Annotated in this window: 101 protein-coding genes and 3 pseudogenes (1 of these 104 running past the window's edge); 44 read left to right on the top strand and 60 right to left on the bottom strand. The window is 58.8% G+C overall.

Translation table 11 applies throughout. From position 1 onward, the window contains the following. Positions 1-76: the end of a PhzF family phenazine biosynthesis protein gene (locus AC56KL_RS06550; protein WP_497179340.1), read on the top strand. 794 nt of this gene lie to the left of the window's left edge; only the last 76 of its 870 coding nucleotides appear in the window; its start codon lies beyond the left edge, outside the window; it ends in the stop codon at positions 74-76. A gap of 95 nt (positions 77-171) precedes the next feature. Here AC56KL_RS06550 and AC56KL_RS06545 read toward each other — a convergent pair whose 3' ends face one another. Next, on the bottom strand, positions 172-705 hold the full coding sequence (locus tag AC56KL_RS06545; RefSeq protein ID WP_497179339.1) for an Imm42 family immunity protein: 534 nt from the start codon (positions 703-705) through the stop codon (positions 172-174). A gap of 185 nt (positions 706-890) precedes the next feature. Then, positions 891-1,766, bottom strand: coding sequence for a LysR family transcriptional regulator (locus AC56KL_RS06540; protein ID WP_497179338.1), 876 nt, complete (start codon positions 1,764-1,766; stop codon positions 891-893). Between the two features lie 347 nt (positions 1,767-2,113). On the opposite strand from AC56KL_RS06540, the gene AC56KL_RS06535 reads away from it, so the two are divergent. Together AC56KL_RS06535 and AC56KL_RS06530 are read left to right on the top strand one after the other, a co-directional pair. After that, positions 2,114-3,007 (top strand): EamA family transporter, encoded by an 894-nt coding sequence (locus tag AC56KL_RS06535; protein WP_497179337.1) that lies wholly within the window; start codon positions 2,114-2,116, stop codon positions 3,005-3,007. A gap of 85 nt (positions 3,008-3,092) precedes the next feature. Continuing rightward, positions 3,093-3,872, top strand: coding sequence for a DUF3108 domain-containing protein (locus tag AC56KL_RS06530; protein WP_497179336.1), 780 nt, complete (start codon positions 3,093-3,095; stop codon positions 3,870-3,872). Between the two features lie 22 nt (positions 3,873-3,894). Here AC56KL_RS06530 and AC56KL_RS06525 read toward each other — a convergent pair whose 3' ends face one another. Continuing rightward, positions 3,895-5,721 (bottom strand): diguanylate cyclase domain-containing protein, encoded by a 1,827-nt coding sequence (locus AC56KL_RS06525; RefSeq protein ID WP_497179335.1) that lies wholly within the window; start codon positions 5,719-5,721, stop codon positions 3,895-3,897. Between the two features lie 171 nt (positions 5,722-5,892). Continuing rightward, complete coding sequence (locus AC56KL_RS06520) at positions 5,893-6,096, bottom strand: hypothetical protein (protein ID WP_497179334.1); 204 nt, start codon at positions 6,094-6,096, stop codon at positions 5,893-5,895. Positions 6,097-6,178: 82 nt separating this feature from the next. Between AC56KL_RS06520 and soxR the strand changes: the two genes are divergently transcribed. Next, positions 6,179-6,646, top strand: a complete 468-nt coding sequence (gene soxR, locus AC56KL_RS06515; RefSeq protein WP_497179333.1) for a redox-sensitive transcriptional activator SoxR — start codon at positions 6,179-6,181, stop codon at positions 6,644-6,646. A 12-nt stretch (positions 6,647-6,658) separates the two neighbouring features. Here the strand turns inward: soxR and AC56KL_RS06510 are convergent, their stop codons facing one another. From AC56KL_RS06510 to AC56KL_RS06500, 3 genes are read right to left on the bottom strand one after another with little or no spacing between them, the layout of a single operon-like run. Further along, positions 6,659-7,120 carry a hypothetical protein gene (locus AC56KL_RS06510; RefSeq protein WP_497179332.1) on the bottom strand — a complete coding sequence of 154 codons (462 nt, stop codon included), beginning with the start codon at positions 7,118-7,120 and terminating at the stop codon, positions 6,659-6,661. Between the two features lie 13 nt (positions 7,121-7,133). Beyond that, a complete protein-coding gene (locus AC56KL_RS06505; RefSeq protein WP_497179331.1) occupies positions 7,134-8,402 on the bottom strand; it encodes a c-type cytochrome in 1,269 nt (422 codons plus the stop codon). Beyond that, the gene (locus tag AC56KL_RS06500) at positions 8,399-9,124 is read right to left on the bottom strand and encodes a c-type cytochrome (protein WP_497179330.1); all 726 of its coding nucleotides are present in this window, start codon (positions 9,122-9,124) and stop codon (positions 8,399-8,401) included. Before AC56KL_RS06500 ends, AC56KL_RS06505 begins: the two co-directional genes overlap by 4 nt. A gap of 103 nt (positions 9,125-9,227) precedes the next feature. Between AC56KL_RS06500 and AC56KL_RS06495 the strand changes: the two genes are divergently transcribed. Beyond that, on the top strand, positions 9,228-9,980 hold the full coding sequence (locus tag AC56KL_RS06495; protein ID WP_497179329.1) for a class I SAM-dependent methyltransferase: 753 nt from the start codon (positions 9,228-9,230) through the stop codon (positions 9,978-9,980). Here the strand turns inward: AC56KL_RS06495 and AC56KL_RS06490 are convergent. Both AC56KL_RS06490 and AC56KL_RS06485 read right to left on the bottom strand, forming a co-directional pair. After that, positions 9,952-10,584, bottom strand: coding sequence for a 3'-5' exonuclease (locus tag AC56KL_RS06490; RefSeq protein ID WP_497179328.1), 633 nt, complete (start codon positions 10,582-10,584; stop codon positions 9,952-9,954). The genes AC56KL_RS06495 and AC56KL_RS06490 overlap by 29 nt on opposite strands. Positions 10,585-10,594: 10 nt before the next feature. After that, positions 10,595-10,972, bottom strand: coding sequence for a ProQ/FINO family protein (locus AC56KL_RS06485; protein WP_497179428.1), 378 nt, complete (start codon positions 10,970-10,972; stop codon positions 10,595-10,597). Positions 10,973-11,784: 812 nt separating this feature from the next. Here AC56KL_RS06485 and rpoD point away from each other — a divergent pair. Continuing rightward, positions 11,785-14,517, top strand: coding sequence for an RNA polymerase sigma factor RpoD (gene rpoD, locus AC56KL_RS06480; protein ID WP_497179327.1), 2,733 nt, complete (start codon positions 11,785-11,787; stop codon positions 14,515-14,517). A gap of 52 nt (positions 14,518-14,569) precedes the next feature. Here rpoD and AC56KL_RS06475 read toward each other — a convergent pair whose 3' ends face one another. Then, entirely contained in the window at positions 14,570-15,409 is an 840-nt protein-coding gene (locus AC56KL_RS06475) for a PEP-CTERM sorting domain-containing protein (RefSeq protein WP_497179326.1), read from the bottom strand. A 360-nt stretch (positions 15,410-15,769) separates the two neighbouring features. On the opposite strand from AC56KL_RS06475, the gene AC56KL_RS06470 reads away from it, so the two are divergent. Continuing rightward, positions 15,770-17,965, top strand: coding sequence for a family 10 glycosylhydrolase (locus AC56KL_RS06470; protein ID WP_497179325.1), 2,196 nt, complete (start codon positions 15,770-15,772; stop codon positions 17,963-17,965). Between the two features lie 142 nt (positions 17,966-18,107). On the opposite strand, the gene ppc is transcribed toward AC56KL_RS06470, so the two are convergent. Continuing rightward, entirely contained in the window at positions 18,108-20,936 is a 2,829-nt protein-coding gene (gene ppc / locus AC56KL_RS06465) for a phosphoenolpyruvate carboxylase (RefSeq protein ID WP_497179324.1), read from the bottom strand. 180 nt (positions 20,937-21,116) lie between these two features. Between ppc and hemC the strand changes: the two genes are divergently transcribed. From hemC to AC56KL_RS06445, 4 genes are read left to right on the top strand one after another with little or no spacing between them, the layout of a single operon-like run. Next, on the top strand, positions 21,117-22,118 hold the full coding sequence (gene hemC, locus AC56KL_RS06460) for a hydroxymethylbilane synthase (RefSeq protein ID WP_497179427.1): 1,002 nt from the start codon (positions 21,117-21,119) through the stop codon (positions 22,116-22,118). Next, on the top strand, positions 22,111-22,893 hold the full coding sequence (locus AC56KL_RS06455; protein WP_497179323.1) for a uroporphyrinogen-III synthase: 783 nt from the start codon (positions 22,111-22,113) through the stop codon (positions 22,891-22,893). Before hemC ends, AC56KL_RS06455 begins: the two co-directional genes overlap by 8 nt. After that, entirely contained in the window at positions 22,890-23,999 is a 1,110-nt protein-coding gene (locus tag AC56KL_RS06450; RefSeq protein WP_497179322.1) for a uroporphyrinogen-III C-methyltransferase, read from the top strand. The genes AC56KL_RS06455 and AC56KL_RS06450 overlap by 4 nt, the downstream gene beginning before the upstream one ends. Positions 24,000-24,030: 31 nt before the next feature. Further along, positions 24,031-25,197, top strand: a complete 1,167-nt coding sequence (locus AC56KL_RS06445) for a heme biosynthesis protein HemY (protein ID WP_497179426.1) — start codon at positions 24,031-24,033, stop codon at positions 25,195-25,197. Positions 25,198-25,272: 75 nt separating this feature from the next. On the opposite strand, the gene AC56KL_RS06440 is transcribed toward AC56KL_RS06445, so the two are convergent. Beyond that, positions 25,273-25,506, bottom strand: coding sequence for a hypothetical protein (locus tag AC56KL_RS06440; protein WP_497179321.1), 234 nt, complete (start codon positions 25,504-25,506; stop codon positions 25,273-25,275). Positions 25,507-25,514: 8 nt separating this feature from the next. Here AC56KL_RS06440 and ppa point away from each other — a divergent pair, with 8 nt between their 5' ends. After that, a complete protein-coding gene (gene ppa, locus AC56KL_RS06435) occupies positions 25,515-26,054 on the top strand; it encodes an inorganic diphosphatase (RefSeq protein ID WP_497179320.1) in 540 nt (179 codons plus the stop codon). Between the two features lie 184 nt (positions 26,055-26,238). Here the strand turns inward: ppa and AC56KL_RS06430 are convergent, their stop codons facing one another. The 10 genes from AC56KL_RS06430 to AC56KL_RS06385 form a co-directional block, all read right to left on the bottom strand. Then, positions 26,239-27,690, bottom strand: coding sequence for a PA domain-containing protein (locus AC56KL_RS06430; protein WP_497179319.1), 1,452 nt, complete (start codon positions 27,688-27,690; stop codon positions 26,239-26,241). Next, positions 27,677-28,102 carry a post-PEP-CTERM-1 domain-containing protein gene (locus AC56KL_RS06425; protein WP_497179318.1) on the bottom strand — a complete coding sequence of 142 codons (426 nt, stop codon included), beginning with the start codon at positions 28,100-28,102 and terminating at the stop codon, positions 27,677-27,679. The genes AC56KL_RS06430 and AC56KL_RS06425 overlap by 14 nt, the downstream gene beginning before the upstream one ends. 26 nt (positions 28,103-28,128) lie before the next feature. Continuing rightward, positions 28,129-28,815: a choice-of-anchor J domain-containing protein gene (locus AC56KL_RS06420; RefSeq protein WP_497179317.1), complete on the bottom strand. Its 687-nt coding sequence runs from the start codon at positions 28,813-28,815 to the stop codon at positions 28,129-28,131. A 237-nt stretch (positions 28,816-29,052) separates the two neighbouring features. Next, the gene (locus AC56KL_RS06415; protein ID WP_497179316.1) at positions 29,053-30,132 is read right to left on the bottom strand and encodes a branched-chain amino acid ABC transporter permease; all 1,080 of its coding nucleotides are present in this window, start codon (positions 30,130-30,132) and stop codon (positions 29,053-29,055) included. 6 nt (positions 30,133-30,138) lie between these two features. Continuing rightward, entirely contained in the window at positions 30,139-31,179 is a 1,041-nt protein-coding gene (locus AC56KL_RS06410; protein WP_497179315.1) for a branched-chain amino acid ABC transporter permease, read from the bottom strand. Positions 31,180-31,213: 34 nt separating this feature from the next. Next, a complete protein-coding gene (locus tag AC56KL_RS06405; RefSeq protein WP_497179314.1) occupies positions 31,214-31,948 on the bottom strand; it encodes an ABC transporter ATP-binding protein in 735 nt (244 codons plus the stop codon). Continuing rightward, positions 31,941-32,759 (bottom strand): ABC transporter ATP-binding protein, encoded by an 819-nt coding sequence (locus AC56KL_RS06400; RefSeq protein WP_497179313.1) that lies wholly within the window; start codon positions 32,757-32,759, stop codon positions 31,941-31,943. The genes AC56KL_RS06405 and AC56KL_RS06400 overlap by 8 nt, the downstream gene beginning before the upstream one ends. Before the next feature lies 1 nt (position 32,760). Next, positions 32,761-33,963 (bottom strand): substrate-binding domain-containing protein, encoded by a 1,203-nt coding sequence (locus AC56KL_RS06395; RefSeq protein WP_497179312.1) that lies wholly within the window; start codon positions 33,961-33,963, stop codon positions 32,761-32,763. Positions 33,964-33,985: 22 nt separating this feature from the next. Then, positions 33,986-34,891, bottom strand: a complete 906-nt coding sequence (locus AC56KL_RS06390) for an alpha/beta fold hydrolase (protein ID WP_497179311.1) — start codon at positions 34,889-34,891, stop codon at positions 33,986-33,988. Positions 34,892-35,040: 149 nt separating this feature from the next. Then, the gene (locus AC56KL_RS06385; protein ID WP_497179310.1) at positions 35,041-37,329 is read right to left on the bottom strand and encodes a TonB-dependent receptor; all 2,289 of its coding nucleotides are present in this window, start codon (positions 37,327-37,329) and stop codon (positions 35,041-35,043) included. Between the two features lie 271 nt (positions 37,330-37,600). Here AC56KL_RS06385 and AC56KL_RS06380 point away from each other — a divergent pair, with 271 nt between their 5' ends. The 3 genes from AC56KL_RS06380 to AC56KL_RS06370 are packed head-to-tail and all read left to right on the top strand — an operon-like array spanning position 37,601 to position 39,276. Continuing rightward, entirely contained in the window at positions 37,601-38,521 is a 921-nt protein-coding gene (locus tag AC56KL_RS06380; RefSeq protein WP_497179309.1) for a LysR family transcriptional regulator, read from the top strand. Between the two features lie 5 nt (positions 38,522-38,526). After that, positions 38,527-38,754 carry a hypothetical protein gene (locus AC56KL_RS06375; RefSeq protein WP_497179308.1) on the top strand — a complete coding sequence of 76 codons (228 nt, stop codon included), beginning with the start codon at positions 38,527-38,529 and terminating at the stop codon, positions 38,752-38,754. After that, positions 38,755-39,276: a GNAT family N-acetyltransferase gene (locus tag AC56KL_RS06370; RefSeq protein WP_497179307.1), complete on the top strand. Its 522-nt coding sequence runs from the start codon at positions 38,755-38,757 to the stop codon at positions 39,274-39,276. Here AC56KL_RS06370 and AC56KL_RS06365 read toward each other — a convergent pair. From AC56KL_RS06365 to AC56KL_RS06345, 5 genes and pseudogenes are all read right to left on the bottom strand, one after another. Continuing rightward, a pseudogene (locus AC56KL_RS06365) lies at positions 39,266-40,165 on the bottom strand (GNAT family N-acetyltransferase); the annotation flags it as partial. The gene AC56KL_RS06370 and the pseudogene AC56KL_RS06365 overlap by 11 nt on opposite strands. Positions 40,166-41,674: 1,509 nt before the next feature. Continuing rightward, positions 41,675-42,535 carry a hypothetical protein gene (locus AC56KL_RS06360; protein ID WP_497179306.1) on the bottom strand — a complete coding sequence of 287 codons (861 nt, stop codon included), beginning with the start codon at positions 42,533-42,535 and terminating at the stop codon, positions 41,675-41,677. 448 nt (positions 42,536-42,983) lie between these two features. Further along, positions 42,984-43,817: a GGDEF domain-containing protein gene (locus AC56KL_RS06355; protein ID WP_497179305.1), complete on the bottom strand. Its 834-nt coding sequence runs from the start codon at positions 43,815-43,817 to the stop codon at positions 42,984-42,986. A gap of 1,232 nt (positions 43,818-45,049) precedes the next feature. Continuing rightward, a complete protein-coding gene (locus tag AC56KL_RS06350) occupies positions 45,050-45,478 on the bottom strand; it encodes a protein tyrosine phosphatase family protein (protein ID WP_497179304.1) in 429 nt (142 codons plus the stop codon). 25 nt (positions 45,479-45,503) lie between these two features. Beyond that, positions 45,504-46,253, bottom strand: a complete 750-nt coding sequence (locus tag AC56KL_RS06345) for an MBL fold metallo-hydrolase (protein ID WP_497179303.1) — start codon at positions 46,251-46,253, stop codon at positions 45,504-45,506. A gap of 114 nt (positions 46,254-46,367) precedes the next feature. Between AC56KL_RS06345 and AC56KL_RS06340 the strand changes: the two genes are divergently transcribed. From AC56KL_RS06340 to AC56KL_RS06325, 4 genes are read left to right on the top strand one after another with little or no spacing between them, the layout of a single operon-like run. Continuing rightward, entirely contained in the window at positions 46,368-46,694 is a 327-nt protein-coding gene (locus AC56KL_RS06340; RefSeq protein WP_497179302.1) for a metalloregulator ArsR/SmtB family transcription factor, read from the top strand. Further along, positions 46,691-47,122, top strand: coding sequence for a YeeE/YedE family protein (locus AC56KL_RS06335; RefSeq protein WP_497179301.1), 432 nt, complete (start codon positions 46,691-46,693; stop codon positions 47,120-47,122). The genes AC56KL_RS06340 and AC56KL_RS06335 overlap by 4 nt, the downstream gene beginning before the upstream one ends. A 10-nt stretch (positions 47,123-47,132) precedes the next feature. Further along, on the top strand, positions 47,133-47,582 hold the full coding sequence (locus AC56KL_RS06330) for a DUF6691 family protein (protein ID WP_497179300.1): 450 nt from the start codon (positions 47,133-47,135) through the stop codon (positions 47,580-47,582). Then, positions 47,582-48,376, top strand: a complete 795-nt coding sequence (locus AC56KL_RS06325; RefSeq protein WP_497179299.1) for a sulfite exporter TauE/SafE family protein — start codon at positions 47,582-47,584, stop codon at positions 48,374-48,376. The genes AC56KL_RS06330 and AC56KL_RS06325 overlap by 1 nt, the downstream gene beginning before the upstream one ends. A 127-nt stretch (positions 48,377-48,503) precedes the next feature. Here the strand turns inward: AC56KL_RS06325 and AC56KL_RS06320 are convergent, their stop codons facing one another. Then, positions 48,504-48,752 carry a helix-turn-helix domain-containing protein gene (locus tag AC56KL_RS06320; RefSeq protein ID WP_497179298.1) on the bottom strand — a complete coding sequence of 83 codons (249 nt, stop codon included), beginning with the start codon at positions 48,750-48,752 and terminating at the stop codon, positions 48,504-48,506. Between the two features lie 225 nt (positions 48,753-48,977). On the opposite strand from AC56KL_RS06320, the gene AC56KL_RS06315 reads away from it, so the two are divergent. Then, the gene (locus tag AC56KL_RS06315; RefSeq protein ID WP_497179297.1) at positions 48,978-49,619 is read left to right on the top strand and encodes a hypothetical protein; all 642 of its coding nucleotides are present in this window, start codon (positions 48,978-48,980) and stop codon (positions 49,617-49,619) included. A gap of 490 nt (positions 49,620-50,109) precedes the next feature. Beyond that, on the top strand, positions 50,110-50,586 hold the full coding sequence (locus AC56KL_RS06310) for an HAD domain-containing protein (protein WP_497179296.1): 477 nt from the start codon (positions 50,110-50,112) through the stop codon (positions 50,584-50,586). A gap of 1,060 nt (positions 50,587-51,646) precedes the next feature. Here the strand turns inward: AC56KL_RS06310 and AC56KL_RS06305 are convergent. From AC56KL_RS06305 to AC56KL_RS06285, 5 genes are all read right to left on the bottom strand, one after another. Further along, positions 51,647-52,030 carry a response regulator gene (locus AC56KL_RS06305; protein WP_497179295.1) on the bottom strand — a complete coding sequence of 128 codons (384 nt, stop codon included), beginning with the start codon at positions 52,028-52,030 and terminating at the stop codon, positions 51,647-51,649. A gap of 323 nt (positions 52,031-52,353) precedes the next feature. Further along, entirely contained in the window at positions 52,354-55,488 is a 3,135-nt protein-coding gene (locus AC56KL_RS06300; RefSeq protein ID WP_497179294.1) for an efflux RND transporter permease subunit, read from the bottom strand. Next, positions 55,485-57,113 carry an efflux RND transporter periplasmic adaptor subunit gene (locus tag AC56KL_RS06295; protein ID WP_497179293.1) on the bottom strand — a complete coding sequence of 543 codons (1,629 nt, stop codon included), beginning with the start codon at positions 57,111-57,113 and terminating at the stop codon, positions 55,485-55,487. Before AC56KL_RS06295 ends, AC56KL_RS06300 begins: the two co-directional genes overlap by 4 nt. After that, positions 57,106-58,425 carry a TolC family protein gene (locus AC56KL_RS06290; RefSeq protein WP_497179292.1) on the bottom strand — a complete coding sequence of 440 codons (1,320 nt, stop codon included), beginning with the start codon at positions 58,423-58,425 and terminating at the stop codon, positions 57,106-57,108. Before AC56KL_RS06290 ends, AC56KL_RS06295 begins: the two co-directional genes overlap by 8 nt. A 69-nt stretch (positions 58,426-58,494) precedes the next feature. Then, the gene (locus tag AC56KL_RS06285) at positions 58,495-58,794 is read right to left on the bottom strand and encodes a hypothetical protein (RefSeq protein ID WP_497179291.1); all 300 of its coding nucleotides are present in this window, start codon (positions 58,792-58,794) and stop codon (positions 58,495-58,497) included. A gap of 436 nt (positions 58,795-59,230) precedes the next feature. On the opposite strand from AC56KL_RS06285, the gene cueR reads away from it, so the two are divergent. The 14 genes from cueR to AC56KL_RS06215 all read left to right on the top strand — a co-directional run bounded on the left by cueR (position 59,231) and on the right by AC56KL_RS06215 (position 74,288). Continuing rightward, positions 59,231-59,650 carry a Cu(I)-responsive transcriptional regulator gene (cueR, locus tag AC56KL_RS06280; RefSeq protein WP_497179290.1) on the top strand — a complete coding sequence of 140 codons (420 nt, stop codon included), beginning with the start codon at positions 59,231-59,233 and terminating at the stop codon, positions 59,648-59,650. A 1,711-nt stretch (positions 59,651-61,361) separates the two neighbouring features. Beyond that, positions 61,362-61,799: a hypothetical protein gene (locus tag AC56KL_RS06275; protein ID WP_497179289.1), complete on the top strand. Its 438-nt coding sequence runs from the start codon at positions 61,362-61,364 to the stop codon at positions 61,797-61,799. Between the two features lie 323 nt (positions 61,800-62,122). Beyond that, positions 62,123-62,404: a hypothetical protein gene (locus tag AC56KL_RS06270; protein WP_497179288.1), complete on the top strand. Its 282-nt coding sequence runs from the start codon at positions 62,123-62,125 to the stop codon at positions 62,402-62,404. A gap of 223 nt (positions 62,405-62,627) precedes the next feature. Next, positions 62,628-64,046, top strand: coding sequence for a TolC family protein (locus AC56KL_RS06265; RefSeq protein ID WP_497179287.1), 1,419 nt, complete (start codon positions 62,628-62,630; stop codon positions 64,044-64,046). Between the two features lie 13 nt (positions 64,047-64,059). Beyond that, entirely contained in the window at positions 64,060-65,451 is a 1,392-nt protein-coding gene (locus AC56KL_RS06260; protein WP_497179286.1) for a multicopper oxidase family protein, read from the top strand. 87 nt (positions 65,452-65,538) lie between these two features. Then, positions 65,539-65,889: a copper-binding protein gene (locus tag AC56KL_RS06255; RefSeq protein ID WP_497179285.1), complete on the top strand. Its 351-nt coding sequence runs from the start codon at positions 65,539-65,541 to the stop codon at positions 65,887-65,889. 94 nt (positions 65,890-65,983) lie between these two features. Beyond that, complete coding sequence (locus AC56KL_RS06250) at positions 65,984-66,604, top strand: DUF305 domain-containing protein (RefSeq protein WP_497179284.1); 621 nt, start codon at positions 65,984-65,986, stop codon at positions 66,602-66,604. Between the two features lie 91 nt (positions 66,605-66,695). Continuing rightward, positions 66,696-67,124 carry a YybH family protein gene (locus tag AC56KL_RS06245; RefSeq protein ID WP_497179283.1) on the top strand — a complete coding sequence of 143 codons (429 nt, stop codon included), beginning with the start codon at positions 66,696-66,698 and terminating at the stop codon, positions 67,122-67,124. A 25-nt stretch (positions 67,125-67,149) separates the two neighbouring features. Then, entirely contained in the window at positions 67,150-67,518 is a 369-nt protein-coding gene (copC, locus tag AC56KL_RS06240) for a copper homeostasis periplasmic binding protein CopC (protein WP_497179282.1), read from the top strand. Then, positions 67,519-68,418 (top strand): CopD family protein, encoded by a 900-nt coding sequence (locus AC56KL_RS06235; RefSeq protein ID WP_497179281.1) that lies wholly within the window; start codon positions 67,519-67,521, stop codon positions 68,416-68,418. 753 nt (positions 68,419-69,171) lie between these two features. Then, on the top strand, positions 69,172-69,885 hold the full coding sequence (locus AC56KL_RS06230) for a DUF305 domain-containing protein (protein WP_497179280.1): 714 nt from the start codon (positions 69,172-69,174) through the stop codon (positions 69,883-69,885). A gap of 81 nt (positions 69,886-69,966) precedes the next feature. Further along, on the top strand, positions 69,967-70,296 hold the full coding sequence (locus AC56KL_RS06225) for a four-helix bundle copper-binding protein (protein WP_497179279.1): 330 nt from the start codon (positions 69,967-69,969) through the stop codon (positions 70,294-70,296). A gap of 157 nt (positions 70,297-70,453) precedes the next feature. Then, positions 70,454-72,886, top strand: a complete 2,433-nt coding sequence (locus AC56KL_RS06220) for a heavy metal translocating P-type ATPase (RefSeq protein WP_497179278.1) — start codon at positions 70,454-70,456, stop codon at positions 72,884-72,886. A gap of 7 nt (positions 72,887-72,893) precedes the next feature. After that, positions 72,894-74,288 carry a hypothetical protein gene (locus AC56KL_RS06215; protein WP_497179277.1) on the top strand — a complete coding sequence of 465 codons (1,395 nt, stop codon included), beginning with the start codon at positions 72,894-72,896 and terminating at the stop codon, positions 74,286-74,288. A 181-nt stretch (positions 74,289-74,469) separates the two neighbouring features. Here AC56KL_RS06215 and AC56KL_RS06210 read toward each other — a convergent pair whose 3' ends face one another. From AC56KL_RS06210 to AC56KL_RS06145, 14 genes are all read right to left on the bottom strand, one after another. Next, entirely contained in the window at positions 74,470-74,541 is a 72-nt protein-coding gene (locus AC56KL_RS06210; RefSeq protein WP_497179425.1) for an H-NS family nucleoid-associated regulatory protein, read from the bottom strand. Between the two features lie 135 nt (positions 74,542-74,676). Then, complete coding sequence (locus tag AC56KL_RS06205; RefSeq protein WP_497179276.1) at positions 74,677-75,540, bottom strand: universal stress protein; 864 nt, start codon at positions 75,538-75,540, stop codon at positions 74,677-74,679. Positions 75,541-75,551: 11 nt separating this feature from the next. Next, on the bottom strand, positions 75,552-77,033 hold the full coding sequence (locus tag AC56KL_RS06200; protein WP_497179275.1) for a SulP family inorganic anion transporter: 1,482 nt from the start codon (positions 77,031-77,033) through the stop codon (positions 75,552-75,554). Between the two features lie 743 nt (positions 77,034-77,776). Further along, on the bottom strand, positions 77,777-78,493 hold the full coding sequence (gene arsH / locus AC56KL_RS06195; protein WP_497179274.1) for an arsenical resistance protein ArsH: 717 nt from the start codon (positions 78,491-78,493) through the stop codon (positions 77,777-77,779). Next, positions 78,486-78,911: an arsenate reductase (glutaredoxin) gene (arsC, locus tag AC56KL_RS06190; protein WP_497179273.1), complete on the bottom strand. Its 426-nt coding sequence runs from the start codon at positions 78,909-78,911 to the stop codon at positions 78,486-78,488. Before arsC ends, arsH begins: the two co-directional genes overlap by 8 nt. 8 nt (positions 78,912-78,919) lie before the next feature. Next, positions 78,920-80,200, bottom strand: coding sequence for an arsenic transporter (locus tag AC56KL_RS06185; RefSeq protein WP_497179272.1), 1,281 nt, complete (start codon positions 80,198-80,200; stop codon positions 78,920-78,922). Between the two features lie 56 nt (positions 80,201-80,256). Further along, entirely contained in the window at positions 80,257-80,751 is a 495-nt protein-coding gene (locus AC56KL_RS06180; protein ID WP_497179271.1) for an arsenate reductase ArsC, read from the bottom strand. 15 nt (positions 80,752-80,766) lie between these two features. After that, positions 80,767-81,267, bottom strand: a complete 501-nt coding sequence (locus AC56KL_RS06175) for an arsenate reductase ArsC (protein ID WP_497179270.1) — start codon at positions 81,265-81,267, stop codon at positions 80,767-80,769. A gap of 22 nt (positions 81,268-81,289) precedes the next feature. Beyond that, positions 81,290-81,616 carry an ArsR/SmtB family transcription factor gene (locus AC56KL_RS06170; protein ID WP_497179269.1) on the bottom strand — a complete coding sequence of 109 codons (327 nt, stop codon included), beginning with the start codon at positions 81,614-81,616 and terminating at the stop codon, positions 81,290-81,292. 154 nt (positions 81,617-81,770) lie between these two features. Beyond that, positions 81,771-84,941, bottom strand: a complete 3,171-nt coding sequence (locus tag AC56KL_RS06165) for an efflux RND transporter permease subunit (protein WP_497179268.1) — start codon at positions 84,939-84,941, stop codon at positions 81,771-81,773. A 14-nt stretch (positions 84,942-84,955) separates the two neighbouring features. Then, entirely contained in the window at positions 84,956-86,197 is a 1,242-nt protein-coding gene (locus AC56KL_RS06160) for an efflux RND transporter periplasmic adaptor subunit (protein ID WP_497179267.1), read from the bottom strand. A 9-nt stretch (positions 86,198-86,206) separates the two neighbouring features. Further along, a complete protein-coding gene (locus tag AC56KL_RS06155; RefSeq protein ID WP_497179266.1) occupies positions 86,207-87,502 on the bottom strand; it encodes a TolC family protein in 1,296 nt (431 codons plus the stop codon). Positions 87,503-87,575: 73 nt separating this feature from the next. Next, a complete protein-coding gene (czcI, locus tag AC56KL_RS06150; protein WP_497179265.1) occupies positions 87,576-87,929 on the bottom strand; it encodes a cation efflux protein, CzcI family in 354 nt (117 codons plus the stop codon). A gap of 61 nt (positions 87,930-87,990) precedes the next feature. Next, positions 87,991-90,273 carry a heavy metal translocating P-type ATPase gene (locus AC56KL_RS06145; RefSeq protein WP_497179264.1) on the bottom strand — a complete coding sequence of 761 codons (2,283 nt, stop codon included), beginning with the start codon at positions 90,271-90,273 and terminating at the stop codon, positions 87,991-87,993. 118 nt (positions 90,274-90,391) lie between these two features. Between AC56KL_RS06145 and cadR the strand changes: the two genes are divergently transcribed. Beyond that, a complete protein-coding gene (gene cadR, locus AC56KL_RS06140; protein ID WP_497179263.1) occupies positions 90,392-90,838 on the top strand; it encodes a Cd(II)/Pb(II)-responsive transcriptional regulator in 447 nt (148 codons plus the stop codon). Positions 90,839-91,074: 236 nt separating this feature from the next. On the opposite strand, the gene AC56KL_RS06135 is transcribed toward cadR, so the two are convergent. The 4 genes from AC56KL_RS06135 to AC56KL_RS06120 form a co-directional block, all read right to left on the bottom strand. Then, entirely contained in the window at positions 91,075-91,599 is a 525-nt protein-coding gene (locus tag AC56KL_RS06135; RefSeq protein ID WP_497179262.1) for an HAD domain-containing protein, read from the bottom strand. 211 nt (positions 91,600-91,810) lie between these two features. Beyond that, a complete protein-coding gene (locus AC56KL_RS06130; RefSeq protein WP_497179261.1) occupies positions 91,811-91,960 on the bottom strand; it encodes a hypothetical protein in 150 nt (49 codons plus the stop codon). A 52-nt stretch (positions 91,961-92,012) separates the two neighbouring features. Then, positions 92,013-92,396 (bottom strand): hypothetical protein, encoded by a 384-nt coding sequence (locus tag AC56KL_RS06125; protein ID WP_497179260.1) that lies wholly within the window; start codon positions 92,394-92,396, stop codon positions 92,013-92,015. A 63-nt stretch (positions 92,397-92,459) separates the two neighbouring features. Continuing rightward, positions 92,460-92,873: a hypothetical protein gene (locus tag AC56KL_RS06120; protein WP_497179259.1), complete on the bottom strand. Its 414-nt coding sequence runs from the start codon at positions 92,871-92,873 to the stop codon at positions 92,460-92,462. 176 nt (positions 92,874-93,049) lie between these two features. On the opposite strand from AC56KL_RS06120, the gene AC56KL_RS06115 reads away from it, so the two are divergent. The 3 genes from AC56KL_RS06115 to AC56KL_RS06105 all read left to right on the top strand — a co-directional run bounded on the left by AC56KL_RS06115 (position 93,050) and on the right by AC56KL_RS06105 (position 96,852). Beyond that, entirely contained in the window at positions 93,050-93,343 is a 294-nt protein-coding gene (locus AC56KL_RS06115) for a helix-turn-helix domain-containing protein (RefSeq protein ID WP_497179258.1), read from the top strand. A 387-nt stretch (positions 93,344-93,730) separates the two neighbouring features. Continuing rightward, a complete protein-coding gene (locus AC56KL_RS06110) occupies positions 93,731-95,038 on the top strand; it encodes a dsDNA nuclease domain-containing protein (RefSeq protein ID WP_497179257.1) in 1,308 nt (435 codons plus the stop codon). Next, a complete protein-coding gene (locus tag AC56KL_RS06105) occupies positions 95,035-96,852 on the top strand; it encodes an ATP-binding protein (RefSeq protein WP_497179256.1) in 1,818 nt (605 codons plus the stop codon). Before AC56KL_RS06110 ends, AC56KL_RS06105 begins: the two co-directional genes overlap by 4 nt. 548 nt (positions 96,853-97,400) lie before the next feature. On the opposite strand, the gene AC56KL_RS06100 is transcribed toward AC56KL_RS06105, so the two are convergent. From AC56KL_RS06100 to AC56KL_RS06090, 3 genes and pseudogenes are all read right to left on the bottom strand, one after another. Next, positions 97,401-98,672, bottom strand: coding sequence for a hypothetical protein (locus AC56KL_RS06100; protein WP_497179255.1), 1,272 nt, complete (start codon positions 98,670-98,672; stop codon positions 97,401-97,403). Between the two features lie 568 nt (positions 98,673-99,240). After that, entirely contained in the window at positions 99,241-100,098 is an 858-nt protein-coding gene (locus AC56KL_RS06095; protein WP_497179432.1) for a hypothetical protein, read from the bottom strand. An 81-nt stretch (positions 100,099-100,179) separates the two neighbouring features. Beyond that, positions 100,180-100,326: pseudogene (locus AC56KL_RS06090) on the bottom strand (DUF4236 domain-containing protein); the annotation flags it as partial. Positions 100,327-100,431: 105 nt separating this feature from the next. Between AC56KL_RS06090 and AC56KL_RS06085 the strand changes: the two are divergent. The 5 genes and pseudogenes from AC56KL_RS06085 (at position 100,432) to AC56KL_RS06065 (ending at position 105,859) form a co-directional block, all read left to right on the top strand. Beyond that, a complete protein-coding gene (locus AC56KL_RS06085; RefSeq protein WP_497179254.1) occupies positions 100,432-101,091 on the top strand; it encodes a vWA domain-containing protein in 660 nt (219 codons plus the stop codon). Further along, positions 101,076-101,846: a PP2C family serine/threonine-protein phosphatase gene (locus AC56KL_RS06080; protein ID WP_497179253.1), complete on the top strand. Its 771-nt coding sequence runs from the start codon at positions 101,076-101,078 to the stop codon at positions 101,844-101,846. Before AC56KL_RS06085 ends, AC56KL_RS06080 begins: the two co-directional genes overlap by 16 nt. Positions 101,847-101,857: 11 nt before the next feature. Then, positions 101,858-103,801, top strand: coding sequence for a helix-hairpin-helix domain-containing protein (locus tag AC56KL_RS06075; RefSeq protein WP_497179252.1), 1,944 nt, complete (start codon positions 101,858-101,860; stop codon positions 103,799-103,801). 116 nt (positions 103,802-103,917) lie between these two features. Then, a pseudogene (locus tag AC56KL_RS06070) lies at positions 103,918-104,193 on the top strand (Hachiman antiphage defense system protein HamA); the annotation flags it as partial. A gap of 535 nt (positions 104,194-104,728) precedes the next feature. Next, the gene (locus AC56KL_RS06065) at positions 104,729-105,859 is read left to right on the top strand and encodes a GNAT family N-acetyltransferase (protein ID WP_497179251.1); all 1,131 of its coding nucleotides are present in this window, start codon (positions 104,729-104,731) and stop codon (positions 105,857-105,859) included. Here AC56KL_RS06065 and AC56KL_RS06060 read toward each other — a convergent pair. From AC56KL_RS06060 to AC56KL_RS06035, 6 genes are read right to left on the bottom strand one after another with little or no spacing between them, the layout of a single operon-like run. After that, complete coding sequence (locus tag AC56KL_RS06060; protein ID WP_497179250.1) at positions 105,840-107,258, bottom strand: site-specific integrase; 1,419 nt, start codon at positions 107,256-107,258, stop codon at positions 105,840-105,842. The genes AC56KL_RS06065 and AC56KL_RS06060 overlap by 20 nt on opposite strands. A gap of 21 nt (positions 107,259-107,279) precedes the next feature. Next, entirely contained in the window at positions 107,280-109,328 is a 2,049-nt protein-coding gene (locus AC56KL_RS06055; RefSeq protein WP_497179249.1) for a helix-hairpin-helix domain-containing protein, read from the bottom strand. Continuing rightward, a complete protein-coding gene (locus AC56KL_RS06050; protein WP_497179248.1) occupies positions 109,313-109,684 on the bottom strand; it encodes a hypothetical protein in 372 nt (123 codons plus the stop codon). The genes AC56KL_RS06055 and AC56KL_RS06050 overlap by 16 nt, the downstream gene beginning before the upstream one ends. 3 nt (positions 109,685-109,687) lie before the next feature. Further along, the gene (locus tag AC56KL_RS06045; RefSeq protein WP_497179247.1) at positions 109,688-110,293 is read right to left on the bottom strand and encodes a hypothetical protein; all 606 of its coding nucleotides are present in this window, start codon (positions 110,291-110,293) and stop codon (positions 109,688-109,690) included. A 3-nt stretch (positions 110,294-110,296) separates the two neighbouring features. Then, positions 110,297-112,612: a hypothetical protein gene (locus AC56KL_RS06040; RefSeq protein WP_497179246.1), complete on the bottom strand. Its 2,316-nt coding sequence runs from the start codon at positions 112,610-112,612 to the stop codon at positions 110,297-110,299. Then, on the bottom strand, positions 112,599-114,311 hold the full coding sequence (locus AC56KL_RS06035; protein WP_497179245.1) for a hypothetical protein: 1,713 nt from the start codon (positions 114,309-114,311) through the stop codon (positions 112,599-112,601). The genes AC56KL_RS06040 and AC56KL_RS06035 overlap by 14 nt, the downstream gene beginning before the upstream one ends. Between the last annotated feature and the right edge of the window lie 482 nt (positions 114,312-114,793).

Here is a 114,793-nt window from a genome sequence, read left to right as displayed (position 1 = left end):
GCTGGAAGGAGAGCGCATTACCGGGCTGTACGCGGGCGGCGGGGCGAGGCTGGCGAGTACGGTGACGGTGATGTGAGCGAGCGCGCCATTCCTCCTCGTGTTCGTCAGCTGTCAATTCGACGCCGACATTCGCAAGATGGCGAAGTAGCGGGGAAGTTCTGGGTCAGCCTCCTACTTTGCCGGTTCTTGCGAGCCTGCCATTTCACCTTCGAACCAAAGCAGCCAGGCTTCAAGCGTTTCGATAAATACGTCGCGGTCGACTCGTCGAGCCACCAAAGGCTGATCAGCCATCTTGAATAAAACGCGTACCTCGTGAGCGTTTGCCACATAAAACGATTTGGAGTGATCGAAGGATTCGCCGCCACTCGTCAAAAAGTCAAACCGGCGAAAACGTCGTGCGTCGGCGAGGATCTGCTCCATATGACGGTCGTCGTCGCCGTATAACGCAGAATCCAGCCGTCTCCATAGTTCTTCGTCGCTCAGGGCGAATAACTCAGGCTCATCGTGCTTAGGCAGCCATTTCGAGGCATCCTCGAAGTGCCCAGCCGTGACGTTCAACATGCACGCAGGTTCATCGAAATTGCCGAGTACGTCCTGATCAAATCGAAGGCACATACGCCCGAATACACGTCCCTCTGATTTGGCGAACGGCTCGTGGACACACTGGATCTGGAATACCGTGCGTTCTCCGATCACTTTAGTCATCAAAATAAGCACCTTAAGCCAGATTCTCCACTGTGGGCCTGCTGCCAGTTGCGTATGCCCGTTTTCTGCCGCAAACCGGGCTTACGGATCCAGCTGATGATTTTTACACAGGCTGAGCTGCTTGCAGACGCTGAAGGCTCAGTGTAGAGCGTGTGCCTTTCAAGGCAAAACATGCTACTCCGTACCTAAGCCTGCCAGGCCCTGCGGATCGCCCGCTGCGCCACCCGCAGCAGCCCCGGTTTTGCAGGCGACTGGGCGGTGACGAAATGCATGCCCGCGTCGACCACCGTACCCGCCAGCGCAAGCACGTCGCCCTTGCCGTAGGCATCCAGCATGTCGTGCCGCACCAGCGACAGTCCCGCCTCCTGCCCCACCAGTTCGAGCAGCAGGGCTTCGTCGTCGGTGCGCAGCGCCGGCGCGAAGCGGCGGCCGTGGCCGGCGAACAGGGCGCGCGTCAGCTTGTGGAAGGAGCAGTCGTCCGACGTGCCGATCCAGGGCAGGGCGAGCGCCGCCTCCAGGCCGCCCGGCTCGATCCGTGCACGCCAGGCGGCCGGGTAGCCGACCACGAATTCCACCGGGGTGAGCAGCAGCGCGTCGACCGCGATGCCGTCCAGCCGGCCCTCGACGAAACCGGCGTCGAACACGCCATCCTCGATATTCTTCAATACCGCCCCCGAGGTTGCCTGCACCAGCGAAATGGCGACGTGCGGCGCGGCCTCGCGCATGTGGCGCAGGAATGCCGGCAGGCGCAGGAAAGCCGGCTCGTTGACGGTGCCGATCACCAGTTCGCCCGCCACCTCGCCGTTCAGGGTATTGGCCTCGTCGCGGATCGCTTCCACCGCGTGCAGGGCGCGCCTGGCGTGCCCGAACACGGCTTCGCCGGCGCTGGTCAGCGTCATGCCGCGCGCGTGGCGCTCGAACAGGCGCACCCGCAACTCCTCCTCGAGTCCCTTGATGTGGGCGCTGATGGCCGGCTGGCTCAGGTGCAGCAGCTCGGCCGCGCGCGCGACCGTGCCGCAGCGTGCGATCGTGACCAGGGACTTGAGCTGGTGGATATCCATGGGCGTGCTTTCCTGTTCGATGTGGCAATGTGAGGAATTCTACACAGGCTCGGCGCCGCTTTCCCGCGCCGTCCTCGACCTCAAGAATCCTGAGCCCGGCCGGGGAAAAGTGATTGGACCCGCGTGCGGCGGCTTCGTAGAGTAGGGCCTGCGCGTCCCATACCGGCAGCCCTGTTTCGTCTCTCCCGAGGCTGCCGTTTTCGGCCGGCGACACGCCGGCCTATTTTTTTTGCGCGCGGCAGCTGCAAGCATATGCGTTGGTGCATATGAAGCTTGCGGAATTGCGCATTTTCATGGCGTGAACGCATAGCCATGCCGCCACATCCCTTCGATTACGAAAGCACCACATGGCGATCAAACACCTCCTGCTCGGCATCCTCGTCACGGCGATCTGGGGCGCCAACTTCTCCGTCATCCGGCTCGGCCTGGCGGACGTCGATCCCTTCGCTCTCGCTTGCGCGCGCTTCGCCCTGAGCGCCTTCCCGCTGATCCTGGTGGTGCCGCGGCCTGCTACCCGCTTGCGCTACGTGGCCGGCTACGGCGCCCTGTTTGGCGGCGGACTGTGGGGCCTGGTCAACCTGGGCATCCACGCCGGCGTCCCCGCCGGCCTGGCCTCGCTGCTGCTGCAGTCCAGCGCCTTCTTCACCATCGTGCTGGCCAGCCTGGTGCTGGGCGAACGCATCGGCAGGCAGGGCTGGCTGGGCATGGCAGTGGCGGGACTCGGGCTGGCCATCATCCTGCTCTCCAGCAGCGGCGGCACGCTGGCGGGAGCGGCGCTGATCCTGGCCGCCGCCCTGGCCTGGAGCGTGTGCAATGTGATCGTACGCCGGGCGCGGCCAGGCGACATGTTTGCCTTCCTGGTCTGGGCCTGCGCCTTCGCCACCGTCGCCCTGTTCGCGCTGACCCTCTTGATCAAGGGCGTGGCGCCGTTCAGCCGGCTCGACGTGTTCCTGGGCCCGAAGGCCTTGTTCTCGATTGGCTTCCAGGCCTGGGTGACTACGCTGTTCGGCTACTGGGTGTGGAATTCCCTGATGAAGACCTACCCGGTGAGCCAGGTCGCGCCCCTGTCGCTGCTGGTGCCGGTGGCGGGCCTCCTGACCTCACACCTGGTGTACGGCGAAACGATCGGCGGCGCGAGGCTGCTGGCGGCGCTGTGCATCCTGGCGGGCATCGCGCTGATGTACTTCGGCGCGCCCGTCGCCGGCTTGTGGCGGCGCAGGCAAGGCGTGCCGGTGCGCTAGCGCCGCCGGCATGCATATCCGTTTTTTGTTGCCGCGGTGGCGGGTCAGGGCGATACTCGTGCCCATCGTTCGCCCAGGAGAATCCATGTCCATCCTTCGCCCAGCCGTGCTGGCCCTGCTGTTCGCAACCGTGGGCCTGTCCGCCCAGGCGGCCGGCGTGAACGTCGACGTCGGTACGCCCCTGGCGCGCTTTGCGCTGCTCAAGCCGGGCACGCACCACTACCTGCGTTTCATGCGCACCCCAGGCACCGGCGCAGAGCAGGCAAAGAACCAGCCGATCGACATCTGGACCCGCGAGATCCGCTTCGAGGAGCGCGATGGGAAGAAGCTCATGCGCATCGTTCAGCGCTGGGACGGCGTGCTGCCGACCCCGTCGACGCGTACTGTCGATTCGTGGTTCGAGGCGGGGACCTTCCGCCCCTTGAGCCACGAGCGCGTCAGCGAGCGGGACGGCAAGCGCGTGGTCGAAGGCTTCGTGTTCGCGCCGGACAGGATCAGCGGCATGCGCGAGCTGGCCGGCAACACCCAGAAGGACCTGGTGGTGGCCTCCGGCGAGCCGAGCTACAACTTCGAGACCGACATCGAATTCCTGCAGGCCTTGCCGCTGGCCGAGGGGTATGAGGCGCGCATCAACTTCTACCACCCGGGTGGACAGGCAGCCCCGCAGCGCTACGGCTTCCGCGTCACCGGATCCGGCGTCATCGCCGGTCCCGCCGGCCCGGTCGATTGCTGGGTGGTGAAGACCGACTACAACCGGCCCGGTAGCGAATCGACCTTCTGGTTCGCCAAGGGCAGCCAGCTGATGCTGCGCCAGGAAAGCCCGCTGCCGGACGGCAGGGTGATGGTGAAGACGCTGATCGACTGATCCGCGCCGGGGTAGTGGATCGCTAGGCGCCGTCGGCGAATGCGATCCGGTTGCGCCCCGAGCGCTTGGCGACGTACATGGCCTCGTCGGCGCGCTTGAGCAGGGTCTCGGCATCGCTGCCATGCCGGCCGAGCAGGCTCACGCCGATGCTGCAGGTCGGATGCACCACCAGCTCGCCCAGCACGAGCGGCTGGGCGAGCTGTTCCTGGATCCGGCGCAGCAGCTCGACCACGCCATCCTCGTGGTGTTCCGGGCGCCCCGCAGCCTGCACCGAGAGCAGCACGAACTCGTCGCCGCCCAGGCGCGCGATCATGTCGGTCTTGCGGATGCACAGCGAGATGCGCTCGGCCACCGTGCGCAGCAAGAGGTCGCCCGCTTCATGGCCGTGCTGGTCGTTCAGGGTCTTCAGGCCGTCCAGGTCGATGAAGGCCACGGCCAGCCGCCAGTCGCCGTCGGCAAAGCTGCGCACTGCCTGCGCCATTTTCTCCATCAGCATCCGGCGGTTCGGCAGGCCGGTCAGCGGATCGTGGTTGGCCAGCGAGACCAGCTCTTCTTCGGCGCGATGGCCGGCGGTGACGTCGACCACCGTGAACACGTAGTGCGAGACGGTGCCGTCCGCAGCACGGATCACGGCCAGCCGCACCTCACTCCAGAACTGGCTGCCGTCCTTGCGCAGCGAGCACAAGACGCGCTGCTGGCCATGGCGCGCAATAAGCGCCTCGCGGCCAAGCACGTTGTGCGGCAGTTCGTCGGCGTCGAGCAGGAAGCGTTCGATGCCGCAGTGCCTGGCCTCTTCGAGGCTGAACCCGGTGATCCGCTCGAAGGCGGGGTTGATGTAGATGACCGGGTAGTCCTGGGCGGCCGCGCCGGTGATCACGATGCCGTCCTGGCTCGACTCGACCGCGCGGTCGCGCAACCTGGCGACTTCGTTGGCGCTGACGCGCTGGGTCACATCGCGCGAGATGCCGACGATACCGGCCACGGCGCCGTTCTCGTCGTAGAAGGGGAGCTTGGTGGTCGAGTAATACCGGAGGATACCGTCCCTGGACAGGTTTTCCTCGACCTGGTCGAGGATCGGCACGCCGGTGCGGATGATGTTCTGCTCGTCCGTGAAGAAGCGCTGGCCGCATTCGACAGGATAGAGATCCAGGTCCGACTTGCCGATCAGGTCGCCGACGTCGGGCAGGCCCAGGATGGCCATCGCGGCGGCCCGGTTGCCGAGGATGAAGCGGCCGCTGCAATCCTTGGCGTAGATCTGGTCCGGCATGTTGTCGATCAGGGTGCGCAGCAGGCTGATTTCGTTGACGGCGCCCGGCTCCAGCGGACCTTCGGCCGAGTGCGCGGCGATGGCGCGCGGCCGCGACAATTGCGACAGGCGCGCGGCGCCGTGTTCGGCCAGCAGCGCCAGCGCCGCGCTATCGACTTCCACCGTCGCGTCCAGCGCCAGACACAAGGCGCCGAGCAGCTCGCCCTTGTCGGCGCATAGGGGGATGGCGGCAAAGCGCACACCCGCCGCCTCGACCTCGTGGATGGCCGCCACGTCCATGGCATCGAACAGTTGGGCCGCGGCTTCCTGCAGCAGCCCATGGCTGAGCGCCGTCCCAGTGCGGCAGTGGTAGCCGCAGACTTGCGGCGCCGCCGCCATGCGGATCGCAAGGAAGCTGTGGGGCGAGTTGCCGGCCTCATGCAGGAGTCGGCCGATCAGCTCGCCTATCCCGGCATCGCTTTCCGCTTGCAGCCGCGCCTTCAGGGCGGCGCTGTGGGCCAGCGTCGCGCCCAGTGCGTGCAGGCCGCGCGGGAAGCTTGGGGTATATGGGGCCGTAGGCGCTTGAGCTGGTGATATAGACAAGATGATCTCGACTAACGAAATGCCTGGCGGCGACCCGAATCGGATAATCTTGCAGAGTAGCACTATAAACGGACGAGTTCAATTCTGGTGCAATCCCGCCCCATGTTAGTGCGCCCGATGTTGTCCCCTGGCAACGATTGCTCCCCGAAGCTGTCCCTGCGCAGCGATTTGCTAACGCCACATGACATGGTAAGCGAGCAGGGCAATCGGCCACGGCAGCTCTTGGCAGGCCTGCGCCGGGTCTGCGCCGGCCCGCCGGTTTTCGGCGCCCAGGGCAGACCAATTGCTGACCAGGACATCGTTTCCCTGGTGACGTCCGGCATGCCGGATCGGCACGCGGGAAGTGTTCATATGCGCTTCGGGTAGCCGGTTCATGCATGTGCCTCCTTGTATTGGGAAGCAAGATAAAAGTTCAAGTGAACTTGAAGTCAATGCCGTTGTCCGGTATCGTGCCCGCATGGACACCCTGATCACCATTTCCGAAGTCGCACGCCGCAGCGGCGTGCAGGCCTCCGCCCTGCGCTTCTACGAAGAGCGCGGATTGATACGGTCCGAGCGCAGCGGCGCGGGACACCGCAGGTACCGGCGCGAGGTATTGCGCCGCGTGGCCTTCATCGTCTTCGCCCAGCGCGTCGGTTACTCCCTGGAGGAAATCGGCGTGGAGCTCGCCAGGCTTCCCGGCAATGCGGCGCCCAAGTCGGAAGACTGGGCCGCCGTCTCGGCCGGCTGGATGGCCAGGGTGGAAGCGCGCATCGCGGAACTGGAACGCCTGAAGTCGGGGCTGACCGAGTGCATCGGCTGCGGGTGCCTGTCCCTGGAGCGCTGCAGGCTGGCCAATCCCGACGACCGCGCTGCATCGCGCGGGCCCGGTCCGGCGCGCTGGACGCCGGAACTAGCGGCGTCCGATGAGGGCAAGGCGGCTTGAGTCCCTCCAGCGCTAGCGGGCGTGCTCCGGGCAGCGCTTGTCACTGAGGCCGAAGCTCAAGGCAAGGGCGTACCCGTCAGCGGAATAGCGGGTGATGACGAGTCCCTGCGATACGTCATACGTGCCGCCATTCAGGGCCCGGTCGGTGAAGCACGCCTCGAGATCTTCGATGCCGTCGCCATTCACATCGCGCCGGCCGAGGATCTTCATTTCATACTGCCACCGACCCGGCTCGTGAAACACCAGCACGTCGTTGGTGGCGAGGGTCGGCGTCATGCCGAAGTCGGCGAAGCTGCGCAGTGCGTGAGTACGGCGTGGACCGAAGGAGCTCCGGATGCTGGCGAGGTCGAACTTCCCGGCCAGGAACTGCCCCAGGTTCTGCTTCGGGAAGTAAGTCACGAGCGTCGCGCCGTGCACGCTGCACGTCAGGGACAGGCCGAGCACGACGCCCAGCGCGGCATGGATCGTCTTCATCGCGTTTTCCTCGTCAGTCGAGCGGTACGCTGCGATAGCGGTTGACGTCCGGTACCGAAACCGGCGGCGCCGCGTTGCCCCAGCTGTCGCGCACATAGGTCAGCACCGCCGCCACCTGCGCGTCGTTCAGCTCGTGGCTGAAGGGCGGCATGCCGTAGGGCCGCGGATTGCCCGCCGTCCCGGGCGGGAAGCCGCCGTTGAGCACCATGCGGATCGCATTCACGGCCGGGCTCAAGGTCACGGCGCGGTTGCCTGCCAGCGGCGGATAGGCCGGCGCCTTGCCCTTGCCGTCGGCGCCATGGCAGTCCACGCAGTGGGTCGTGTACAGGCGGCGTCCTTCCGCCAGCAGGGGCTCGGCGGCGCGCTCGCCGCCCTCCTGCCTGGGAGGGTCGGTGGGCGGCAGCGACTTCAGGTAGCTTGCCATCGCGCCCACGTCCGTCAATGTAAGGTGCTGCAGGCTGCGCGCCACCACCTCGGCCATCGGACCGGTGGCCGAGCCGCGCGGCGATATGCCGGTGTGCAGCAGGGCGACGATGTGTTCCTCTTCCCAGTCGCCCAGGCCCGCTTCGCCGCTCGCGGTGAGCGAGGGGGCGTACCAGCCGATGGTCGGCATCAGGCCGCCCGCCAGGTTCTCGCCGGTGGCGCCGAGGCGGTTGCGGGTGCTGTGGCATGCGCTGCAGTGGCCGAGTCCCTCGACCAGGTAGGCGCCGCGGTTCCACTGCGCGCCGCGGGCCGGCTGCGGCGTGAAGCCGGCCGGTTTGAAGTAGAGCAGGCGCCAGCCTGCCAGTACGACTTGCTGGTTGTAGGGGAAGTCGAGTTCGTGCGGACGGTTCGGCTGCCGCCGTGGCGCCAGGCTGCGGAAGTACGCGAACAGCGCGTCCGAGTCCGCGCGCGCGACCCTGGTGTAGTTCGTATAGGGGAAGGCGGGGTAGAGCAGGCGGCCGTCGCGCGACTTCCCGTTGTGCAGGGCGTTCCAGAAGTCGTCGGCGGACCAGCGCCCGATGCCGGTCTCGGGGTCGGGCGTGAGGTTGGGACCGTACAGGCGGCCGAAGGGCGTGTCCAGCGCACGTCCACCCGCATACTCGGCGCCGCCGCGCGCCGTGTGGCAGGCCACGCAGTCGCCTGCGCGCGCGAGATAGGCGCCGCGCGCGATGTTCTCGGGCGTCGCGGCCCAGGCGGCCGGCGAGGCCGCCGCAATGTATTCGTCGCGCGGCCAGGCCACGGCCACGGCGGCGGCGGCGAGGACGGCGAGCGCCGAGAAGGCCAGGCCGATGCGCTTCATGGCCCCTCCGGGGCGCTGCCGCAGGGCAGGGGCAGGGGACGCGCGATCGACGCCGCCGGACGCGCGTCTTGGGGCATCGGCTGGGCCGCGAGCCAGCTCGAGACGGCATTCACGTCTTCCAACGACAGCCTGGTCGTGATCTCGGCCATGCAGTCGGGGGCATGGGCGCGGCGCGCCTTGTTGCGCCAGGCGCCGAACTGCGCGTTCACGTAGTCGCGCGGCAGGCCGAGCAGGCCGGGGATGGCGGGCTCGACGCCGGTCAGGCGCTGGCCGTGGCAGGCGATGCAGGCCGGCAGCTTGCGCGCGCTGTCGCCTTGCAGTACGAGCTGGCGCCCGCGTTCCAGTACTTGCGGGGACGCGGCCTGGGCTGCGGCCGTGTGCGCGGCGGACGGCTGCGCCGCGAAATGGCCGGCGATCTCGCGCAGGTAGGGGTCGGGCAGGTGGTCCACCAGGTAGGTCATGAGCGGATACTGGCGCCGGCCTTCGCGGAAGTTGAGAAGCTGGTTGTACAGGTAGCCGGCCGGCTTGCCCGCGATGCGCGGAAAGTAGCTGTCGTTGACCGGCTTGCCGCGTGCATCCACGCGGGCATGGCAGGAGGTGCAGGCAAGCAGCCGCTGGGCGAGCGTATCAGGCACGCTCTGCCGGGGGGCGGCCTGCACGGCACTCGCGGCACATACCAGGACAGCAAACGGGACAGCAAACGGCATACGGCGACGACTCATGGATGAACCCGGCAGTAGCAATGCCCGCATGATAGCGCGGATAGCGCTGCGACAGGGCCTCGCCTTGCTATAATCCCATCCCTTTGGACCGCCGGGATGCAGCATGGGTGTCAGTTATACGGAAGGGGTATTCAGGGACCGCAATCCGATCAAGCGCTGGCTGCAGAACCAGCGCCTGCACAGCGCGATCGGCTTCGCGCAGAAGCCCCCCGGATCGGTCACCCGGGTGCTCGATTTCGGCGCCGGCAGCGGCGAGCTGTGCAAGCACCTCGTCCACGCCTATCCGAACGCGACCATCGTCTGCTACGAGCCCTGCTCTGACCTGCTCGAAGAAGCGAAGATCGAGCTGAAGGGCCTGCCCCGCATCGAATTCTACTCGTCCTTCGACAGCATCCCGGCGGGACAGGCCGACCTGCTGTTCTGCCTCGAGGTGTTCGAGCACATTCCGCTGTCGATGCGTTCCCGGTCGCTGGCCGAAGTGGGCGCGCTGCTGAAGGACGACGGCGAAGCCGTGTTCGGCGTGCCGGTCGAGGTGGGCCTGCCGGCGCTGTACAAGGGCATGTTCCGCATGAGCCGGCGCTACGGCGCTTTCGACGCGCGCTTGAGGCACGTGCTGATGGCGACCCTGGGCATGCCGCCGAAGGAGCGCCCGGTCGGGATCCTGCCGCCCGACGTCGAGGTGCATAACGAGCACATGGGTTTCGACCACCGCGTGTTCCGCAAGGACCTGGCCGGGCAGTTTGCGCTGGCGAAGGCGAGCGCCAGCCCGTTCCCGGTGCTGGGCACGGCGCTGTGCCCGGAGGCCTACTTCGTGGTGAGGAAGCGCGTCAGGACGCCCGGCGCGGCGGCGCAGTAGTCTCGTCGCCTGGCGGATTGGCGCGCCAGTAGCGGTACAGGCGCAGCGCCACGTGCGCGTCGTCGGCTGCGTACAGCACCTGCTTTTCGCTCAGTTGCGCCAGCGCCCAGTTGGTGGTGGTGATGCGGCGCGACTTCTGCAGCCGCTGGCCGAAGAAACGCGCTACCGCGGTCTTGGCGCCGAGGGTGTTGCGCTCGCCGCGCCGGCGCATGGCGGTGGCCAGGTCGAGCACGTTGCGCGCCTCGATGCCGAGCTTGGCGCGCAGGCGCTTCAGGTCGTCGCCAAGGCCGAAACCCACCTTCAGGATGGATTCCGATTCGAGCACCGGCTTGAGCACCTCGAGCGCGACCTGGGCGCTGGCCGCGCTGCCGATCTGGAACAGGTAGGCCAGCTCGTCGGTGGCCAGCTGCACCAGGTGCGGTCCGGTCGACACCTCGCCCTTGGCGAAGGTCGGCTTGGACTCGGTGTCGAAGCCGATCGTGTCGGCGCCCGACAGCGCCGCCAGTGCGGCGGCGGCCTCGAGCGGCGTGCGCACCATGCGCACGTCGGCCAGCTTGACGCCGTCATAGGGGGGAAGGAGGTCCTCCGGGGTGTCGACGCTCATCGACACCGGCTCAGCTGCGCGAGAACTTGGCGGCGAGGGCGTTCAGCTTTTCCTGGCGCTGGCGGTCGGCCTCTTCGGCCGCGGCGGCCTCGCGCTCGGCCTTCTTGCGCTCGGCTTCCTTCTTGAAGCGCTCTTGCAGCTGCTCCTTGGCGTGCTGGCGGTGGGTGTCCGTCACTTCGGCGCCCGGGGTACCGTCGAGGTCGTAGCGCAGCTTGGCCTTTTCCATCGCGCGCAGGTAGCGCATCGAACCGGTGTGGATGCCGAGCGCGGCGCGCATGGCCTTGCGGTTCAGGTTCGGCATGCGCGCCAGCAGCTGCTTGTCGATACCGATGGCGAGCGGCAGGCAGTCGCGGAAAGCGGGGAATTCCTGCTGGAGCTGCTTGAGCAGGGCGCGCGCGGACGGCGCCGGTGCATTGCCCGCCTGCGCCTGCGTCGGCGCCTGCGAATCTGGTTTGGCCGGTGCGTCGGCCGCTGCTTCCGGTGCACCCTGCGCCGGCGCGTCGCCTGCGGCGTCCTGCGCGGCAGGGGTGGCTGCGGCTGGCGTGTCGGCTGACGGCGTTGCCGGCGTCTCGGTGGTGGCAGGATCGGTGGTGTCGACGGTCTCGGCAGCGTTATTCGTATTCATTGACTTCATTGTAAGAACGGGAAAGCGAAGGATAGCACGGCGCCCGGACGCCAGTGCTGGCCGTATTGTACTTCTTCCATTAATCCTGAGAATTACGCTTGCAGCGATCTGCCAGTACGGCAGGCGTGCGGGCATGAAATCGTGTATGATCCGCCTCTTGCCTTGCGCACGGCTTGCGCCGTCGCAGACTGGCCGGAAGGTCGACGGGCGCATGTCATATTCAAGTTGGTGATAACCATTATGGGATATTTCAATTATCACCAATTCTTGCAATACGGCATAATATCGCCTTCCTTCTGTTCTTCCCTGAACATGAGATGCAAGCCCGTTTCATCCGACGGGCTTTTTTTCGTTCCGACATGCACACCGTGACTTTGAATATTGCCCCTTTCTTGCTAGCTCGCCGACGCCCCACGAGGATGGCCGGCCGACCCGGGAAAAGGGTGCTTGAAGTCCGCGCGTCCGCCCTCAGGTAGGGCCACTTCCGCGTCCCAACAACCGAACGGACCCGACCGCGGGTCTCGCTGACATTGAAGCGCCGCGCGCGATGCGCCGCGACTGGAGAGAGTTTCACTATGAAAAACACCGCCAAGACACTGACACTGACCGCCAAAAAAGCGCCCGCCAAGGCAACGGCGCAGCTGGCAGTGCCGAAAACCGCAACCTCCTACTTCCTCGAGACGGAAGCGGCGGCCAAGGTCACGGTGGTGAAGACGCGCTCGCGCCTGGCCTCGGCCAAGGCCGCGCTGGAAGTGGGCGAGGCGCCAGACGCCGCGGAGTTCGATGCGGCCAACGAGGCGGTGCTGGAAGCGCCTGCGGCGCACGAGCCGGAAGCGGCCGCCGCCGAGGCTGCGCCGGTGGGAGCCGCTGCGGTGAGCGCCGATCCCGCCGCCGAGCCGGCGCCATTCGAGGACTATACGGCCGCAGTGCCGAACGCGGCCGCCACCGTCGTGGTGCGCAAGCGCGGCTCCAAGCTGGCCGCCCTGAAAGGTGCGGCGCATGCCTTGCACGCCGCCGAAGCCCCGGCCGATGAGGCCGTGGCCGCTGCGCCGGCCGCACCGGCGGCCACCCCGCTCGTGGAGGCCGCCGCCGCTGTGGATGCCCCTGCGGATGTCACCGCGGGCACCGCGCCGAGGGCGGTGCGCACCCGTAGCCGCCGCACCGATGCCAACGCGCTGCCGGCGCCCGTCACCGCCGTCGGCACCGTCAGCGCCACCACCGATGCCGCCACCCTGGCCGCCATCGACACATCGGGCTACCTGCTGCCGGGGGTGAAGGTCCCGGGCCGCCGCGGCCGCAAGCCGAGCGAGTTCGTGCCGGAAAATGACGAAGTCGCGGCGCTGAACGCCGTCGAGCGCGCCGAGATGAAGGCCGCTTCCAAGCTGCGCGAGCGCAAGGCCAAGGGCCTGTCCGGCATGCTGGGCGGCGAGAACGGCTTTTCGGAAGCCGAGCTGGAAAAGCGCCGCCAGCAGATCAAGAACCTGATCAACATGGGCAAGGAGCGCGGCTACCTGACCCACGCCCAAATCAACGACCAGCTGCCGGAAAACATCGTCGATCCGGAAGCGATCGAAGGCATCATCGCGACCTTCAACGACATGGGCATCGCCATCTACGAGCGCGCCCCGGAAGCCGAGATGATGCTGCTGTCGGATAACGTACCGACCGCGACCAGCGACGACGAAGTGGAAGCGGCCGCCGCCACCGCGCTGTCGACCGTCGATTCCGACTTCGGCCGCACCACCGACCCGGTGCGCATGTACATGCGCGAAATGGGCGCGGTGTCGCTGCTGACGCGCGAAGGCGAGATCGAGATCGCCAAGCGCATCGAGGACGGCCTGAAGGACATGGTCCAGGCGATCTCGGCCTGCCCGACCACGATTTCGGAAATCATCGCGCTGTCGCACAAGATCGCTGCCGATGAAATGAAGATCGACGACGTGGTGGACGGCTTCGTCGACCTGAACGACGCTGCGCCGGCGCCGGTGGCCGCCAGCGCTTCCAGCGACGATGAGGAAGAAGAGGAAGTCGAGGAAGAGGAAGAAGAGGGTGCGGCCGGTGGCGGCGCGGCCGGCTATTCGGCCGAGCAGCTGGCCCAGCTGCGCAAGAGCGCGCTCGAGAAGTTCGCGCTGATCGAAAAGCAGTTCGACCGCATGGGCCACGCCTTCAAGACGGTCGGCTACGGCTCGGATGAGTACGAAGCGGCGCAGGCCATCATCTCGAACGAGCTGCTCGGCATCCGCTTCACCGCCAAGATCGTGGAGAAGCTGTGCGACACCCTGCGCCATCAGATGGACGAAGTGCGCGCCATCGAACGCTCGGTGCTGGACATCTGCGTGAACCGCTGCGGCATGCCGCGCGCCCACTTCATCAAGGTCTTCCCGGGCAACGAGACCGACCTGGAATGGGGTGACCGCGAAGTCGACTGCGCCTATCCGTACAGCGCAGTGTTAAGCCGCAACCTGCCGGCCATCAAGGAACTGCAGCAGCGCATGATCGACCTGCAGGCGCGCGTGGCGCTGCCGCTGGCCGACCTGCGCCGCATCAACAAGCAGATGGCGGCAGGCGAGAAGCGCGCACGCCAGGCCAAGCGCGAAATGACGGTGGCCAACCTGCGCCTGGTGATCTCGATCGCGAAGAAATACATCAACCGCGGCCTGCAATTCCTCGACCTGATCCAGGAAGGCAACATCGGCCTGCTGAAGGCGGTGGACAAGTTCGAGTATCGCCGCGGCTATAAATTCTCGACCTACGCGACCTGGTGGATCCGCCAGGCCATCACGCGCTCGATCGCGGACATGGCCCGTACCATCCGCGTGCCGGTGCACATGATCGAGACCATCAACAAGATGAACCGCATCTCGCGCCAGATCATGCAGGAAACCGGCAGCGAGCCGGACCTGCCGACCCTGGCGGCCAAGATGGAAATGCCGGAAAACAAGGTTCGCGAGATCATGAAGATTGCGAAGGAACCGATTTCGATGGAAACCCCGATGGGCGAGGACGGCGATTCCCAGTTGGGCGACTTCATCGAGGACAACACCACCCTGGCGCCGCTGGACGCTGCCCTGCACGCATCGATGCGCAACGTGATCAAGGAAGTGCTGGACTCGCTGACCCCGCGCGAAGCCAAGGTGCTGCGCATGCGCTACGGCGTCGAGATGTCGAACGACCACACGCTGGAAGAAGTGGGCAAGCAGTTCGACGTGACCCGCGAGCGTATCCGCCAGATCGAAGCCAAGGCCATGAGCAAGCTGCGCCAGCCTTCGCGTTCGGACAAGCTCAAGACCTTCCTGCACAACGGGTAAGTTTGACCGCCTGGTAAAAAGAAGCCGCCAGTCGATGACTGTGCGGCTTTTTCTATTTCAGCGCGGGGCCTGATACGCGGCGCCACCCGACCAGGCCCAGGCCCGCCAGCAGCAGCGCATAGGCAGACGGTTCTGGTACGGCGCTGACCGGCCAGGCGCGCGCCTGCGAGAACAACCGGAGGCTGATGTCGCCGTAAGCTGCATCCGGCCTTGCATTGCTGAGATCCACCGACAGGCTGATGGTCTGGTCGAGTTCCAGGGGACTGCCCTGCCGGGTGCCGACTTGCAGCGAGGCCGCGTCGCTGCTGGCAGTGCCGAGCGGCGCGTGAAGCGTGAGGTCGATCGCACCAAAGGCAGTGAGGACCTCGTCATAATCGCCGGTTGCCCGGGTGCCGGCAGTGAAGTCCAGGTCGACCGTGAAGGTCACGCGGGTATTCGGCGAGAGCGTGAAGCCCAGGCGGTCGCTGTACACCTCGCCCGTGGTGAATGCATCGCGCTGCCCGCCCGATGCGATCTGCGTCGATACCGACAGCAGCTGGCCAAGCGGATCGTGATGGACCAGGGCGGATTCCACCGAAGCCTGCGGACCTGGCGAAAAAGAGCGTCTTGCCGGACCGGGCCCTTGGGCCAGGCCGGCGTCGAGGTAGCTGTCGGACACCCATGGGTCGTCGACGCTGTAGCCAACGACGACCGACCCCGGGGCCACGATGCCGGAGGCGAAATCGGGGATGCCCCAGACGAGCGAGGGTGTGACCGCATCGGTCAGGTCGAGGTCGAACAAGGTGAAGCCCAGATTGCCCATCGTCGCCTGGCCTCGGGAATCCGCCAGTGCCGGCGCGCTCCAGGCCGCACAGGCCATGGCCAGTGCGCCCATTCCAATTCGCATTCTCATCGCAGCCTCCGCTTCACCCAATCCATCCTAACACCCGCACGTCGCGGCATGGGCCATGTTCGATTCCGGCGGGCTTGGCTGTAACGGTTTCGCAACTCATGCGTTCATGGCGCCGAATGGTCCCTTGCGCCATGCAGGACCGCTGAGGTCATCGGTAACATTCCCCGGCCGAGGTATCACTTTCTTGCCTGTTATGCATGAAAGTTATGCCGCCTATTCGGAAATTCATTGGTTGTAAATATTGCTCCCGCATACCCTGTTTCGCGGATGGCAACGCATCGGCGCGTGGAGAGGCGCCGGGGACCGCCGCCCACGCCGCCTTTCCGGGGCGTGCACGTCAACCTGCAAAAAGACCACAACATGAAAAAACTTTTGCTTGCCGCGGCGGCCGCAATGCTCGTCGCCTCGATTTCCCACGCCGATGCCCAGGCCCTGTCGCCCAAGCGCGAGATGCGCGGCGTGTGGATCAGTACCCACCTGAGCCTGGACTGGCCGAACCGCCTGCAGACGCCCACCCAGCAGCAGGCCGCCCTGCGCGCGATCCTTGACCACAACAAGGCCACCGGGATGAACGCCGCCTTCCTGCAGGTGCGCAGCCAGTCCGACGCCCTGTACCCAAGCGAGCTCGAGCCCTGGTCCTACTACCTGAGCAACCAGCAGGGCAGCGCCCCCGCGCCGATGTGGGACCCGCTGCAGTTCGCGATTGAGGAAACCCGCCAGCGCGGCATGGAGTTCCACGCCTGGATCAACCCCTACCGGGCGGTGGCGAACGCCGCCAGCCAGGGCAATACGGCGCAGTACGCGGCCAATCACGTGTCGCGCACCCATCCGGAATGGATGCTCACGGTCGGCAACGTGAAGATCCTGAATCCCGGCCTGCCGGCCGTGCGCGACCACGTGGTGAACGTCATCATGGACATCGTCAACCGCTATGACGTGGACGGCATCCATTTCGACGATTATTTCTACCCGAGCGGCGTCATCCTCGACGACGACGCCTACAACGCCGATCCGCGCGGCTTCCCGGCCACCGCCGCGGGCCGTGCCGACTGGCGCCGCGACAACATCAATCTCCTGATATCGCGCGTGAACGACAGCATCCGCGCGGTGAAGCCATGGGTGAAGTTCGGCGTCTCGCCCTCCGGCATCTACCGCAGCAGTACCGACCCTGCGATCGGTTCGCCCACCTCCGCCGGCGCCTCGCAGCACTACAGCAGCATGTTCGCCGACACCCGCAAGTGGATCCAGCAGGGCTGGGTCGACTACCTGGCGCCCCAGGTCTACTGGTTCATCGGCCAGGCCGGCTCGGACTACAAGCTGCTGGTGCCCTGGTGGAATCAGAACACCTACGAGCGCCACATGTACATCGGCCTGGCCGACTACAAGATGAACACCGCCGGCTGGACCGACCCGAACCAGATCAACCATCAGATCGCGCTGAACCGGGCGCACGCCGGCATCTCGGGCCAGATCCACTTCCGCCACCAGTTCCTGCAGAACAACCCGCTGGGCTACCGCAGCTCGCTGATGAACGACACCTATGCGCGGCCGGCGCTGCTGCCGGTCATGGCCTGGAAAGGGAGCGGCGCGCCTGCCGCACCGGCTCAGCTTGCCGCTGCCGCGGGCGAGGACAATGCCGTGCAACTGAGCTGGGCCGCGGCGCCCGACACGGCCGACGAGTTCGAGAAGACCCGCAAGTACGCCATCTACCGCTCAGACCAGCGCGAGATGGACCTGGAGTCGCCGGCCAACCTGCTGGGGGTGACCGCCACCGCCACCGGCAGCTTCGCGGACCGCAGCGTGGCGCCGGGCCAGTACTACTACTATACGGTGACGGCCCTGAACCGCCTGAGCGTGGAAAGCGCGCGCGCCAATACGGTCAGCAACGACTTCGAGGCGCCGATTGTGCGCACGAAAGACGTGGCGGTGACGCTGGCGGGCGGCAGCGCGTCGATCGCGGCGGGCGACCTAGATGGCGGCACGAGCGACAACTGGGGCGTGGAGTCGCTGTCGGCCTCGCGCACCAGTTTCTCGTGCACCGACATCGGCGCCCAGAAGGTGGTGCTGAGCGCCGTCGACAAGGGCGGCAACAGCGCCGCCGCGGAAGCGACCGTGCAGGTGCTTGGCCACGTGCCGCAGCCCGCCATCACCGTCACCCCGGGCGCCGGCGCCGCGACCGGGCTGCCGGCCAATACCATCGCGCTGGGCTACGGCCCGCAGAGCGTGACGCTGGCCGCGAGCGATGCGGCAGGCGCCTCCACCTTCACCTGGAGCCCGGCGGTCGCCCTGTCGTCGAGCAGCGGTCCGGTGACCAGCTTCGCACCGACGGCCGCGGGCAGCTTCAGCTTCACGGCGCAGGCGGCCAGCCCGGAGAGCTGCTTCGCCCAGGCCACGGCCAAGGTAGAGGTGATCGACGCGCGTTGCGGCGACGGGAAGGTGATGGTGTGTAACGGCACGGGCAGCAGCGGCAATCCGGGGGCGCAGGTATGCGTGTCGCCGAATGCGGTGCCGGCTTTCCTGAAGAAGGGGAGTGTGCTGGGGGCGTGCGCGGGCTGACGTGGGTAGGCGTGATCTGGTCCAGTGGACCAGATCACGCTTTGCCGACCGCGCGTTCAAATAGCGGTACTGCCGACGGATCGGCTGTTCATGGAAGGATTGAACGCGCGGTCGGCGAAGCCGACCACCCTACGAAGTCGCCTCAGCCTGTGTTACGCAGGCCGGCCGCCACCCCATTGATCGACAGGTGAATCCCCCGATGCACCCGCGGATCCGCGTTGTCCCCCAGCTTGCGCCGGCGGTGGATCAGTTCCACCTGCAGGTGGTTCAGCGGATCGAGGTAGGCGAAGCGGTTCTGGATCGAGCGCGCCAGCAGCGGGTTGCCTGCCAGGCGCTCGGTGACGCCGGTGACCGCTTCGAGGCAGCGCAGGGTCTCGCCATGCTCGGCCGTGATGCGGCGGAAGATCCGTTCGCGCAGTTCCACGTCGGCCACCAGCTCGGCGTAGCGCGAGGCGATCGCGAGGTCGGTCTTGGCCAGCACCATGTCCATGTTCGACAGCAGGGTCGCGAAGAAAGGCCAGGCGCCAACCATCTCGCGCAGCACTTCCAGGCGTTCCTCATCGACACCCTGGGCGCCGTCCGCCAGCCAGCCGCTCACTGCCGTGCCGAAGCCGTACCAGCCCGGCAGCAGCAGGCGGCACTGGCCCCACGAGAAGCCCCAGGGGATCGCGCGCAGGTCTTCGATGCGGCGCGTCGACTTGCGCGACGCGGGACGCGAACCGAGGTTCAGTTCCGCGATCTCGGCGATCGGCGTGGCGCTGAAGAAGTAATCGGTGAAGCCCGGGGTCTCGTAGACCAGGTTGCGGTAGGCGCGGTAGGCGCGCTCCGACAGCTCGGCCATCACGGCCTCGAAACGGGCGAGACGCCCGTTGGCCGCTGCGTCGCCGGGGCGCGGGCTCAGGCTCGCTTCCAGCGTCGCCGCCACCAGCAGCTCGAGGTTGCGGCGTCCGATTTCCGGGTTGGAGAATTTCGAGGAGATGATCTCGCCCTGCTCGGTCAGGCGGATCTGGCCGTTGACGGTGCCCGGCGGCTGCGCGCGGATCGCGTCGTAGCTCGGGCCGCCGCCGCGTCCCACCGTGCCGCCGCGGCCGTGGAACAGGCGCAGCGTGACGCCGCGGGCGGCGAACACGTCGACCAGCTTCAGCTCGGCCTGGTACAGCTCCCAGTTCGAGGTGAGGAAGCCGCCGTCCTTGTTCGAGTCGGAGTAGCCGAGCATGACTTCCTGCAGCCGGCCCTGCTTCTCGATGACGCCGGCCACCAGCGGGATCGCCATCCATTCGTCCATGATGGCGCTGGCGCGCTGCAGGTCGGGAATGGTCTCGAACAGCGGAATCACCATCACGTCGCACGCAGTTGTCCCATCCGCGGAGGAAACGCGCATCAGGCCGGTTTCCTTTTGCAGCAGCAGCACTTCGAGCAGGTCGGACACGGTCTCGGTATGCGAGATGATGTAGTTGCGGATCGCGCGGCTGCCGTAGCGCTGGCGGATCTCGCGCGCCATGCGCAGCACGCCCAGCTCGGAATTGGTCTCGTCCGAATAGCGCTCGTAGGGCGAGTACAGGGGGCGCGGCTGGGCCAGTTCGGACAGCAGCAGCGCGACTTTGCCCGCTTCGTCCAGGCCGGCATAGTCCTGTTGGGCGCCGGCGCGCGCGAACAGTTCGGCCAGCACGCGTTCGTGCACGTCCGAGCTCTGGCGCATGTCGAGCGAGGCCAGGTGGAAGCCGAAGATGCGCGCGGCGCGGGTCAATCCGGCCAGGCGCGGCTCGACCAGCACGGCGCCGTGGTTGGCGCGCAGCGACTCGGCCAGCACCTCGAGGTCGGCCGCGAACAGCCCGGCGTCGAGGTAGGGCGGGGCTTCGCCGACTTCCTTGCGCAGGATGTGGCCCACGCCCAGCTCGCGCGCGGTGGCGGCCAGGCGCGCATAGATGCCGATCAGGGCGCGGCGGTAGGGTTCGTCGCTGCGGTGGGGCGAGGCGTCGATCGAGGCGTCGGCCAGTGCCTGCATCTGCGGCGTCACCGGCACCAGGAGCGTCGATGTCGACAGCTCGGCGCCGAGCGCGTGCACTTCTTCGAGGTAGAAGTCGAGGATGGTGCTGGACTGGCGCACCAGCGCGTGGCGCATGGTGTCGGCGTTGACGTTCGGGTTGCCGTCGCGGTCGCCACCGATCCAGCTGCCCATCTGCAGGAACTGGGCGTCGTCCAGGCGGGGCGCACCGCCTTCGTACGCGGCGCCGATCTCCTCTTCGATGTCGTCGTACAGGCCCGGCACCTCCCGCAGGAAGGTGATGCGGTAATAGGACAGCGCGTTGTCGATCTCGTCGGCCACGGTCAGCTTGGAGTAGCGCAGCATGCGCGTCTGCCACAGCGTGGCGATGCGCGCCTGCAGCAGCTGGGTATTGCGCTTGCGTTCCTTCGGCGTCAGGCCGCGGTCGCGTTCGGCCAGCAGGCGCGCGATGTCGTGCTCGGCGTCGAGGATGCTCTTGCGCTGCACCTCGGTCGGATGGGCGGTGAGCACAGGCGAGATCAGGGCGTTCTTGAAGAAGCCCTCGACGGCGTCGCGCGGCACGCCGGCGTCGACCAGCTTGCCGAGCGCATGGGCGACACTGCCCTGGCGCGGTTCGGCCCCGCGCACCAGGTGGGCGCGGCGGCGGCGGATGTGGTGCTGGTCCTCGGCGATGTTGGCCAGGTGCGAGAAATACGAAAAGGCGCGCACCACCGAAATGGTCTCGTCGCGCGTCAGGCGGTGCAGCAGGGTGGTCAATTCTTCGCCGGCCACCGGGTCGGCGTGGCGGCGGAAACGCACCGCGGTCTGGCGGATGGTCTCGACGACCTCGAACACGGCGTCGCCTTCCTGGTCGCGCAGCACGTCGCCGAGCAGGCGGCCGAGCAGGCGGATATCTTCTTTCAGGGGTGCGTCCTTGTCGCTGACGGACGGTGGGGCGGAGTTGACAAGTGCAGCAGGATTTTCCATATCGACCACAAGTAAAAGTGTTGGTGCCATGGCGGTTGGCCATCGTCTGCAAGAGGGCCCATGCTAAAATTTGTGATCTTAAGCAAGGGCCAAAAAACCGGCATCGTCCTGGTGGGCTAGATGACAGTGAAAGAAACCGTGTTGAATATAACTGATTCGGCGCAGGGAGCGCCTGCGAAGCTGACGCCTCTCAAGCTGACAATCGCATCCCGCGAAAGCCGCCTGGCCATGTGGCAGGCGGAACATGTGCGCGCCCGCCTCTCCGCATTATATCCGCAGTGCAGCGTGGATATTCTCGGAATGACAACACGGGGCGACCAGATCCTCGACCGCGCGCTCTCCAAGGTCGGCGGCAAGGGCCTGTTCGTCAAGGAGCTCGAAGTGGCGATGGCCGAGGGCCGCGCCGACCTGGCCGTGCACTCGCTCAAGGACGTGCCGATGGACCTGCCGGAAGGCTTCGAACTGGCCGCCGTGCTCGAGCGCGAAGACCCGCGCGACGCCTTCGTGTCGAACGACCATGCCAGCCTGGATGCATTACCGCCGGGCGCGATCGTCGGCACCAGCAGCCTGCGCCGCCAGGCCCTGGTCGCGGCGCGCTACCCGCACCTGGTCATCAAGCCGCTGCGCGGCAACCTCGACACCCGCCTGGGCAAGCTGGACCGGGGCGACTATGCCGCCATCATCCTGGCGGCCGCCGGCCTCAAGCGCCTCGGCCTGCCGGAACGCATTCGCGCGCTGCTCGAGCCGGAGGACAGCCTGCCGGCAGCCGGCCAGGGCGCCATGGCGATCGAGATCGTGAGCGGCCCGCGCAGCGACGGCGTCGACCTGCGCGCGCTGCTGGCCCCGCTGAACCACGACGCCACCGCGCGCTCCGTCGCGGCGGAGCGCAAGGTGTCGAAGATTTTCGGCGGCAGCTGCCAGATCCCGCTGGCGGCCTTCGCCACCGTCAGCGGCGCCACCATGCGCCTGCGCGCGATGGTCGCCACGCCGGACGGCCTGCGCAAGGCCGAAGCCGAAGTGGCGGGTTCGTGGGAGCATCCGGAATTCCTCGGCGAGCAGGTCGCGATCCTGCTCGGCGACCAGGACGCGCACGCGATCCTGGCAGCCTGCAAACAGGAAGCTGCCGAGGCCGAAGCCCAGGGCGCGGCCGGACCGGCGTCTTCCAGCGGCCAGGATGCCTGAGCCCGCAGTCGTCATCACCCGGCCGCGCGCCCAGGGCGAGGCGCTGGCGCAGGCCGTCGCCGGCCTCGGGCGCAGGCCCGTGGTGCTGCCGCTGCTCGAGATCGCGCCGCTGGCCGACACGGCCCCGCTGCGGGCAGCGCTGGCCGCGCTGCCGACGTATGCGCTGGTCGCGTTTGTGTCGCCGAACGCGGTCGATGCCGCCTTTGCCCACCTGTCCGGCTGGCCCCGCGGCGTGCCGATCGGCGTGGTGGGCGAGGGCAGCCGCGCGGCCCTGGCCCGTCATGGCGTGATGGAGAGTAATGCCACCATCCACTGCCCGCCCGACCCGGCCAGCAGCGATTCCGAGCACCTGCTGGCCAGCCTCGACCTGGCGGCGCTCAGCGGGCGGCGGGTGCTGATCGTGCGCGGCGAGAGCGGGCGCGAGCTGATGGGCGATACCCTGCGCGCCGCCGGCGCCCTGGTCGACACCGTGGCGGCCTACCGCCGCAGCGTGCCCCGGCTGGACGCGGCGCTGGCTGAGGACCTGTCCGCCTTGCTGGCAGGGCCAAACGACTGGATAATCACGAGTTCGGAAGCCTTGCGCGGCCTGGCCGGGCTGGTCGGGGAGCTCGATCCCGCTGGCGGGATCGAGCGGCTGCGGGCCCAGCACCTGATCGTCCCCCACGCCCGCATCGCCGAGACGGCGCGTGGGCTGGGATGCAGCCGCATCACCCTGACTGGTTCCGGCGACGCACGCCTGCTTGCCGCCATTGCCGCGTTACAATCACAAGAATGAACGAACAACCACACAATCCGGAACAAGCAGCCGCAGGCAGCCTCGCCATCCAGAAGGCGCCGTCGCGGCCCCCGCACGCCCAGGGCCTGCTGCAGGCGCTGCAGCGTCCGCTGCCCGTTGCAGTAGCCATCCTGGCGCTGCTGCTAGCCGTGCAGACCTGGACCTCGCACAGCCGCATCAACACGCTGCGCCGCGACATGGCGCAGAGCCTGCAGAAGGGCAATGCCGTCAATGCCGAGACCGCGGCCATGGCGCGCGATGTGTCCGATACCGCAAAGGAGCTGCAGATCAAGGTGGGCGTGCTGGAAAGCCGCCAGGCCGAGGCGCAGACCCAGCAGCTGGCGCTGGAGCAGCTCTACCAGGACCTGTCGAAGAACCGCGACGAATGGGCGCTGACCGAGATCGAACAGATCCTGAACACGGCCAGCCAGCAGCTGCAGCTGGCCGGCAACGTGCAGGGCGCCCTGATCGCGCTGCAGAACGCCGACCGCTCGCTGGGCCGTTCGGACAAGCCGCAATTCCTCAACATCCGCCGCGCGATCGGCGCCGACATCGAGCGCCTGAAGGCCATGCCGGCGGTCGACCTGGCCGGCGTGGCGCTGCGCCTGGACAATGTTATTGCCCAGGTGGACGCGCTGCCGATGCTGTCGGACGAAAAACCGCTGCTGCCGGCGGCGCCGGTGCGCAGCACGCGCACCAGGCCAGGCGAGCCTGAAAACCTGAGCCTGGGCCAGCGCATGACGCAGACCTGGCGCAACTGGAGCCAGGAGATGTGGGACGACGTGCGCCAGCTGGTGCGCGTGCGCAGCGTCGACACGCCGGAAGCGCTGATGCTGTCCCCGACCGAGTCCTTCTTCGTGCGCGAGAACCTCAAGCTGCGCCTGCTCAATGCCCGCCTGGCGCTGCTGTCGCGTAACGAAGCGAGCTTCCGCGACGACCTGGCCAGCAGCCAGACCATGCTGCTCAAGTACTTCGACACACGCGCCCGCGCGACCCAGTCGGCCCAGGCCGCGCTGCGCCAGGTGCAGGCGAACAACCTGACGATCGAGATGCCAACGCTGTCCGAGAGCCTGGACGCCGTGCGCAACTACAAGGCGAAGCAATAAGATGCGGCTCCTCCTCTGGCTCGTCGCACTGATGGCCGCGGCCATCGGCATCGCCGTGACGGCGCGTTTCAACCCGGGCAACGTCGTGCTGTTCTATCCGCCGCACCGGCTGGACATGTCGCTCAACCTGTTCGTCGTGCTGCTGGTGCTGCTGTTCCTGGTGGCCTACGCCATGGTGCGCGCGCTCAAGTCGACCCTCCAGATGCCCCAGCGCGTGGCGGCCTACCGCCAGCGCAAGCGCGAGCGCGAAGGCAACAAGGGCTTGCGCGACGCCCTCAAGGCGCTGTTCGAAGGCCGCTTCGGCCACGCCGAAAAGGCCGCCATGCGCGCCGCCGAGCTGCCGGAAAATGCCGGCCTGGCCGCCCTGATCGGTGCGCGCGCCGCGCACCGCATGCGCGAACCGGGCCGCCGCGACGCCTGGCTGGCGGGCATCGCCCATGAGGCCTCGCTCAAGACCGCACGCCTGATGACGGTGACCGAGCTGCTGGTCGACGACCACCAGCCGGAAGCGGCGCTGGAAGCAGTAGCCGAGCTCAATGCCAGCGGCCAGCGCCACATCCATGCGCTGCAATGGTCGATGAAGGCCAACCAGCAGGCCCGCAACTGGCCGGAAGTGCTGCGCCTGGTGCGCATCCTCGACAAGCGCAAGGCCCTGCATCCGGCCCTGTCGACCCGCCTGCGCGAGATGGCCTACGAGGCGCTGCTGGGCGAGCAGGGGCACGACGCCGAGTCGATCCGCCGCGCCTGGGCCGGTGTGCCGGCTGCCGACCGGGTGGTCCCGTACATCGCGGCGCGCGCCGCCGGCGCCTTCAATGCGCGCGGCCTGCACGACGAGGCGCGCGCCATCGCCGAGGAGGCGCTCAGGGCCAACTGGGACGAACGCGTCGTCCGCGCCTACCGCGAGGCAGCCGGCCCGGCCGGCTCGCCGACGCTGCTGGCCCAGATCGAACATTGCGAAACCTGGCTCAAGGAACGCCCGCAAGACGCCGAACTGGCGCTGGCCCTGGGCTCGCTCTGCCTCAAGCAAAAGCTGTGGGGCAAGGCGCAGCGCTACCTCGAGCAGGCGCTGTCGGACGCCACCGATGCCGGCATGGTGCGCGAGGCGCACCTGAAGCTGGCGCAGATGCACGAGGCCCTGGGGCAGGAGGCGGAAGCGGCGGGGCATTACCGGCAGTGCGCGCTGGCCAGTATTCTCTGACCCGAGGGTAGGGTGGTCGGCTTTGCCGACCGCGCGTTCAAATTACCTGTGAATAGCTGCGTAGGGTGGGCGGCTCTACTCGCGACAGTTCTCAGCCGCATTGCTGGCGCCGCCCACGCGGCTATCCTTAGCGGCAAGCTCATCCGGCGCGACAACGGAGCCGCCAACGATCACCGCGTGGGCGGCATTGAGCGTGTGGCCGATCATTCCTTCCGGTATAGCCGCCCACCCTACGACACCGCGCTGACGCGCCATCGCCTTGCCGCTTTCGCTATAATGACAAACCTTTATTGAAACTTCAGCAACCAAGGAAATCCATGAGCCTGAATAACGTCCCAGCCGGCAAAGACGTGCCGAACGACTTCAACGTCATCATCGAGATCCCGATGAACGCCGACCCGGTCAAGTACGAGGTCGACAAGGACAGCGGCGCGATCTTCGTCGACCGCTTCATGGGTACCGCCATGCACTATCCTTGCAACTACGGCTATGTGCCGCAGACCATCGCCGACGATGGCGATCCGTGCGACGTGCTGGTGATCACCCCGTTCCCGCTGCCGCCGGGCGTGGTGGTGCGCTGCCGCGCGCTGGGCGTGCTGAAGATGACCGACGACGGCGGCGGTGACGCCAAGGTCATCGCCGTGCCGGTCGAGAAGGTGCTGCCGATGTACAAGAAGATCCAGAAGCTGGACGACGTGGAAGAACTGCGCCTGAAGCAGATCCAGCACTTCTTCGAGCACTACAAGGACCTGGAGCCGGGCAAGTGGGTCAAGATCGAAGGCTGGGCCGATGCCGAAGCGGCCAAGGCCGAGATCACCAACGGCGTCGAAGCGTTCAAGCGCCTGCGCCAGGAGTGATCACAGGCGCGTGGCGCGTGCACTAGCTGTGCACCAGGCGCGCAACAAGCGCGCCGTTTGCGCCCTGCACCGCGAAAGCCGGCGTCCCGCATCGGGGCGCCGGCTTTTTCTATTGCCGCGCCGGACGCCGGCCCGGCGCACCTTGCCGGCCGCACCTTGCCGGCCGCACCTCGCCGGCCGCGCCTTACCAGCCTATGTCGCGCAGCAGCGGGTAAGTCAGGTCGCGCGGCGGCCTCACCACGTGCAGCAGGTCGGGGTTGATGGATGGCTCCATCAGCTGGTTCGGCTTGGCTTCGGTGGTGTAGTGCGACACCGAGGAGCCCGGCGAACTGATGCTCGGGGTGTACATCAGTATCCGCCGTTGCCGGTCGGTGCCGGCCAGCTGGGTCCGGTCGAGACCGAAGGTAGCGGACACGCCCGACCTGGTGCGCGAACGTTGCTGCAGCGCCGCCTTGATCGCGACCCCGTCGGACAGCGTGATGCGCAGGGAGGGGATCGTGATGGCCGGGTCGGCGCCGCTCAGGCCGACCACGTCGCCGGGCACATTGTCCACCACGAGCATGGCGATGGCGCCGGCCGCCTGGACATTGCGCGCCTTGGTGACGAAGTCGCAGCTGCCGCGGTCCACCAGCGCGATGTTGTTGCGCACTGCAAGGGCGTTGCCGGGGTCGAGCGGCGTGCAGGCGAGCCCGGTGCCGTTCGGCTGGTCGACGACCGGCATCAGCTGGCCGCTGACGGCGCGCGCACCGACCGGCGGGCCAAAACTGGCGTCGCCGACGTAGTAGTTGCCCCGGGCGGCGCCGGCATTCGCTCCGCCGATGTTGAGGTTGCTGCGCGGCGCCAGCACGCGCGGCACGGCGGCGGTCACGTTCGGGCCGTTCCACGACAGGCCGCGCCAGGTGATGGCGGAGACCCGGCGCCCTTCGTCGGTCATGGCCACCCAGGGGACGTTGCTGCGGTTGTTCACCAGGTAGTAGTCCCAGATCGAGGGGATGCCGAAGAATTGTTCGCCCGTCTCGTCGTCGGTGAAGGTCTGGAAGCCCAGGCCGTGCGCCATTTCGTGCAGCAGCACGGTGACCAGGTCGATCTGCCCGTTGGCGCGCCTGTCCAGGCCCAGGTAGAAGGGCGAGCCCGGCAGGCAGTCGGGGAACAGGCCGAGACGGGAATTGAAGCGCGCGATGATGTGCGGGTCTTCCGGCGCAGTCAGGTCTTCGCCCGCCAGCTTGCTGGCCAGCGCCGCCGGGTACCAGGTATTGGTGCGCGGCGCATTCGGGAAATCGCTCCAGACCTCGTACGCGCCGGCGGAACCCAGGACGGCGCCGGTGGGCGTGCAGGACAGGGGCACGAAGGCCGCGCCGATCCGGATCGTGACGTCGCTGTCGAGCGTGGCGCCCCAGATGTTGGCGGCGCGCTGGAAGGCGATCAGGCGCTGCTCGCCCAGCGTGGCGCCGGTGTTGCCCCCGATGGGCGCGGCCGGGGTCGGGTCATTGAAGCCTTCGCCCGGCGCGTTCTGGTTGACGATGACGATGGTGGCGGCCGCTTGCGCGGCGCCGGCGCCGGCAACAAGGGTGGCCAGCATGCACGCCAGGGTCGCGGCGAGGCGGCGCATGAGCGTGCTGAGCTTAGCGATGAGCATGGGGGGCCTCCTCGGGCTTGTTGGTGGCGGGCGCGGTGACCCCGTGGATGAGCGCGTGGTCTGCGGCATGCGTTCCATGCACGCACTGTTCCGCGAGCCTGCCGTCGGCGCCGCGGATCACGACCGAATACACCATGTGGCGTTCGCCGAGCTGGACCGAGCGGCGGCCGCCGGGCCCGACGACCATCTTCGGCGCGGGCGCCGCCTGGGCCGCCGCGGACGCGTTGGTGCGCGGATGCAGCGCGCGCGCCTCGGCCGGGGTGGGGGCGCGCAACTGGCCGGTTTCGGCGTCGCGCACGACCACCATTCCCTGCTGGGGTTCGGGTGCGCCGCCGGCGAATGCAGGCAGGGGGAGCGTGGCAAGCAGGAGGGCAGGTATCGAGAGGGCAGGTATCGATTGATGACTGAACATGGCATTCTCCAGAAGCGAGTGGACGCTCAATGGGACAAAGGCGCCGGCGTCCCTTTGCGCAGGCGCCGGGCACGCGCCCCGACGGCGCCGAGGCCGGCCAGCAGCATCAGGTAGGTCGTCGGTTCCGGGACGGCGGTGACGACGCGCACGGTATCCAGCCCGATGTAGTCGAGCGTGTCGGCGTCGCCGAGGTAGCGGAACGCGAAGCGTCCTTCTCCTTGGACATCGAGACTCGTCGTCCATTGCGCCCATTCCGCGGGAAAGGTGTTTTCGCCGCCGATGGTCAGGAGCAGGGTGTCGAATCCGTCGGCGCTCGTGTTGCTGCCATAGCTGAAGCGCACCTCGAGCTGGTCGAAGAAGCCGGGAACCGCGGCCCTGTTGGTGAAGAAGGACAGGGTGGTGAGGCCGCCCAGCGCGAGGGTCGGCGTGATCAGCCAGTTGTCCACCCGCCCCAGGCCGTTGGCCGCGCTCAGGTAGTTGACGGCGGCATAGGAATTGGCCGCTCCTGCCTGCGATTCGAAGATACCGGCATTGCCCTGAAACCATCCAATGCCGGGTGGCATGCTGCGGTTGACCTGCGCCCAGTCGGACAGGCCTGCCACGCTGCCGAAACCTTCGTCGAGCACGACGACGCCGGCCGCCTGGCTGGATAGTGGCGCCCACGTGGCCGCTGCGACCAGCGCCGTGCCGGCAAGTGAGATGAGTCGCTTCATGATTCCCCTTTCATACTGAGCCAGATGGATGGTGGTCCGCTCGCGCTGGCTGACGACGAGGCCACAGTCATGTCCATCGTAGGTGCAGGGAGATGGCGAAGCTTGAGCTTGATTCAATGCGCCGAGCCGGAGCTTCGGTCCGGCTCAAGCGGAGGGAGGGAACTCATTGACTGAAAAAAAGACGGCCTCCACAAGGGAGGCCGTCGATGCTGCAGGGAACGAGAAACGCAGGCGCGACTATTTCTGCCGCGCCAGGAAGCCGCGCAGCCGCAGCTTGCCGACGATTCCGATCGGGAAGAAGTAGATCGAGAGGATGAACAGCACGCCCAGCCACAGCATCCAGCGGTCCGGGTGCAGCAGCGCGGCCAGCATCGGCACCCCTGCCAGCGCTTCCGAGCCTGCGCCCATCAGTCCCTGCAGGTAGTTCTGCGCGATGATGAACAGCGCCGCCCCGACCACGGCGCCGTACATCGTGCCCATGCCGCCGATGACGACGATCAGGAGGATGTCGGTCATCACCTTGAAGCCGAGCGAGGTGTCCGGACCCACGTAGCGCAGCCACAGCGCCATCAGCGCACCGGCCAGCGCCGCCACCAGCGCCGCCAGGCAGTTGGCCCAGATGCGGTAGGTCATGGTGCGGTAGCCGAGCGCCTCGGCGCGGAACTCGTTCTCGCGGATCGCCTGCAGCACCCGGCCGAAGGGCGAGTTCACCAGGCGCAGCAGGAACAGGAACAGCAGCAGGCAACCGAAGAACACCAGGTAGTAGGTGAGCAGCTTGCCGTCGACCGAACGCCCGAAGACCTCGTTCTCCATCAGCGTGAAGCCCGGGGTCAGGACTTCGGGCACGCTGAAGGTGATGCCGTCCTCGCCGCCGGTCAGGTCGGACAGCTGCGAGGCCAGCACGGCAAACGAGGACGCCACGGCCAGCGTGATCATGGAGTAGAAGATGGCGCGCACGCGCAGGGCGAACAGGCCGACCACCAGCGCCAGCGCCAGGGCCAGCAGCAGGGCGATGCCGAGGCCGCCCAGCGCCGCGCTCCAGGTTGGCTCGTCGACGCGCGCCAGGCCCAGGCCGATGCCGTATGCGCCGATGCCGTAGAACATGGTGTGGGCGAAGGAGACGATGCCCGTGTAGCCCAGCAGCAGGTCGTAGGAAGCCACCAGCACGATGTAGACGCAGATCGTGGCGGCGGTGTTGAGCGGACGCGCGCCCGAGGTCAGGAAGGGCGCGAAGGCCAGTCCCAGCAGGATCAGCAGCAGGGTGGCGGACAGCACGCGGCTGCGCGGCATGTCGGCGGATAAAAGTCGGTGCAGCATGTTCGTTCAACCCCGCATCTTCGAGTACAGGCCGGCCGGACGCCACAGCAGGATCGCGATCATCAGGATGATGTTCGAGACCAACGCTACTTTCGGCGCCAGGAAGCCGGCATAATTCGTCACCAGCGCCATCAGGAGGGCGCCGATGAAGCAGCCGCCCACGGAGCCGAGTCCGCCGATGATGATGACGATGAAAATCATGACCATGATCTCGCCGCCCATGGCGGCGGTCAGGGTCTCCTTGTACAGGCCCCACAGCACGCCGCCCAGGCCCGCCAGCGCCGAGCCGGCAGCGAACACGGTGACGAACAGGCGCTTGATGCGGTAGCCGAGGGCTTCCACCATTTCGCCGTTCTCGACACCGGCGCGGATGAGCAGGCCGATCTTGGTGCGGTTGAGGGTCAGGAACATGCCCACGAAGACCAGCAGCCCGATCACCACCGCCACCAGGCGATATTTTTCCACCGCCGCGTCACCCAGGAAGATGGCGCCGCGCAGGGCGGTCGGCAGCGGCAGCGCGATGGTCTCGGCGCCCCAGATCACGTGGATCAGCTGCTCGGCCACGATCATGCCGCCCATCGTGATCAGGATCTGCTTCAGGTGCTGGCCGTAGACCGGCATGATGATCAGGCGCTCGAAGGCCCAGCCCATCAGGGCCGTGACGAGCATCGCAACGGTGATGGCCAGCGCCAGCACGCCGAGGTTGATCAGGAGCGAGTCCATCTCGAGCCAGCCCTGCATCGGCAGCAGCACCATGGTGGCGGAAAAGGCGCCGACCGACACGAAGGCGCCGTGGCCGAAGTTCAACACGCTCATCAGGCCGAAGACAAGGGTCAGGCCGCTCGCCATGATGAAGATCATCATCCCCATCGCCAGCCCGGCGATGGTCAGCGTGACCCATGTGGGGAAGCTGCCGACCAGCGGCAGCACGGCGAGCATGACGGCCGGCACCAGCAGCAGCGGCGCGATGTCGCGCGGCGCCTTCGGCAATGGCGTATTGTTCGGCACCGGCGTGTCCTTGCCGGCAACGGGGAGGCTTGCGCTCATACGTCGGTTCCTATTGGTGAGATCATTGGTGCGCTCATTGGTGTGAGTCGAGCGAGAGGCCGAGCAGGCGCTGCTGCAGTTCCTCGTCGGCGGCCAGTGCGGGCATCGAGCCGGCGTGCACGACGCGGCCGTCGTCCATTACGCCCACAGTGTCGCCGAGCGAGCGCACGAAATTGAAATTCTGCTCGACCAGCAGGATCGTCGTGTCGGTGTCCTTCAGCTCGCGGAAGGCCGCCATCAGGCTCTGGATGATGGCCGGCGCCAGGCCCTTGGTCGGCTCGTCGACCAGCAGCAGCTTTCTCGGCTCGACGATCGCGCGGGCGATCGCCACCATCTGCTTCTGGCCGCCTGACAGGTTCCCGGCGGGGTAGTTCCAGAACTTCTTCAGGGCCGGAAAGAAACCGCAGATCCAGTCGACGCGGGCTTCAATCAGCGGGCCGTTGCGGGCGGCCAGGTACAGGTTCTCGCGCACCGTCAGGCTTGAAAACACGGCCATGCTTTCCGGGACGTAGGCTATCCCCAGGCGCGCGATGTCCGGCGTGGCCATCTTCGTGATGTCGCGGCCGTCGAAGATGATCGAACCGGCGCTGGCCTTCCACAAGCCCATGATGGTGCGCAGCGTCGTGGTCTTGCCGGCGCCGTTGCGGCCCAGCAGGACGGACAGGCCGCCGCGCGGCACGGCCAGGTCCACGCCCTGCAGGATGTGGTACTGGCCGATGTGGGTGTGCACGCCTTCAAGCCGCAGCAAGGGTTCCGTGGTGTCAGGCATTGGCTGCGCTTTCTGCAGATTCTGGTGTTCCAAGATAGGCTTCCTGTACGATCTTCGATTGCATGACTTCAGCGGGCCTGCCGTCCGCGACCAGGGTGCCGTTGTGCAGCACGATGATACGGTCGGCCAGCGCCCGCACCACGTCCATCTTGTGCTCGACCAGCAGCACGGTCTTGTTGCCTTCCGATTTCACCGCATGGATCAGGTCGAGCACCACCGGCACCTCGTCCACGCTCATGCCGGCGGTCGGTTCGTCGAACATCATGATGCTTGGCTCGAGCGCCAGCAGGATCGCCACTTCCAGCTTGCGCTGGTCGCCGTGCGACAGCGTACCCACCCAGGCGTCGCGGCGCTTGACCAGGCCGACGCGCTCCAGGTAATGCCCGGCGCGGTCGATCAGTTCGCGGTGGCTCGACCAGATCGAGAAGAAGTTCAGGCCCATGCCCGCGCGGCTCTGCACCGCGAGGCGCACGTTTTCCATCACCGTCAGGTTCGGGAACAGGTTGGTGAGCTGGAAGGCGCGGCCGATCCCCATGCGGGTGCGTTTCGCGGCGCCGGCGCGGGTGATGTCCTGGCCGTTCACGAGCACCTTGCCCGAGGTGGCCGGCAACTGGCCCGACACCAGGTTGAAATAGGTGGTCTTGCCGGCGCCGTTGGGGCCGACGATGACGGTCAGGGTGCCGGGGTAGAAGTCCGCCGTCACCGCGTTTACCGCGACGTGGCCGCCGAAACGGATGGTCAGGTCGCGGGTGGACAGTGCCGGCCCCGACGCCGCCTGCGCGGCGTCCTGCCTTGGTACGGGAGCAGTCATGTCAGCGCTTGTTCCGTACAGGCAGCGGCAGTTCGGATGCCGGGATCTCGCGCACCAGCTCCAGCAGGTCCCACTCGCTCTTCTGGTCCTTCTTGATGCGGAAGTGGTACATCGGCTGGATCGCCTGGTGGTCTTCCTTGCGGAAGCTCATCGTGCCTTTCGGGGTCGGGAAGCTCATGCCTTCCATCGCCGCCACCATCTCGTCGCCGTTTTTCGCATTGGGCGCCTTGCTCAACGCGGCATGCACCGCGCCGGCCGCCGCCATGCCGCCTGCCGTGAACATATCGGGCGGCATCTTGTAGCGCCTGGTGTGTTCCGCCACCAGCCAGTCGTTCATCTTGTTCTTCGGGAAAGCGTAGTAGTAATAGATCGTGCCTTCGGTGCCGGCGAAGTTCTTCCAGGTCTTCATCACCGGCAGGATGTTGCCGCCCGGGGCGAGATGGATGCCGAAGCGTTCCGGCTTCAGGTCGGCGATCTTGTTCATCGGGTTCGGACCAGCCCAGACGATCTGCAGCACGCGCGGCTGCGGCTTGTCCTTCAGCTTGTCGAACAGGCGCTGGGCCGGTGCGGTGAAGTCGGTGGCGGTGGCCGGCGCATACTCCTCGTGCACGACGACGCCCTTGCTGCCGGTGGTCCTGAGCGCTTCCTTGGCCGCCTTGATGGCGTCGCGTCCGAACGCGTAGTCCTGGGCCAGGAAGCCGACGCTGCCGCTCCTGAAGGTGCTGGCCGCGGCCAGCGCGTCCTGCGTCGAGCTGCGCGCGGTGCGGAAGATATACTTGTTCCACTTTTCCTGGGTGATCGCGTCGGCCACGGCCGGCTCGACGATCAGCACCTTCTTGTATTCCTTCGCCACCGGCAGCATGGCGATCGCCGAGCCGGATGAGGTGGTGCCGACCGCGATGTCGACCTTGTCGTCGCCGTAGGCTTCCGCCAGCAGGGTGCGGCCCAGCGACGGATTGGACTGGTCGTCCTTGACGATGACCTTGATTCTCCGGCCATTGATCTGCATGGTGCCGCCGGTAAGATACTCGAGGCCCATCCTGAAACCGGTCTCCGTCTCCTTGGCATAGGCTTCCAGCGGGCCGGTCTTGCCGGCGATGAGGGCGATCTTCAGGTCCTTGCCCTGAGCATACACGCTTGGTGCGGCGCCGGCCGCGAAGGCGGCGAGGATCGCGATGGACAGGGGTTTGATCAGGTGGTTCATGTCAGTCTCCTTGTGATTCTCTTCAGGGTAGCTTGGCCAGGAAGGTCCGGATCGCGCCAAGTGCTTCCGGCTCAGTGAGCATGGGCGCATGGCCGACGTTCGGTACTTCCGCGTAATGCAGTTCCGGGGCCGCCTTGCGCATCCACTCGGCCTGTTCGGGTTCGACCAGGTCGGATAGCGCGCCGCGCACCAGCAGTGTCGGACGGCGCCGCGCCAGGCGGCGAAACGCCATGCGGGCGGGCAGCGAGGTCGGACGCAGTTTACCCGTCTGGATCGCGGTGGCGATGTTCGGATCGTAACGCAGCGCCAGCCGCCCGTCATCTTTCTGTTCGAAGGCGCGGCGCGCCCATTTGCTCCATTCCTCGTCGGAGTTGGCGGGGAAGGCGCAGGCATTGATGTCGCGCAGGTAGGCGGCCGCATCGTCCCAGGAGGCGAGCGTGCCGCAGCGGCCCGCGTAGCCCGCGATGCGCTGCAGGCCGCGCAGCGACATCACGGGGCCGATGTCGTTGATGACGGCGGCGGCGATCAGGTCGAGCCGGCGCGCCGCCAGGGTCATGGTAATCAGGCCGCCCATCGAGGTGCCGACGAAGACGGCGCGGCCCAGGCCCAGGTCGGACATCAGCTTGATGATGTCGCCGGCATAGACCGCCGGGTTGTAGTTGGCAGGATTCGGGTCGTGCGCCGAGTGGCCGCGGCCGCGCACGTCGACCGCGATCACGCGCCGCCCCGTGGCGGCCAGCTCGGGAGCGAGTTCGTCGAAGTCGGACGAATTGCGGGTCAGGCCATGGATGCAGATGACCGGCAGCCGTGCAGCCACCTGGGCGTCCGCGCCTGCGGCAGGCATGACATCGCGCATTGCTGGATAGTCGCGTGCGTACAGCGCCAGCCCGTCGCTGCTCGTGTAGCTGATAGGTGTGAATGTGGACACGCTGGCTTGATCCTGTGAGTCGTTCGGCTCGGCCGGAGCCGGTGCTGATGAATGCGAGGGCGGCAAGCCTCCCTGCCGGCGCCCTGCACTGAGTGCGGGGCGCCAGCCGGGAGAATGCTGGGAAAGCCCGGCAAGCCGGGCGTGCGACCTTAGAAGCGGTACTCGAGCGTTGCCGAGACCTGGCGCGGGTTGCCGTAGAACGCGGTGAGGGTGCCTTCGTTGCCCAGGGTCGGGAACAGGTAGCCGCCGGTCCGGTAGTGCTTGTCGCCCAGGTTCTTGCCGTGCAGGCCGACACGCACCTTGCCGTCCGTGCGGGTCCAGACGATGCTGGCGTCATACAGCTTGTACGATTCCTGGTCCAGCGGCGATGCGGTTTCGAACTGGGCGGTGGCGCCCTTGTACGAGGCGCTGCCGATCAGCGAAATCTTGCCGTCGCGGCCCATCACCGGCATCGGGATGTCGTAGTTGAAGCGCAGGTTGGCCGAGTTCTTCGGGGTGTTCTGGAACTTGCGCTGGCTTGCCACGTTGACGCCGGCCGCGAGGTATTCCTTGTACTCGGCATCGATGTAGCTGTACATGCCCGCGACCATGAAGTTGCGGGTGAAGTTGGCGACGGCTTCCAGCTCCGCGCCCTTGATCTTGGCCTTGCCCGCATTGGTGGTCACGCCCGCGAAGCTGTCGTCCTTGCCGTCGCCGTTGGTGTCGATCGCCACCGAGCCGGGAATCTGCACGTCCTGGTAGTCGCTGTGGAAGACCGCTGCGTTGGTGGTGATGCGGCCGCCGTGGAAGGACGACTTCAGGCCCAGTTCGACAGTTTCGATGGTCTCCGGTGCATACCCGGCGCGCGCCACCGACAGCGGGATGCGGGTGCCGACCACGTTCAGGCGCGGATCGAAACCGCCGCCCTTGAAGCCTTCCGAGTAGGACGCGTACACGTTGTGGTCCGCGTTCACTTTGTAGTTCACGGCGATGCGCGGGGTGAACTTCTTGTCTTTGCGGCTCAGGACGCCGCCGCGCAGGTCAGTGTCGGTGCGGAACAGGATGGCGCCGGCATTGCCCAGGCCCGGGGTGCCGTTGGCGCCCAGGTAGATCTGGCGCAGCACTTCGGCGTCGCGCTGGTCGACCGTGTAGCGGCCGCCCAGCGAAACGCTGAAGGCGTCGGTCAGGTTGTAGCTGCCGTCGGCGTAGATCGCCCAGGCCTTGGTGTCGACGTCGCCCTCCGTGTAGGTCGAGGTCGGCACCGCGCCCGCCAGGATGGTGTCGAACTTGTTGAAGGCGTTGGCATCGATGTAGTAGATGCCGGCCACGCCCTGCAGGCGCTCGCCCGTGTAGGTGAGGTTGAATTCCTGGCTGAACTGCTTGTTGGTGTACAGGGCCGGCACTTCCATGTCGACCACGGCCAGCGAGTCGAAGTCGATCGGCGCGTACGACTTGTCCTTGCGCGACGAGGTGATCGACTTGAAGGTCCATTCGTCGTTCAGGGTGTATTCGACCGTGGCCGAGACGCCGTGCGCCGTGACTTTCTGGTCCTTGCCCAGGGCCCTCATCAGGTTGGCGCGGGTGTCGAAGACGTTGCTCAGGATCGGCGCGCCGCTGGTGCGGCCGACGATCAGGCGGTGTCCGTTCTTCGGGCTGGAATCGTCCTGGGTGGCGTCGCCGGCCAGGCGGATGAACAGGTTGCTCGAGGGCGTGAATTCGGCCGACAGGCGGGCGGCGGTGACGTCCTTGTCGTAGTTGTCGCCGCCGGTGGTCAGGTTCTTGCCGAAGCCGTCGCGCTTGAAATGGGCGAAGGTGCCGCCGATGCGCGCGGTTTCCGAGACCGGGGTGCTGGCGGTAGCGACGATTTCCTTCTGGCCGTATTGCCCGATGGTGGCGCGCAGGCGCCCGTCGGCCTGAGGGGCCAGCTTGCGGGTCACGTACTTGACGGCGCCGCCGATGGTGTTACGGCCGTACAGCGTGCCCTGCGGGCCGCGCAGCACTTCGATACGCTCGACGTCGTAGATGTCGGCCACGGCGGCCTGCGGACGGGCGAGGTAGATGTCGTCGATGTAGATGCCCACGCCCGACTCGAAGCCGGCCAGCGGGTCGGCCTGGCCGACACCGCGGATGAAGGCGGTCAGGGTCGAGTTGGTGGCGCGCGAGGCCTTCAGGGTGGTGTTCGGCAGGACCAGGGCGAGGGCGGTGATGTCCGGGGTGGCCGTCTTCGACAGCTGGTCGGCGCTGAAGGCGGTCACCGAGACCGGCACGTCCTGCAGGGATTCTTCACGGCGGCGGGCGGTCACGACCACCTTGTTGACGCCTTCTTCGGCGGTGGCCGCCGGCGGTGCGCCGCCGGCGTCCTGAGCATAGGCCACGTTGCCGCCCGACAGGACGAGCAAGGCCACGGCGGACTGGATGGCGGGGTTCAGCAGCTTCAGTTTGTTCTTGGTCAGACGCATTGATGTCTCCTAGTTTTTAGATTCCGGCATGCGTTCGGTTTTTCGCATGGTCAGCAGTGTGCCTCGCTTGGGTTTGCTTAGATAGTCAACAATTGCCCACCCCGTTGTGCAAAAATGCACAGCCATCTGCACCAGCCTTGTGCGTGTCTTAACGGGGAGTGTGGCCAATCGCGCACCAAAGCCAGGCGCCGGCCATGCGATTGCGACAAATCGTTGCAGGGGCAATGTGCACTGGTGCACAATATGTCATCTTGATATCGAACAAGTGACGATGAATACGCTTCCCGAGTGGACCGACCTGCGATTCTTCCTGGAGCTGGCGCGCGCCGGCACCCTGTCCGGGGCGTCGCGCCGCCTGGAGGTGGAGCACACCACGGTGGCGCGCCGCATCGACCGGCTGGAGGCCCAGCTCGGCTCGACCCTGTTCGACCGTTCGCGCGAAGGCTACGAGCTGACCGAAGTCGGGCAGGCGCTGCTGCCGCATGCCGAGGCGATGGAAGGAGCGGCGCTGGCCGCGGCCGAACAGATCGGCGGGGCCGAGGTGGCCGCGCACGGCGTGGTGCGGCTCGGGGTGCCGGAAGTGTTCGGGGTGCGCGTGGTGGCGCCGCTGCTGGCCGAACTGCTGGAGCAGCACCCGGACCTGTCGATCGACCTGCTGGCGCTGCCGCGCTTCGCCAACCTGGCCAACCGCGAGGCGGACCTCGGCGTCATGCTCGACCCGCCCACCACCGGCCGCTACATGGTCACGCGGCTGGCATCCTTCCACTTCTACCTGTACGCCTCGCCCACCTACCTGGCGCGCCATCCGCCGATCCGCACCCAGGCCGACCTGGCGCGCCACGACTTCGTCGACTACGTGCAGGACCGGCTGGCCAGCCGCGAACTGTCCTACCTGAACGAACTCGGGTTCACCCCGCGCCGGCGCATCTGCTGCTCGGGCATGACGGCGCAGCTGGAAGCCGCTTCGCTCGGCATGGGCCTGATGATGGCGCCGCCGTACGCGATACCCGACGACGGCCGGCTGGTGCGGGTGCTGCCCGGCTTCCAGGCCGAGCGTTCGTTCTGGCTGGCGGCGCCGACCGACCTGTACCGGCTGCGCCGGGTGAAGGTGGTGTGGAACCTGCTGCGCGAGTGCGCGGAGAACCATCCGGACCTGTTCGTGGCCGATGGGGTGGACTTGGCGCTGGGTTGAACGCCATGCACAAGCCGAACTCTGCTCTTCTGTTACCGGCAAGGCTGTTGGCTGCCCTGTTGCTGATCGGGCTGGCGGCCCTGGTCGTCATTGGCTGCCTGTGGCTCGGCCGGTACTGGTCGATCGACGCTTGCCTCGACCGCGGCGCACGTTGGGAGGATGCGGCCAAAGCATGCGATGGCGGGACAGCGCAGGGAAACAAGACCGCCACGACCGAGGGAGATCTTTCATAGATGAGCATCGTGATCCGAGAATTTCGACCGGCCGACCGCGCCGCCGTCAACAGTGTGGCCCAGGCTGCCTTTGCCCAGTATGCGCAGGACTACGAGGACTGGCCCGCGTTCAACGCGCGCCTGGCGCAGATGGCGGACCTTGCCGCCCACGCCGACCTGCTGGTGGCCGAGTCCGGAGACGACGTGCCTGGCGCCGTGGTGCACGTCGGGCCGGGCCGGCCGAGGAGCAGCATCTTCCCGGAAGACTGGTCGGTCATCCGGATGCTGGTGGTCGCCCCCGCGCATCGCGGCCGGGGAATCGGGCGGCAGCTCGTGGCGGCCTGCCTGCGCTGCGCCATGCGCGACGGGGCGCCGGCCGTCGGCCTGCATACCAGTCCCATCATGTCCTCGGCGCTGCGCCTCTACACCGACCTGGGCTTCACGCACGACCGCGCGCTCGACCCGATACACGGGGTACCCTATGGCCGCTACGTGCTGGCGGCCGAGGGCTTGCCGGCGGCACTGGCCAGGCTTACGCGCTAGCGGAACGGAAGGGACTGCGCTCGTTCAGCTCGTCCATGTAGTCGTCGATCCCATCTTTTTCACGCTCCAGGAAGCGCTCGATCGCATCCGCGAACGCAGGATGCGCCAGCCAGTGCGCCGACCAGGTGCGGGTCGGCAGGAAGCCGCGCGCCATCTTGTGCTCGCCCTGTGCGCCGCCCTCGAAAGCTTGAATCTTCTGCTCGATGCAAAACTCGAGCGGCTGGTAGTACGCCGCTTCGAAGTGCAGGCAGGGCACGTGTTCCAGCTCTCCCCAATAGCGGCCAAACAGCGTGGTCTCGTTGTGGATGACGAGCGAGGCCGCGATGTCGCGCCCGTCGCGCGAGGCGATCACGAGCAGGAGGTTGTCCGGCATCGTGTTGCCAATGCGGCGGAAGAAGTCCAGGTTCAGGTAGGGCGTCGAATGGTGGGCCTGGTAGGTGCGGCGGTAGCAGCGGTTGAAGAGCACCCAGTCCGCATCCGTCGCATCGCGCCCGCGCACCCGGCGCAGGCTGACGCCGGCCTCGCGCACTTTCCTGCGTTCGGCGCGAATGTTCTTGCGCTTCTTCTGTTCGAGCGTGGCCAGGAATTCGTCGAAGTCCTTGTACCCCTGGTTCAACCAGTGGAACTGCACGCCGCTGCGCAGCAGGAAACCGGCATCCTCCAGGCGGCGCGCCTCTTCTTCCGGCGGGAACAGCACGTGGCAGGAGGAGACGTCCGTCGCTTCCTGCGTCGCCACCAGCACCTCGACCAGGGCCGCGCGGGCGGCGTCGTCCACCGCCATCAGGCGCGGCCCGGCCACCGGCGTGAACGGGATGGCGCTCAGCAGCTTCGGGTAGTAATCGAGTCCGTTGCGCCCGTAGGCGTCGGCCCAGGCCCAGTCGAACACATATGACGCATCCCGAAAACAGCCTGAAATTGTCCGACTAGAGCCTTGGATATTTGTTCGAAACTAGCGGCGACCTAAATTTTGCCACGAATGAAGTCAATCGGTAAAAAACATAAAATTGCCAATCGTTTTGCGCCCAAGTGCTCACGGGACTCCTGTGGTCAGAGTGTGAGCAAGCTGTTGACAACGGCTTTTCGTTGTCAATAGCTTGTTCACACGTTCCGCAGGACTGTCCACAGCGGGAACTGCCGGGGCAGTTGAATCTGGGTTCAGCGAAAACACTCTGGTGCACGAGGCAGGTTTACCGCCCAGTGATTAGCTTTTCTTTCTTCATCGACATGACAATCGGTTGAGAAAGTTGGGCTAAAGGAAATTTTTCGGTAATTTTCGTCGATTGCGTGATTTGACTATAGCAATCGTACACAGCTCAAAGTCATTTTCGATAACGCACCTCGTGGTTTTCGCTCGACATGACGCGAACTTGTAAGTCGATTATCCGAAATTTCTGTTTTTGCTGCCGTGCTAACGTTCCACGTCATCTCATCGGCGCACACTATTTCGCCATTACCTTGCTTCGTCCCGTTTCAATCAACCAATTTTGGACCTCATGCGTCCGCCATCTCAGCATTTTGCTGCCAGGGATGTGCATCTTCGGAGGAAGCTGATGTGGGACGTTGCAAGCTTTTTCTTGATGGTTTGCGTGCTTTGCCCCAAGAGGACCGCAAGGTCGTCAATATCTAGGTATTTTGTCATCAAACTGCTCCAGGCAAGCCACCTTAAGCGCGGACGAGCCTGTCCGCCACTGGTGGTCGTCTGTGTAGCCTGGCGAGTTATCGCTATTTTTCTACACCCTCAAGCAGGTCTGGCATTGCGGGTTTGCGAGGACCACTACTACTTAGAGGTACGTAAGGCGGCACGAGTCCGTATAAATTCACTCGCTAGATTGGGATTATCGTACTGAAGAGAGACCAAATGAGGAACTTAGCAGACTTACCACGCGTTAGGTGTGAGCTGAACTTCGAGGACGCGGGGGAGGATATCGTGGCGTTTCGATTCGCGGCTCGCGCCTGCTATTGGACAGAAGAAGAGGTAGAAACAGTAATTCTCGATACGCTTTCTCTTTGCGCGTCGAGGGACGAGATAGGGGAGATGTTAGACGCGTATTGCGCTCATTATTAAACTGTTGTCGACCTTCGTCGCTAGAGCGCAAGGCTTTTGCGTTGAGAGTATAAACCCGGTTGCTACATAAAAAGCCCCGCCAGCTTCCGCCAGCGGGGCTACCTGAGGGTCAGACTACAACTTTGTCCTAATCAACCATGCTGATGCGCCGATAACGATGGCAGGTCTAACGCGGGCCATTTCGCATCGCTTCCGTCGATGAGTTTGAGGTATAGGCCGATGAGTTCATAGTGGTGGAAGTGTTCGCGATTGGACTACGATACTATCGGCGTGAGGCACGGGGGCTCTGTGCAAGCACCTGATTTGGGCCGTGAGCAATGCTCGTCGTTAGGACTACTGTCCCCAATTCACCTCGCGGATGACGAAGCCCAAGGCATGGAGAGCGTACTCAGCATCAAGTTCGTTAATTTGACGCAATGTGTGCTTGAATGACTCATTGTCTTTACCCCGTGGATGCAGTCGGTTGATTGTCTCAAGGGCGCTTCGAAGCGCGACCCGCTTACCGTCCCCAAACTGACTGCGTACTGCGTTTATCCAGTGACCAAGGTCTTGCTCAATGGGCTTAGCAGAGTGAGTCACCTTCTGCATCCACCGCGAGGTAATCATGACTGCGGCATTTCGGCAGTGGTCGACCACGGACTGCGGTAGCTCGCGGTACGCCGAGTTGACCACTCGGTCCAGCGCGGCCTGCACACCTGGTAAGGCGCCGGTTGCAATCTGATTGGCATCTAGTTGTGGAATTACGCCAAACGCCGACTCTGCCCGAAGCGTGACCAGCACGTCGCCTGAAGCGATTCGTTCGGTTTGAAGTATGCGCCACAACGAATGACCGTCTTTTCGACCTAGAGCCAGCTGGAGGCCTTCGCCACGATTGGGTTTTTGAAGAAGTTCGGTACACTCGTAGTAGACGCTGAGCTCTTTGCTCACGTGGCCGCCATTGATAGTTGCCTTCTGCAGGTCGGAATTGATAGCAGGATGAGCTTCGACTTGAGTCCGCTCCCAGCTGACTGCGCCAAATTTCTGGAATAGTCGCCCTCGGCGTACACGACTTCCAGGGTCAAAGCTGCCGTCGATGAAGGTCCAGCCTAAGCCGTCGAAATCACCTGGGATACGTTCCAGGTCTTCTGGCTTCTCAATCAATGTTGCTTGAGACAGAGCTGGAGTAGGCCACACCGGATGAGTTGGACCATCCATGCCTTCATAGATGAGCCCTGTACGCCTATCGAAACCTAGTCTCGCCATAAAAATTCCAAGTGTTGGTTCTTATAAATTGATTTTAAATATAATGCTGCGCCCCGTGCCAGGCCCTCTGCAACTGACCAGGCCAGCTTTGAGCCTTCAGCGAGAATTCTTCCTGCTTCGAATGTACACACGCAACCGAAGGTCGCAGAGCCACTAAGAAAACGCAGAATCCGGCTTCAACTGTCGCTCAGGAACTAAGAATTTTCAACAAATGTCGCCCAATCACTAAGAAAGTTTAGCGCGCACTTTCGTATGTGCACTGCAATGTCGCCATTTCTAGTCTGTCCACGGTGTTTGGACTGATGTAGGCACGCTCCGCAAAGCCGCTTCGTAGGAAGTTCGATACACGTACGTTTTCGCTAGGGCTTGTAGAAGCGTTACTCCGTCGCAGGTGAGGACGCTACAGGTGAAACTGAACTACGTTATCAAGGCTGCAGTCTGCTGGCACCGACGTAACCGCAGCTAGAGCGGTTTCCTTCCCCGGGTTAGGCAGGCTAGGCAAGTCAACTAGGTAGCCTTCTGGGGAGAAGTTCTGTTTAGTCGAGGTGACGAACTGATTCTTGCCTAGCTTTTTTGCCCTGTACATCAATTGGTCAGCAGCCTTGCACGCAAATCGGGACGTTATCGCGGAAGCCGGCTCGAGATAGTAGACACCGATACTGGCGCCAAGTGGACTCTCGAAAAGCTCGCCTACAGCTTCTGCGCGCTTAAGGAATCGTGTAAGGGCTGCCTCCAAATCCTCGCGAACGAATCGCGTCCCCACGATGACAGCAAATTCATCGCCACCGAACCGTGCAGGAGTACCTAGAGGCCCTAGCTCCACGTTCAGCCAATGCGCTACGTGTTTGAGTACGAGGTCGCCACCGTCGTGCCCCTGCACGTCGTTAATCTTCTTAAAGCCATCCAAATCGATGAAGACAACAGCACGTTCGTGCTCTGCAGAGATGGCACTCTCACAGACCTCATCCAGGAGTTCGTCGAAGCCAATTCGGTTTCGTAACTGCGTCAGCGAGTCAGTACGCATTTCGAAAGCAAGCGCGTCTGTTAAGCGGAAGAGATACAGCGGAAGCACGATAGTGGCAACAGCCAGCCCCAGACGGATAGGGGGATATTGTTCCCAGTAGGGCGAGTACATCAATGCGGCGCACGTCAACACTGAGCTGATTGTTGAGGAGAAAACAGCATAGGTTCTGCCATATCGAAGCCCGCTTCCAAAAGTCAGCAATACGGGCATCAGAACAAACGGTGCTGCTATCTCGCCCGTAAGGTAGAGCGTAGTTGCGAAGAGTGCTTGGTCTACCGACATAGTGAGAAAGCGTAGGGGAGCACCCCCAACCTTTGACCTTATGAGAAGCCAGGCCGAGACGGCGAAGACGAAGTGGATTGCCGCAAGCGTACACGCTGCTGAGTACTGCGGAGTTCCTCTAAATTGCTGACTAAAGTACAGGTAGACTGCGAAGACTAAACTCCAGCACATACGTGCGATAGCTTGGCCGTGTTCTGTAGCTAGCCCAGGTATCACGAAAAATCGCGCGGGCTTGAGCTTCCGTAAGTGGCGGAACGAAATCATAGCAAGGTAAAAAGTTTCTCTGAGTATATTGTCTCACGGCGATGGTTGGGATGCTACGAATACTAAGGGCATCTGTCGTCGTGCTGCTGTATCGCAATGGGGCCGATTTTCAAGACTGATGAAAAGCGCGAGTGCTGTGCCAGCATGACAAAGAGCCGCGTGTGGGAGCATTTGGGTAGCAGGTTTAAAGGCGCACCGCGTCTTAGACCTAGCATTGGTGCGACGGTAGTTGAGCCGGTACTGGGATGTCGCAGGAATAAAACCCCTCAAGCTACTGCTTCGGGGGCTTGAATCATTTTGAATAGTTCACTGTTGCGCTTGAGCCTCGGTTTGGCTACGTTCGTACGATGCTCTCCGTTCGTGACGGAGCATGGTTTCGTTCGCTCGTCTACGCAACTCCAGTTCGTCCGGGGGCGAAGAAGGTTCGCTAACTCTTGAGAAGTCTCCTTTGTAAATGCCGAATGCGATGATTGCGACCATAGGCGAGCAGATGATGATGACGGCCGCTAAGTCGATTAAGAAGTCTTGCATGTCTGTCCCTGTATTGTTGGCCTGACATGTATAGCGACACTTGAATGAGTTCGTTGGCCAAAAAGGTTCTTTTCTTTTCTAGGCCGGGAACGAGCAAAGAATGCGTTGACGTTGCCGTCACCTGGGCCACACTTGGACTTCTGTAAGAGACCTAAAGGTCATTAGCCGGAGCCGATTTGTCGCGGGCAGTGTGGCGAGAACACTGCCAAGCCATGAGCGGGAGAGGAAAAATGCTTAGTCGCCAAGCTGCTGTTCCTGTCAAAGGTGTCTGGGCGGTTGAATGGTAGGGGACCAGCAAAAGGTTCGCAGGCGGGGCTACCTTCCCGCCTGCGAGCCGCTCAGTAGGTGGCGTACCTACGCGAGGCTCATGGCTTTCGTTGCTCTTTTACGAACTGCACAAACGCATCTGAACCCTGAAGATTGAAGCCCATGGATGCAGCTTCCTCAAGCGTGCGCTCGGCAGTCCAACCCTGCTGTTTGGCTCGACTGAGGGCAAGCAAAAGAGCACCTCTTGCGCCGGTAGCGCAATGAACCAAATGTGGTCCGTTCGTCTGAGCAATGGCTCGCTCAAGGGCAGCAATTTGGTCTGTCGACAGAGCTGCTTTGTCGACTGGCACGTTCACATAATTGAGCTCGTGCATTCGCGCCAAGTTCGCATTCGGCGTTGCTGTCTCAGATGGCAAGCGTAGGTCAATCAAGGTCGCGATTCCTTGTCGCTTAGCTTCTACCAGGTCACCTTCGTTTAATTGAGGGCCCAAGAACACACCGTCCCCAATTTGATTGAAGTTTTTCATGTCGTTCTCCATGGTTGTAGTTCGCTCAGCCTTGGGGGCTAGCTGACATCTGCTGGCAATACTGGGCGAGGTTCTCGGGTAAGTTGGGTGGGCAAACACCGCATTGACGGTTGCCTGGCACAGCATAGTCGATGAACTTAGGGTACGGTAGGTTCAAGCCCGCCATGATGGTTTTGAATTCATCAAGAGTCCTGTCTCCTCCTAGTCTCGGGTTACGCGCCTTTTCCTGAGCGATGGATGAGACAAAACGCTCTTTGTAGTCATGCGCCGGATAGACCAAGGTTTCATCCGGAAGGGAGAATAATTTCTCACGCACGCTCTTATACAAAGCGTCTGCGCTACCGTTCTGGAAGTCTGTTCTGCCGCACCCGTCGATGAGCAACGCGTCACCTGTGAAGACTCTGCCTGTAGAGAGAAATGCAAAGTGGCCATCAGTATGGCCTGGGGTGTGTAAAGGGTGCAGGCTGATGCCGCCGACTTGAAAAGTTGTTCCCTCTTCGATGCCGAAGTCGACGCAAGGTAACCTGTCCCAAGCGGGAGCGGCGATTTTGCTGCCGACCGTGCGCTTCATTTCCAGCGCTGCCGTGACGTGGTCGGCGTGTATGTGAGTATCGACGGTGTAGGCCAGGGTCAAGCCGAGCTGACGCACCTCTGCCAAGTCGCGATGCATTGTTGCTATAACCGGGTCAATGAGGATGGCTTGGCCAGTAACTTCGTCACCAAGAAGATAAGTGTAGGTGCTCGACAGCGGCTCATAGAGTTGTCTGAATATCATGATGGCTCCTTGGATGGATATTGAACTGGAGGACAGTCGACATCAATATATCACAAAATATATTATGTTGTGATATAGTGTGTTCTGAAGCTTACCTCTCGAATGGATTCAAACATGGCGACACCAATGATTGACCTGGTCCAACTCCGTGCTGCAGCTGGGGCAGCGTGCAACCTCCTGAAGGTCCTGTCCAACCCAGACCGCTTACTCTTGCTGTGCCAGATGACACAGGGCGAGTTCGCTGTAGCCGAGCTTGAAGCCATGACTGGCATACGCCAACCAACGCTCTCGCAGCAATTAACAGTCCTGCGCGCTGAAGAGCTAGTGAGCACCCGCCGCGAAGGCAAGCAAATCTTCTACAGCATCGCAAGTGCCGAGGCGTTAGCTGTGCTGCAGGTGCTGTATCAACTGTACTGCCCCAAGACGGGAGAAGAAAAATGACAATCGACTGGACTCACTTTACGCCTTGGGCGTCGCTTGTCGGAGGCATCGTAATTGGACTCGCGAGCGCGTTGTTGTTGATACTTAACGGACGAATTGCCGGTATCAGCGGCATCGTCGGGGGACTCTTGCGTCCACAGCGAGGCGACATTTCTTGGCGCTTTGCCTTCGTCGCAGGCCTGGTGATTTCGCCGCTCATGTTTGCGCTTGTAGCGCAGCTGCCGTCGGTACAAATCGATGCAGGTTACTGGACTCTTATCGTTGCCGGCCTGCTCGTGGGCCTGGGTACCCGGTATGGCTCAGGTTGCACAAGCGGACACGGTATCTGCGGCCTTTCCCGACGGTCGCCTCGGTCATTAGCGGCAACTGTCGCGTTCATGTTCGCCGGTTTCGTTACCGTCTATGTAATTCGCCATTTGCTGGGATGAGGAGCTCAAGATGAAGGTAGTAAGTGCGTTGTTGGCTGGTTTGTTGTTTGGCTTGGGTCTGATTGCTTCGGGCATGACAGACCCATCTAAAGTCCTCGGTTTTTTAGACCTGGCGGGAGCATGGGACCCTTCGCTTGCTTTCGTGATGGGTGGGGCATTGCTAGTCGGTGCAATTGCCTTCCCCTTTGTGCTTGAGCGGCCGAAGTCAGTCCTGGGCAATGCCATTTCGCTCCCAACCTCTACGAAGATTGACCGCCGGCTAGTAATCGGCGGGCTCACCTTCGGTGTAGGCTGGGGCTTGGCGGGATTTTGTCCAGGACCTGTCTTGGCTTCACTTGCGTATGGAGGAGCCAAGCCTGCTGTGTTCTGCTTTGCGATGCTTACTGGTATGGCGATATTTGAAATATTGGAACGCGCTAAGTCCAAGGCTTCAGTGCGGGCTGGGCTGGAGCGGGGCTGATGACATTAACGGTGGCACTGGGGCTTCTTGTCGGCATCGTCATGGGACTAACGGGCGCGGGAGGAGGCATTCTGGCTGTCCCGATGCTGGTATTTGGTCTTCATCTAACAGTTAGCCAAGCAGGGCCTGTTGGGCTGCTTGCTGTGGGAACTGCGGCGGCCGTCGGGGCAATCGTTGGGTTGCGGACGAAGATTGTCCGTTATAGGGCCGCCATGCTAATCGCCGTTAGCGGCATCGTGTTGACGCCGCTTGGATTGTGGTTAGCTCACCGGTTAGATACGAAACTGCTGAGTATCATGTTTGCAGGGGTCCTGGTGTGGGTTGCCTACAATAGTCTCAAGGGCGCTGGCCAAAGCTCGGCGCAGACGCCGAGGAAGGATACGCATCATCCCTGCGTCCGTAGCGCTGAGAGTGGCCAGTTCATCTGGACTTCAAAATGTGCCCGTGCGCTTGTACTGTTCGGCGGCATCGCTGGCATCCTCTCTGGACTGCTCGGGGTCGGAGGCGGCTTCGTGATGGTGCCAGCATTGCAGCGCTACACCGACCTTGAAGCGCGGTCAGTCATTGCCACTTCGCTGGCGGTCATTGCGCTCATTTCCCTTGCTGGCGTGGCCACCAGCGTATCGACGGGAAATTTCGACTTAAGCATCGGATTGCCATTTGCCGCAGGCGCAGCTCTAGGAATGGGAGTTGGGTATGTGCTCTCATCCCGCTTGGCGCCGTCTCACCTGAGAGGTGCTTTCGCTTTCGTCTGCCTTGCCGTTGCAGTGGGCATGATTGCAAAATCGGTATAGACGTCCAAGTGAACGAATTGCTCTGGGGTCTCCGCCAGGTGCATCGGTTTCAAGTTCACCACAACCTCAGCACAACCTCAGGCAGTCCGTTAACTTTGTACTGCGATGGGCACCGAGGCTCGCCAGGTCACTCTTCGTCGACTTGCGCTTGTCCACCGAGTAGCTGGTGCACCTCGCACTGAAGAGCGTTCGCCAGACGCCTCAAGCTATCGATGGAGACGTTCTTCTGTTGTCTCTCGATTTGACTTACAAAAGTGCGATTCACGCCTGCGACGGTTGCGAGCTCTTCTTGTGACAGGTTTCTCAGTGCCCTGTACCGTTTGAGAGACTCTGAAAGTGTCGCGCGTACTTCCGCTTCGGTTTTAGGAGTGAACATATAGGCGTGAGGTTCCCTCAACAGTTCGCAGATGTCCACGCCCTATGAGGTCACAGCTTTTGAGGTCACATACTTTACGGTCACATGATTTGAGTCTATACTCAAGCCTGTGCCGCCAGCAGGCGCTTCGAACTTGGTCGTCAGCATCAAGTATTACTGATAGCTGCGGTTTGTATAGCACCTGCTTCCAGGTCTTCCTAGCCTTCCGCTCTTAGGGACAGATGTATGTCATCGCCGCTCTTTTTGTCTTCGTACGTGCTGTATAAGTCGGCTCTGACAGCCTTCCTGGATACCCCGGAAAGCGAGCGTTCAGAGCTTTCGGAGCGCGACGTCATGCGGGCCTACACTAGAGCTACGGCTGAGTTGACGAAGAGGGACGAAAACGAATTCATTGAGTTCGCGCAGCGTGTACTCCTGCTCCCAAGAAAAGCTCGCACAGCTGCGGCTGAGCGTGCACATCAGCAGTGGAAGCTTGACCGTGCGATTGTCACTGCAGGGGGGCGACTCGTCGACGATGGAACCCTCATTCGTGACGACGAGTTCCTCAGGAGGACCGGGATGAGTAAAAGAGCTCTGGTCGAAAAACTGGCTAGTCGTGAAATTTTCGAGATGCCCCAGGAGGTTCATTACTTGGGTGGGGACTCATACATCCCTGCCTTCTTTGCCGACCGTAGATTCGATGCCAAGGCCCTGTACGCGGTTTCGGCCTCTCTCGGCGCATGTAATGGTGTACAAAAGTTCCGGTTTTTTACGACAGCGGCCGAGTCGCTCGGCAATCGAACCCCTCTTGAGCTGATTGAGCTGCACGAATTTGAACCGCTTTTGAGTGCGGTGAAGGCGTTCCGCTCGACCCTTCGAAAGCGATAGCTCGCTTGGCTGCCTGTATCGGAGGCGACGATACGGAGCTGGTTCATCAATCGCCAAGTGCTGACAGCAAACCCTTGAAGGTGACGTCGTTGACAAGCCCAGACTACTCTATACCCGAAGATTTCCCCCGGCCGCAGATACATAGCTCAGTGGCAGGCTACCAGGCGAAGTTGCCTCTTGTTGCATCTGGCGGTCGCTTCTATCTCCCCGGATGTACGCCGCAAGAGTTATACAGTCGATGGGATATTTGCGAAGACTTGGCCCAGCAATTTGTCGTCAAGTCGAGGGAATGTAAGTTGGGCAAGAGGTCACACATGTCAGAGGAGGCAATCCTCGACCAATATTGCGTTCGCGCGATGAAAACCGGATGGGGTTCGGATGACGAGATGAAGTGGGTTATACGGCGCGCGGCGGCCATCTTGGGTTGGCCGGTACCTGCCTCGGCAGCCCAGGCCAACAATGAAAGCGACCGTGGCAATGGGAGTACGGCATGACCAAAATTTGCTACCTCGACTTCGATGGTGTCCTGCATTCAGACCAGGTCTACCTTAGCCGCGACTTCGGGATTCATATGCAAGCGAAGGGCCGAGCGCTGTTCGAGTGGGCGCCCATCCTTGATGATTTGCTAGCGCCACATCTTGATGTGTCCATTGTTCTGAGTACGACATGGGTTGCTGAGTTCGGATTCGATTACGCCCGAGATATGCTGCCGGCTGGTCTACAGCAGCGAGTCATTGGTTCGACTTACAGTCCTGAAAATTTGCGATATTTCGATGCTTGGCCTCGTGGCAGACAAGTTACGTCGGACGTTCAAATTCGACAACCTGATGGGTGGTTCGCGTTGGACGACGATTTATCTGGCTGGCCGGATTCGGCCAGCGGCCACTTTATTCAAACCGTAAGTGCGACGGGTATCGGTACGCTGGAAGTACAGGAAAGGATTCGGCGCATCTTGAACGCTTGGTGACCGATAAAGATACGGTTCCTTGTTGGAAGTCATGCGAAAACGTGTTCGGAAAGTCAGGCAGTATGCTGAAGAACAATGCACCCGTTGTGCCAAGTGGGCCTGGCGACCAGTCATGGCTACATGCCGCCGCAGACGCTAGCAGTAGCAGGGGAAGATGTCCCGCCAACGGATAGGGCTGGAGCCGCATTCCAAGCATTAAACGCATTACAACAGGTCCATTGCAAATGCTGGTGCCCTTACGACGTTCCTTTCTCAATCGTAGAGCAGAAGGTAAGAGCGCTCTTCCCACGCCCTGGGATAGGAAATCGAAAGGCTAAAAATAAGCTCTATACATCTTTCACACCGATTTCGACAGCCCGTCCAACCCCTCGGTGAGCTGAAATGAGGAACTTAATGGAAGACGTTTTAGATATTAGCCAACTCGCCATGCTCTTAGGCGATAGCGTGGACACAATTGAGCGGAACATGAAACGCAATCCGATACAAGTGCCACCACGAATGTATGTTCGCGGAAATCCATCGTTGCAAAAGTGGCGACTTGAGACTGTGGAGGCTTGGGTGCGCGGACGAGAAGCGGGGCGTAGTTCACCCACAGCGGCGTCGGGCAACGAATCACGACCCTAAACTGACGTCGTAAAGCTAGGCAGCATGTACGCGCAGACTGCCGTGCACCAGTAACAACGCACGTAGTACTGCGCGTCAGGTCTCACCGGACGGAGTGCAAAAACCTCCGTTAATCTGCGCGGTAAGCTGCGCGCTCCGCCATGCTGAAGAATCCGGCCGGTATCTCGGAAGTATCGCTGGGAGGACCAGATAAGGCTGCCGTCACACCCGCTCGCCTCTCTCCTCCGAATCCGCGCGCGAATGTGGCTAGCGACAGTTACAGGGCGGCTGACTACAGTATGCAGTAGCGCACGGCGACACTAAACGGAATCATGTTCCCCAACATCCCAGGTGAAAAGCTCCCTAAATCTGCGTGCGCGGGGCAGGCGTCGGCTACCGAACATCAACGCCACAGCCAACGTGTAACACAAGACTTCCGCTTTCTCCCCGGCCAAAGTCAGCGGTTACCATTGGACAAAGCTAGCACACCCATCAATTTCTCGATGCTCGCCGGCTTGGCGAAGTGGTGATGAAACCCTGCTGCCTTTGATTTTTTCCTGTCCTCCTCGGAGCCATAACCGGTTAGGGCAATAAACAGGGCAGTTGCACACTCCGGGCGCGTTAGCAGGTTCCGCGCCAGTTCATACCCATCCATGTCAGGTAGTCCGATGTCCAGTACGAATACATCAAACAGTTCACTTTGCGCTCGATTTAGGGCCTTTACAGGGTGATACTCGGTAGCGACCTGATAGCCTAAAGCCCTTAGGACGAGGCTCAGCAGGTCTGCCGCGTCGGCATTGTCATCGACTACAAGCGCGCGTTGCGTAGATGCTGCAGCCATTATTTCAAATCCTGTTGAGTTCCTTGAGGGCCTCGTCCGGCGAAGCTTGTATTTTAAAGTTGCTGTTTGCACGCCATCTGTAGTGTCTCAACCATCTCGCATTGACCTGGCATGCCTAACGACTTTGAACGTCTGAAGACAGCTTGTTTTCTCATATTTAACACTTTCCGTCTACTAAGACACGTTTGAGTGGCAAAAAAAAAACCACTCGATTGGTGATGCAGTCTAATTGAGTGAGTCGTTAGAAGTTCTTTAGCCCGTTTGAGGTCCATTTGAAGGGCTAAGGCCGTACCTTAGCCCTACCAACAGCGGACTGTGACGCTCTAACGGCTCGGAATCGCGCGCTCCTGCAGCAGACGCCACGCCGCCGGTATGACAAACAACGAGAGCAGTGGAGCGGTCAGCATGCCGCCCACCATTGGGGCAGCAATCCTCTGCATGACCTCTGACCCGGCGCCATCCCCGAACATGATTGGAAGCAGACCAGCAAGGATGACCGCGACCGTCATTGCTTTGGGACGTACTCGCAACAGGGTGCCCTCACGTATCGCATCCAGAATCAACTCGCGTGTCAGGGGCTGTCCTGCGTCCAGGCGAGCCTGAAGCGCATTGCGCAAGTAGACCTGCATCACGACGCCAAACTCTGCAGCAAGTCCTGCAAGAGCAATGAACCCAACCGCTGTTGCCACCGACACTGCATGCCCAAGAGCCCAAATAAACCAAAATCCTCCGACCAGGGCGAACGGCACGGTCAGCATAAGCAGCGCGGCTTCAGCAGTGGAGCGGAATGCCAGGTAGAGCAGCAGGAAGATGACCAGCAGGGTAAGTGGGACGACTGTCTTAAGCCGAGCGGCTGCACGTTCCATGTACTCGAACTGACCGGACCATCCCACCGCGTATCCGGGTGGGAGCTTTACCTTTTCCTGAACCTGTGCTTGCATGGCTCGGACTGCGGTCGATAGGTCCACCCCTCGGACATCCACATAGACCCATCCCGAAAGCCTGGCGTTCTCGCTACGTATCATTGGGGGGCCATCTGTCACAGACAGGACTGCTACGTCTCCAAGTTGGATTTGCGCGCCACGCTGCGTCACTATCGGCAGCTCTCGAAGCGACTGAACCGAGTTCCGGTAGTCTTGCGGGTAGCGCACGTTGATTGGGAATCGCTGGCGTCCGTCGACGACTTCGCCAATGTTCTCTCCACCGATTGCCGACGATACGATGGTTTGTATGTCAGAGACGCTCATACCGTACCTTGCGGCACGCAACCGGTCGATGTCGATGTCGATATAGCGACCTCCACTAAGCCGCTCAGCAAGGGCAGATGTGACGCCTGGCACAGTTTTTACGGCTGCCTCAATCTGAGTCGTAATTTTGTCGATTTGACTCAGGTCGGGCCCCGATACTTTGACGCCGACTGGAGTTTTGATGCCAGTTGAAAGCATGTCAATGCGATTGCGAATCGGCGGCACCCAAACATTCGACAGTCCTGGGACCTTTACGACCCTGTCCAGCTCTTCGACCAGCTTCTGAGGAGTCATATCCGACCGCCATTGGTCACGCGGTTTGAACTGGATGGTCGTCTCGAACATCTCCATCGGCGCTGGGTCGGTTGCCGACTCTGCACGACCAGCCTTACCAAATACAGTCGCCACCTCGGGAACCGTCTTGATGAGGCGGTCAGTCTGCTGGAGTAGCTCGCGCGCCTTCGCCGCGGAGAGCCCCGGCAGAGCTGTGGGCATGTACAGCAAGTCCCCTTCGTCCAACGGAGGTAAGAATTCGCCCCCTAGCTTAGAAATCGGGATTGCGGTCAGGGCCAACGCGAGCATCGCGATACCCAGAGTGGCGTAAGGATGTTTCAAACTAGCGTCCAGCAGTGGGCGGTAGCACTTGATAAGCAGTCGGTTGATAGGGTTCGATTCTTCACGAGGAATGCGGCCTCGGATGAGGTAGCCCATTAGGACTGGCACCAGTGTTATCGCAAGCGCTGCCGCGGCCGCCAGGGTGTACGTCTTCGTGTATGCAAGTGGCGCGAAGAGCTTACCTTCCTGGGCCTCGAGACCGAACACTGGAATGAACGAGAGCGTCACGATGAGTAGAGAGAAGAAGAGGGCAGGCCCGACTTCTACAGATGCCTTCGCGACGATGTCCCATCGGGTCTCGGCATCTAGTTCTTTATCTGGGTAGGAGTGCGCATATGCTTCGAGGTGCTTGTGTGCGTTCTCGATGAGGACTAACGCAGCGTCGGTCGCAGCTCCGACCGCGATAGCAATGCCCCCGAGAGACATGATGTTCGCGTTCACGCCCTGGTATCGCATAACGATGAAGGCGGCCAGAACCCCTAGCGGCAACGACACAACCGCGACGAGTGCACTCCTAATGTGAAACAGGAAGACTGCGCACACGATGGCGACCACAATAAACTCTTCGATGAGCTTGTCGCGCAGGTTCGCTACCGATGCCGAAATGAGCTTGGACCGGTCGTAGGTAGTCACAACTTCGACACCTTTGGGAAGTGAGGCTTGCAGTGTCACGAGCTTGGCTTTGACGGCCGCAATTGTGTCGAGAGCGTTTTTCCCTGACCTCATGATGACGACGCCGCCGGCGACCTCGCCGTCACCATTTAGCTCCGCTATTCCGCGGCGCATTTCTGGTCCGAGACGTACTGACGCCACGTCGCGAAGCAGGACCGGAGTCCCCGTCTCACTCGAACTGAGCACGATATTTCGGAAGTCCTCCAGCGTCCGCAAATAGCCGTGTGCGCGAACCATATATTCAGTCTCGGCCATCTCAATAACAGACCCGCCTGATTCTTCGTTCGCGCCTTGGACTGCCTCAAGCACTTTGGAGTGCGAAATCCCAAAGATGCGGAGCTTGTCTGGGTCGAGCACAATCTGATATTGACGAACCATGCCGCCAATGCTGGCAACCTCGGCAACGTCCTGGACCGTCTTGAGCTCGAACTTCAGGAACCAGTCGTTAAGTGCACGAAGCTGGCTAAGGTCATTTTTCCCAGTTCTGTCGACTAAGGCATACTCGAACACCCAGCCAACGCCTGTTCCGTCTGGCCCGAGCTCGGCTCGCACCCCTGCCGGAAGCTGGCTCTGCACCTGATTAACGTACTCAGTGACGCGCGAGCGCGCCCAGTAGAGGTCAGTGTCGTCGTCGAACAGGACGTAGACGAATGAGTCGCCGAAGAAAGAGTAGCCTCGGACCGTCTTAGCGCCGGGCACCGACAGGAGCGCTGTAGTTAAAGGGTAGGTAACCTGGTCTTCAACAAGCTGCGGCGCTTTCCCAGGATACTGGGCGCGAATGATGACCTGCGTGTCCGATAGGTCAGGAAGGGCGTCCAGCGATGTCGCACGAAGCGAGTAAACCCCCCATGCAGCCACGAGGACAGCGGCAATGAGAACCCATACTCGACCTGCGATTGATGCCCGTATGATGCGGGCAATCATGGCTTACCTCCGTGTGCCGCCACGACACTCTTGAGCTCATAACCATCTTCACCTTCGACGAACGAGAACTGGACGGTCTGGCCAACTTTAACTTCCTTGAACGAGGCGCGCCGTGGCTTCTTGAAATCCATAGTCATCGCCGGCCATTGGAGCGAAGCGATGGGGCCGTGGGACAGCGTTAGCGCTTCATCAGTAACTTGCTCGACTGTGCCAGTCCCCTGATGGGATGCAGGCGATTTCTGGGGCTGGGACGACGGCTTTGTAGCAGCGCCCTTGGTACTGTCAATTTGAGGCATTGAAGCATCTGCAGCCTTTGATGACGGCATTGGCATAGGCATAGGCATAGGAAGAGCCTCCTTCTGCGCCGCAGGCGTGGCCGCAGAATCCTGCGGCTGTATCGACTTCAGATTGGCCTCAGAATCAATCAGGAACTGACCCGATGCGACCACGCGCTGACCTTCACGCAATCCACTAAGGACTTCAGTCTCGTTTCCGATTTCTCGGCCTGGCGAGACAAGAACTGGACGCATGCTGTTGTTCTCGTCGGCCACATAAACGATAGAGCGTTTACCAGTAGCGATGATGGCTTCAGATGGGACGAGCAGACGCGATTCAGGCGCAGCTGCACTGAGCACCACGCGCATTAGCATCCCTGGAATAAGAGTTCCGTCTTTGTTGTCTAGCTCAAGACGCGCTTGGGCCGTTCGGGTGGCGGTACTGACTCCAGGAAGGATTGCTCCCACTTTTCCTCGGTAAGTACGCTGTGGGTCTCCAGCCGCTGTCGCGGTAACCTGCATGCCCACACGCGCAGAGCTAATCGACGTTTCCGGAACCTCAGCGAGCAACCACATCGTGTTCATGCCGACGACCTTTGCAATCGTCATTCCAGGCGTTACCTGGGCCCCTTCGCGAACGCCTAGCTCGGTAACGATGCCTGAAACCGGAGAAGCCAGCGATAGGTGGCTTTGCGCTCGCCCGGTGCGGTCCAGGTTTGCAACCATCGAATCAGGAATCGACAGTGCACGCATTCTTTGCCGCGCCGCTGCTGCCAGGCTTGTATCGCCGCTGCGCTTGAGCGCAAGGTACTCCTCCTGTGGAGCGAGCCAGTCTGGGACAAAGATGGATGCAATGGCTTGGCCTCGTTTAACCTCCTGCAGTGGCGAACGCACGTGCAGCTTGTCGATGAACCCTGTCACTCGACTCTGGACAACTTCGGCTTTGCTTTCGTCGAACTGCGTGCTGCCGACCAGTTCCAGTGATGCGGCTTGTTCTGCGCGTCGCACTGTCGCAAATCGGATGCCCAAGTTTTGTTGGAGCGATGGAGAGATTTTTACGCCGGCTGCCGCCCCACCTTCCTCGGCATACACCGGGACCAGCTGCATATCCATAAACGGGCTTTTGCCAGGCTTATCGAAGCGCTTACCAGGCACCATTGGGTCGTGCCAGTAGAGAACACGCTTCCCTGAGGCAGGGTCAACATTAGCTGCAGACGAGGCTGCAGGCCGAGTAGCGGCATCGGTGGCTACGTCAGCTGTGGTTTTCCTTGCACCAACCCAGTAGCCGCCGGACGCTAGCAGGGCTGCTCCAACGACGAGTAGCGCGGTCCGCGTTTTATTTTTATTCATTGTGCATTCCTCGGTTGGGTTGCCATCGCGTGTGGAACAACGTGTAGTTCGAGACTTGCCCAGACGAGGGCAGACTCCTGCTCCAAAGCGTTAATTTGAAGACGCCTTTCGAGCGACATGCGCTTGGCTCTGAAACTGCTGACAAGGTGCCGGTACCAGCGCGGTAGTCAGCGAGCGCAAGTTCAACTTGTTGATTTGCAGCTGGGAGGAGCTCTGCATTAAGTCGTGCGACGCGACCTTTGAGGCTGTCGAGCTGGGCTGATAGTGCTTGGATGGTCGACTGCATGTCTACCAGCGCCTCCTCGTACTCGAGCCTGGCCTTCGTCCCCAAGTCGGACTTTTCGGCGATGTCACGGTCCTGCCGCTGGGCCCGATTAATGTTCAGCGGAATTTTTACGCCGAATGAGAACATGTTCGAATACTGGCTGCTCCGTTGCGCAAAGCCGGCTTCGAACGACCAATTTGGGTTCCGGTCGCGTACTGCGACTGTCTTGTCTGCGTCAGCAAGGCTTACGGCGCGCCGCGCATTGAGAACGGTCGGGTGGTACCGCTCGAGGTCGGAGGCCGGCAGGGTTGGAACATGAGTAGTTAGCTCTGGCGCAGGCTCGGCTACTCCAGATATATCCGTGCGTGTCCATCGCCGTAAATTGATGCGTGCGGTTTCAAGCTCTTGCTCCGCTACCTGTATCGAGTCGCCGCTCAAGATGAGTTCAGTTTTGGCCTGCAGTACATCGCCTGCAGTAGCTTTAGCCCCTCGATGTGTCGCCCGTAGAGTCGCGAGGTCTTGTTCCATCTCCTGGGCAATGGACTGCGATAGTGCCAACGCCTTCTGCTTGTAAAAAACAGTGAGCCAAGCTTTGCCGGTCGCTTCTCTAACGGATGCAACCCGTTCTAAGTACAAGCCCTCATCGACCTCGACGGCGCGTTGCGCCCGCGTAGACCGCGCTTCACGCTTGTCTTTGGAGACCCACTCCTGCTCGATTCCTACACGGCGCATCGTCATGAAATCAGCGTTGGGACGGAATTTATCGGGCCCAGAGACTGGGAGGTTATCGAGGCCAACCATGAGCATCGGGTCAGGCAGTTGGTCAGCTCTAGCAGCTGCTTGCGAGCTGGCAGCGACCGAAGCCCGGGATGCCTTGGCAGCAGCGGAGACATTGGTGGCGAGACGCAGTGCCTCGTCAAAAGTCGGTTCTGTGGGACTGGCAATAACCAGGTTGGAGCTCAGACAAAGCAGAGCTAGTAGCAGCACGTGGCCTTTGCGCGCAGGCGCTCCCGGCACGGTTGTATATGGCGTGACAATAGAAAGCATGATTTCTCCTCGAATGAAAACGAGCCCCGTCAGCAGATGCTGGCGCGGCGGTTAAGCAATGGAGGAGAATTAAATTCGGATGCGGAGGGTGCGCAGGTACGGCGGGTCCGCGCCTAGTGTCGGAACTTCGACAGGGAACAGAGTGCGTGCCAATGTGTCTGGCTGTAAAAGCACGATGCGCACTAACACGGCAGGGGAGAGCGACGCCAGGGCTGGCGGTGCGTTATGGTGCTCAAGCGATACTTCGGTATCAGCGGAAAGCTCTGCGCAGTGCACAGGCTTTTCGATGTCCATACCTGCACACGGCATCCCCTCCATCTGCATGGCCACTACTTTCGTCGTCACTTCAGGGCACACGTACGAAGCCATGGCCATTCCTGCGCTAAGCACGGTAATGACCAAGAACAGGGCAACATGCCGAAAGAGTGACGGGAAAGAACGTCGCATCAAATGAATGAGTTAGCTAAAGATGAACTGTGTAGACATGGATTCTATCCCAGACTTTCAAAGTGTCCAGCGCTTTTCTTGACGACGCCTCGACCGCAGTAAGTGCTTGACCTTGCCACTGTTGGAAGGTCTATGCTTCGATTAGGGGATACCGCACTAGCAAATAAACGCCATCCCAAACGCAACTGCCGCGTTCGTAAGCCTTCGTGCACAACGTTGTTGGCATACCTTTGGCTGCATCGGGTTACCTCAACTCCGTCATTGCAGGAAGTGCAATGACATTCTCGAGCATATGCGCAGTAGTAGACACGCTGCTTCTTCGCCGGTGGAAGCCGGCCGTCGCTAAGGGAGGTAAATAATGAACATTGGACAAGCTGCCGACGCGTCCGGGGTAACCGCTAAGATGATTCGTTACTACGAAAGCATAGAGCTAATTACAACTGCGCATCGTACTGACTCAGGCTACCGTCAATACACCACGAACGACGTGCAAACCTTACGCTTCATCAAACGTTCTCGCGACCTGGGTTTTTCCATTGAGCGCATCAAGACTTTACTGAGCCTATGGCAGGACTGCAGCCGACATAGCGCTGACGTGAAGGAGCTTGCCCAGCGATACATCGCCGAGCTCGATGAGGACATTGTGAAGCTGCAGTCCATTCGAGACCAGTTGCACCATGTGGCCAACAATTGCCATGGCGATAGTCACCCGGACTGCCCAATTCTCGATGAGTTGGCGAACCGCATGTCTGTACCTAAGGGCAGTGCTTGCTCGTAGAGTAAGTCGGTCTACCAAGCGTTTGCCGAACTCGGATGTCCAAGCCGCGGCGCCCTCGGGCCTAAATAAGGTATTTAACAGTAACGCGACCAATAAGCGACAAGAAGGCTAAAACTGGTTTGTATACCGCTTTGTCGAAGGAGAGGGCTCGAAACCCCGCGGTCGACGAGGAACAAGAGCGCCAAGCGGGATACCATGGGTGCACACTGGGCAGCAGCTAGAGGTGAGGTAGGAGCGAGCAAATTCGCTTGAAGTCTGGCTGGAGTACCGGCGCATTTGCGCGAACCGGTATGCCCGGGCGAATTCAATTGCCCTCGGACGAAGATGCGAGCTTGCTTACCATTAGCAAGCAGGGGGCCTCTTTGCCCAGGGATGTAACTTCTTTAAAGAGTAAACAAGTTGACAGTAAGGTCTCGCCCTGTGTTGCCAATGGACGGTTTACTTGCTGCGATAGTGTCCGCGAACGTAGGTTCCGTCGCGTCGCGTGTACCCGCTAACGTGTGTCGTCTTGGGTCGCATGGTTGCTGAGCTAACGTCACCGTAGCAGGACCCATTCTCAGCGCAGGAAGGGCCGCTCGCGGCCGGCAACGTAGCTGATTCAACCGCGCCGGTGACCAGGGCAGCAGTTGACGTTCTAGTCTTGGTGGACGGGCTGTAAGGCTTTTCGTATGGAAGCTGTTGGCCATCGGTACGGTAGTAATCAACGGAGCGTGCTTGCAATGCGTTCGCAGTACGTCCAGGTGCCGTTGGCAGTGCCTCAGAAGCCCCTGCCGTATGAACACAGCTGCTGTACCCCTTCTGGCAGTTGTACGCGTTCCGACGATATGCAGAATCTTCGACGGTAGTGCGCTGGCTGTCCGAGAGAAGGCTGGTGTCGCAGGTGGAGTATCCGCTGTTACAGCTTCGGAAGTTGCGAGTAAGGCCAGATACCTCGACTTGTTTGCGCTGCACTGCTGTCAGGAGAGCCGTGTCGCATGCCGAATAGCCCTTGTCGCAATTCCTGAAATTTCGCTCTAAAGCCGAAACCGTAACCTTATCCCGCTGCTGCTGGGTCAGCAAAGACGGGTCGCAGGATGAATAGCCGCTATCACAGTTGCGGAAGTTTCGCTTTCGATGCGATTCGCTGACCTGAACTTGCTGCGACGGCGTTAATAGGGATTGGTCGCAACTGCTGTAACCGCTATCGCAGTAACGGAAGTTGCGTGCCAGGGCCGAACCGTGAACTTGTGCTCGCTGACGTTCTGTCAACAGACTCAAATCGCAACTAGAGTACCCACTGTCGCAATAGCGAAAATTTCGCGTCAGGGCGGACTGGCGTACTTGCTCAAGCTGCGACGCGCTCAGGAGGGATACGTCACAGCTTGAGTAGCCCGCTTCACAGAAGCGATAGTTTTGGATGAGTTTTGCATCTTGGGCGCCTGCGTGTGCGGACACGAGAAGCAACAGTGAAAGCAGAAGGCGGACGAGGTTCATTAGGGTGGATGGGCGCAGTGAAGTTGTAATAAAGTGCAAGGGTAGAACCGGTTGTTGCTCAGCATTATTACTGCGTTTTTGCATTAATGACAACTGCCATCCGGAACGCAGCGGGGCTGGTAGCGATTTTTCTTCTTAGAGAGACTACGATTTCGCTTGACCTTCCCACTGTGGGAGGCTGTATCGTTTGAATTGGGTCGCCTTGACGATATAACCGACCGTGCTACACTCTCAACCAATGACTCGCACCCCGAAAACCTATTTGCTATGGCTGCTAATTGCCGTGATGCCCTTCCAGGCATTCGCGGCAAACGTGCTGCGCACGTGCAATTCTGGGCATCAGGGGATGACCGTGCTCGTAGCCACCATGATGGACCATGGTGACGCATCGGCAAGTTCACACGATGCCGTTATGGACCAGCAGTCAGCTGATGAGGAAAAGTGCCCAGAAATGGCGTCTTCAGATGACCAGGGTAACGACACTTCCAAATCGCTCAATCACGGTTCATGCAGCGCTTGTGCTGCATGCTTTGTTTGTGCCGTTGCACCCCCGCAATTGTTGACCTTCAAGCCTTCCTTCAATAGCGCTGAGGTCTATGTGACCTTTGGCTCTACTCTCGTCGCTGGTTTCATTCCAGACAGTCTCGAACGTCCCCCTCGGCATCTCGCCGCTTAATCGTTTTCCGTAGCAACGACGCGCGTACTCGCTCGTATTCCGTTGTGCTTTTGTCGCGCATTACTGCTGCGCGTCTACTTTCGATTATGGGACGACTATGTTCTCCAAACGTTTTGTTGCCGCCAGTGCGGTAGCCGTAACTTCGTTCGCGTCCATCGCGGGCGAGCCACCAGCTTCTCTCAAAGCCACCGACCCGGCTGCTCAGGTTTCACAAACGACGTACACCTCGGTTTTTTCAACGTACAGGCCGGCGCAGGACACCAGTGTCTCGCCCGACAAGGTATGGAAAGAAGCTAACGCTACGGTTGCGAGCGAGGGTATGCATGGAGGTGCTCACTCGGGCCACGCGCCGGCAGCCCAAGATGCTAGCGGTCACGCTGGGCATACGGTGCCGACCCAAGGCGCAAATCCAGGCGCCCATTCTGGCCACGGAACACCAGCTGAACGAACTGGTCAGGCGTCACATGCAGGGCATCAGATGCCAGCTCAAGTCGTCGCTCCGGCGGCCCCTGCTGGCCAACCTTCGCCGGCAGCGCACGCAGGTCATCAAATGGCACCAGCTCCAAAGTCAGACCCGCACGCTGGTCATCAAATGGCGCCAGTGACAAAGTCAGACCCGCACGCTGGGCACCAGATGGCGCCGCTGCCAAAGCCTGACCCACACGCCGGGCATCAGATGGCGCCGGTTCCAAAGCCCGACCCGCATGCAGGACACCAAATGGGCCCGGAAAAAATGCCGGCCAATGGTGCTCGCTTAGCTCCTGCAAAGGGTGCAACGAATGAGGCGTCGCATGAACAGCATCAGCAACAAGGAAAAGAGGCGAAGAAATGAAGCCTATTGTTTTCACACCATTACTTAAGACTTCCAGTCTTTTGCTGGCCGTATCGGTTCTAGCCGGATGCTCGACGCTGTCCAGCGACGGCGCAGCGAGCGATGTCTCAAAGTTGACGCAGCCCCGTACCGGCTTCGGAGTCACTGGCGAAAGGAACGACAGTGACGCGCAGGCTAGCTCTGCCCAAGTCTCCAAGCTCCTGTCGGTACCTCTGACGCCTGACTCTGCGGTGCAGATTGCGTTGCTCAACAATCGCGGCCTTCAGGCTTCACTCGCAGAGCTCGGCGTGTCTGAAGCCGACTTTGTCCAGGCCGGCCGTATGCGTAACCCAGGCTTTTCATTTAGCCGGATGCGTGGCGGCGACGAGGTTGAAATAGAACGTAGCGTGATGTTTGACCTGATTGGTCTGCTGACTATTCCAATGCGCAGCACTATTGAACGTGGCCGGTTTGAACAAGCCAAGCTGACCGCTGCGTCAGAAGCAGTGCGCTTGGCTAGCGAAACCCGTCGTGCGTACTTCAGCGCCGTGGCAGCTGCTCAAACAGAGAAATTTATGAGCCAAGTAGTGACTTCAGCCGAGGCTGGAGCCCAGCTCGCGCAGGAGCAAGCCAAGGTTGGCAACTGGAGCAAACTGGACAGGGCACGTGAGCAGGCTTTCTATGCGGAGGCAACGACGCAGTATGCCCGCGCCCGCCACGCTTCTACGGCAGCACGTGAGCAACTTGTCAGGTTATTAGGCCTCTGGGGTTCAAACGTCAACTTTAAGATTCCCGACCGTCTGCCAGACCTCCCACAAAAGCCAAATGAACCGGGAGCGCTCGAGGCTCTTGCAATGGAGCAGAGACTCGACATCCAGATTGCCAAGCGGGACGTTGACGCTACCGCTCGGTCGCTGGGTCTGACAAACGCTACAGGCTTTATCAATGTCCTGGACGCTGGATACGCCAACAAGAGCACTACCGGGGCGCCCCGTGAGAACGGCTACGAAATATCGCTGGAACTACCTATTTTTGACTGGGGTGGGTCTCGACGTGCGCGTGCGAAGGCAACGTACATGCTCTCTGTCAATCGCACCGCCGACGCTGCTGTTCGCGCGCGCTCGGAAGTGCGCGAAGCGTACTCGGCGTACCGCACGACCTATGACGTCGCCAAACACTATCGCGACGAGGTAGTCCCGCTAAGGAAGCAGATTTCGGAAGAGGTCCTCCTTCGCTACAACGGGATGCTTGCCAGCGTTTTCGAGTTGCTGGCTGACTCGCGCGACCAAATCACGAGCGTTAACGGCGCCATTGAAGCGCAACGAGATTTCTGGATTGCAGAGACAGAGTTGCAGGCGGCCATAAACGGCAGCGGCGGGGCCGTTTCGCGGCCAACCATTGCAGCGTCGAGCTCCGCGCCAGCGGCTGAACATTAATTGGAGAGTTGAGATGGTTTCACGTAGAGATTTGTTCACCGGTGCCGCGGCACTGATTGGGGCCGGGGTGGTCAGCCGAGTCGGCGCAGCATCCCTCCCGGAAGCAGTAATCATGCAGAGCGCTGCGACGCAGGTTCCACCACCGCCACCGAACGGTCGTCCTTACAACCCTGTCGTCACACTTAATGGTTGGTCGCTTCCATGGCGCATGAACAATGGCGTCAAGGAATTTCACTTGGTTGCCGAACCCGTTGTGCGTGAATTCGCCCCGGGGATGAAGGCCAATCTTTGGGGGTACAACGGTACATCGCCAGGACCGACTATCGAAGTCGTTGAAGGCGACCGTGTACGCATTTTCGTCACGAACCGCTTACCGGAACACACCAGTATCCACTGGCATGGTCAGCGCCTGCCAAATGGAATGGATGGCGTCACGGGGCTGACCCAAAAGGGCATCCAGCCTGGCAAGACGATGGTGTATGAGTTCGTGGCGCGGCGGCCCGGCACCTTTAAGTACCACCCACATGCCGATGAAATGGTGCAGATGGCTATGGGCATGATGGGTTTCTGGGTCACCCACCCAAAGAACCCGAACTTCATGAAGGTTGACCGGGATTACGTGTTCCTGCTTGCAAGCTACGACATTGAGCCAGGCAGCTTCGTTCCGAAGACATCGACGATGTTGGACTTCAATCTGTTCACGTTCAACAGCCGCGTGTTTCCTGGGATTGATACGATGGTCGCGCGTCAGGGTGAGCGGGTACGTATTCGCTTCGGCAATCTCACGATGACGAATCATCCAATTCATCTGCACGGTCACGAATTCGAGGTTACCGGGACAGATGGAGGCTGGACTCGACCAGAGTCGCGCTGGCCTGAAGTAACGGTCGATGTCGGCGTGGGCCAAATGCGTGCAGTCGAGTTCGTTGCGACGGACCTGGGCGACTGGGCGTTCCACTGCCATAAATCACACCACACCATGAACGCGATGGGTCACGACGTGCCGACCATGATTGGCACTTCCCAGCGCGAAGCAGCCAAGAAGATTTCGACAATCATCCCAGACTACATGGCGATGGGTTCGACGGGCGGCTCGATGGGTGAGATGGAAATGCCGCTACCCGAGAATACCCTTCCAATGATGGGCGGGCAGGGGCCGTTTGGCGGTGTCGAGATGGGCGGGATGTTCACTGTTCTCAAGGTCCGTAAAGACCAGAAGAGAGGCGATTACAGCGACCCTGGCTGGTACAAACACCCGCCTGGGACGCTTGCTTACGAATGGAATGGTGCTCCGCCCGAGGCAATCAGAAGTACCTCTGCCGGAGGACAGTCCATGCCTGCGGCGAAGTCAACGCCGAACGTGGAATTCAACGTTCGTAAGCCATCGGGGCACTCAGGACATTGACCTTGTGTCCACCACTGCGTTCTAAATAGAAATCTATTCGCAGTCGAGATACGGCTGCCAATCACAACTTTGAAGAAGAGATAACCAATGAAAATCGCAAAAATCGTTACCAACATTGCTGCAGTTACGTTTGCCCTGACCGCTTTCAATCCTGCCATGGCGCAATCGCATGACCACGGTAATCATGCGCCAGCAGCGGTCGCCGGTCAGGAGGCACCCATGTCGGACGGTGAAGTAAAAAAGGTCGACAAAGAGACCGGCCGCATTACCCTCAAGCACGGCCCCCTTGAGAACTTAGGGATGCCTGGGATGACGATGGTATTTGGTGTCAAAGACGCTTCGGCGCTCGATGCGCTTAAAGTCGGTGACAAGATTAAGTTCGTCGCTGAGAAGCTCGATGGCCGCTATGTCGTGACGCAGCTAACCGTCCAGAAGTAAGAAGCAGGGAGAAAAGGCGTCCATGCCCGACTCAGCGGGACGCCACTTGTACAGAACTGGGGTGAGTATTTTTGCAACCAACCAAGGAGTAAATATGAAAATCTCGAAAATTGCACTTGCGACACTTACGTTTGTTGCTTTGTCGGCTAACGCCGTTCCTCAGCATCAGAGTGGCTCACATGGCGGCGCCGGGCACGATATGGCGAATATGCACTCGATGCACAAGAGCTCACCAAACGCTGAAAAAGCGCCGTACGAACAGCAGTTCCTCGACACGATGGCCATGCACCATCAGATGGCAATGCATATGGCCAGCCTGGTAGAAAGTCGTTCTGACAGCCAGCACCTCAAGGATATGGCAAAGAAGATGATGGCAGAGCAGGAAAAAGAGATTGCCCAGCTCAAGGGGTGGAAAGAGCAGTGGTATGCCGGCAAGCCGGAGGCGATGAACATGAAGATGCCGGGGATGCCAGAGTCGATGAAAGGCATGTCGAGCGAAAAGCTTACTTCCGCCAAGGGTGAACAGTTCGACCGGCTGTTCGTGGACATGATGAGCCAGCACCACAAGGGAGCCATCAAAATGGCCCAAACTGCAGCGCCAAAACTCCAGCATGCCGAAGTCAAAGAGTTTGCGAAGAAGCTTGTCGAAACGCAGAAAAAGGAAGTGGCACACATGGCCGAGATGAAAAAATCTTGGGCAGAGCCGAAGAATTAAGAAGTCGAGAGCAGTTAAGAGCACGACAAGCCTAGCAATCGCTAATCGGCTTGTCGGGCTGTCCCCAACCATTGCAGATAAACATAAATCTATGCGCCACACACTTTTTGCCATCGCGCTCTCGGCCGCGTCCCTCCAGGCATTCGCTGCGACTCCGCTCGAAACCGTCTCTGCGTTCCATGACGCGCTGTCGGCAGGGAAGGCTGAAGCGGCTACCGTCTTCCTCTCCCCGACTATCCAGATTTTCGAGTCCGGTTACGTCGAGCGTTCACGCGATGAGTACGCCGGGCACCATCTCCCGAGCGACATGGCCTTTGCTAAAGCGACGAGCCAAACGGTCCTACGCCAGAACGAGCGTGTTGAGGGCAATATCGCCATCGTGACACGCGAAACTGAGACAAAAGGGAAGTTCAAAGGAACAAACGTCCACTCGTTTGGAACAGAGACTGCCGTACTGGAAAAGCAGGGTGATAAGTGGCTCATCACGCACGTTCACTGGTCCTCCCGTAAAGCCAAGTAACTAACACCTTCAACAAAGGCAGAACATGAAAACCGTTCAAAAAATCGTAGCAACAGTCGTCTTTGCAGCAGCCACCCTCGCTGCCCCGTTCGCAATGGCACACGCGAAGCTTACTGCTTCAAACCCAACGCCAGGGGCCGTTTTGGAAGCAGCGCCAACCGAAATTACCCTCACCTTCAACGAGAAGGTCGAGCAAGCGTTTAGCACCGTCACTTTGACTTACACCGACGGCAAGGTCGTCGAAACTGAGAAGGCGAAGGTCGATGCCGCCAACCCAGCAATTGTGCGTCTCCCGACGAAAGGCCTGTCCACAGGTACTTACACCGTTAAATGGGCCGTCGCTGGTCACGACGGTCACCGCCGTACGGGCACGTTCTCGTTCTCGGTGAAATAAATGGACAGCGTCCTGGGCCTTCAGGTTGGGTCAGTCACCGCCTTGAACGCCGCGTTTGCGTGGCTTGTCGGCTCGTGGCTGGCCCGGCGTTGGCTGTCGGCCTCAGGTGCCTTGCGCGCGAACACGGAGGCTTTGCTGCGCTTGGGTGACATTTCTGCTGCTGCATTTGGCGTAGTAGCCACAGGCGCCATGTTATGGGCGTCCGCCGCCGTCATGGGAGGTGTTGGCTTACAAGAAGCCAAGGACGTAGTCTGGCAAATGTTGACCATGACAAGTATCGGGCGCGCCGGCTATATCTCGTTTTTTGCGATTACCCTGGTACTGGTCATTCGATTATTTCGTTCAACTGCAGCGTGGCGTGAGTGGGCAGTACTTGCCGCCTTAGGTCTCTTTGCGTTTGTACGCGCGTCAATGGGGCATGCTGGCGAAAACGGTTACTGGACTCTGCCTTTCGCGTCAGAGGTAATTCATCTCACTGCAATGGGGGCATGGACGGGCTTGGTTGCCGTCTCTGCGTGGAAAGCGATAGGCAACGGCGCAGGCCAACCTGACTTGACCCGAATGGCTCACTATCTCGATTCGATGTCTGCAGCTGCCATGGTCGCAGTCGTAGCAGTTTTCGTGACTGGGCTGTTCAATGCATGGAACAGGGTTGGAACCTTAGACAACTTATTGGACAACAGCATCTACACGATGGCACTGCTAATAAAGGTCGGGCTAGTAGGGGCTGCGCTCATTCTCGGCGGGTACAACAAGTTCATCGGACTAGCCCTTGCCCGGGACTCAGTGCATGGCCTTGAGCGCGTGAAGTTAGTGCTAAAGGTGGAGAGCGTGGTTTTACTTGCTGTGCTGATTGCAGCAGCTGTGTTGACGTCGCAGCAGCCACCAGCGGCAATGTGATGTTGGCCTCCGCGATGCACTTCTTGCGGAGGCGGCGCACGTGGCAGCACCCGGTAAGCTTACTCACTGCTTAGAGGGATTGTCTGGTTCCGGTCTGGCTGCGCCCCGATTGTCGCGGTTAGCTACTAATGACGATGAAGCTGCCAGACCTATCAGATGAGACCAATGTAGCGTTTGGATATCAAGTTTTCCTGACTGTACCGTGTGCGTCCGGTTTTTTGACGCTGCTAGACTGAAAAAATGAAACGAGGTCTCTACCGCGTGTGCGTGCTCTGGCTCCTATTGGTTGCTGTCCCTCTACAGGGGCTCGCGGCTGCAGTAGGAGGGTGCTGCGTACGTGCACAGACACAGTCGATGCCTTCGGTGTCCGTTGATGGGGAATCGGGGACTACTTCGGCTATGCCTTGTGAAGACCCGAGCGGTATGCAAATGACTGATGACGGCTCGCCTGGCGAGCTGTCCCAACAGCATCCGAAGAAGTCCGGCTCCTGTAAGCCTTGTGCAGCATGCGGGCTAGGAGCGGGTGCTCCCCCGTCAGTGCTTTCAGATAAGATTAAGTCGACCAAGAGCGATTCTCCCGTAGCAACCCCACCCGGCATATTCGCAAGTCACATCTCAGCTGGCTTAGAGCGACCGCCGAAATACCTCTCCGTAATCCTGTAAGCATTCCTGCTTGTCCTTGTCTACCGTCTCATTATGGCGGCCGTTGGACTTGCATACACGTTATCGCTTTCATTACTTTAAGAGGAAATCATGACCAACAAAGTCTCCGCAAATACCGGAAGGACAGGTCGCGTCTATCGCTTAGGCTGGATTCACGCGGTTGTTGCCACGACTGCCGGCACTCTTCTTCTTTCGTCCGCCGCATCGGCTAATGGCCCTGGCGAACGGAAGACGGCACGATTCGAACGGAACTACCTGACCTTCATTATCGACCACCACTACTCGGCCCTGCGTATGACCGAACTTGCGGCAGGTAGTGACCGCGTTCGAGACCCGGCCGTCGTTAACCCTGACGAAGGCACAACGCCGACACCAGGCTATGCCGAAAGTATCCCTAAGGCGTCGGCAGAAGAAATTCGGTCCATGTCGCGTCAAGCCAACCGGGGGCAGCGGGAGGAGATTGCAAAGGCTCAGCGAATGCTGCGGGAGTGGTACGGCGTAACGCATGTGCCAAGGCTTGCCCCCTCTGGGATGCAGATGATTCAAATGCTAGAGCGTGCCCCTGCTGGACGACAGTTTGATGAGCAATTTCTCAGAGTATTCAGCAGCCACCACTTTGCCGCTCTCAGCCCTAGCATCGAATGCCAGGTGAAGAGCGACCTGTCTCACGATGGTCTTCGCCGGTACTGCGACAACATCGTAACGATGCAGAAGAACTCAATTAATGACATGAGGGAAATGCTGTGCAAGCAGTTCCGTGACTGTGACTTCGTACCGGCTGCCAACGTACGCAGACTAGATTGACCGTCACGCCGCTTGGGTCGTTCTCAAAAGCGACCCAGTTTCGTATTACGAGTAACTTGACCTTCACACTTGGAGAACGACATGGACATGAATTCTTTTCAGAGCTGTATCGATGCATGTAACGCCTGCGCCAACGCATGTGACAACTGCGCAGCAATGTGTTTAAAGGAAGAGCACGTGGCCGCAATGGCAAAGTGCATCGCGTTAGACATGGACTGCGCCCAGGCCTGCCGCTTCGCTGCAGCATTGATGGCACGCGGGAGCGAACACGCCGCAGCGGCTTGCCGTATGTGCGCAGAAATCTGCGCAGCCTGCGCTGATGAGTGCGCGCAGCACCAGATGGACCATTGCCAAAGGTGTGCAGAGGCCTGCCGACAGTGCGCGGCTGAGTGCCAGCGAATGGCAGTCTAAATCTAAACCGTTTAAGAAGTAGGAAGTTCAGATACCGCATCTTCACGCGGTATCTGAATGGTCTAAAAACCGCTTGACCTTCCAATCATGGGAGGGTCTACAGTGAGTCATCACGCTTTGGTTTAATGAGCTAACTGCAAGTCTTTAGGAGCTAGGTATGACGACCGAAACGCACGGAGACCACGAAGCGCATAAGCACTCTGGGGGGCAATCTACAGGTCATGCTCACGCTGTAGGCAGCATGACTTCTCCTGACCAACCCATAGACGCGAAACCGTTCACTGACCCAGTGTGCGGCATGAAGGTAGGCCCTAATCCCGAGCGCGAAATCACTTTTGGGGGCGAGCTTTACCATTTCTGCAGTTCCAAGTGCATGGGAAAGTTTGAGGCAACGCCTGGGAATTACATCGGCAAGCTTGGAACGGTAGCTCAAGCGCCGGCTGCGGCCCCGGAAGGCTCAGTTTTTACCTGTCCTATGCATCCTGAAATCAGGCAGCCGGCACCCGGAACATGTCCTATCTGCGGAATGGCCCTCGAGCCGGAAATGCCTTCCTTAGAGGATGCTGAAAGCCCGGAATTGGTCGATTTCCGCCGTCGATTTTGGTGGACTCTTCCACTGACAGTCATCGTGTTTGTTCTGGCGATGTTCGGCCATATGCTCTTCCCAGGCGGGTTGCCTGGCCAAAACTGGATTGAGTTCGCTTTGAGTACCCCAGTTGTACTCTGGGCGGGTTGGCCGTTTTTTGAACGGTGTATCCAGTCGCTTCGCCGTATGAGCCCAAATATGTGGACACTTATCGGCTCTGGGGTTTTGGCTGCGTATGCGTACAGCGTGGTCGCTGTCATTGCACCTCAACTATTTCCAGACACGTTTAGAGTTCACGGTCGTATCGGCGTGTACTTTGAAGCTGCAGCAGTCATCGTCACTCTAACGTTGCTCGGCCAAATTCTTGAACTCCGCGCTCGTTCACAGACATCAGCCGCTATCAAGTCGCTGCTTGGCCTAGCACCTAAGACCGCGCGGCGAATCGGTCCGAATGGAGTGGAAGAGGACGTCCCGCTTAACCACGTCCATGTCGGCGATTTATTGCGTGTCCGACCGGGCGAAAAAGTGCCGGTTGACGGGATAGTCACGGAGGGTGAGAGCGCCGTTGATGAGGCAATGCTCACTGGCGAGCCGCTGCCCGTTACGAAGCGAGCAGGCGACCGCGTTATCGGAGCAACGCTAAACACAAGCGGCAGCCTTGTTGTGCGAGCAGACAGCGTTGGCTCTGCGACTATGTTGTCGCAAATTGTCCAGATGGTGGCCCAGGCGCAGCGTTCGCGCGCTCCCATGCAGCGACTCGCTGATTCTGTAGCAGGCTATTTTGTCGTCGGCGTTGCGGCCATCGCTGTTCTTACGTTTGTCGTTTGGGGCCTCTTCGGGCCCGAGCCGAGTTGGGTATTTGGCTTTGTGAATGCAGTGTCTGTCCTCATCATCGCTTGTCCATGTGCCTTGGGCTTGGCGACGCCAATGTCCATCATGGCGGCAACTGGAAGGGCTGCAACACAGGGAGTGCTGTTCCGAGATGCGGCTGCAATCGAGGACCTCCGACAGGTGAACACAATTATCGTAGACAAGACGGGCACGCTAACGGAAGGAAAGCCGGCATTCAACACCGTTGTCGCAGCTCCTGGGTACAACGACGACTATGTCTTGCAGCTCGCCGCCAGCCTCGACCAGGGCAGCGAACACCCGTTGGCTCACGCAATCGTGGCTGAGGCAAAGCGCAGAGGGATTTTGCTATCAAAGCCGGAAAGCTTCGAGTCTGCCAGCGGTATTGGGGTGACGGGTGCCGTAGACGGAAAACGGGTTGCACTAGGAAATACCGCGCTGATGGAGTCTATGGATGTCGATTGGCACGCCCTCACGGGACCTGCAGAGAGCTTGAGAGCCGAGGGTGCCAGCGTAATGTACCTTGCCGAGGGAGGCGTGCTGGTAGGCCTCCTGGCAGTATCGGACCCTATTAAGGCTACGACAATAGAGGCACTGACAAATCTCCGTAACGATGGGATAACTGTTGTGATGGCGACTGGGGATGGAGTCACGACGGCTCGCTCAGTTGCCTCAAAACTCGGAATAGACGAGTTCTACGGTGAAGTAAAGCCGCAGGACAAGCTTGCATTGGTCGACAAGTTGCAGAAAGAGGGTCGCGTTGTTGCAATGGCCGGCGACGGTATCAACGACGCGCCGGCGCTCGCCAAATCAAACGTAGGCATCGCTATGGGTACCGGAACAGACGTGGCCATTAACAGTGCCCACATCACCCTTGTGAAGGGAGACCTACGCGGCATTGCGGTCGCTCGCTCGATTTCTGTACAGACGGTGCGAAACATGTGGCAAAACCTCGGCTTTGCCTTTGTCTACAACGCGCTCGGGATACCACTGGCCGCTGGAGTACTGTACCCGTTCACGGCACAGCTGTTGTCTCCCATGGTCGCCGCACTTGCCATGAGTCTTAGCTCTGTCTCCGTAATTACTAACGCATTGCGCCTTCGAGGACGCGCGGCGCCGCTGAGCACACCAGCCCTGAGCTCGCACCAAGGATAGGAACCACATGCCAAATTCCGACATCGTTAGCGACAACCAGATAAGCAACTCTGGCTCGTCCAGATTGCCAGCAGAACAGCTCAACAGTTCCTGCTTTTGCAGCAGCCTGGACAAGTCTGCGCTGAAGTCGGCGCTGTCCTGCGAACTGCACGACGATATGCTTTTCGAGCTGATAGAGGAACGATGTCCGTTCCTGTTCTCGGCACGGCCTATCTTCATTTCCAGTACCCAGGCGGCCAAAATCGAGGAGGTAGTACGTGCCCTTGAGTCTGTCATTGAGCTGCCCGCATACCGAGAGCGTGTACTGGCCGATGCGCCTGACATTGCCAAGAATAGGGTTAACGGTGCACGAGGGGTGTTTTTCGGATACGACTTCCATCCGGACGGCGCAAACCTCGGCCTCATCGAAATAAACACAAACGCTGGAGGCGCGATGCTCAACGCCGCTATGGCAAGGGCGCATCGAACCTGCTGCCTGGATGATGCTCAGCTGGCACAGTCAATACTTTCCGGCGCCGTGTTCGAGGACGAGATAGTGCAGATGTTCCGGGCAGAATGGGCAGCAGCAAGGCAAACTGCACCTCTGCGAACTATAGCGATAGTCGACACGCAACCTCAGCAACAGTACCTCTACCCTGAATTTCTTCTGTTTCAGCGGCTGTTCGCCAAGAACGACATCAATGCCGTCATCGCAGACCCGGGTGAACTTACTTTCAAAGACGGCGCGCTGTGGTTTGGTGAGCTAAAGACTGACTTGGTCTACAACCGGCTTACTGACTTCATGCTTGAGGCGCCTGAGTCGCGCGCGCTTCATGACGCGTTCTGCGAGGACGCGGTTGTACTCACCCCGCATCCGCAAGCTCACGCTCTCTACGCAAACAAGCGAAATCTCACCATCCTGAGCGATGCAACGGCGCTGGGAGGGCTCGGGGTACCCCAGGCGACTATCGACATATTGGTCGCTAACTTACCTTTCACCGAGAGCGTCACGACCAGTAACGCTGAACGATTGTGGAGCGAGCGACGCAATCTGTTTTTCAAGCCTGTCGCTGGATACGGAGGAAGGGCTGCATATCGCGGTGACAAGGTAACGAAGCGAGTGTGGCAGGAAATCTTATTGGGCGAGTACATCGCTCAGAGAGTTGTCGCTCCTGGCGTTCGAGTCTCCGGTACCGCAGACAGTCCCGAAACTTTGAAGTTCGACTTGCGAAGCTACGTGTACAACAGCCGAGTCCAGTGGACTGCGGCACGCGTCTATCAGGGCCAGACCACAAATTTCCGGACTCCAGGTGGCGGGTTCGCACCTGTCTACAGCCTGAGCGATGAAGAAGTGACTGCGGAATTGAAAGCAATCAGTGAGGCAGCAAGCGGCAGGAGCTGCTGCGCTAGTGACTGCAAATGACTGAGCGCACTGCCATCAAACAGCGGAAGAATCGCCGCGCCGCACACTGTTGAAGCGGGGCGCAGTCTTTGCACGATGGTCTACGGTGGACACAATATCCCGCTAGACCACTAACGCTAACCGAAAATGACACGAACACCGGTTACTTGATGAGGAATTCCTCTTTGTCTCGGCCGTTGAGTCAACGCGGTGCCCGACCTCGTCCCGTCCAGGTCGCTCCAGAGTCCCGGTCGCGGTACTTTGCCTGAACCATTCCCTTTTTTCCTGCCTGCTTCGTCTTTTTGTTCGGTTTTGCAGAGTCAGAGGGCGGCAGCTTGTGCGCATCCATGAGCTTTCGTACCTTGCTACAGGCTTCAACGAGTTCATCTTGACCGAATCTTTCCTAGACTTACCTGAGCAACAACACTGACACTTTGGAAAGTCGAAGCATCTCAGAGGTCGTGCTGCGAAACAGCAAGCTTCGGAGCGGCGAGTGGCTGTAAGACCCCATTATTAGCAGGTCGAAGCCTCCGTGAGCCAACGCATGGGTAATGACCTCTTTTGGACTACCTGGGTGGATACTTGCCGTCGCGTCTATTCCAGACCCGACTAATGTATCAACGGCAGCATACAACTGCTTTTTCTTCGAGTCACCTAGTTCACCGGCGGCTACTAACTGGAGTGGAAATCCGCGGAGTAAGGGGCTGCTAGCTAACATCTCGACACCTTTACGCGTCACACGGCCGCCATCGAAGGCGAAGAGCACTTTCTTCGGTTCTCGATAGTTCTTGTTGACCACCAACACTGGGCGGGTAGTCGAACGTATTACCCATTCTAAATGCTTGCCTAATCCGGCATTTACGTCTGGAGCGGAGTGCCCGTCGCGGCCAATAACCAGTAGGCGGCTACCCTCCTGCTGCTCAGCCAGGGTCTCCTCAATGTCACCATGGCGGAGGCGACTGTCAACGGTATTTGCACCACTCTGCAAGGCCCGCTCGCGCAACCTGGAGAGCAAAGCGCGCCCTTGCTCACGTATCAAGCGGGTGCGCTCCTCATCTTCCTTCGTCAGCTGGTCCATCAACTTTTCTTGTGCATCCAGACCAATGGAACCGCTGTGGTCCTGGCTGCCGGTCAATTCAACATGTCGCTCTAAAACATGAAGCAGCTCAACGGGGGCATCAAGCCTGCGCGCAGCCCAGGCTGCATAATCGGTCACCACGTCGGACAGGGGCGTCGCCTCAACACACGCAAGAATTTTACGGTCAATTTTCATGGTTGGCCTCCTTAATGGCTCAGCAACATGTCATCGGCACCATCCTTGTCGTGAATGGCAAACTTATCGACCAGCGTGGCACTCGCTTCATTGAGGCCTGATATTTCGACCTCGGTGCCTTCGCGACGGAACTTCAGAACTACCTTGTCCAGCGCGCTAACAGCAGTGATGTCCCAAAAATGGGCACGACTCACATCAATGCGCACCTTGTCGAGCACTTCCTTGTAGTCGAAGGCATCACTAAAGCGTTCGGCCGAGGCAAAGAAAACCTGACCCGCGACCTGATAAGTGCGAGCTCGGCCATCGTCCTCCGTACGCGAACGGACGCGCAGAATCTGACCGACCTTATGTGCAAAGAAGAAGCCCGACAGCAACACCCCGGTCAGCACACCCTTGGCCAAGTCGTGCGTGGCTACGGTCACAATCACCGTAGCGACCATGACGGCGCTTGAACTCTTCGGGTGCTCGCGCAGGTCCGTGATGGAGCGCCAGTTGAACGTACCGATGGAGACCATAACCATCACAGCGACGAGTGCCGCCATGGGAATCTGCTTGACCCACTCGCCGAGGAAAACCACGAGAATCAGCAACACTACCCCGGACGCCAAGGTAGAGAGTCGACCGCGACCACCCGATTTCACATTGATGACCGACTGACCAATCATGGCGCAACCCGCCATTCCTCCAATGAATCCAGTTGCGATATTGGCGACGCCCTGACCGACGCATTCGCGGCTCTTGTCGCTTTTGGTATCCGTCAGGTCATCGACGATGGCTGCTGTCATCAAGGATTCAAGCAACCCGACTACCATTAAGGTCAGCGAGTACGGCAGGATGATGAGCAGCGTTTCCAGACTGAACGGCACATTCGGGATTAGAAAGGTCGGCAGACTATCCGGCAGCTCGCCCATATCGCCGACCGTCCGGATGTCGAGACCAAGTGCGATGGAGGCAGCAGTCAGGACGACGATAGTGACCAAGGGCGATGGCACAGCGCGGGTGATGTACGGAAAGCCGTAGATGATAGCCAAGCCGGCAGCCGTCATCGCGTAAACGTGCCAACTGACATTGGTCAGCTCCGGCAACTGGGCCATGAAGATTAGGATAGCTAGCGCATTAACGAAGCCTGTGACCACCGAGCGGGAGACGAAACGCATGAGCCGCCCCAATTGCAGCCAACCGGCGATTATTTGAAGGACGCCTGTCAATACGGTAGCGGCCAGCAGGTATTCCAGCCCATGTGACTTGACCAGGGTCACGATAACCAGTGCCATGGCGCCTGTAGCGGCGGAAATCATGCCCGGCCGGCCACCAAAAAAGGCAATCAGCGTCGCAATCGAGAAGGAAGCATAAAGACCGACTTTCGGGTCAACGCCAGCGATGATGGAAAAGGCAATCGCCTCAGGGATGAGTGCGAGTGCGACGACTAGGCCTGCGAGCAGGTCATTTCGGATGTTGGAAAACCAGTCTTGTTGAATTTTTTGCAATAGCATAGCGATAGACAACTCGGGTGTTATTCCGAGTGATAGAAAAGATAGGTACCAGCTCTCGATAGACCGCAAACGCGGTCTGGAGAACACGACAGGCCACGTCCTCTGGCTCGTCAATGACGACCAAGAGGCTCTAAAGGGCCAAGCGGGATGGGATGAAGCTCAGGGCGGAGTAACTGAGCAGAAGTAGCCGCGCGGGAGGGAAGAGCCGCGGTAGAATATGAACTGCGACCCGCTCACGGCGAAGCCAGCATGGCAATGGCCATACGGTTCTGCTAGGGGACAGGAGGTCCAAGTTGCATTCATGTTGGTGCGAATTGTGCAGTGCACACTGACGCTAGTCAAGGTTAACCGTGCTTCTGCGAGAAAGCCCGATAGTTCATCGGCGATTGCGGCGGGGAGGACTGAACTACGTGACATGCCTTCGTTAGGCGCATTATCCAGGCCTAGTAGTCGGCACTCGGCGGACCGGCCTTACGCTAGAGCTCGCGCATCCTCCAGTGCAAAATGCCAGCACAACCCGCAGCATCGATGGGCATGGCCGGTGTCGAATGACTGCAGCTTGGCTTCGTCAACCACCGACGACAGGAGGTACGGCCAGTTACATCAGCGAACGGGCGGGCCGAATCAGCTCAACGATGTGTCAATGCGTTGCGAATGAGAGCAAGTTCGCTGTTGCAGACCTTTGCATCATTGCCTAGGTCTGCGAAGCCGGAGCGCGCTCAGCTACAACCACTGCGGTTCAGTTAGATTTTCTCAATTTGACGGTCAATGGCTCTAATTGCTCTTTCGCTTCTCTCGCTATATCGGTCGGTTAGATAGTCCGCGCGACCCCGCATCAACAAGGTAATTTTGAACAGCTCTTCCATCACGTCGACAACACGGTCGTAGTAGCTTGAGGGACGCATACGTCCTTCATCGTCAAACTCCTTGTAAGCCATTGGCACAGAAGACTGGTTCGGGATTGTGAACATCCTCATCCATCGCCCGAGAAGCCTGAGCGTGTTCACCACGTTGAAAGACTGAGAGCCCCCGCAAACCTGCATGACTGCGAGCGTGCGGCCTTGACTCGGGCGGAGCGCTCCTTGTTCCAGGGGCACCCAGTCAACTTGGTTCTTCAGCACAGAGGTAACTGTTCCATGACGCTCGGGGCTACACCAGACCTGGCCTTCTGACCAAAGGAAGAGTTCACGCAACTCGACCACCTTAGGATGCGTCTCTGGAACGCTTCCGACCATCGGAAGTTCGGTTGGGTCAAAAATTTTCACCTCGGCGCCAAAATGCTCGAGAATTCGCGCCGCCTCATAGGTGAGGAATCGGCTGAACGAGCGTTCCCGGAGGGAACCGTAGAGCATCAAAATTCGAGGTGGATGGGCTAGGTCGCCGGTCGGCTCCAACTTGGTCACGCTTGGGATGTCGAGTTGCCCAGGATTGATGTTAGGCAAGTCCAGAATTTTATCCATTGAGAAGATTTCCTTTCTCATCAATGACAACCTCGCCGTCTTCCTTGGAAAACGGGCCTTGCTGGGGAGCGTCTAAGATGTCCAGCACTGCTTCTGAAGGACGGCAGAGCCGCACGCCGGCCGGTGCCGCTACAAAAGGGCGATTGATGAGAATAGGGTGTGCCAACATCGCGCTAATGAGCTCGTCATCCCCGACGTCCAGCTTGTCGAGAGCAAGTTCTAGGTATGGCGTACCCTTTTGGCGAATCGCGTCCCGCACGCTTAAGCCTGCATCCTTAATCAGACCGGTTAAGGTCGCGCGGTCTGGAGGCGTCTTCAGATACTCAACGACGGCTGGCTCAATGCCAGCATTGCGGATGAGAGCCAAGGTGTTGCGAGATGTCCCGCAACCCGGGTTGTGATAGATGGTGACGGTCATTAGTTCTCCTAGCTCAAGCGAATTGCAAGGGCTGACAAGGTGACGAGAAGAATCGGAAGCGTAAGGACAGCCCCAATGCGGAAGTAGTATCCCCACGAAATTTTGATGTCTTTACTCGACAGGACATGCAACCAAAGCAGCGTTGCCAGGCTGCCAATTGGCGTGATTTTGGGTCCTAGGTCGCTGCCGATAACGTTGGCATAGACCATCGCCTCACGTACTACACCCTGTGCGGAAGATGCGTCGATAGACAGCGCTCCTATCAGAACTGTCGGCATGTTGTTCATGATGGAAGAGAGAAGGGCCGTTAGGAATCCTGTACCCAGGGCGGCGCCCCAGATACCGTACCCTGCGAATTGGTTTAGAACAGAAGTAAGGTAGTCGGTCAGGCCGGCGTTGCGCAAGCCGTAGACCACGAGATACATCCCAAGCGAGAAAATGACGACCTGCCAAGGGGCGTCAGCAAGGACCTGGCGGGTCGCAACCTTGTGACCCTTTGCAGCCACAATAAAGAGAACGAGCGCGCCAACTGCTGCTACTGCGCTGATGGGTACACCGAGGCTCCCGAGCCAGAAAAAGCCTACAAGGAGGAGCGCTAGAACCCACCACCCAGTGACGAAGGTCGCTCGGTCATGAATTGCTTCCTCCGGACGCTTCAGCTGATGGAAGTCATACGATGCCGGTATGTCGCGGCCAAAACAGAGCAGGAGAGCAAGTAGCGTAGCCAGGACAGCGACGACGTTCACAGGGGCCATCACAGCGGCGTACCGAGCGAAGCTAATGTCGAAGTAGTCGGCAGAGACGATGTTGACCAGGTTGGATACTACCAATGGCAAGCTTGCTGTATCGGCGATAAAGCCGGCGGCCATGACGTACGCTAACATCGCTTTCGCTGAGAACCGAAGCTCGCGAAGCATCGCAATGACGATAGGCGTGAGGATGAGTGCTGCGCCATCATTAGCAAACAGTGCAGCCACCGCCGCCCCCAGGAGGACAAGGAGAATGAACAGACGCTTACCACTGCCTCCGCCCCATCTCGCGACATGAAGCGCTGCCCATTCGAAGAAGCCAGCCTTATCTAGCAGCAGACTGATTATGATGACAGCGACGAAGGTGCCGGTCGCGTTCCACACGATATTCCACACGACAGGAATGTCGTTGACGCCGATGACGCCGGCAAGAAGTGCCGCTATCGCGCCAGCAGAGGCACTCCATCCGATTCCGAGCCCACGTGGCTGCCAGATGACGAGGACTAGAGTTGCCAAAAAAATCAAAAATGCGATGAGCACAATCTTCCTTGTTGTTATGCGAGAACTACGCTAGACGAGGCCTGATGGACAGCTGCTTAATTAGATTGAGCAGTAATCTCGCCGATTGGGTCGAGAGCTGCTTTCAGTTTTGCTTTGTCGTTCATAAGCTCGTCCAGAGGCAAGGCCAAAAATGCTTCGATGCGTGCGCGAATAATGGCGTAGGCTTCCTCAAAGGCAGTCTCGATTTCCTCTTCGGTTCCGACCACATGGCTCGGGTCCTCGACACCCCAGTGAGTGCGTACGACTGGCCCGAGGTAGGCTGGACAGGTCTCTCCGGCTGCGCTACTGCAGACAGTGACGACGATGTCTGGCGTTACCGGAAGTCCATCCCACGACTTGCTGAAGTAGCCTTCAGTCGAGATTCCTTTACGGTGCAATAGCGCGACTGCACGCGGATGTAACTGTCCGGCAGGTTGACTGCCCGCGCTTATGGCCCTCAGGCCCTCGGGAGCCAGATGGTTGAACGTGGCCTCGCTCAGGACAGAGCGGCAGGAGTTGCCCGTGCACAAAAAAAGTACGTTAACGGTCATTTGAAAATCCTAGAGTTAGACGGGATGTTTGCCGATGGCATCGACTTCACGCTGGATAGCATTCTTCTCCAGCATGTGGATAGGAAGGCTTAGAAAGATGCTTACACGAGCCATTACTTGGCGAAAAACTTTGTGAAAGGCCTCTCGCTGCAGGACTTCGTCCCCGCGAATAGCTGCAGGGTCCTCAAAACCCCAGTGTGCGGACACCGGGTGGCCCGGCCAGTGTGGACAGGTCTCACCTGCCGCGTTGTCACAAACGGTAAAAATGAAGTCCATGTGTGGCGCACCTGGCGCCGCAAATTCGTCCCAGCTCTTACTGCGAAGGTCCGAAAGAGGGTGGCCGGTGTTCGTTACGTACTCAAGCGCAAGGGGGTGGACGGCCCCTGTCGGATGACTACCTGCCGAGAAGCCACGGAAGCGCCCCTTGCTCATAGTCGTGACGAGTACCTCTGCCATAATGCTGCGAGCAGAATTGCCAGTGCAAACGAAAAGGACGTTGTACGTTCTGTCATTCATCTTGGACCCCGTTAATTGGTTCTTAACACTGAGTGCTGACTGCCAGGCTCGACGTATCACAGGGGATGCCGGCACAGCAGTTCTCCGTCAGGAAGCCCACCAAGTCGCTCATGGACTTGGTGTCAGCGGAGTAGATGACGAAGCGCCCATGTTGTCGCGACGTAACTAGCCCGCTATGGCTTAGTTCTTTCAGATGGAATGAAAGCGACGACGGCGCGATGTCGAGGTGTTCCGCTATTTTTGTTGCTGCCAGACCGTCAGGGCCGCACTGAATTAGCAAGCGAAAGACCGCTAAGCGGCTTTCTTGTGCTAGAGCGGATAAGGCTAGCAATGCCTGTGGCGTATCCATCGTCATCCTCTTAAAACACTTCAATAGTTGTTGAATCATTGTACCGACGTCGATACGATACTTCAAATAATATCGAAGTATTGTTACAAAGCTGTGACAGGTTCTGGACTTGAAACGGCGACCAAGTCGTGACTTAGTCGCCGCATGCGTGGAACTAGGAGACCATTTCCTGCTTCGGTCTGGCTGCGACGGCGCCATCTCTGCGGCGATAGGCGAACCGGTACAGGATTGGAAGAACGAGCAGTGTCAGTGCCGTAGATGAAAGGATTCCTCCGATGACGACCGTCGCGAGCGGACGCTGAACTTCGGCGCCAGTTCCGGTCGCAATCGCCATTGGAATGAACCCGACTGAAGCCACGAGAGCGGTCATAAGCACTGGTCGCAGACGGGTCAACGCCCCATCGTGGATGGCATCAAGAAGCGGCCTTCCGTCTTCGTGCAAACGTTTGATAAACGAGACCATCACCAATCCGTTCAGCACCGCGACACCTGATAGCGCAATGAAGCCGACAGCGGCTGAGATTGAGAGCGGAATCCCACGGAGCCACAGTGCCAGCACTCCACCGGTAAGCGCGAACGGAATGCCCGAAAACACAATCAATCCATCTCGAAGGTTACCGAACATCGCGAAGAGCAGAGTGAACACTAGAAGCAGAGCCAGCGGGACTACCACTTTTAGCCGGCCGGTCGCTGACTCTAACTGCTCAAACTGTCCACCCCACACTGTCCAGTACCCAGCAGGTACCGACACGGACTTTTCAATCGACGCTTGGGCTTCGTTCACAAAAGAACCTATGTCTCGCCCGCGAACGTTCGCCGACACGACCACGCGCCGCTTTCCGCTTTCTCGACTAATCTGGTTCGGCCCAGGGCCAACCTCCAGAGTAGCAACCTCACGCAACGGAATGAAGCGCGGCCCAGAGGTCGATTGCTCAGAGCGAGGGAGCGCAATCGGCAGACGGCCCATCGAGTCTAAGTCGTTCCTAGCACCCTCCGGGAGCCGGACTACGATGCCGAATTGACGGTCTCCTTCAAACACCGTTCCCGCTTCCGTTCCCCCAACGGCAGTAGCGACAGCGTTCTGGACATCGCTTATGTCTAGTCCATATCGCGATGCTTTGTCTCTATCGATATTTACCGTTAAGGTCGGCAAGCCGCTTGCCTGCTCAACCTTCACATCAGTCGCGCCAGGGACCTTTGCCAAGGCCTTGGACAGTCGCTCAGCAGTTGCGGTAAGCACCTCCATGTCGTCCCCGAACACTTTGACAGCAACGTCGCTGCGGACCCCAGAGATGAGTTCGTTAAACCGGAGCTGGATTGGCTGAGAGAACTCGTAGGCGTTACCAGGCAAAGTTGCCGCAGTTGCTTGAATCGCCTCGAGCAACTCGTCGCGGGACTTCTTCGGCTTCGGCCACTGTGCTTCTGGCTTTAGCATCACGTAACCATCAGACATAGTTGGCGGCATCGGGTCAGAGGCTACCTCAGACGTTCCGGTGCGGGCAAACACGCGTTCAATTTCAGGGTGCTTGGCTTTCAGCTCACGTTCGAGCTGCGCTTGCATAGCGACTGTTTGAGACAAGCTTGTACCCGGGATGCGGTTTGCGTTGATGGCAAAGTCTCCCTCGTTCAGGCTTGGCGCAAATTCGCTGCCAAGACGCGTCGCCAGAAGGCCCGACAGTAAGATGCTGACCACGGCGAACGTGATGACGACAGGACCGTTAGCCATAGCTTTGCGAAGGAGCGGCTCGTAGAGCCGCTTGGCTTGGTGCATCAATCTGCTTTCCTTCTCCGCCACCGACTTACCGATGAACAGCGCAACGGCGGCAGGTACGAAAGTAATCGAAAGAATCATGGCCCCAAGTAGTGCGATAACGACGGTTATCGCCATCGGATGGAACATTCTGCCCTCGACACCGGAGAGCGCAAAGATAGGCAGGTAGACCACCATGATGATGAGCTGGCCGAAGAGTAGCGGCCGGCGCGCCTCACGCGACGCTGCGAACACTTCTTCAAAGCGTTCCGTTCGAGTCAACGGGCGCCCGAGACGTCCCTGCGCTTCTGCAAGCTTTCGCACACAGTTTTCGACGATAACCACGGCGCCGTCGATGATGATGCCGAAGTCCAGGGCGCCCAAGCTAAGCAGGTTAGCGCTGACCTTGTACGTGACCATGCCTGTAAAGGTGAAGAGCATCGACAGCGGTATGACCATCGCAGCAATGATTGCAGCGCGGATGTTTCCCAGGAAGAGAAACAACACTGCGACGACGAGCAACGCGCCCTCTACCAAGTTCTTCTTGACGGTATTGATGGCCTTGTCGACCAACACCGTCCGGTCATAGACCGTTATTGCATGCACGCCTTTCGGAAGGGTTCGGTTAATCTCCTTCATCTTTAGGTCAACCGCTTGGGAAACCGCGCGGCTGTTCTGACCGATAAGCATGAAGACCGTTCCAAGCACCACCTCGCGTCCGTTGTCAGTAGCGGCGCCGGTACGAAGTTCCTGACCTACGCGTACTTCAGCAACATCCCGAACGCGAATTGAGATTCCCTGAGCGGTTCCCAATGTGATGCTCGCAATCTCATCAAGCGACCGTACCTGTCCCGGCGCCCGGACTAGAAGCTGTTCGCCCCGCCGTTCGATATACCCGGCTCCGGCCGTACTGTTGTTACGGTCAATCGCTTCAACAATATCCTTCATCGTGAAGCCGTATGCGGCCAGGCGCTGCGGGTTGGGGGCGACGTGGTACTCCTTCACGTAGCCACCAATAGAATTGACCTCGGTGACGCCAGGCACAACGCGAAGCTGCGGCTTGATAATCCAGTCTTGCACTTCCCGAAGGTCCGTTGGCGTGTACGGTGTCCCATCGGGCTTGCGTGCGTTCTCGTCGGCCTCTACTGTCCAAAGGTAGATTTCTCCGAGACCCGTCGAGATGGGGCCCATTTCCGGGGTGACGCCCGCTGGTAGGCGCTCCTTTGCCTCCTGCAGCTTTTCGTTTACGAGCTGCCGGGCAAAGTAGATATCGGTGCCGTCCTTAAACGTCACCGTGACTTGCGAAAGTCCGTAACGAGAAATGGACCTTGTCTGCTCGAGATTCGGCAAGCCGGCCATTACGTTCTCAATAGGGTACGTAACCCGTTGCTCCGACTCGAGCGGCGAGAACCCAGGCGCCGCAGTGTTGATTTGCACCTGAACATTCGTTATGTCCGGGACGGCGTCGATGGGAAGACGGTTATAGTTGTAGACTCCAATCGCCGCCATACCGACGACGATTAGAAGGACCAGCCATCGATGCGCGATGGCAAAGCGGATTAGACGTTCGAACATGAATGCGCTCCGCCTTAGTGGGAATGTTCGTCACTGGATTTACCCAGCTCCGCTTTGATTACAAAGCTGTTGCCGGCAGCGTACTCCGTTCCTGGGGCAAGGCCCTTCGTCACTTCGACCGTCGAGATATCTCTACGGCCGAGAGTCACATGCTCTGCTCTGAAGCCCCCAGGCATACGGACAAATACCGTCGGCTTCTCTTCAACTGTTTGAATCGCGGCCGCGGCAACAGTGACCGGGGCTTCCCGCTGATTCGACTGGAGCTGTACCTCGACGTTGACGAACAGTCCTGGACGCCAGGAAAGGGCTGGATTAGGAAGGACGACGCGGGCAGTGGCAGTACGAGTTTCAGCACCAAGCAGCGAGCCGACGTATGCGATTTTCCCGACGGCCTCAGTTTCAAGCGCGCTGGCTTTCACCGTTACTTGCTCGCCAACACGCACGTTACCAAGGTCACCAGCTGGCACCGCGACATCTGCCCAGACGGTGGAAAGGTCCGCAATGGTAAAGAGAGATGAGTCCTCTTTGACCGACTGTCCTAAGGAAACGGCCTTTTCTACGACTACACCGTTGAAGGGAGCCCGGAGCTCGTAGCTGTTCAACCCGCCCTTGGAATAGGCGCTGGAGCCAAGAGCGCGTAGCTTTTGCTCTGCGTTGCGATAGTCGATTTCTGCTTCCTGCATCGCCTGGCGGGCCTGCAGATAGTCCTGCTCTGCCGAGATTTTCTCTTCCCACAGTTTCTTCTCACGCGCGAGGGTCGTTTTGGCAAGCGATAGTCGCTTTTCGGCGGTGAACAGTTGGCTACGCAGGTCGGAGAGTTCCACGCTCGCGATAACGGCCAGCACTTGCCCCTTCTTCACGGATTGACCGATGTCCGCGTGTACAGCTTGTACGGTTCCCTCAAGGAGTGGGACAACCTGTGCCGTTCTGTCCTGGTTGAACTTAATCTCTCCCGGAAGAGTAAGCGTAGAACGAATTGCAGCTGGCCCGGCCTTTAACACCTTGATTCCTGAAGCTGAGATTTGAGCGTCCGTGAGCTTGACGCTGTCGGAATGCGCCTCTTCGGCGTCATGAGCGTCTTCACCGGCTTTGCCTTCCGCCTTACTCGCAACCTGTTCCTCCGCATGCTCTGACTCACCTGCGTCGGCGGCTGGAGCCCGAGGCTTGGTCAACATGATGAGGAGCGCCAGGACGACGCCCACGGCTACGATGCCGACGATGTACACCAGCTGTTTCTTTGAAATTTTGCTTTCCATTTTCTTCTCTTAGTGTTCGATGTTCGGCATGTCTACGCCGGTAATTCGTGTGATATCCGCGGCGGCACGGTGCGATTCGGTGAACGCGCGCAGGTAATCCGCTTTCGATTGGATAAGGGTGCGCTGGGCATCTAGCACATCGAAATAGGCAAACTTGCCGAACTCAAATCCCTTAACGGCAGCGTCGTACGCGCTTTGGGCACCTGGAAGAATTTCGGAAGCGAGTACCTGAGCCTCGTGACGAGACACGCGCAGTCGTTCGTACGCCTGGGCAAGGTCGTTGTAGGTCTTGGTCTCGGCAGCTTCGAACTCATCCTTTGCAACATCTGTTCGACGCAGTGCTTCAAGGACGTTTCCGCGGTTCCTATCGAATAGAGGTAGAGGTACCGAGAGGCCAAAGACCGCCTGATTTCGACCCAGCTCAGCCGACCGCTTTACGCCAGCCGTAATGGCGACGTCTGGAGTACGCCGGCTCTGTTCAACTGCGACGAGGGCCTCGCGCCTTGCCACTTCGACACGAGCGCGGGCTACTCTAGGCAAGGACGAGAACTTAGCAGCTAACACTTCCCAGCCTGGAAGCTCGGGGAGAGTGGATACCGTGCCAACGGCATGCTGAAATTGTGGAGCGACGTTCTTCCACGTCGAGGCCAAAGCAAGCCGAGCGTTGTTGAGTTCACTCTGCGCTTTTGACACTTCGAGACGAACATACGATTGCGCGACACGCGCCCGGGTTTCCTCAACGGGCGACGCTTTCCCTGCTTGGACGCGTTTGGAAACCGCAGTCGTCACCCTGTCGGCGACATCTTGCGATTCTTGGGAAAGTCGCAAACGCTCCTGTGCCGCCACAGTATTCATGAATGCCGTAATGACATCAGCCTGCACGGCGGCTCGCCTGACGCGAAGGTCAGCCCATGCTGCGTCCTGGGCCCGTTCAGCAGCACTCACACGGCTGGCACGCCTCCCGCCTAGTTCGAGCGGTTGGCTGAGCTGAACAGTAGTCTCTCTGGTCTCGCGCCTGGTGTCCTCGACTCCAATCTCAAGAGTCGGGTTCGGTAATGCCCGGGCCTGCATGGTGGCCGCCTCTACGGCCAGGACCTCATGTTCGGCTGCGCGCAGTTCAGGGTTCGCCTGCAGTGCCAAGCGAAGCGCGGCTTGTAGAGATAACGGGCCTGAGGCTTCACGCGTTTGGTTTGCAGCATTTGACGGCATCGTATGCCCGAGCTGCGCAGGCGGGTGTGCCGATATTTGGGCAAAAGCTGGACAGCTCAATGCCACCGCAAGAAGCGGAATGATTGGTCGATACATCGAATTCTCCGAAATTTGGACGAAATTCGACGGGACCCCTTGTTAGGGAATAACGGAGGGAGTCTCGTCGCTGCTAGGCGACGAGATGCCAGTCGGGCTTTGAGGGGCCCTCTGGGATATGTGACGAGTAGTTCAGCGTTCTGAGTGCTGCGTGACGACGCGCTTCAGGATTCGGAGATTCGTCAGAGGTGCTGGTGAAAAAGGCATGAGAGAAGAGGTGGCAATACTCGCAGTCTGCGTGCACTTTTTCCACCTCTCCGTCGTCGTTGTCGTTGTCGGCCGCGCCGGACTGCGCCTCATGCTCATGCGCATGGTGCCCGAAATGCAGGGAAGCTCTGGTCTCGTGCTGGCAATATGAGGCAGCAGCTGACCAAGAATACTGGGCAGGCAGCACGAACATTAACAGGATGAGGAGAAGTCTTTTCACGGTGCGGACGATAGCATAAGTATGGTTAAGACGAAGTGTGGGCCGACAACATGGACATGGTCTATGACTGTTCTTTGCTAGATTTCAGCAGGCGCAGTCCGTTGAAGACGACCAGTAAGCTTGCTCCGACGTCAGCGAACACGGCCATCCACAATGTTGCAGAACCAGCTAGCGCAAGAGCAAAGAAGACGGCTTTGATGCCGAGGGCAAGCACTATGTTCTGAATCAGAATCGCATGGGTCGAGCGGCTGAGGGAGACAAACGAAGCGAGTTTTGTGAGGTCGTCGTTCATGAGCGCCACGTCCGCGGTCTCGATGGCGGTATCGCTGCCGGCGGCTCCCATAGCAAACCCGATGTCGGCTTTGGCCAACGCTGGAGCATCGTTGATGCCGTCGCCGAGCATGCCGACCATGCCGAATTGTCTCTGAAGTCCTTCCACTTCTTGTAGCTTCCGCTCTGGAAGAAGCTGCGCGAGAACCGTGCTAATTCCCGTCAGCTTTGCAACATGCTGTGCCGTTCGGTCGTTATCGCCAGTGAGCATCACAGTGGTAATGCCCATTTCCTTCAACCGGCCGATGGCCAGCGCGGCTTCCGGGCGAACCGTATCCGCAACTGCAATCACACCTAATACTGACGTGGCATCGGCCAGAATGACTGTCGTCTTCCCTTGTTCTTCGAGTGTGGCGAGAACTTGCTCTACCGCGGGGGTAAGGAGGCCCATCTCCCTTATCAAGCGCTGGTTACCTAAGTGGTATGCAACGCCGCCGATGGCGCCCTGCACTCCACGTCCAGGCAACGACTCAAAGGAAGTTACGGGCATAGGTGCGCCACTTGATACGGCGGCAGCGACAATCGCACTCGCCAGAGGATGCGACGAGTTGATGTCCAGACTGCCGGCAATACGCAGAACCTCTTCGCTTGAAAGAGACGACGTCGTAGCTACTTCGGTGACTTTCGGCCGGCCGGTCGTTAGCGTACCGGTTTTATCTACAGCCATAGCCCGAAGTCTGTAGCCAGTTTCAAGGAACTGGCCACCTTTCACCAAGATGCCCATTCTTGTTGCAGCAGTGAGGCCGCTAACGATGGTCACCGGCGTGGAGATGACCAGGGCACAAGGGCAGGCGATAACCAATAGGACTAGTGCCTTGTAGAGCCATGGGACGAATTCTCCTCCAAATAACAGAGGCGGAACTAGTGCGACCGACAACGCTAGGAGGACCACGGCAGGAGTGTAGTAACGCGCGAAGACATCAACAAAACGCTGGGTCGGTGCCTGATTACTCTGCGTTTCCTCGATTACGCGAACGATTTTAGCGAGGGTGCTGTTTCGGCTGTCCGATGTTGCCTTGACTTCCAGGACCCCTCGCTCATTGATGGTGCCGGCAAAAACCTGGTCTCCGGCTGCTTTGTCGACAGGTACGCTTTCGCCAGTAATAGGTGCCTGGTTTACCGAGGACTCGCCGCCCTGGACGATGCCATCGAGCGGGATGCGGTCACCAGGCTTCACTAGAAGGACATCGCCGACTTGTACCGATTCGACCGATACTTCGCGCAGTTCACCGTTAGGTGACCGAAGGTTGGCCACGTCAGGTGCTAGCTTGAGCAGACCATGGACGGCGTTCCTCGCCCTGGTGAGCGATAGGCCTTCGATTAGCTCGGCGACAGCAAAGAGGAAGACGACCATTGCGGCCTCTGGCCACTGACCGATTACAACCGCACCGATGACCGCGAGACTCATCAGGAAATTGATGTCAAGAGTCAGGGTTCGGAGTGCTATTAGCCCTTTCCTCAGGGTTGGAATGCCACCTGTGACGATGGAAATAAGGGCCAGGGCTATCACGAGGGGAGAGGAGTCCGTGTGCGTTGTCCAAGCAAACGCTTCCGCAGCGGCTGCGGTGACTCCAGACACAGCTAACAGGGACTTTTGACTAGTTGTGAGGCCCGCCGACGCTCCATCGTTACCCTGAGTCGCTGCAGTTTCGTCCACTAGCTCCGCATTCATTCCGATAGACCGAAGAGCAGCGGCAATGGTATCTGTGCTGTTGAGTTCATGGTGGACCGTAAGCGTTCTACTCATGAGGTTAAAGTCGAGTCGAACGATGCCTGGCATCGACTCAATCTTATTGCGAATGAGGCGCTCTTCAGTAGGGCAGTCCATATTTGCAATGCGATATCTCGCCCTAGTGGAGCTCGATGGCGGCGTTGGGTCTTGCGGAGCAACCGAAGGCGCGCATACCTTTGATAAGCAGCAAGAGTTCTCAGCCGTGTTTACCGCCGCGGCCGTCTTCTCATCTTGCGTAGGTGCACAACAGTCCACAGCCTGTGGCTCGGCAGAGGCAGGCATTGAACAGCACGAACTCGTTACGGGGTCTCGAGGATTCATCTGCAGTACCATCGCGTTTAGGATATGCTTGCATTAAAAACCCTGTAGTCCCTACAGGGTCAAGCCCCTTGGAGAATATATGCGCATTGGAGAGTTAGCCAAGCAAACTGGATGCGATGTCGAGACCGTTCGATACTACGAGAAGGTAGGACTACTGCCAGACCCGTCACGTAGCGATTCAGGATATAGGCAATACCTGCCGACCCACTTGGAACGGCTACAGTTCATACGTCACTGCCGCTCTCTGCAAATGGGCATCCCTGACATTCGAGTGCTCCTGGAGTTTCAGGCTCAGCCGACAAGCGAATGCCAAGGGGTGAACGACTTGCTCGACCACCACATCGAACTTATCCGCATTCAGATGCAGAGGCTCCAAAGTCTTGAGCAGCAACTGATGACGTTGCGTCATCAATGCGAGGAACCTCATCTAGTGAAGGAGTGCGGCATTTTGCAGAGCCTGACTGACGTTGCTTCGAGCATCGACGACAAGTGTCATATTGAACAACAGGACAGTTGTAGAAGGTAGAGACTCGACTCGAATGTGGGTCAGGCCTAATCTTCCAGGCCAGCGTCTGCCAGCGGTAGCTGTTCTCCTTGCTACCCCGGTCCTTGCACGCACGAGAGCTGTCACCTCCGCTTCGGATACCGGGCGTAGGGCTTCCGCCAAATATCAAGTCTTTCGAGACCATCGAACCTCCTATAAGTAAGGGGGCTGGCCCTAAGAGAGGCGTAGTGCTTGCGCAGTGCACACGGGTGCCTAACTCATATGCCTTGGTCCTGAAGCATCTTGCGAGCCGTTGTCAGCTTTGCGGCAGTAAAGCCAAACCGCGCATCGCAGGAGACGGTTCTCTCTGCTAGCCACGACCCGGACAACACACCGCCAGATACGCTGTCGTCAATGATGACGTAGGCGGGTTTGTTTTCCGATGCGTGTAGTTCAAGCCAGGCTTCGATTTCGATTAGCCTGCTTGACGTATCAGTACGTGGAGTACACCAGTGCTGGCAAAGGTTGAGTGCCACAAACTTAAGGCCACAACGCTTCAGCATCTTGCTCGTCTGCTCTCGGTTTAGATGAGATATCCACGATGAGCTAATTACATAGCTCGGCAAAAATTCCCTGTGCAACATCTGCAAATTTCGACGTGCTTCAGCATCAACTACGTGGAGCAAAAGGTCGGGAAAAGCATCGATGATGGCCATGGCAGCAGCGTCTAGGACTCGAAAGCCGTTATGCAACTTGTGCACGGCTAGTACGTCGTCAAAGTTGAAAAATACGATTGGTTTCATGCTTGCTCGATTGCCGGGCGCTAGTAGCAGTTCTGCCGGCACTGCCTACGATTCCATCTGGCAGGCGAAAGGTCCTTCGACAACTTGCGACCTTAGGCGCAAATTCGCTTTGTGTGACACCGCCACGGCTACCAGGACCAAGCCCAAGCCCAGTTAGCGAACTCGAGCGCCATCGGCGACCGTGCGGGACGCCAACCTTCGGTGCCACAACTTAGATGTGACGAAGAAGAACGGCCATCAGCAAAATAGCGCTGACTACCGTGCCGATAATCAGGGTGAACTTCTGGAGTACGTCAACAATTCGTCGGCGACCAGCGGCCGTCTCAATGTATCGAATTAATTTGTCGATGATGCCTTCCACTAGTTTTGCTCCACGCGACACAAAGACGCCTCTGTCAGCAAACCTACAAAGCCTAGCTAAGATTCGCAGGCAGTGGCCAAGCCAAGCACTCTGCTACCTTCGCAAAGGTCCATTTGAGCTGCTCCTTGGTTCCGTAGCGGCCGCCGGCCGCTACGGCACGTTCGTAGTACTGCAAGATGATTTCTTCTTGGGATAAGTGGGCGCGTTTGCCAGCTTTCGATTCCAAGCACTTCTCGGTCATTGCAGAGACGAGCGTGACGCTATAACGCCAGTCGTGCCAGCGCTCCTCTGGAGGGTTACCTGGGCTGTAAAACTTCCCATCCGACGAGGACGTCAAAAGCAATTTCGGCTGGTACCCGGAGACCGCGCCATGCGGCAAACGGTAAGGATAGTCGGTCGGTACCTCGGCAAAGTTAGGCGTGTTAGGCAAGGTCATGACAGTGAGATGAAATAGAACCCAATACCAACGCGTCGTGTGGGCAGAGCGCATGAACGCTGCTTACGGGGCATGCTCGATGGCGGTGAATGCTTCGACGAACAGTACTTTTATATTAGCGTGGGTCAGAGGGTAGCCAATCTGTCGAGACAGCAGTTCCTGGCGTATCCAGTGCTCGAGTTCGTCGGTCATCTGGGGGAGCAAAATTTTCCAATGTGTCCGAAAAGTCTCCAAGCGCACCAGCCTCTGCGCAACAAGCAAGCGTTCAATCCAGCAATACATTAGTTCACGCACGCCTTTCATTTCACCGGCGTAGAGCGCGTCGCTTCTGTACATTGCTAGCACTTTTGCAAGAAAAATCAACGTGTCAACGGGTAGCCGGTGAGGAAGCAACTCACGGTCGTCCACTCGCTGAATCAGGCGCATCCAGTGCTGCGTGGTGGCTAACGTTTGCGAAGCCGAGTTTTGGAGTGGCATGATGGATACCAGTGCTATACAAATAGCAGTTAAAAAGAGAGTGGGTTGGTGGATGAGCTGCCCCGCAAACACGGCGGATACGTCACGTAAACAGTGTAATACCAAACAGTGGAATTGCAAAGAGTGTCATGCCTCAGATTGTAGACGTATGCCGCGCAGTACCGGATGCTAAGTAGATGTCAAAAACTAATAGCAAAATGCCTTTGCGGACCCGTTTTGCCCGTAATCTTCGGGCGTGTCGAGTCCGCCAGGGCATCTCACAAGAGCACTTGGCGGCCATTGCGGGGTTCAGCCGGACCTTTGTTAGCGATGTAGAGCGAGAAATCAGGAACTGCTCAATTGACAACATTGAGCGGCTGGCGAATGCGCTTAAGCTTGACGTCTCAGCGCTTTTTAAACCTGTCGCGGACGATGCTGATTTGCCTGAGGTCTTACCTAAAGGCCCTCGTCGCAACCGAAGCGCTGGTTAGCTTGTTAGTGCATGTGGATACTGGGTCAAAGCACGAACTTCAGGACAGCTTGCGGTGGATTTACCTCTGTGTACAAGCTCGCAGATGACCGCTCGCTGCAGAATTGATGGCAATCATGGATGTGGTCGGCTGCCGGAATTGCTACGCGGCTGACCCTGATTGGGGCCGGAGACTGCCATCCGACGAGAGGTAGACGATTCGGCCAGCGAAGTCATGTTCTCAGGTGTCGTACTCTCCAGACTACTAAGAATTACCCGTTTGTGGCACAATAATTTATATATGACAACAATCTGCTTAGGGTAATCTGCCGGCCTGTCAAAACTGGCTGTAATGCGATTGCGGATTTCCCGACGGTCGCCGAACCTTAAAAACGACACTATCGAATACATGACTACGGCGCCAACTGAACCTCCTCTCCAACAAGTCGCTTCGGACCTATTCCGAGACTTCAAAGGGGATGAAATCGGCGGCCGGCACGCCATTCGGGGCTTTAGTTTTCAGGTCTGGCATGCAGTTATGGAGGCGCTCCGGGCGCACCGCACCGGCAACGACTACGCCGTTGTGCTTGAGTGGCAACAGGATGTCGCTGTGTTGGATTCATCCGTGGCCCCGACCGGCGTCCGCTTCGTGCAGCTCAAGAAGCATGAAGCGTCGACCCATTGGAAACTCAATCATCTCATAGCTTCGCCTAAAGGCAAGGATGAGGATGCGCTGCCAACGACGGATGCACTCGACCCCGCCGAACCTGTCGGGACGGTGACGAAGCCGCCCTCAGAACTAGTCGCCACTGGGAAGGTTGCGAAGTCAAAGGCGCCCAAGAAGCCAAAACAGTCAATTCTTGCCAAGCTCTATGCTCATCGGCGTCGTTTCCAAACGCTTGGGAAGTCGCGCCTCGAGTTCTCGTCCGACGCCCAATTTGAGATGCCGGATGATACGGGAGCCAGCTCGCTGCAGAGTAGTGTTGAGCTAGCGACTGCCGACGTTTCAGTCCGACAGGCCATTGAGGCCAAACTGCGTGAGCAGCTGGGCCTCGACCCAGCCGAGGCAATCGACTTCTCTGATTTTGCGCTCGTGGTAAGCGATTGCCCGGTCAATGAACCACACAAGTACCTGGCTGGTGAGCTCGCAGAGATGCAGCTGGAGTCGGAACTGAACCTTAGCGGTTCGGCTACAATTCTTGCGGTCCTAATAATTGCTTCTTACGTGAACCTCAGAGCCGCCAGCACTCGACACGCTAAGAATTACTCCGAGCTGTTGGGCCGCGCGGTCACGCGAAGCGACATTGACCGCTATCTAGCCGCGGCCGACGAAGAAACAGTGTCGGCGCGAGAACTCGTAGAAGAAATAATCGAGCGGTTGAACATCGAAACGGCGCCGTTCACGCTGGTGAAAAACATGAAGAGGCAGGTCGTACGGGCATGTATGGAAATCACGAACCGTGCGGGCCCGGTGCCGGTCGTAACCGCGCACCTCAAAGCGCTATACGAAGCGAGGTCTGGGTACGACTCGCTACCTCGAGTGACCGATATTTTCTCTGCTTGGTTCGAGGACTTTCAACAGCTGCAGCTAAGCGAAGCTCGCCCTTACAGCCGCGAGTACATTTACTGTCTAATGTCCATGATTACCCAAAATGCAAACCCCACAAAACAACTACCATCTGTTCCGGCTGGTCCGCAACCTGAGGACTCGCAATGAGGCAAACCGTCACCTATCACGAACTTTGGCTAGTATCCGAAAGGGACGAGCGCGCCCGATTCCTGAAGTTCAATCCGCGCAAGAACCTGCTGGCGGGAACGAATGAAACAGGTAAGTCACGCATCCTAAAGCACCTTGTTTGGGCGCTCGGCGGCGAGCCGTCGACACGCATTGCCGGGAATTGGGACGTCAACATCGCAGCCAGCGTAGTCCTTAGTTTCGGGCAGAAGCGGTTCACATTTTTGCGAATGGGGCGCGACCAGCGTTCGGCCTTTGACGCTGAAGGAAAGCTTCTGCTGGCGACCGAAAGCGCACAAACATGGGCGAAGTTTTTCGCTGACACGTTCGAGTTCCCGCTGAAGTTGCAGCGCCATCAGGAAGGCGCGTTCGCGTTGGCAGGGCCTGAGTATGCCCTGCTGCCGTTCTACATCGACCAAGAAGGCGGCTGGGGGCGAAAATGGGGGAACTTTCTCCGATTGTCCCAGTTTGCTCGATGGGAGCCGGTCGTCTTTGAATCCTTCCTAGGCCTGCGACCGCAGCGGTACTTTGATGCTCAACTCACGCGGGACGAACTTGTCTTCAAGCTGCGCGAACTGCGACTGCAAGCGAAGGTGCAGGCGAGCGCGTACCAGCATGTCAAAGCGATGCTACCTGCGTCCGATGCCGCGATTGATGAAAGCGCGTTCGCCAAAGAATTGCAGCAGGTCGCTAGTCAGGTTGAAGCCTTGGTTGATGACGAAAACCAAGTCCGCAACGATTTATTCGCAATCGCCCAGGAACGGCAGGAACTGACTGGCCAACTGCAGCTAGCGGCCCGGGCAGAGAACGACTTGGTTGAAGACTTGGCGTACCTGTCCAAGTATCGCGATGACGAGCAGTTAAACTGCCCAACATGCGGTCAGACGCACGGCCTGTCCTTCCGCGCTAAAGTGGAACTTGCCTCAGATGCAAACGATGCCCATCAACTGTTTCTGAGCGTACGTACCCAGCTGGACAAGTTGAGTAAGCGCGAAGAAGGCTTGCGGGGCATGCTCGCCAGTGTCACCAAACAAATGGAAGCGCTGCGTGTTTCGACTGAAAGGCGGCCGGGGCAGGGTGGTATTGCCGAAATCGTTGCCGCAAAAAGCCTGGCCACTATTGAAGATGCATATGGGCAGACACGCCAGCAACTGTCTGAGTCTATCGATGAACTTGATGAAAGCCGAAGCGAGCTCCAAGCCGAACTAGATGCGTTGACGGATGCTGAGCGGGTGAAAGAAGTGCGAGCCTTTTACAAGGCCGCAGTAAAATCGTGTGCTGACCGTCTCGGCATCGACAAAGCGGAAATTGCTTCTGTCAAAATTGGAGCGCGGCCAGCGATGGGCGCCGGTAGCTCGGGCCCACGCGTCTACCTGGCTATGCACATGGCAATGCTGGAGACCAACGCAAAATATGGCAGCGGGCCGCGATTTCCCTTCATTGTCGACACGCCTCGTCAACAAGGCTTAGACGACCCCAATACGGGCCGGCTCCTCAGCGCAGTCTACAACCATGCTGTAGCAGAGCAAATTTTCATCGCGAATGAATCGGTGCCCGTTGATTGGACCCCACCGCCGGATTGTTCCGTTCAAACCTTCACAGAGAAGCGGAATTTCTTGCGCGAGGATGAGTACCGAGCCGGTGTTCAACAGTTAGCACCTTTTGTGGAAGCAATGCGTGAGTCTATCGCGGCCAACCGCGAACGGGCTGCTGAGATAGCTGCAGAGAGCGAATCGGTGGAACGGGCAGACCAGCACGACGCCATCGATGCTGACGAGGATGAGGACGAAGATTGAGACATCCTTTGACGTAGGATGCTCCAATTTGCTGTCCTTTTGCACGCATCTCCTATGGCGGGCGTTCCTGACCAGCTGTACCTGGCTGCTGGGTGTGTAACCGCTACGACGCGACCAGCATGCAGACTCTAGTATTTCTCGATTTTGATGACGTACTTGCCTTAAACTCCGACCACAAGTCACATCAGGTGGTCACTGCTCTCAGGTCGAAACGCTCAGACCACATTAGCTCGACATGAGCAACCTACCTGTCGCGCGAGGATGTCAGTGAGGCTCTCGTCCGTAGCGGCTTGGCATTCGTGGCCTCAGCATTACATTCCGCTTGGCGAAGCGCCACCGATATCGGTTCCTTGCCCGCGACCTACACAAGCTCCCGGCTTAAACGACATAATGGCCCACTAAGGTTCGTCTTACGTGATACTCGACGATACGGCTAGAGGTCATACGTTGTACGGCACGCCTTTGTAGCCGCACGCGGTGTTTTGTGATGAGTGGCAACGGTTCATGGACAGTCCTATGAACGTGCTTCGGTTTTTCGCTGCACGCTACTACCCATACGCTTCCACCAATCTATCAACTAAGGCCTTCGCTTCAGCGGGCCGAACTGCGTGGTCTGAGTGAGCTCGCGGTAGCAATATGGCCGAAAGTGCTGTAGGTGACGCAATCCGCTCTGAATCATCGAAGTCGCCAACAAGTTCTTTTACCTCCCACCCGAGCCTTTGCTGCAGTTTGTCGCAGTGGTGGCAAATGCGAACTTCCAGCTGCCACGCGCGAGGGGCATCGACAATGCTGAAATGCACCTTTCCTTTATCTGAAACGTAGACGATTTCAGCCTTGCCACGTGAACAGATAGGACAGCACCAGTCGCTGGGCGTTGCATCCCACTTCTCCGCCATGTAGTCGACGCTTCGCAGCATTGCGACGAAGTTAGGCGGTAAGGGCCTTCCTGGTTTGGGTCTAACTGTTCGCCATCTCGACATATCGCGAGGGGCTATACGTGTCTGCATTCCCAGCGCATCGCTAAGCGTTTCCCAGCTAAGCCATCTGCTTATAAGCTCAGAACGGCGCCCGCCATGACTGTACACCGGCACCGGCTCGAACTGCCTGTCATGTGGCTCGTACCAATGACAATCGGTGGCTGCCGCCTTGGCGACCGCTTTGATTATTCGCATTCGGAGAACGAAAGCTGCCTTGGCCGCTTCCCACTCGACGCGAGCCCTCTCTTCCAATACTCTGTGAGAACGGTGCGGGGCCACATCAATGAACCGACTGATTTGACCGACCGAGAACGAAAATTCCCGTGGAATCTCCAAAGCGGCCTTTGCCGCAGTATCGGCATTGTTGCAGTCCTCGCATACCAACACGGGTTCATATGCGGCAAACGCTTCGCTCATTCGCCCGATAAGGCGAAGCCCGTCCACTTGTTCAAGTTCAGTGTTCGCTTCGGCGAACGCAGCATGGAACGCCTCGTGCAGCACGTCACCCATATGGTCGTGGTGGATAACGTTCTTGGCCAAAATCTGACCGCGGTTGCCAACCCGTGAAATCTCGAACTTGGGCCTCCGGCAGCATGGGCAAATCCACTCCTGCGGTGAACCGACCCAGTTTGTGTTCATCTCAAAGGGACGAGACCCATGCTTCTCAAGCATTTGCTTTGCAACTGGCGATGCTTGGCCGTCCAAGCACGATACCTCGCCCGTTTCGACACATTCGAGAAGAAGCGGTAGCGCGAAATTAGCGCCTTCCTCCTGGCGAACTTCATGGCCTTGCTTTCGGCTCCAAATGCCGAATCTGCTGAAGAAAAGTTTGTCTGACCACATTGTTCGACCTCATTATTCATGTCTTTTCGTCGATTGTTTAAGCCTGAAACACTTGGCGATTCGACCAGCTAGGTGTCTAAGTACTTGGGTGCCACAATGCTTTTGCAGTATCTTTTTTAATTGCAGTGTCGTTGTGTCTGTCTAGTTCGTGATTGTTGCTGTGGCTAAGCGAACGCTGATGCGGGCAGTTTGTCAGCAAGGGTCAACACGAAAGTGTCAGGGATGTCTCGGTTTTGCAGATGCCGCTCGTGAGCAACGTGCACGGGACAATAGCCGGCACGGCACGCGGAGTCTTTGGCTTCTTTCTGACTCTTATGCTCAGACACTTCCTTGCCGCCGACGACAACGACCTGATGGGTCGTAGCAGCGTTCTTTTCAGTCCTCTTCGGGCAATGTTCGATGTATGCGGCTAGCGTTGGCGTCTCCGCATACGCCACGGAGTGCGGCTGCCCTCATGTAAGGATGAATGCGAAAAATAAAGTATTGCCAAGCGAACTGAGTTGAGGCACTGTCGGAGAACAGCGATTACACCTTCCATGCTCGTCAATCAAACAAAGTAGGGGCAGCTTCAAGCGGGCAGAAGCGATGACATGCGTCGGACTTCAGCACGAACGCGAGCGGTCACTGAGTGCTTGGATAACTGGTAGAGTTCATTGAGTCCTGATGCGCTAGTGAACGAGAGTTCCTCATAGAGGGCAATCGGAAGCTGACGATTGTCTTTAAACCGCCTGTCAGGACCACCGCTTTTATTTACATATCGCCAAGTATGGCCGACTACCTGAGCATCGACAGGGACAGCGCCGTCTTCAATAAACTGCCTGGGTTGACCGCTGACCTCCAGGTCCTTGTAAGAAATTGCGCCCGCGCCGGCCGGCGAGTACACCAGCACGCGCTCTGGCATGTAGTAGAGCGACGTCGACCCTGACTTCACGTACGGTACTTCTAAATTCGACTTCACCATTGGTGGCAAGCCCTTCCCGAAATAGGCGTCTTTTCGCCTTACTACCGCACCAGCCCCAGCGTGGTATTTGCGGTCGTGGACTGCAGCCTGCGCGTCAATGCGCCACGCCTTCCGACAACCGGCCAGCGTATTGAACGCTTCGTGTAATTCCTCAAATGCACTTTCGTTTGCAGAGTCCAGTTCATAGAACAGCACCGAAGTCTTGGCGACTGTGTCCCTTACCGCTATGTAAATCGTGAGTGCAACCAGTACTGCAGCGGAGACAAGGGTAATCCACTCGGGGCCCCTAGAGGAGACGTACCACAGCGCAAGTGCGCTACCACCAGCTGTCCACTTCCAGTAATTTGGACGATTTGCCTTGCTATTCAACTCGTTTAGCAACTCAACGGATGAGCTGTCTTGCATAGCAGAGACCGGAGCGCTTTCAATAGCCACCATAGGTCCAAGCCCCGGTTGAGGAGCCATGTTCGGTAACGGTGTTGGCGCCGGCGGCATTTGCGGTCTGGCAGCGGGTTGTGCGGTCGGTATTGTGGCGCGATAGTACAAGCCTCCGCGACCGACAGTGATGTAATTCCCGCGTGGCCCCGTACCAACTCGAAGTCCCTTGATGCCAGCAGATACGCCAATTCCCGATTTCGAAAGGTTAAATCGGAACGGTCCGACGCTCACGCTTTTTCGTATGTAAAAGCCCATAATACCCCTCCGGAATTAGTTTCAAAACAACAATCAAGTTGCAGTCTGTGCACGGCAATGTTGCTATAATAATGGCATTGCAGAAAATCAACTATAGGAGATGTCATGTCAGACCAGATTTCGTTTGGTGCCGCCGAATTCGCAAGCAATCCAGAACCGCGCTGTCCGTGTATCCTTCTGCTCGACGTCTCCGGCTCGATGTCTGGTCAACCGATTTCAGAACTAAATGCGGGGTTGTCTGTGTTTAAAGACGAGCTCGCGGCTGACTCGCTTGCGATGAAGCGCGTAGAGGTGGCTCTGGTCACATTCGGCCCGGTCCGCGTCGAGGCGCCGTTCCAGGCTGCCGAATCGTTCTACCCACCGACGCTTTCTGCACAGGGTGACACCCCAATGGGCGAAGCAATTCGCCAAGCAATCCAGTTAGTTGACAACCGCAAGCAAGAGTACCGAGCGAACGGCATTTCGTACTACCGCCCTTGGATTTTCCTTATCACCGACGGCGGGCCAACCGATGAGTGGAAGTCTGCCGCGGCGGCTGTCCGTGAGGGTGAGGCAGCGAAAAAGTTTGCGTTTTTCGCTGTAGGGGTAAAGGGCGCCAATATGGAGACGCTCTCGCAAATTAGCACTCGCGCTCCGATGTCGCTTGAGGGGCTTAAGTTTAGGGAACTGTTCACCTGGCTGTCGAGCTCTCTGCAGCGAGTTTCGCAATCGACGCCGGGCACAGAGGTTAAGCTTGACGCACCCACGGGATGGGCCTCGGTGTGACTTGGAGAGTCGTTGCCGGGTCCGCAGCTGGTACATCGCATACTGCTACAGGCCTAGCGTGTCAGGACAGCTGTTGGGCCCAGGTCGATACGCCAGCCGGAAAGACACCTGTCTTGTCCATCTTCGTCGCAGACGGGGCTGGTAGCGCTCAACACGGTGGCGAAGGAGCTGAGCTTGCTATCAAGGCCGCTGCAGAATTCATGCAAAAGAAATTAGCCTTGCCTGAGTTCGGGCTCGGTGACGACTTTGCTGTCGATTGCGTTATGTCCGTACGTGCTGCACTGTTCTCCGCTGCGGAGAAAGAGCGGGTTCGAGCGCGCGAGTTTGCTTGCACGTTCCTAGGAATTGTTTCGACGAACCAAGGAACCCTAATCATGCAAATCGGCGACGGCGGAATCGTTATCGACGTCGGGAGCGGACTCGAGGTTCCTATCGTGCCGATGTCCGGCGAGTACGCCAACATGACTCATTTCATTACTGATGAGGATGCCGTCGACCGCTTGGAATCGCGAGCGTTCAATAAGCCGGTCACCAAGGCTGCAGCGTTCTCCGACGGCGTGCAGCGACTGGCGCTCCAAATGGACACCAATTCTGCGCACGAGCCATTCTTCGCTCCATTCTTCAAGGTTCTGTCGACGGCTACCGAAGAGCAAGAGGACCAGCTGCAGGATGCAATGATGCGCTTCCTGAACAGTGACGCCATAAACGACCGAACTGACGACGACAAAACTCTAGCTCTTGCCGTCCTCGTATAAGCGAACTGAACATGACGCAACGCTTCGTCACGGCCACTGGCGCCGAAATCCGACTTGGCCGCGAGTTAGGAAAGGGCGGGGAAGGCTCTGTCTTTGAAGTGCCTTCGCTACCGAACCAGGTGGCAAAGCTCTACCACCAAAACGTAGATAAGCCGAAGCAAGACAAGCTTCGGTTTATGGCAAACCAGGTTGACCAAACGCTGCTGCAGTACGCCGCTTGGCCCCAGGGGACATTGCATCTAAAGGCTGGCGGAGCGGTAGCCGGCTTTCTCATGCCAAAGGTCACCGGGCGCGACCCCATCCACATGCTTTACAGCCCGGCGCATCGCCGGCAGAGCCGCCCGAACGTCGCGTGGGACTTCCTCCTCTTCGTTGCACGTAATACCGCGGCAGCCTTCGAGACCTTGCACGCACGTGGCCACGTACTAGGTGACGTCAACCAGGGTAACCTCATGGTCGGGGCCGACAGCAAGGTTATCCTCATCGACTGCGACTCCTTCCAAATTAACGCCAACGGTACACTCCATATCTGCGAAGTCGGGGTCTCACATTTCACACCCCCAGAACTTCAAGGCCTATCTTCGTTTCGAGGAGTGAAGAGGTCAGCCAACCACGATAACTTCGGCCTGGCCCTACTAATTTTCCATCTGCTGTTTGGCGGTCGGCATCCCTTCTCCGGCGTGCCACAGAAAACTGAAGCCGGCGAAGTGCTCGAGTCAGACATCAAGGCGTTCCGGTACGCATATGCCCGCGACTCCAAAGCACGCGGGATGCTACCGCCGCCGAAATCGATTCCGACTGCGCTCGTCCCGGATTCTGTGCGGGCAATGTTTGAGCAAGCCTTCACAGAGCGAGGCGTGTCGGGTTCGCGGCCGACAGCGCAGCAATGGGTTGCTGCTATCGATGCGTTGAGAAAGCGCATCAAGAAATGCTCGACGACGTCGATTCATGTATTCCCCGACCATCTGGCGCAGTGCCCTTGGTGTGCGCTCGAGCAGCAAGGCATTGTCTACTTTGTCGACCTAGGCACGACCTTTACAGCGACCTCGAGCGGGTTCGTCCTGACCAAGGTATGGGCAGTCATTGAGACTGTTTCGCCTCCGCCCCCGGTTGTGGTCCCGAACGTCGCTAATATCTCTGTGACACCCGCACCCCTGCCAACGGGCGTCCAAACTAAAAACCATACGAACGCGTTGAGAGCGCTCATCGTCATCGTTGCCTTGGGTCTTACCGCGGCGGCTCCAGCAGCGTGGGTGATTTGGATTGGCGCTGCAGCCATAGTGTGGAACATGCTCGGTAGCGGTGAGTCTCCAGAGTTGGCTGCCGAAAAAGTAAGGCGCAAGAACAGACTCTCTACCGCTGACCGTGCGTACATGTCGCTCGTCGACAAAGCACGCAGTGAAGTTGGCCCTGAAGGGTTCAACAAACGCAAAGCGCAGTTAGCTGAGTTGCGTAACGAATACGTGGGCCTCGCTGCCAAAGAGAAGGCCGAACTCGACGCACTTCATCAGACGGCGGAGCAGAGGCAGCGTGTTAAGTTCCTTGACCGCTACTTCATCGATGCTGCCTCAATCCATGGCGTAGGTCCGGCGAAAAAAGCTGCCTTACGTTCTTTTGGTATCGAAACAGCAGCCGACGTGGAGTGGAACAAGGTCCGCGCAGTAAAGGGCTTCGGAGATGTACTTACGAGAGCCGTCGTCGATTGGAGGAAGGCGTGCGAGCGCAAGTTTGTGTTCAACCCGGCCCAAGCTGTGACCGAGGCAGACCGCAACGCCGTGCGAGCCAAGCTAATGGTGCAAAAGAAGGGTATCGAAGCGAAGCTAAATGCAGGCGCGTCTGAGCTGCAGCGGATGAGCCTGGAAGCGAACGGACGGACGGCTTCACTGCGAACTCAACTGCAGTCGGCCGCTCAAGAGTACGCTCAGGCCAGAGCAGACATGGCTTTGTTGAGCTAAGTAGATAACCCAACAGGCAGTAAGTAATAACTGAACAGCACGTTAATGACTTCATTTCCGACGTGGTGTAGCACAAGCGAGTCTAGGTCTCGACTCACACAGTAACGCTTCTCTCAGCTGACCCCGGAAAGCTCGACGATGCCAAAAAACTCATAGCCGCAGCGGTTCCTGACAACTACACCAACGCAAGTCGAGTCGCTGCTTTGCTCAAGAAGCTTGAGAAAAATGAAGTCGCCGCATTTGTGAAGGGTAAGCTACCCACTGGAAAGAGTATCCGTTCAGGTGAACTTGGTGAGGTTCTTCGTAGCGCATACGTCCCGGCGCGCGTGACGGTGAGGCTAACCACTGGCGATAATAGTTCCAAGGGGAAAATTTCGTTCCTCAGAATATAGAGGAAAAACCTCCACCTATATAGTTCTTCTTGGGAAAATAAGCGGTTGGTTACCGTGTTATATAGGGTTCGGCATCGCGTCCGGAGGCAGCGCTCACGCACTTGCAGCTTAAGAAAACGACGCCTGCAGACTAGCAGAAGGGGCAAGGCCATACTCATTCGCTTAGTCGCAAGTTCCAGCCGACGTGACTTCTCAAATTCTACCTATCGTGCTCATGTGGAAGTTGGGTGCCAGTAGATGGCTAAACACATAACTTCTGTCCGTTGCAGCCAGCCACTTTGGGTGGACATTGCAGGCTCCGAGCTTAACCACTTTGCAGCTCGTCATACCGATTCAACAGACTGTAGTCCGCAGGATGAGTAGAACCGAAGACGGCGCTACTAGCATGTTGGACCGCTAGTGCAGGCTAGATAGCTGGCGTCCCGTGCGAAGAAGTACGCCGCAGCCTCCCGGGGGCCATCGCTGAAGCATGGCACAATGTGGCTATAGGACATGCTCTGCGTCGCAGATATGCCCTCTGCTTTTGGAGAACTATTTGGAAACAGTTGTCGAAATACTAGAGTCTCTGCAGGGTATCCGCGCGGAAGAGTGGAACGCCCTGACCGATGGTAACCCTTTTGTTAGCCATCAGTTCCTTCATGCATTGCACACATCTGGATGCGCCTCCAGCCGCACAGGGTGGAAACCGTGTTTTCTCGTCGTTCGTCGGGAGGGGCAAGTAGCCGCGGCGGTGATTCTCTACGCAAAGTATCACTCGAGGGGTGAATATGTCTTCGACCATGCATGGGCGCAGGCATACGCACAACACGGGATGGATTATTACCCGAAGCTGGTTTCCGCTGTGCCGTTCACACCTGTGACAGGGCCGCGGTTGCTTGCGTCAAACGACGCCGATAGGGCCACTCTCCTCCAAGCAGCAGTCCAGTTCGCACAAGAATCCGGGGTTTCATCCTTGCACATTCTGTTCCCAAGTACGAGTGACGTTGAGGTAATGCGCAACGCTGGCTTGATGCTAAGGGAGAGTGTCCAGTTTCACTGGCTTAACAACGGATACGACACGTTCGAGCAGTTCCTCGAGTCGATGACGCGTGATAAGCGGAAGAAAATTAGGCAGGACCATCGAAAAGTGAGAGATGCCGGCGTGACCTTCAGACGCGTCGCCGGCCACGAAATCACGAAGGATGACCTAGACTTCTTTCATACTTGCTACAAGCTGACGTACGAAAACCATTATTCGTCTCCTTATTTGACGAAGGCGTTCTTCACACAAATCCAGTCGTCAATGAGTGAGAATTTGCTTCTGATAATTGCAGAGCAGGGCGGGGAACCCATCGCTGCCGCGCTCAACTTCATCGGGCCCGATGCAATGTATGGCCGGTACTGGGGCACAACGAAGTTCGTGTCCGGATTGCACTTCGAGCTATGCTACATGCAGGCCATCTCATACTGCATCGATGTATCGATACCGGTCTTCGAAGGCGGAGCTCAGGGCGAACATAAGCTCTCCAGAGGACTCGAGGCAACACCGACCTGGTCAGCGCACTGGATTGCGGACGTCCGGTTCGAAGACGCAATCCGAGCGTTCCTAAGTCAAGAAACTGCTCATATGAACGAATACATTGACGAGTTGACGGAACGTGCACCATTCAAACGTGTACCGGACTAAGAGGTCGCTTCGCGGTCACGCCAGACTCGTTCCGAGCTTGACCTCCAGCAGCAAGTAGAGCCCTTAAGCGAGTAATTTCCTCGTCTTTCCGGACAAGTTGTGCAGTTAGTTGCATGTTGCGTACGGCCAATTCTCGATTTTGCTCGGTCAACACGTCTAACGGACTGTTTACGCGTGACAGACTTGAGGCCCGACGATATGCCTCCTGGCTCAATTTGGAATCATGGCCCAAGACTTTCGCTAGACCAGCAACAATATCGGTATATGATATTGGCAAGCCTTGGTCGATATAACGTTGAATCTCTTTTCGGAACCAATCCTCTGCGAATTTGCGGCGAACGGAGTGGATTCCCGAGCCAAGTGGTGCGCCAATAGCTTGAAACGCGTCCGTGAAAATATCAGTCCAGGTTTGGTCGGCTATTGCTTCTTTCGATGTCATTGATACGAATAATGGTAGTTTCGCCAGCGTTTTCTTATGCTTCGTGCGAACGAAAATATCATCGCCGTATAGTGACTTGATGTATCTATTTATTTCCCATGCTAAGGGATATGGAACATCGAAAAAATTCCTGCTCGAGTTTTTTTGTTTCGACGGCTGCACCGAATGCGAATGTAGTTCCGCCTGAATCGACTTCCCGATAGCCTCATCACTAAACTGGCCGATAACCAACGAATTGGCACTCCCTCGTCGCAGCCCTGTTTGGTCAACCGTCCGCAGAAATATCGCATTTCGCTCAGCAGTGACTGAAAAATTACTGTCCCTAAAATAATCTTCAATGTCATTCAGTTCTGCCTCAGTCGCCCAATGCTGCCCGCCCATGCTAGACGAGCTATCCTCGGCATCCTGAAAACATTGCGGATATAGTCTCTTCGGTAAGCAATTCCATTTGTTAGGATTGGCGTTTTTTAGGGGAAGTGTGGAGCGAATGGACGCATCTTTTTCCCAGCCAATGCTCGGTGTCGCCGTTTCAATACCGTGTTCGGCCCATACGTAAAGCTCGTATAATATCTGTAACTTAATGTTCGTTGTCTGCTTGGCGGTAATCTCGCCGCGCGATATCTTTGTGCTCTTTACCTTCTCATAGGAATACTCCCGATACTCAACCAATAATGCGTCGTCCGCATCAATCCAGGTCTTGTTAATCGACTCGAGGAACATGGCGTACTCAAGTAATGCATATGCTAAAGCGTGTAGCCGAGATTTGAAAGCGCGCGGCTGCTCATTGGTAGTAGCCGCGACAGAGAGAGCGAAGCTTTGGAAGGGTTTATGCAGTGATAGGTCAGACAGGCGGATAGATGGTACTTTGAGATTCTTTTTGTATGTGCTCCAAAATAAACTTACAGGAAAGCTTTGTGGTGCCAGCTGGATTACGTTCCCAGCATCGTTGGGCGTGCTCATAGCAATGTAGTTTTCCAGTGGCTAAGATTCTAACGAAAATGAACGTGACGCAGAACTCGTAATAAGCATTTCAATGATACGGAAAGATTTTGTAGTCCGCAATATTTGTGAGCGGAATTGCTCCTCCCTGATTTTGGACGCTTCTTCTAAGATGAAGATTCGGTGAGCAACAGCACTCCATCTGTCAAGTTCAAGAGGTAGTGCATACCCAAAGTCAATCCGTGCGCAGTCAGCGGCCGATAATTCGACGAGACCTGTTGTGTCAAATTGGGCCGTTGCGAAGGTTGAATCAAATAACAAATTTCTCTGTTCACCGTCAGCGAGAACGATGTCGATAATGACGCCAAGTGAACCAGCTAATATGTTTTTGCTTGGTATATCTTCTCTGGCAACAATTTTTTCCCCAATCGTGGCAGACTTTCTCCCGTAAATGCTTAAGCTAGGAATCGGCAGCCGCATCACCTTTCGAAGCTCGATATGCTCGTCATGAAGTACGTAATTAAGTTGCGCCGCTTTGCCTTTAAGAAGCGTGAGCAGCAGTGCGGTATCACTATCAACGGCTTCGCGATACAATGCTAACGCTGTCTCCTGGGCTGCTCCTGCGGACTCTACCTTAGTGCTCTGAACGATTAACCTAGTTGACTCTCTGGGCGCCGGATAGCCGGCCGCGGCAGGCAATGCGGCATTCTCTTTCGCAGCTTTGTATAATTCTGCACGGCCCGAGAGGACCGCGCGTTGCGAAACATTTTTTAGAGTCTTAATGAAGTGCCAGAATGAGTTCCGCACATCTGCCACTTCCCCTATAGGAACCATCGTTAGATGACAAAGTTCCGGTAACGCATAAATCAGTTTTGTTGCCACTGTTAGCTCGAGAGCGTCCGTACCGTAAACCACATATGAAAAGGTATCGTTGACGTCGTCGCACTTGCCGCCGAGGACGTCGGACAAGAGCGCAGATTTTTGGCAAATTGTGGGGAAGCTTGCGCGTACGGACGCCGACGGAAAGATATGAAGCGATTGGTCGAATACTTCCTTTGGAAGGCTGGAAGCGCGGAAGCATAAGACATTTAGCACGCATACCCCCGGGTGCTTCCAAAGCCTTTGATAGTCGTCAGTATGATTCTGGTTTACATTGCGTCCTGAGCTGGCGGCTCCTGCGTCTGCCAGCAGTGCTACACGTCGGGTGAATGCATTCTCTAAAATTCTAATGCCAAGTGGCTGGACCATTGCGTTTTCCCTGCAACCGGTTACCAGAACCAAGCCGCGGGACTCTGCGAGGTTGAGCGCATCAGACGCAAGCGATTTATTTCCAAGACGCCGGCAGAGCGATTTTTTCAAGATGCTTATTGGAACTCGCATTGTCCGATTACGTTTTATGTGCTCTTCGGTGCACGAGATGCAGGCGGCAATAAGTCTCGCTTTATCTTCACTCTTAATCCCTAGATAGGTTAAGCACGCCTCATCGATTGCTTCAAAGCCCGCAAGCGGTACGAGAATATATGGATTTTCTGACACGTTAGTAATCGTATTATTCCCCCACAATTCCATCGCCTTCGCGACAATCGCCAGTGGGAATCCATGAGTCGCAAAGTAAGTCGAAACTTCGCTGTAGTGGGCATACGCTCGCCATTCTCTCACCAATCGAATAGCGTCGGGCAGAGACATTCGAGTACCGTTAGCCAAGACAGCTGCATCGCAAGCGGCCAGAGCCTCTTGCAGTTGTTGGCCCAGCGACTTCCATAAAGCGCGTACAAGCCGTAGCTCCATCCAGGCAAATCGAGGGTGCGATGTAAGCAGCTTCACCAACTGCCTACCTTCCGGAATACCGTGAATGACCGAACGGGCTGAAAATTGATAACCGTACTTCCGGTCATTTACATATTGTCCCGTCAACGTCAAGGATTCGCCGACCTCGGGAATGAACGGCATCGCCTTTCCGGGAGCAACGATTCGGATTGATTTTGACGCATTTTTTTCGAGTAATCGAAAAATTGCGCCTCCCGTTGGAGATATGTGGACGAGTCGAGAAACCGTGCCGGATAAATTTGTTTCCGTCATGTTGATATCCACTGGCCTGTATTGCTTAGATGACGTAATCGTGCCAGCTCCGCCCGCGTAGCGTCGAGTTCGTCGAACAGCACAAGAAGTTCAGCCGAGGTCGGTGTCTCTGCATCGCACTGAACAATCGCAAGGCTCCGCATAGTGGATGTTTTCGAGAGCTGTAGGTCCAGCAAATCGAAATGTTCTGCAAGCCGCGCATTGGTGCCTATCGTGGAAGGAGATATGCCGAGAACTTTGCATATCGCGGATTTGGCACTACGTCCAGAGTGGTTGCGAGGAACGAGACTAAGCGGCGTGTCTGCAATCCATTTTTGTAACCTGGTCGCGTGCTCAGCGCCGACACTTTGAGATGCTTTTCGAGTCATACGTTATTCCTCCTTTCGTAGCGGTGCCAGTTTCTGCAGCGTTGCAGTCAATTCCGCAATACGTGTCCGTTGTTGCTGTGTTTCTTCGTCATAGCGCTCCCGCAAACTTACAAGCGCGCGCTTTATTCGAAGCAGTTCTGTTTCTGTGCGATTGTTGTTGATTGCCGCTTCCGTAATTTCTGTCTCCTGCGTCGATACTAATTTACGCAAGTAAACAACTTCTGTATGAAGCTCTCCAATTACCTTGGTTTTATTTGTTTCCTTGAGTTGCTTTCGTGCCTGACTTACAAGAGCTTTGCAAACGCTATCGATTTCGGACAGTGCGGTTTCATGAGAGCGATACAGCGTCGAGCGATTCGTAAAACAAACTGTCGAGATTGATGAGCGTGTAAGTACGGAATTTTGTGAGCCGTCCCAGTCGCAAAAGCTCGCGATGCTAGACGGGAAAAATTCAAGCAAACATTCTCCAGCGGAGTCACGAAGCAACTCCCCAGCATCGGACGTTTTCCACGGTATTCCCACTGCCATCCATTGTCTAAGCACTTTTAACTTCGCTTCAATCTTTTCAGCACAAGCCTGCTTTGTAACTTCCGAAATGTGAGCTTCCATGGACTAAATAGCTTTAATGACGAACACTTTGTTCCAAGTCGCCGTGAGCGCGGACATCGCGATTTGATTTTCATGGGCGACTTTTTCATCTGAGACGATATATGCAGCCAAATCGGCTTGGTCCTTCTTGATTTGATGTCTTACACTGGGCGGAAGAGTGAAATTGGTGGCTTCTCTTGCAAGCTCGTCAAGCGAATTGACCAGGCCACGACGATATCCTTCGGTTGTAAGCATATGGATGCATGAATCGCAAACTTGGGGGGTGGCGTTTTCAGGATGAATTTTGCCTTCGTCGAAGCAGTTAGACCGACGCAGCGTTGGCGCATCTTCCGTGACGCAGCAAATAACATGTTCCTTTTCCGACATCGTATAGCCGCGATGCATAAGGCTAGCGCCAATTCGCTCTGCCTTTTCTTTCAGAGTTAACTGTTGAAATTTTATGCTGCCTGATATTCTCCGCATAAGTTTAAGGGCTAGCTTTGCAAAGTTGCCACCAATTAGCTCGCCCTTGAGCAGCCGGTGCATCACATCCACAAAATAATCACTTGTGACCTCGTCCATTAGCTTGTTGAAAGATGCAAGGTCTTTGCCGTAACCGGTCCCGTATATCGCCTTTACGCCCTCGGATGGCAGAGTTCCTGGACTATCTGTGTAGTAAACTTCTGTTATCGAACTGACGTCATGGTCAAAGTGCTGAGTCAGGGGCCCCGTCTTAGGCATGTCATATCGATATTTATGTATGCAAGCAAATATCCGTCTGAAAGGTTGAGTTTTTTCATGGAAGTAGCTCTCATCCACTCCCGCTAACTCGAAGAACCAGGACCCGCTTCTAGCGAAATCAAATTCTGTTGCCGCGCCTTCGAATCCTTTTGCAGTGAACGTTCGTAGAGCGAAGAGCTTGTCGCTTCTATTATCTGTCCGATTCGAGGGGTATGTTTTGGGTTCAGAAAATAGCGGACGAAAAATCTGCGAAATTTCCTCAAGGCATTTCACAGCATCTCGGACAATGTCGTTGCACCAAAAGGAAAGGTACGCACGGGTAGACTTCTCGATGTAAATGTCTATGCGCCAGTCTTCATAAATTGTGGAAATTTCCTTGATGCATCCGAAATACAAACCATACGGCTTGTTGTGTCCTACAATCTCGTTTCTACGGCGTCCATGATTGATTGCGATGAGGCAAAAACAAGCGACCAGAAGCGTCTCAATACATTTGATAAGCGCCGCACGGGTCATTTTTGCAATTCCAGGTATGCTTTTACCAGTGTTCAACGTTTGCCTCGAGTATGCTTCTGCTACCGCCTTTTGGATAGCATATGCGTTTTCACCTCCTTTTTTGATAGACTGTTCAAGCTCTGTTCGTGCCACTTGGGCGGTATTAATAACAGTGTCTTTATAATCTAAGACCCAGCGCAGAGCTTGGTCGACAACCTTCAGTGCATTGTCAATCGAAATGTTTTTAGTTCTACCTTGTTGCGCTGGAAATGCTCTTTCTGCCATTTTGTTTGCGTCGGGGAACGGAACAAAGGGGATAGCCCCCAACTCTTTTGGGATGCTAGCAAAGCGGTTGGTTTCAACCATCAGTCTTTGGTACGCCGTTGCAGTCATTTTCGTAGAGCGCGCCGTGCGCTTAGGTGCAACGCTCTTTGCTTTGTCGATGCTAGCAAGCATTTCTGCAAACTCTACGGGAACGAAGTTTCCGGAAATGGGAAGCCCTGTCATCTTGGCAATGACAGTGGCGTCGACGGTAAGGTGCCGGGAGTTGCCAAACCCAGATAGCTGTGCTGCTACAACCTGATTATTTTTTGCAATTTCGAGCACGTCCGCCAGAGCTTTGTCATAGTTTAGGACATGCCACCAGCCACCGTGACGCCAGCCATCGCGTAATTCCTTTACGTCCTCTTGACTCAATTGCGATAACTTAAAAATGTTTCTATCTACCATCCAGCTAAATAATCGCAACGCGTGATTGATTAGACCGCTGACACAATCGTCCACCATATCTGTACGCGAAAAAAGCATCGAGTTTATAGTCGCCTTTAAAGCCGTAATTAGTTCTGGAAAGTCTTTGAGTGTGTAATGCTTATGTCCGTCAGGCGACACATGTTTTAGGCGGGCAAACCGGCGCTCTTCGAGATTGCAGGACCAGATTTTTTGGTCCGTACACAGATGGTGTGCTACGTCAATGTTTATCGTATTGGATTTGAAATCACTTAGAAAACGTGGGTGCTGTTGAATAAGCTGCCATGGGAGTTCAGCTGCAGGGCTGTCAGCGGTTTCCTGAGCCAGAGAACCGTCGCGCTTGTTAGATTTGAGCATCAATTTCCCTTTCAACTTGTTCGCAAAAGCGACTGTACGGACTTGATTTTATTAAATTGTAAAGCGCAAGGCAGACTAAGATTCGTGGAATGTCTGAGCGAATAAATCGGTCGGAATTCGTTTTTCTTAGTCTGTGCATATATTTTAGGTAATATTTTCTTTGTCGGACGCATTGCTCTACTTCAGCCGGACCGACATCAAAAGAAAAACTTTCCGGATTTGCCAACCATTTGTCGACTAAGTAGTCATCGGTGTTATTTGAGAATCGGGTTGGGGGAAGTAGCAGGGACTGGATTGTTTCCTTCTGCTTCTGGCTAAACTCGGAAGGGACGGGGGCTCTACCCGTCTGAAACCGTATCGCGTGAGCTAACATGGCCTGGTATCGTATTATCGTGGCCTCGTTGATATTCCGGGCGATGTCTCCGTCAACGTATGTGCGGCTCGTTGATTCCTTTTTGTGCCCGAGTACTACCCTTGAGTTTTCGATATGCATACCTGTTTTAAGGTAATGATACCGCTCGGCATTCGGGCGAATGTCTGACCCGGTAAACCGTGGTAAGTCCCACGCCGAGGTAAATTCGTGAAAATCATCGGCCGACAGAAAGACGTCGAATTCGTGTGCTTTGTGGTAAGAGAGTCGCATCGAAACAAATATCGATGGGCTTAGCCGTTTGGCATTTAATGAGACATTAGTGTCATGCCAAAGGAGTAGTTCGAGCGCGCGCACTGCAGCTGCTTCTTCAATATACGTGGTTTCGTCGTCACAAACTATTTCTGTGTTCTGGTTAGAACTCGTCTTACTTTTGTGGCTGCTAATTTCGTAGCCGTGTGGTGTTCGCTTGACGCGTTTGGCCGTCACTGATATCAAAGTATCTGTGTTCCATCGCGTATAGAACAACAGAATAATGTAGCAGGCCGTTACGACATATCTGGAGAGGTAGTGCAAGCTGAGTAGCACGCCGAATTCGGCGCGGGATTTCCGATTCCCGCTTAGCTTGCTGAGAAGAGGAATCCCTTCGACAAGTATCTGGTTCGCGGCCGGAGCGTTAATGTGAAGTGAATTCTTTTTTACAACTGCCAAGGCCATGATAAGTCGGTCATTGGCGTTTCTTCGGCTTGCAACTTTCTTGTCGAAGAATTTTTTGGCGCCATTGAATTTATCAACGGTACGTTTCGCCAGGTTCGCAGGAAGAGGACTACGATTTGCGCAATCGAGGGCGAGCTGAATTTCACCGTGAATCTCTAAAACGCCAACGCATTTGTTGACAATCGGTTCGAGTGTGCCTTCGTAGTGCTTTTTCGCGATTTTTTGGAATTCGCTTTCGGTCTGTACGTGAATTGCTTCAGATGGCTTAATCGGCTGGGAAGTAAATCCTTCGGGTTTATTGAAGGGGATATCTTTTCTTGGGGTTCGTTTGGGAACCTTGAGGGTGGATGTGTAATTAACCTGTGTCGCCAAGATATCGTTGGCTAGCGGTGATTGGCAGGACAATATAAAGTTCCTTGTCTTTTCAGCCATTGCTGCGCCGCTTTTTATTCTTTTCCTTTGATAGTGTGTATCGATTACGGTAAGCGCATATGTAATATCGCCGGTTGTTAGGTTTTCAGGAAGTTCTCCGAGAATGCGGCGGAATTCAGAATCGCTGGGCGCGACTGTTTTGAGAGTCTCAAATAACGCCCGAGCTACGGAAGCATGCATAGGCGCTGACGAGTCCCGTACGCAATGCGCAAGGATGCCGTTCACATTGATGCCCAGAGCAGAAAAATCGAGCTTCTTAAACTGAGTGACAGTACGCCCTGAAGCCTTGGTTCTAACTTGGAGGAGGGCGCTGCTTCTACTCCAACGGTGCCCAGTAACTAGGCGTACTGTGTTCTCTGAACCCATTTGTCTAATCTCATCATAAATGCCTTGGAGATGAGATTGTGCATTTAATGCTGCCTAAAAGTCTATAGGTTCTGAAAGTACGGTATTTCTGCAATATGCGTGTTTGTTCCGCTAAATTTTGGCGCGTTCTGACCCAGGCGCTTATTCTTTTAGGTAGGTTGATTAGTATAGCAACCGAACGGTTATGTTGATTTCTTTAGGGGATGGCGCTGGGTCGATACAGGTGACGATATCGCGTTTATCGTTGTCTCGACTTACTCGGACAGAGGAATGGCTTGTATGACTAAGGTAAATTG

The organism is Telluria sp. ZB4P34 (assembly GCF_059686055.1).
This window is presented reverse-complemented; position numbering and strand designations above follow the sequence as displayed.

Bases quoted from the DNA above. Each gene is read 5' to 3' on its own strand.
- AC56KL_RS06545 (WP_497179339.1), bottom strand. From the start codon at position 705: ATGACTAAAGTGATCGGAGAACGCACGGTATTCCAGATCCAGTGTGTC.
- AC56KL_RS06540 (WP_497179338.1), bottom strand. From the start codon at position 1,766: ATGGATATCCACCAGCTCAAGTCCCTGGTCACGATCGCACGCTGCGGC.
- AC56KL_RS06535 (WP_497179337.1), top strand. From the start codon at position 2,114: ATGGCGATCAAACACCTCCTGCTCGGCATCCTCGTCACGGCGATCTGG.
- AC56KL_RS06530 (WP_497179336.1), top strand. From the start codon at position 3,093: ATGTCCATCCTTCGCCCAGCCGTGCTGGCCCTGCTGTTCGCAACCGTG.
- AC56KL_RS06520 (WP_497179334.1), bottom strand. From the start codon at position 6,096: ATGAACCGGCTACCCGAAGCGCATATGAACACTTCCCGCGTGCCGATC.
- soxR (WP_497179333.1), top strand. From the start codon at position 6,179: ATGGACACCCTGATCACCATTTCCGAAGTCGCACGCCGCAGCGGCGTG.
- AC56KL_RS06510 (WP_497179332.1), bottom strand. From the start codon at position 7,120: ATGAAGACGATCCATGCCGCGCTGGGCGTCGTGCTCGGCCTGTCCCTG.
- AC56KL_RS06505 (WP_497179331.1), bottom strand. From the start codon at position 8,402: ATGAAGCGCATCGGCCTGGCCTTCTCGGCGCTCGCCGTCCTCGCCGCC.
- AC56KL_RS06500 (WP_497179330.1), bottom strand. From the start codon at position 9,124: ATGAGTCGTCGCCGTATGCCGTTTGCTGTCCCGTTTGCTGTCCTGGTA.
- AC56KL_RS06495 (WP_497179329.1), top strand. From the start codon at position 9,228: ATGGGTGTCAGTTATACGGAAGGGGTATTCAGGGACCGCAATCCGATC.
- AC56KL_RS06490 (WP_497179328.1), bottom strand. From the start codon at position 10,584: ATGAGCGTCGACACCCCGGAGGACCTCCTTCCCCCCTATGACGGCGTC.
- rpoD (WP_497179327.1), top strand. From the start codon at position 11,785: ATGAAAAACACCGCCAAGACACTGACACTGACCGCCAAAAAAGCGCCC.
- AC56KL_RS06475 (WP_497179326.1), bottom strand. From the start codon at position 15,409: ATGAGAATGCGAATTGGAATGGGCGCACTGGCCATGGCCTGTGCGGCC.
- AC56KL_RS06470 (WP_497179325.1), top strand. From the start codon at position 15,770: ATGAAAAAACTTTTGCTTGCCGCGGCGGCCGCAATGCTCGTCGCCTCG.
- ppc (WP_497179324.1), bottom strand. From the start codon at position 20,936: ATGGAAAATCCTGCTGCACTTGTCAACTCCGCCCCACCGTCCGTCAGC.
- AC56KL_RS06455 (WP_497179323.1), top strand. From the start codon at position 22,111: ATGCCTGAGCCCGCAGTCGTCATCACCCGGCCGCGCGCCCAGGGCGAG.
- AC56KL_RS06450 (WP_497179322.1), top strand. From the start codon at position 22,890: ATGAACGAACAACCACACAATCCGGAACAAGCAGCCGCAGGCAGCCTC.
- AC56KL_RS06445 (WP_497179426.1), top strand. From the start codon at position 24,031: ATGGCCGCGGCCATCGGCATCGCCGTGACGGCGCGTTTCAACCCGGGC.
- ppa (WP_497179320.1), top strand. From the start codon at position 25,515: ATGAGCCTGAATAACGTCCCAGCCGGCAAAGACGTGCCGAACGACTTC.
- AC56KL_RS06430 (WP_497179319.1), bottom strand. From the start codon at position 27,690: ATGCTCATCGCTAAGCTCAGCACGCTCATGCGCCGCCTCGCCGCGACC.
- AC56KL_RS06425 (WP_497179318.1), bottom strand. From the start codon at position 28,102: ATGTTCAGTCATCAATCGATACCTGCCCTCTCGATACCTGCCCTCCTG.
- AC56KL_RS06420 (WP_497179317.1), bottom strand. From the start codon at position 28,815: ATGAAGCGACTCATCTCACTTGCCGGCACGGCGCTGGTCGCAGCGGCC.
- AC56KL_RS06415 (WP_497179316.1), bottom strand. From the start codon at position 30,132: ATGCTGCACCGACTTTTATCCGCCGACATGCCGCGCAGCCGCGTGCTG.
- AC56KL_RS06410 (WP_497179315.1), bottom strand. From the start codon at position 31,179: ATGAGCGCAAGCCTCCCCGTTGCCGGCAAGGACACGCCGGTGCCGAAC.
- AC56KL_RS06405 (WP_497179314.1), bottom strand. From the start codon at position 31,948: ATGCCTGACACCACGGAACCCTTGCTGCGGCTTGAAGGCGTGCACACC.
- AC56KL_RS06400 (WP_497179313.1), bottom strand. From the start codon at position 32,759: ATGACTGCTCCCGTACCAAGGCAGGACGCCGCGCAGGCGGCGTCGGGG.
- AC56KL_RS06395 (WP_497179312.1), bottom strand. From the start codon at position 33,963: ATGAACCACCTGATCAAACCCCTGTCCATCGCGATCCTCGCCGCCTTC.
- AC56KL_RS06385 (WP_497179310.1), bottom strand. From the start codon at position 37,329: ATGCGTCTGACCAAGAACAAACTGAAGCTGCTGAACCCCGCCATCCAG.
- AC56KL_RS06380 (WP_497179309.1), top strand. From the start codon at position 37,601: ATGAATACGCTTCCCGAGTGGACCGACCTGCGATTCTTCCTGGAGCTG.
- AC56KL_RS06375 (WP_497179308.1), top strand. From the start codon at position 38,527: ATGCACAAGCCGAACTCTGCTCTTCTGTTACCGGCAAGGCTGTTGGCT.
- AC56KL_RS06370 (WP_497179307.1), top strand. From the start codon at position 38,755: ATGAGCATCGTGATCCGAGAATTTCGACCGGCCGACCGCGCCGCCGTC.
- AC56KL_RS06360 (WP_497179306.1), bottom strand. From the start codon at position 42,535: ATGGATGGTCCAACTCATCCGGTGTGGCCTACTCCAGCTCTGTCTCAA.
- AC56KL_RS06355 (WP_497179305.1), bottom strand. From the start codon at position 43,817: ATGCCCGTATTGCTGACTTTTGGAAGCGGGCTTCGATATGGCAGAACC.
- AC56KL_RS06350 (WP_497179304.1), bottom strand. From the start codon at position 45,478: ATGAAAAACTTCAATCAAATTGGGGACGGTGTGTTCTTGGGCCCTCAA.
- AC56KL_RS06345 (WP_497179303.1), bottom strand. From the start codon at position 46,253: ATGATATTCAGACAACTCTATGAGCCGCTGTCGAGCACCTACACTTAT.
- AC56KL_RS06340 (WP_497179302.1), top strand. From the start codon at position 46,368: ATGGCGACACCAATGATTGACCTGGTCCAACTCCGTGCTGCAGCTGGG.
- AC56KL_RS06335 (WP_497179301.1), top strand. From the start codon at position 46,691: ATGACAATCGACTGGACTCACTTTACGCCTTGGGCGTCGCTTGTCGGA.
- AC56KL_RS06330 (WP_497179300.1), top strand. From the start codon at position 47,133: ATGAAGGTAGTAAGTGCGTTGTTGGCTGGTTTGTTGTTTGGCTTGGGT.
- AC56KL_RS06325 (WP_497179299.1), top strand. From the start codon at position 47,582: ATGACATTAACGGTGGCACTGGGGCTTCTTGTCGGCATCGTCATGGGA.
- AC56KL_RS06320 (WP_497179298.1), bottom strand. From the start codon at position 48,752: ATGTTCACTCCTAAAACCGAAGCGGAAGTACGCGCGACACTTTCAGAG.
- AC56KL_RS06315 (WP_497179297.1), top strand. From the start codon at position 48,978: ATGTCATCGCCGCTCTTTTTGTCTTCGTACGTGCTGTATAAGTCGGCT.
- AC56KL_RS06310 (WP_497179296.1), top strand. From the start codon at position 50,110: ATGACCAAAATTTGCTACCTCGACTTCGATGGTGTCCTGCATTCAGAC.
- AC56KL_RS06305 (WP_497179295.1), bottom strand. From the start codon at position 52,030: ATGGCTGCAGCATCTACGCAACGCGCGCTTGTAGTCGATGACAATGCC.
- AC56KL_RS06300 (WP_497179294.1), bottom strand. From the start codon at position 55,488: ATGATTGCCCGCATCATACGGGCATCAATCGCAGGTCGAGTATGGGTT.
- AC56KL_RS06295 (WP_497179293.1), bottom strand. From the start codon at position 57,113: ATGAATAAAAATAAAACGCGGACCGCGCTACTCGTCGTTGGAGCAGCC.
- AC56KL_RS06290 (WP_497179292.1), bottom strand. From the start codon at position 58,425: ATGCTTTCTATTGTCACGCCATATACAACCGTGCCGGGAGCGCCTGCG.
- AC56KL_RS06285 (WP_497179291.1), bottom strand. From the start codon at position 58,794: ATGGCTTCGTACGTGTGCCCTGAAGTGACGACGAAAGTAGTGGCCATG.
- cueR (WP_497179290.1), top strand. From the start codon at position 59,231: ATGAACATTGGACAAGCTGCCGACGCGTCCGGGGTAACCGCTAAGATG.
- AC56KL_RS06275 (WP_497179289.1), top strand. From the start codon at position 61,362: ATGACTCGCACCCCGAAAACCTATTTGCTATGGCTGCTAATTGCCGTG.
- AC56KL_RS06270 (WP_497179288.1), top strand. From the start codon at position 62,123: ATGGAGGTGCTCACTCGGGCCACGCGCCGGCAGCCCAAGATGCTAGCG.
- AC56KL_RS06265 (WP_497179287.1), top strand. From the start codon at position 62,628: ATGAAGCCTATTGTTTTCACACCATTACTTAAGACTTCCAGTCTTTTG.
- AC56KL_RS06260 (WP_497179286.1), top strand. From the start codon at position 64,060: ATGGTTTCACGTAGAGATTTGTTCACCGGTGCCGCGGCACTGATTGGG.
- AC56KL_RS06255 (WP_497179285.1), top strand. From the start codon at position 65,539: ATGAAAATCGCAAAAATCGTTACCAACATTGCTGCAGTTACGTTTGCC.
- AC56KL_RS06250 (WP_497179284.1), top strand. From the start codon at position 65,984: ATGAAAATCTCGAAAATTGCACTTGCGACACTTACGTTTGTTGCTTTG.
- AC56KL_RS06245 (WP_497179283.1), top strand. From the start codon at position 66,696: ATGCGCCACACACTTTTTGCCATCGCGCTCTCGGCCGCGTCCCTCCAG.
- copC (WP_497179282.1), top strand. From the start codon at position 67,150: ATGAAAACCGTTCAAAAAATCGTAGCAACAGTCGTCTTTGCAGCAGCC.
- AC56KL_RS06235 (WP_497179281.1), top strand. From the start codon at position 67,519: ATGGACAGCGTCCTGGGCCTTCAGGTTGGGTCAGTCACCGCCTTGAAC.
- AC56KL_RS06230 (WP_497179280.1), top strand. From the start codon at position 69,172: ATGACCAACAAAGTCTCCGCAAATACCGGAAGGACAGGTCGCGTCTAT.
- AC56KL_RS06225 (WP_497179279.1), top strand. From the start codon at position 69,967: ATGGACATGAATTCTTTTCAGAGCTGTATCGATGCATGTAACGCCTGC.
- AC56KL_RS06220 (WP_497179278.1), top strand. From the start codon at position 70,454: ATGACGACCGAAACGCACGGAGACCACGAAGCGCATAAGCACTCTGGG.
- AC56KL_RS06215 (WP_497179277.1), top strand. From the start codon at position 72,894: ATGCCAAATTCCGACATCGTTAGCGACAACCAGATAAGCAACTCTGGC.
- AC56KL_RS06205 (WP_497179276.1), bottom strand. From the start codon at position 75,540: ATGAAAATTGACCGTAAAATTCTTGCGTGTGTTGAGGCGACGCCCCTG.
- AC56KL_RS06200 (WP_497179275.1), bottom strand. From the start codon at position 77,033: ATGCTATTGCAAAAAATTCAACAAGACTGGTTTTCCAACATCCGAAAT.
- arsH (WP_497179274.1), bottom strand. From the start codon at position 78,493: ATGGATAAAATTCTGGACTTGCCTAACATCAATCCTGGGCAACTCGAC.
- arsC (WP_497179273.1), bottom strand. From the start codon at position 78,911: ATGACCGTCACCATCTATCACAACCCGGGTTGCGGGACATCTCGCAAC.
- AC56KL_RS06180 (WP_497179271.1), bottom strand. From the start codon at position 80,751: ATGACCGTTAACGTACTTTTTTTGTGCACGGGCAACTCCTGCCGCTCT.
- AC56KL_RS06175 (WP_497179270.1), bottom strand. From the start codon at position 81,267: ATGAATGACAGAACGTACAACGTCCTTTTCGTTTGCACTGGCAATTCT.
- AC56KL_RS06170 (WP_497179269.1), bottom strand. From the start codon at position 81,616: ATGGATACGCCACAGGCATTGCTAGCCTTATCCGCTCTAGCACAAGAA.
- AC56KL_RS06165 (WP_497179268.1), bottom strand. From the start codon at position 84,941: ATGTTCGAACGTCTAATCCGCTTTGCCATCGCGCATCGATGGCTGGTC.
- AC56KL_RS06160 (WP_497179267.1), bottom strand. From the start codon at position 86,197: ATGGAAAGCAAAATTTCAAAGAAACAGCTGGTGTACATCGTCGGCATC.
- AC56KL_RS06155 (WP_497179266.1), bottom strand. From the start codon at position 87,502: ATGTATCGACCAATCATTCCGCTTCTTGCGGTGGCATTGAGCTGTCCA.
- AC56KL_RS06145 (WP_497179264.1), bottom strand. From the start codon at position 90,273: ATGCCTGCCTCTGCCGAGCCACAGGCTGTGGACTGTTGTGCACCTACG.
- cadR (WP_497179263.1), top strand. From the start codon at position 90,392: ATGCGCATTGGAGAGTTAGCCAAGCAAACTGGATGCGATGTCGAGACC.
- AC56KL_RS06135 (WP_497179262.1), bottom strand. From the start codon at position 91,599: ATGAAACCAATCGTATTTTTCAACTTTGACGACGTACTAGCCGTGCAC.
- AC56KL_RS06125 (WP_497179260.1), bottom strand. From the start codon at position 92,396: ATGACCTTGCCTAACACGCCTAACTTTGCCGAGGTACCGACCGACTAT.
- AC56KL_RS06120 (WP_497179259.1), bottom strand. From the start codon at position 92,873: ATGCCACTCCAAAACTCGGCTTCGCAAACGTTAGCCACCACGCAGCAC.
- AC56KL_RS06115 (WP_497179258.1), top strand. From the start codon at position 93,050: ATGTCAAAAACTAATAGCAAAATGCCTTTGCGGACCCGTTTTGCCCGT.
- AC56KL_RS06110 (WP_497179257.1), top strand. From the start codon at position 93,731: ATGACTACGGCGCCAACTGAACCTCCTCTCCAACAAGTCGCTTCGGAC.
- AC56KL_RS06105 (WP_497179256.1), top strand. From the start codon at position 95,035: ATGAGGCAAACCGTCACCTATCACGAACTTTGGCTAGTATCCGAAAGG.
- AC56KL_RS06100 (WP_497179255.1), bottom strand. From the start codon at position 98,672: ATGTGGTCAGACAAACTTTTCTTCAGCAGATTCGGCATTTGGAGCCGA.
- AC56KL_RS06095 (WP_497179432.1), bottom strand. From the start codon at position 100,098: ATGGCTCCTCAACCGGGGCTTGGACCTATGGTGGCTATTGAAAGCGCT.
- AC56KL_RS06085 (WP_497179254.1), top strand. From the start codon at position 100,432: ATGTCAGACCAGATTTCGTTTGGTGCCGCCGAATTCGCAAGCAATCCA.
- AC56KL_RS06080 (WP_497179253.1), top strand. From the start codon at position 101,076: ATGGGCCTCGGTGTGACTTGGAGAGTCGTTGCCGGGTCCGCAGCTGGT.
- AC56KL_RS06075 (WP_497179252.1), top strand. From the start codon at position 101,858: ATGACGCAACGCTTCGTCACGGCCACTGGCGCCGAAATCCGACTTGGC.
- AC56KL_RS06060 (WP_497179250.1), bottom strand. From the start codon at position 107,258: ATGAGCACGCCCAACGATGCTGGGAACGTAATCCAGCTGGCACCACAA.
- AC56KL_RS06050 (WP_497179248.1), bottom strand. From the start codon at position 109,684: ATGACTCGAAAAGCATCTCAAAGTGTCGGCGCTGAGCACGCGACCAGG.
- AC56KL_RS06045 (WP_497179247.1), bottom strand. From the start codon at position 110,293: ATGGAAGCTCACATTTCGGAAGTTACAAAGCAGGCTTGTGCTGAAAAG.
- AC56KL_RS06040 (WP_497179246.1), bottom strand. From the start codon at position 112,612: ATGCTCAAATCTAACAAGCGCGACGGTTCTCTGGCTCAGGAAACCGCT.
- AC56KL_RS06035 (WP_497179245.1), bottom strand. From the start codon at position 114,311: ATGCATGCTTCCGTAGCTCGGGCGTTATTTGAGACTCTCAAAACAGTC.